Source organism: Streptomyces sp. HUAS TT11 (assembly GCF_051553595.1).
GTDB lineage: Bacteria > Actinomycetota > Actinomycetes > Streptomycetales > Streptomycetaceae > Streptomyces.
In genome coordinates, this window is the sequence record NZ_CP196185.1 from 288,358 (window position 1) to 403,700 (window position 115,343).

A 115,343-nucleotide genomic window follows, 5' to 3' on the forward strand; every position below is an offset into this window, starting at 1 on the left:
CGATCCAGGTCACGGTCGCGATCCGCGGTTCTTCACGGGTAGCCCAGACGCAGCGGTCGAGGACGTTCTTCTGCAGCAGGCCGAAGAAGGATCCATGAGCCCTTTCCAACCTGCTTCTGACGTACGCAGTTGGGATGACAACATGGTGAAGCCCCTGGTAGATGGGTTTTCGACCAAGAGAACCGTCTCCACCAGAGGCTTCACGTGCTTGTTTACCCGTCGGGCATCGACGTGTCCAGCTCTGCCCTCCGCTTCCTCACCCAGCAGTTGCGGCGGCACCGCCGTGCGATCGGTTCTCGTCGGCGGCGCCTGAGCGCCGGCCATCAGGCCCTGCTGACACTCGCCCATCTGCGAGTGGGACACACGTATGCCCAACTCGCGGCCGGTTCGGCGTCGGAACCACCACGGCCTACCGCTAGGTCACCGAGGCTGTCCAACTCCTGACCGCCCTCACCCCAGCCTCACCGACGCGGTGCGGACCGCGCCGGTGAAGGCGTTCGTGATCCTGGACGGCACGGTGCTGCCGATCGACCGCATAGCCGCGCACCGGCCGTTCCACTCCGGCAAACACAAGAAGCACGGGATGAACCTGCAGGTCATCGCCGACCCCTTCGGCCGACTGCTGTAGGCCTCACCGGCCCCGCCCGGCACCGTCCACAACGTCCGCGCGGCCCGCGAACACGGCAACGTCGACGCCCCCGCCGAGGCCGACATCAAGTGCTCGGCCGACAAGGCTTACCAGGGCGCCGGCGGCACGGTCCGCATCCCGCGCTGGGACCGGTGGGAGACCCTCTCCACAGGCCAGAAGGCTGTAAACCGATCCCACGCAAAGATCCGCGCCCTCGTCGAACAGGCCGTCGCCACCCTCAACACTTGGCGGCTCCTCCGCAAACTGCGGTGCTCGACCACCCGGATCACCAGCCTCGTCCAGGCCGCCCTCACCCTTCATCTGACCAGCCCAGAGTGAAGATGGAAAGGGCTCAAGGGCCGCGTGGCCGCCGGCAGCTCCGACCCTCCCTATCGAGCGGGCCATCCGGTGGCGGTCCAGCGCCCGGACGAACTTCCGCGAGCGGAACTGCGATCCGCGATCGCTGTGCAGAATGCAGCCGTCGACGTTTCCACGCCTGGCCACGGCGTTTTCCAGGGCGGTCACAGCCAGGCGGGACTTCATCCGCTCGTCGATGGAGTAGCCCACGATCCTGTTGCTGAAGGCGCCCTTGATCGCGCAGAGGTAGAGCGTGCCCTCACCGCGGTGGTGTGCTCGGTGATGTCGGCGAGCCACAGCCGGTTCGCGCAGGTCGCGCTGAAGTCACGGCGGACCAGGTCGTCGTGCACCGGCGGGCCGGCCTTCTTTCCCTTGCCGCGCTTCTTGCCGAACACGCTCCACCAGTTGTTCTCCTGGCAGATCCGCCATGCGGTGCGGTCCGCCATCACAGCCCCGGCACCGCGCGCTTCGTCGGCGAGGAATCGGTAGCCGAACTCCGGGTCGTCACGGTGCGCGTCGAACAGCGCGTTCGCGCGATACGCCTCCTCCAGCATGGCGTCGGTCATCGGCTGCTCCAGCCAGGTGGCCACCTGCTCGACCGTCACACCCGGCCCGCGGTTCCTCGCAACCCGCACGACTGGCCGAACTCTTCCGGATAAGGCTTGGACACTACGACATCCTTCCCACCCGCCCCATGGGGCACGCCAGTTCAGATGTCATCTGATCGTGCAGCAGACCCCCCATCACCGCCGGCTTCAGCCTGTGGCCCGAACGTCTTGAGCAGCGCTTGCCGCTTTGGGCGGTGATGCTACGGTTCAGGAGGCCGCAGCGGGCCCGCAGGTCGGACATTTATGGTCGAAAGGGCCTGAGGTTAATATTTAAAGATGGTTAAAAAACATGGGCTGGTTGGAGTCCCGAAGGACTCCGAACTGCTGCACGCAGCGCAGGGGGGTGATGCCAGTTGTCTAGGCCTGCTCCTTGCCAGACATCGAGCAGGTATGCATGCTGTCGCGCTGGCTTTGCTCGGTCACAGCCAGGATGCCGAAGACGCTGTGCAGGAGGCGGTGCTCATTGCGGTTCGCCGGATAGGCGACATTAGGGATCCGGACGCGGTCGGTGCGTGGCTACGGATGGTGGTGCGCAATGTGTGCCGGGCCCAGCTGCGCAAGATGTCGGCCATTCCCATGCCCGAAGTGAGCGAAGCCTTTGAGGCGGACCGGTCAAACCCAACACCGCCGGACCCGGCGGAGGTTCTCGACCAGCACGCGTTGCGGGACTGGGTCTGGGGCGCGCTGCAGAACCTGTCCCCCACTCTGCAGCTGGTGACGCTGTTGCGCTATTTCACCGACGTCACGTCCTACCAGGAAATCGCGGCACTCTGCGCCCTGCCGATCGGCACCGTGCGCAGCAGGCTCAACCAGGCACGCACGAAGCTCGTCAACGCTCTATTGAGCTCGGCCAACTCGGCGCACGGTGATGACACAGCCCTAAGCGCACACCAGCGCATATTGGCTGAGGAAATGCTGGCGTCTGCGCACCGTAGCGGAATCGGCTCGATACTTTCCGACCACTGGTCACCACAGGCGAATGTGATGTGGCCAACGGGCAAGCGTACGGGCATCGACTATATGCCAGCCGCGTGGGAGCGTGACATGTCTGCCGGCGTACGCCACAAGCTGCTCAACGTGGTGGCCGGCCGCGAGGTGATCATCTGGGAGACTGCCTTGCTCAACCCGCCGGAGAACCCGTTCCACTGCCCGCCCGGCGTCGTGTGGGTGCACTTGCTGAACCAGGGCCGCGTTAACAAGTTGCGCCTGCACCACCCCCGCAGCCGATGAGATGAACCCGGTAGACAGATCCAGCGATCCATCGAACTTTCCGGGCTCTCGCCGCATCTTGCAGGTATGGATGACATAGCGGAAGCGCCGAGGGGCGCACGGCATGCGCGAGCCGCCGCGGGTGAAGCACGGACCGTCGTCGTCGACGGGGTACGTCAGGTCTACCGCCTCGCAGGTAAGGGCCCCGTGTGCCTCGTGCACCCTGGAGGCCCGGGCGCGCACCCGGCGTACCTTCGAATACCCGAGCTGGAAGAGAAGCTCACCTTGGTGTACCTCGATCCGGTCGGTTCAGGCGACAGCGCCCTACTACCGGACGGGAACTACTCCATGTCTCGCTACGGGCGGTTCGCCGAAGCCGTACTCGACGACATTGGTACATCCACCGCGTTCTTCCTCGGTCATTCACACGGTGGCTTTGTCGCCCTTCAGTTCGCCCTCGACCATCCTGACCGTCTCGATGGGCTGATCCTCTACGACACCGCGCCTGCGCACGGGCGAAACGAGAGAGAGGCCGCGACCCAGGAGATGGCTTTCTTTGTCCAGCGCTGGGCGGATCGGCCTGAGGCGGTCGAGGCAGGACGCATATGGGATGCCGTCAACCTGTCACGAACGATGGAAATCATCGACACCGAGTCATTCGGACGATACATGAATGGCATCCTGCCTGCATACTTCGCCGACTACCGCCGGACGGTCAAACGGACAGGCCAGGTCGCCATAGCGGTCACCTACGATCCCAACCGGATCCCAGTCGTTTGGGATGTTCGAGGCCGACTCAGCTCGATCAACGTGCCGGCGCTAGTAATCGTCGGCACCTACGACTTCGTCTGCCCACCCCGCTTTGCACACGAGATACACGCCAGCATACCTGATACGCGCCTTTGTGAACTGCGTGAAAGCGGCCACTTCGGACACATCGAGCAACCCAATGAATTCGCCTCCGCTGTCATCGACTTCGTTTATGCCCACAAAACGGAAAATGGGGAATGAATACTTCTGTGCCGCTCAGCCTGGCCGAGCTGACTGAGATCAAGGCGTACACAGACTTCGTGACGGGCGCGACGGCGCCGGTACAGGAGGCGCTGGGGATCGACTTCCTGTCCATCGACTCGGCTCTGGCGCTAGTGATCCGCGAGGACCCGAGCCAGTTCTTCAACCGGGCCGGCGGGTTCGGTTCAGGTGGACCACTCAAAGCAGATGCTTTGGCGCAAGTCTGCGACTTCTATCGCAAGCAGGGCATATCTCAGGGCTCGTTCATGATCGCGCCATCTCTGTTGCCGCCTGACTGGGCATCGACTGTCGCGCGGTTGAAGCTCACGGACGGGCGTCGTTACGTCAAGCTGGGCTGCGACATCCAGAGCGCGTTGTCCGCAACCGATGGGATTGCGGCGCTCGCCCCCGGCCTGCGTGTTGGCTTGGTTGAGCCACACCAGGCGAACGAGTGGGGCGCTGTCATGATGGCCGCCTTCGGCTTCAGCCTGCCGGGCATGACTGACGTGGCAGCGTCCTGTGTGAGCAATTCAGACTGGCGACCGTATGCCGTCTGGGACGGCGACCGAATCATTGCGGTCGGCAGCCTCTTCATCAACGGAGAGTGCGCGAACATGTTCGGCGCAGCAACACTCCCGTCAAGCCGCGGCCGCGGCGCCCAATCGGCACTGCTGACCATCCGCGCACGGGCTGCCGAGGCCGCAGGCTGCCGATGGCTGGTCGCCGAGACCGGGGCGGAAAACCCCGGGGAACACAACACATCCCTCCATAACATGCTTCGCGCCGGTTTTGAGCCCCTGTACGAGCGTCCCACCTGGGTCTGGCGCAAGTAGCCGGAGCAGTCCGGAGATTGTCACTGCGATTACGTATGCGCATGGGGTGGCATCATGCAATACGGAAACCCGCAGAGATAATAGCGGCAACGGCGGAAATTACGACGGCGATGCATTCGCCCCAGCAACCTCCATCACCCCGGTACTCTTATCCCCATTGGAGGGTAAACGTGTTTGGCATTATAAAGCGGTGGGCAGCTACGGCTGCGGTGGCGGCAATTCTTGTGGGAGCTACAACATTCACTGGAGGGGTGGCATCTGCCGCTGACACCAATCCCCACGCCCCAGACAATGGTACTTACGCGCAAACATACCTGACGAAAGTTCAGTGCGAGTATGCAAGCCTCCAACTCAGCGCGCAGTACCATGTGCGATCTGGATGCTTCTTGAGCTGGAACAGTCTGTACGATCTCTATTACTGGTGAAAACAGCCCCTTTCAACGTAAGCGGATCATATCTCCCTCCGTAATCCTATTCGCGTCGACTGCCCCGCGTATATCGCGTTGCCGAGAGTTCGTTTCGACTTCAGAAGAACAGCGGGCCGTCACGCTTCCACGGTTGCGGACGGATGATGCAGGTCTCGGATGTGGGGCCATGAACGGGTGAGGGCTTCCAGGGTCGGTGCAGATCGCGACACCTGCACCGGCCAGAAAGGCCCTCGTGCCTCACGTAATCCCCTGGCTGAGACCGGTCGGCTGCGTCTGGGTCGCTAGTCGTCAACAACGTCTGGCCGCCGGATCGTTTCCAAGTCTCGCCCACCGCAGACGTTGGGGCGACCTCTATCGCGTCGTGCTAACAGAACCCTGCCGCGTTGGGCCGTCCCGCGCATTCAGTTGCACCCCGGTCCAGGGCCCTTGGGAAGGGCGACGGGAGAAGTGCGTGTGGGGTGATGCAACAACGGGCCCAGGCCAGCCGTCACGCAATAACCAAAGGAACATCTTCAAGCCATGACTTATGTCCACGACTCGCTGGGGCAGTTCACAGCGGCCTACGTCGACCTCATGGAAGACCTGGCGAAGGTCACCACCGGACGCGCCCGAAGAGGCCGCCACGGTGCCCTGCTGGCTGTCCCCGGCGCGCCGGCCGCCTCGCTGAACTTCGTGATCAGTCCCAGCCCCGAACCGCTCGCGGAAGACATCGCCGCGCTCGCGGAGTCCGAGCGATGGGATGTCCCGTGGAGCATTCAGGTCCGTGGCGTACCCGGACCGCGGGTCGCAGAGGAGGCTGCGCGCCACGGACTGACCCGCCTCGAGATAATTCCGCTCATGGTCAGGCGACCCGAGGAGGGGATGCCGGCGCAGCAGACCTACGGCTCTCTGAAGGTGCGTGCGATCGAAGCCGCTGAGCTCGGCCTGTACGTCAAGGTCATGGCGGAGGGCTTCGGGGTGCCGCATGAGGTGTTCGCGATGCTCAACGATCCGGCCGTGGCCCGCCTGGACGGGGTCGCGTTCTACCTGGCGGAGGTGGACGGCGTGCCGGTCGGGACGGGCATGACGGCAGTACGCGGTGAACTCAACGGCATCTTCAACATCTCCACGCTCCCGGGGCACCGGCGCCGCGGCTACGGGTGGGCGGTCACCATGGAGCTGGTGCGCGCGGGCTACGCCTCCGGCGCCCCCACGGCCTACCTCTACGCGAGTGCAATGGGTGAGCCCGTGTATGCGTCGGCCGGTTTCCACACCGAGGAGTACCTCTCGGTGCTCTCCGCTCCGACGCAGGAGTCAAACGTCTCCCCGAAGCGCGCAGGGAGCTTGAGTGCATCCCCGAAGGCCGTCTCGCGGGCGCGGAAGGGATAGTGTCGCGTGATCGTCGTCTTCGTACTGGTCGCACTGCTCGGGTTGTCCGCTCTGGTGGCGGCCAACTGGCTGGTGTGGCGTCGGCTGTTCCACGACACGACCCGAGGTCCCGGGTTCATGCGTCGAGCAGGTGTGGTGGTGATTTGCGGTGGCTGGGCACTGACGGTCGGCACCTTCGCTAGTGTGTGGACGGACGCTCCCTTCCGGATCCAGGAGGTCCTGGCCTGGCCGGGTTACCTGTGGCTGGTCCTATCGGTATACCTGCTGCTGGGGGTGTTGGCGGGTGAAGCTGTACGCCCGTTGCTGCGGCGGTGGTTCGAACAACGGGCGGGTGCCGAGAAAGCCGTATCAGCGCCGAAGCCGGTACCGACGCGAGTAACCCCGGCCGTGTCACCGATCACCACGTCGGCCGACGTGACCGCGTCGCCCGCCATCTCGCACACGACGTCCACGTCCCTTGTGCCCATGACTGACCCGCAACTGGTAGCCCGCACCGTGGGGCCTGTCGAGCCGTCCGGCTCCCTCGCCGTTCCCTCTCGTCGCCTCTTCGTCTCCAGGGTGGTCGCCGGTGCTGCCGCCGCAGCCGCCGTGGGGACTGTCGGTTACGGCACATACGGCGTTCTGCGTGGTCCGAATGTAAAGCGAGTCACTGTCCCGGTGGCCAAGCTCCCGCGCGCAGCGCACGGTTACCGGATCGCGGTCGTCAGCGATATCCACCTGGGCCCAGTTCTAGGCCGCAGCTTCGCCCAGAAGGTCGTCGACACGATCAACGGCACGCAGCCCGACCTCATCGCCCTGGTCGGCGACCTGGTGGACGGCAGCGTGCCGGACCTCGGCCCCGCGGTGGCACCGCTCGCCGAGCTCCGGGCCCGGCACGGCGCGTTCTTCGTCACCGGCAACCACGAGTACTACTCGGGAGCCGAGCAGTGGGTGGAAGAGGTACACCGCCTGGGCCTGCGCCCCTTGGAGAACGCCCGCACCGAACTCCCCCACTTCGACCTCGCCGGTGTCAACGACATCGAGGGCGAAAGCGATGGCCAGGGCCCCGACTTCGCCCGAGCACTCGGTGACCGGGACAGAACGCGCACGTGCGTGCTCCTCGCCCACCAGCCGGTCGTGATCCACGACGCCGTCAGTCACGGCGTCGACCTCCAGCTCTCCGGCCACACCCACGGCGGCCAGCTCTGGCCCGCCAACATCTTCGCGAACCTGATGAGCCCGACCGTGGCTGGCCTAGAGCGTTACGGAGACACACAGCTCTATGTCAGCCGGGGAGCCGGCGCCGCCGGCCCGCCAACACGCGTCGGCGCCCCCTCGGACATCACGGTGATCGAGCTGGCGTCCCGCCGGGCCTGAGCAGGCGTCCCCAGCGCCACCAGCGACCGGGGCGAATGCCCGTTGGCGGCGGCGTGGCCGCCTCGCTCAGGGCCAGGGGCGCCAGCAGCGTCACTGTTACCACCGGCCCTCCTCGTACGGATTCAGCGTCAACGTGCGCGGCGGCAGCGGCTTGCGCGGCTCCGGCCTTCGCCGCGTCCCGCAAGGTACTACCCATCTCACCGACTGACCGGTTCAGTTCGGTTGCGGCCGCCGCGCGCCCCAGCCCATGTGAGGTTCCACAACTACTCGTTCAACGGCTGTCCCGCTCTGCCCGTCGGGCGTTGCGGACGCGGCAACGGTTCGAAGGAGTGTCATGAATCAGGTGGGCACCTGCTCAGAAGAGACCCCTAATGGACGCGGAGAACGGTCACCTGGTCGAGGACGCTGACGGCATGTCGGTTGCGGTGTCGGATGAGGTCGTTGACGGTGCCGGTGTGGCATCGAAGACGACGGCAGCGAGTCGGGAAGCGGCGGCCCGCACGGGCTGAGCCCCGCTCTGTTCGACGAGCTGGCCGAGCTCGCCGCCGACAAGGTCCGTGACGGCGAACTGCGGCTGATGGGCGAGGGCGGCCTGCTGGTCGAGCTCATCCGGCACCTGATGCAGGCCGCCGTCGAGGCGGAGACGGACCCGCACCTGGCCGAGGAGACTGGCTGCACCGGCGGCCGGGGCTCGCGGTCCGGGGGTAATGCCCACAACGGCTACCGGTCGCGGAAGGTGATGCCGGAGGCCGGCAGTGTGGTGGTGCAGGTTCCCCCGGGACCGGCTGGGCACCTTCGCCTCCGGCCTGCTGCCGAAGTACGCACGCCACACCGGCGGCGTGGAGAAGATAGTCCTGTCGCTGACCGCGGAAGGGCTCACCTCCGGGGAAATCGTCGCGCATCACGTCGGGACGTACGGCATGGAGACGTCCAAGGAGACGGTCTCCACGATCACGGACGAGGCCTGGGCGTCACGGCCGACTGGCGCACGCGGCCGCTCGATCTAGTCCATCCGGTCCTGTTCGTGGACTGCGTGAACGTGAAAATTCGCGACGGTGCGGTGGCGAACCGCCCCATACGAAGGCGGGCGGCCGTCCCGAGAAGCACCCTCGCCGGGAGATCGTGGACGCGATCCGCTATGTCGTGGATACCGGATGCACGTGGCGGGCCCTGCCCATGGACTTCACGCCCTGGCGGACCTGTTACGGGTTCGTGACTCTTCCCCCTCATGGATGAGGGGGCTTCTCGCTATGCCGGGTTGGCGTTGCGACGGACCAGCCCGGACCGTAGAACGTTGATCGCGCCCACTGTGTCCGCGTGCGCTGAGTGGCCGCACGAGAGGCAGTGGAACTTTTCCTGGGTGGGCCGTTTCTCCTTGGCGGTGTGCCCGCATTCGGGGCACTGCCGTGAGGTGTTACGGGGGTCCACCGCCATCACTTGCCGTCCGGCTCCTTCCGCCTTGGCGGCCAGGATCGCGAGGAACACCCCCATCCGGCATCAGCGACCGAGCGGTTGAGTCCGGCCTTCGCGGCGGCCCCGTTGGGCACAAACACGCCCGGCTGTTCGGGGTCCGGCTTCGGTGCGGGGGCCTTGCTCATGTTGCGGATCTTGAGGTCTTCGTGCGCGATGAAGTCGTATTCCCGCACGAGGTCGAGAGCGGCCTTGTGTGCGTGGTCCAGGCGCTGACGGCGGACCTTGCGGTGCAGGGTCGCGACGCGTTCGACCGCCTTGCGGCGGCGCTTGGACCCTCGCTCGCACCGGGCGAGGACCTGTTGTGCGGCTTCGAGCTGGGCGGCGGCCTTGGCGCCGTGGCGGGGGTTGGACACGAACCCACCGCCTGAGTCGGCAAGGAAGTTGGCTACGCTCATGTCGACGCCGACCACGCTGCCGGTCGCGGGAAGCGGCTTGGGCGCGCTTTGCTCGGCGGTCAGGATGACGTACCAGCGGCGCCCTTCCCGCTTCACACTGATCGTCTTGACCTTGCCGATCACCGCACGGTGCTGGTGGACCTTGACGTGCCCGACGCCTTGCAGGCGCACGCGGGTGATCGGATCGTGCGGGGTTGAATCCCAGCGGCAGCCGTCGCCGTCCTTGGGGAAGTCCACGGTGTCGAACCGCCTGCCCGACCGCAAACGCGGATATCCCGACTTGTCACCGGCCTTCACGCGCCGGAAGAACGCAGCGAACGCCTTGTCCAGCCGGCGCAAGGTGGCCTGCTGACTTGAGAATGAGGCGCCCCGAAGTTCTCGGACAGCGGTCCCCTTAGAGCTCGTAACACGATCATGGTGAGACGCGGTCTAGCCTTGTTGGGTGTCGTCCCTTGCTGTTACTGCTACCTCGCACTCATCGGTGCCTGCTGCTCTCGTCTACGCCGCGCTCCTGGATGCAGAATCCTGGCCGTCGTGGACCTCGTACTACGAGGTCGAGTGGGCGTTGCCCGCGGGAGTCGAACGACCGGCACGGGTAGGTGATCTCCGCACTATCCGTTCTCGCCTTGGACGGGTGTGCTGCCGCGAGCGCATCGTCGAGATGGTTCCCGACCAGCGGTTCAGCTACGAACAGGCCGCAGGGTTGTTCGCTTCTCATCGGGGGTCTGTGGACGTGGCCCGAGCACCCCACGGCGGCACCGACATCACCTGGTCAGCGACCTACCGGCATGCCCTCCCCCTTCTGGACATGCTCAGGAGACGGCGCCTGCAGGTTTTGGTCCACGATCTGGCTTCATACGCCAACTCAATCGTGAGCCGACACTCCTAGAAGCCTGTGCCAGGTTCATGATCCGGTCTTCTTGAGCCGCCGCCAGCAGATCAGGCTGCTGGCCAAGGAGAGGAATGCGTCGTGGAGTTCGGGGCGGCGTTCCCAGCGGACGGCGAGGCGTTTGAACTGGTGGAGCAGGGCAAAGGTCTGCTCGACGACATAGCGGAGCCTGCCCAGACCCTTGATGTTCGGGGCGCCCTTGCGGGAGATGACGGGCAGGATCCGCCGGCGGCGCAGTTCCAGGCGCACGGCCTTCGAGTCGTATGCCTTGTCCCCGAGGACGGACTCGGGGCGCCGCCTGGGTCGGCCGGGCCGTCCGGCGACGGGCGGGATGCCGTCGACCAGGTTGATGGTCTGGGTGATGTCGTTGACGTTGGCCGCTGTGGTGATCACGTGCAACGGAGTGCCCTTCCCGTCGCAGATCAGGTGGTGTTTGCTGCCCGTCTTCCGGCGGTCGACCGGCGACGGACCGGTCGCGGCACCCCCTTTTTCGCGCGGACGTGGGAGCCGTCCACGCATGCGCGACTCCAATCGAGCTCGCCAGCCGTGTTCAGCTCGGCGAGCAGGAGGCGGTGCAACCGCTCGAAGACCCCGGCCTTCTGCCAGCGGTCCAGGCGCCGCCAGCAGGTCTGTCCGGAGCCGAACCCCAGCTCCAGGGGCAGAAGTTGCCAGGCGATGTCCTGGTACAGGACGTACAAGATGCCCTGCAGACACAGCCGGTCCGGCACCGGCCTCGGCCCTGGTGACCGCTCCGGCCAAGGCGGCAGCAGCGGTTCGATCCGCACCCACAAGTCGTCATCCACGATCCACGGCCGAGTCGTCACACGACACGAACGGCCAGATCATCACATCGGTCACGCCCGACCAGGGCACCCCAACAAGATCCTGTTACGAGCTCATAGGATCGAAGTCCGGAACGGCGGAGAGAGCACGTGGCACAGAAGCGTAGGAAGTTCAGTCCTGAGTTTCGGGACGAGGCGGTCAAGATGGTGGTCGTGGAGTCCCGCCCGATCGCCGAGGTCGCCCGAGAGATACAAGTGAACGAGGGAACGCTGGGCACCTGGGTCAGCCGGTACCGGCAAGAGCACGCCAGGGAGGAGCCTCCCCTGAACATCAGCGAACGCGCCCGCCTGCGCGAGCTGGAACGCGAGAACCGGGAACTCCGCATGAAGACCGAGTTCCTGGGAAAAGCGGCGGCCTTCTTCGCCCAGGAATACCGGTGACGGAGAAGTACGAGTTCATCGACGGCGAGGCCGACAACTTTCCCGTGCAGCAGATGTGCACCTGGGCAGGAGTATCCACGTCGGGCTTCTACCACTGGAGATCGAGGCCATTGTCGGCCACCGCGAAGCGCCGTGCGGAACTGAGGGCCGTCATTCTCCAGGTCTTCTCCGACTCGCAGGAGACCTACGGCTACCGGCGTGTCCACGCCGCGCTCCAGCGGATGAACGTGCAGGCCGGAGCAGAACTGGTCCGCGCGCTGATGCGCGAGCTCGGCCTGGTGACATGCCAGCCGCGGCCCTGGCGGGCGACCACGATCGCCGATGATGCGGCGCCGGCCACGCCCGACCTGCTGGCCCGTGACTTCACCGCTGACGCTCCCGGGCGCAAACTGGTCAGCGATATCACCTACGTTCACACCTGGGCCGGGTTCCTGTATCTCGCGACCGTCATCGACTGCCACACCAAAGCTGTAGTCGGCTGGGCGATGGCCGACCACATGAAGACCTCTCTCATATCGGATGCACTCGATATGGCGGCCCGGAACATCGACCTCGCCGAAGGCTGCATATTCCATTCCGATCGCGGCAGTCAATACACGTCTCGGGAACTTCGTTGCAAGCTCAGCTCGTTGGGCCTGCGGGCGTCGGTCGGCCGCACCGGTGTCTGTTGGGAAAATGCGATGGCTGAGTCATTTTTTGGCGCCCTCAAGAACGAACTCGTGCACCGAACTGCGTTCCCAACACGCGCACATGCCCACCGGGCGATCGCCCGCTACATCGAGATGTTCTACAATCGAAAACGCCTCCACTTTCCGGACTCGGCTACAAGACTCCCGCAGAAGTCCACGCCGAGTACGAGGAGTTGCAGGCAGCGGCATAAGGAGAACCCTCAACACCGCTGTCCGAGAAGCGCAGGGCCCCTCAGAACGACCAACTCCCCTGACGCTCGGGATCGAAGGAACGGATGTCTTTGAGCTGAGCGGACTGCTGCCCGTAGCGGACCGTGGTCTTCGAGGTGTGCCGGTAGGCGCCGCGGCGTTCCTGCAAAGCCCCGTTGTAGAGAGAGCAGTGGTCACGCAGCATCTCGGCAAGCGCGCCCGCCTGGCCCACGGTGGGCCGCATGAGGAATGTGTACGCACGGATCATCCCGCCCACCCCCTCCCTGGTCAGCTTCGAAGATCACACTACCCTTGGTGTATGTCACCACGTTGGGAACCAAACCCCGATATTCGCACCGGCCGCCACGTCGCCTACCATCTACACGCTCACTTGGTGTTCGTCACCAAGTACCGCAAGGACGTCTTCGATGACGCCATGCTCAAGCGGTGCGAGGAGATCATGCGGGAGGTATGCGGCAGCTTCGAGACAGAGCTGAAGGAGTTCAACGGCGAACGCGATCACGTACACCTGCTCGTGCACTATCCGCCGAAGATCGCCCTGTCCAAGCTGATCAACAGCCTCAAGGGCGTCAGCTCCCGGTACCTGCGCGCCGAGTACACCGCCTGCATCAACCGCATCGGGCTGGGCTCCGTGTTCTGGTCCCGCTCATACTTCGCCGGCTCGTGCGGCGGCGCACCGCTCAACATCGTCCGTCAGTACATCGAAGGCCAGAAGCAGCCCACCTGACCGTCACCGAAGACACACAGCGAACTCCGGCGCTACACGCCTCCGGCCCGAGGATGCATGTCCCTCCCCGACTGAAGCCGGGGATACCCACGCAAGATCAGGGATGGCCCGCTGGGCGGCCGCCGGAGTCATCGGGCAGATCCGTGACCAGCTCCGCAAGCGCATCCGCAGGGAGATGGGCAAGGCGCCCGGCGCGTTCGCCACCGTCATCGACTCCCAGTCGGTCAAGGCAGCCGAGACCGTCAGCAAGGACTCCCGCGGCTATGACGCCGGCAATAAATTCAACGGCCGCAAGCGGCACCTGGTCGTCGACACCAAAGGCCTGCCGCTGTTCGTCATGGTCACTCACCCCGGCCGGCATGACGGACCGCAACGCGGCCAAGGAAGTGCTGTTCCAGCTGCGGCTGATGCACCCCGAAATCACCATCGTTTGGGCCGACTCCGCCTATCCCGGACAGCTCGCGCCCTGGACGAAGACTTACCTGAACCTGACGATCAAGACCGTCAGCCGTCCCAAGGACGCCTCCGGGTTCGTCGTCTGCCCCGGCGCTGGGTAGTCGAACGCTCACGCCTGGGTCATGCACGCCCGCCGACATGCGCGGGACTACGAACGTCTCATCCAGCACTCGGAATCGCTCATCACCTGGGCCGCGATCACCCTCATGACCAGGCGAATCACACGGCGAAGCTCCCGCAGAAGCGGACGACTGGCATCCTGCGAAGCCCGGCGGGACTAATGATTCTTGTCGGCGTACACCTGATCGTCCCCACTTGCGTAGGAAGGAACGCGGCGAGTTGCTGATGCGCTTGGGTGGGCGACGCTCCCCGGCGCCGACTGGGCTCGCGGCCTGTCCTCTGAGCGTGCACCGGATGCGCCGGCCCCCGCGCCGGTGGTCACCGTGGTCACGGTGGTGAGGGTGCGCGGCTCAGGGGATGGGGAGTGGCGATGGCGGTTTGGTGACGGCGAAGGCGAATGTCGTCTTGATCGAGGACAGTGAGGGGAGGGTCCGCAACTCTTGCCGTACGAGGTCTTCGTAGGCGGCGAACGAGTCGATGACGATCTTGACGAGGTAGTCGTCATCGCCGGCGAGCAGGTACGCCTCGACCACCTCGGGAATCGAGCGGAGCTTGTCTTCGACGGCGTCGACGACCTGCGAGGTATGGGCGAGGAGCGTCATCCGCACGAAGGCGGTGATCGACAGCCCGAGCGCGTCCTGGGAGAGCATCGCCGCGTAGCCACTGATCACGCCGCTGTCCTGCAAGAGCCGCACACGCCGCAGGCACGGTGACGGCGAGAGACCCACGCGATCCGCTAGCTCCTGATTGGTGAGCCTGCCGTCTCGCTGGAGTTCGAGCAGGATGTGCCGGTCGATGTTATCCAGGGTCGCCATGTAGCAGATTCTGCCACATAGAGCCGCCAAGGCGGCATGATTTGCAATCACCTGCCGCAGCCATCTTCCTAAAATTGCTCGCTGTCGAGCCGAGATGAAAGGAGTTGGCTATGGCTAATCAGATGCGTGCATGGCTGAGGGGAGTGGCCGCTCTCGCGGCCGTGGTTGTTCTGTGGTCCTCGTTCGCCCTGACGGTCAGGGGGATCAGCTCGTCGAGCCTCACCCCGATCGACGCGGCGTTTCTCCGCTTCGCGACACCCGCCGTTCTCCTGGCGCCGTGGCTTCCGCGTACCGTCCGCTCGCTGCGTGGCGAACGGATCGGTCTCCTGCTCATGCTCGGCATCGGCGGACTGCCACACTTTCTCCTCTCCGAACTCGGCGGACACCTGACCTCCGCCGCGCTCGTCGGTCTCCTCCTCCCCGGCACGGTCCCGCTGTTCGTCACGGTGATCCTGTATCTCCGGTGGCGGGAACGGATCTCCTCCCGGCGTCTGATCGCCCTGGCCGCGATCACCACGGGTATCGCAGCGACTGCGATGCAGACGACGTCCCCCACGACGACCGCGGGCATCGGCATTCTCCTCACCGCCGGGTGCGCCTGGGCCGTCTACACGATCGGCCTGCGCCAGACGGGGCTCGGTCTCACCGGCGTCGTGCTCGCCGTGTGCACGCCCGCCGCGATAACAGCCGCCCTGCTTGCTGCCTCCGCCGCTATGCCCTCGCATCTGATGACCGGCACCGCCGGTATCTCCGACGTTCTGCTCTTCACCGGCCTTCAGGGCATCGGGACGGGACTGCTCTCGACCCTGTGCTACGCCTACGCTGTGCGGGCCCTCGGCAGCACCCTCGCTGCAACAGCCGGTGCGATCAGCCCCGTCCTGACCGCTCTCCTCGCCATCCCCCTCTTCGGCGAGCCCATCACCCCAGGCGTGAGCGCCGCCCTCGCGCTCGTCGTCACGGGCGTGACGGTGTTCAACATCGCGCCGCGCCGTCATGACAACGGACCCAAGCGTCTCCTGTCCGCGGGCCCGGGCCGAGGACCGCATCCGCGCCGCCCGGACCACCGGCCTGCGCAACCTGCCCCTGCACCGCACGGCCCAGAACCGGATCTGGCCGGAGATCGTGCAGATCGCTCTCGACCTGCTGGCCTGGATGCCGACGCTCGCCCTGTACCGGCAAGGCCAGGCTCCGGGAGCCCCGCCGACTACGGCTCCGCCTGTTCACCGCGGCGGGACAGCTCGTGACCACCAGTCGTCGGCGAATCCTCCGCCTGGCCCGGCACTGGCCCTGGACCGGTCACATCACCGCAGCCTCGACCGGCTCACCCAACTGCCGGACCCTGGCTGACCAGCAGATTCCCCGTCCCCTCGACAGCACCCAACACCCATAGCAGTGGAATCCGGTGCCATCCCGAGGCGACACTCGGGTCTTCGGCCTGCACAGCCTCAGCCCACGGCACGAAAACGGCCCACCGACTCCGTCGGCGGACCGTCACGAAACTTCGAGGTTACACGCGATGCGTCAGCGGCTTTTCGTTGGCGCGTCAACCTCCGCAGGACCAGCGGAGCCAGGGCGTCGGGCAGTCCACCAGTGCCACACCGTGTGCCCCACGAGAGCCACGGAGGCGACTCCCGCTGCGACGCGAATGGCGTCTCAGGTTATTTCAACGACAAGACCGTTCGAGTCCGCTTCTGCATCCAGTCGCGCAGAAGTTTCGATAAACGCGATCAGCGGGACAAGCAGACGGAAAAAGAGGCCCGCGATACCGGGGGTACGAGCCAGGTTACTCACGAACCCCACAGGTCCCCCGAAGGCGAAAGCCGCTATTCCCCAAAGCAGAATCTTCGATGAGAGGCCGTCATCGGACCCACCGGAAATTATCACTCCGGTCGGAGCGGCGGGGTTCAGAAATTTGAGGACGTAGTACAAGGTCTTGATCCTGGCCAGGGCCCAGGTCTGGTCCGGCCAACCGTGCGCGACAGCGCCCTGGCCAGTTCCACCTCGAGGATCACGGGTCCGTCGGCCAACGTCATCGCTGAACTCATATCCGACGTGGACCCGTTATGGCATCAGCTGCACCAGGCCAGGCGCGCCTCACGGTCACCGAGGCAGGCCGCTGGCGCCGGTGCGAAACGCCGGCTGATGTCGTCGACCGGCTCTCAGTCATGCTTGTCCATCTCCGCCACGGGACAACGCACGACATACTTGCCTGCTGGTTCGGCCTGGACCGCTCGACGATCGCTCGTGCGATCAACGAGGTACGGCCTCTGCTCGCCAAAGAGGCTGTACGTCAGCCCAAATGTGCGCCTGTGGATCCGGGCTGACGTGATCGACCATCTCGGCGCCAGCGGGCAAGACCGGGATCGTCGACGAGATCGAGATCCGGGCCCGATCCGCGGCAAACAGCCGTCCCGGCGCGGGAACAAGCAGCTCAAGCACGCCTTCTTCCTCTCCGCGTTCGCGGCCCTTGTAGACCCGGCCTCCCGGGCCTACTACGAAAGGAAGATCACGCAGGGCCACCACCACGCCCAAGCCCTGCTCTGCCTTGACCGGCGCCGGGCCGACGTCCTGTTCGCGATCCTCCGCGACGGCTCCTTCTACGAGCCCAACACGGTGGCAATCACGTGACAGACGGCTCTACCGATTGCACGACCCGGTCGGCCCCGACGTCGAACCCGAGCACGGGACGAGTGCCGTCGCCACCCTCGTAATCCATCAGCACCCGCTTGCTCAGGCGTTGTCCGAGCGTCTATATGGTGTGGCGCCGCCTGTATCATCACCTGGACTGGTGGTCAGATCGGCATTCCCCAACTTCTGCTTATGATTTTGGCATGTTGGACTCGCGACGCATCCGCACCTTCCACGAGGTGGTCACCACTGGCTCCTTCACTGCCGCTGCACGGTCGCTCGGCTACACCCAGCCGGCGGTCACCCAGCAGATCCGCGCCCTTGAACGGGAAACCGGATTGCCACTCTTCACCCGGAGCGGCCGTGGAATGCAGCTCACCGAGGCCGGCAAAACGTTGGCCCGGCACGCCGAGGTGATCCTCGGCGACCTCGTGGCAGCCCAGCAGCAGTTGCAGGCGCTGGCCCGGTTGCGGGCCGGCCGGGTGCGAATCTGCGCCTTTCCGAGCGTCACCGCCACGCTGATACCCAAGGCAGTGGCCGAATTGCTGGCCGACCATCCCAACGTCCGGGTCGAGCTGCTGGAGGCCGAGCCCCCCGAATCGCTTCAGAAGCTGCTGGCGGGCGAGTGCGACATCGCCTTGTCTTTCGGCTATCCGGGACTCCGTGCCGAACTCCCTGCGGAGCTGGTCGAGATCCAGCTGCTGGAAGACGTGCTGACAGTGCTGCTGCCGACGGGACACCCGCTGGCCCGGCGCCGCGTTGTCCGGCTGGCAGAGCTGTCGCAGGCCCGATGGGTGGCCGGCTGCCCGCGCTGCCGGGCCAACTTCCTGCAGATCTGCGCGGAGGAGGGCTTCGACCCGGACATCGTCTTCGCGACGGACGACAACCTCGCCCTGCAGAGTCTGGTGGCTGCCGGGGTGGGCATCGCAGTGGCCCCCTCCTTGGTGCTTTCCTTCCTCAACCACCGCCAGGTGACCGGACGGCCACTCGAACCACATGTCCGGCGCCAGATCAGCGCCTACGTCCTTCGGGAGCACCTTCCCCTACCCGCCACCGAGCTGGTGCTCGACGCGCTGCGCGCGGCAGCCGAGCACAGCCGTTGCTGATCGGAGCCACCGTTAAGCCTCGGTACCGATAATCAGAGGTAGGAGGAAGCCAAGAACTGCTGCTTGGACACTGGAGTCCGGCCGAACCGAGACTTCCGGACGTGACAGTTACGACTACGGCTCCGATATCCAACACGCACCTCACCCCTCTCGCGGTATCCCTCGTGGGAGAGATCAGGACCATTGTGAGGCGCAGCGTGGCACCGGGGCCGACCGCCGATCTGGTCGGCAAAGCCCTGCGCGGGTACCTCGGCAATCCTGCACTGCTCGCCCCCGAACAGCGAGTGGGCTCTGCAGACCACTACGTCCAGCATGTACTGCACGCCGAACCGGACGGGAGCTTCTCCGTGGTGGCCCTGGTCTGGTTGCCTGGTCAGCGCACGGAGATCCACGACCACGTCGCCTGGTGCGTGGCTGGCGTTCACCAGGGTCAGGAGAGCGAACGACGATACCGGCTGGTATCCGAGGGCAGCACCTCTCGGCTGGTCGCTACCCAAGAAGTGGAGAACACGCTCGGTTCGGTCAGCGGCTTCGCACCGCCCGGCGACATCCACGAGGTATACAACTCCTGCGAAGGGACTGCGATATCGATCCACGTCTACGGCGCTGACGTCCAGCGCCTGAGCAGCAGCATTCGCCGTGTTTACCCGCGCCCCGAGGGCGGGCGCAGCTGATGGTCCTGAGCGGTGTGAGGCTCCGCTCGCCGGTCCAACTCCTCACTGCCGGCCCACCACGAAGGTCCGGCGGGATCATGCCGGGCCTGCTGCTGGCGGCGGCTGGTGTCATACTCGCGATCACGGTGCACCGCCTGCTGCCAGCCGTCCCGATGCTGACCGCTGCGGTGTTGCTGGGCCTCGGTGCAGCCCACCTACCAGGCACCCGCCAAGTGGTCAGAGGCACCGCCAAGGCCGGACTGGGCGTGGCGGGAAAGCGAGTGATGCGGGTCGGAGTGGTCCTGCTCGGACTCAAACTCAGCCTTTCGGACATAACCGGCCTCGGCTTGGCCACAGTGGCGATGGTGCTGTCCACGGTTGCTGCCACCTTCGTCGGCACTTGGTGGCTCGGCCGGCGGATGAGCCTGCCTGGCGACGTGCCGTTGCTCGTGGCCACTGGTTACTCAATCTGCGGAGCGTCCGCGATCGGCGCGGTCAGCCAGGTGGCGGGAAGCGAGGAGGAGGATGTCGCCAACTCGGCCGCCCTGGTGACGCTCTGCGGCACCCTGGCAATCGTGGTACTCCCTCTACTGCACGGCCCGCTCAGCTTGGACGGCATGCAGTTCGGACGCTGGACCGGGGCCAGCGTCCACGACGTCGGCCAGGTAGTCGCAACCGCCCAGACGGCGGGTCCGCTCGCGCTGCGCGAGGCGGTCATGGTCAAGCTGATGCGGGTGACGCTGCTTGCCCCGCTCACTGCGGGTGTTGCCTACGCGATGCACCGCTCGCGCGGCAGACGGCGGCCGACAAGCGGCCGCCGCCCCCCGGTTTTGCCCCTGTTCGTGGTCGGCTTCCTGGCAATGATCGCGCTCCGCAGCACCGGACTGCTCAGTGCCATTACCCTGAACGCCGTCGACCTGGTTCAGCAACTGGTACTGGCCGCCGCCCTGTTCGGACTTGGTGCTGCAGTGAACCTCCGCACGTTGGCCGGCGGAACGGGCTGGCGCATGGCGGTGCTCGGGATGGTGTCCTGGGTTGTCGTGGCCGGAGTGTCCTACACAGGGGTGCTGCTTACCACAAAGATCCCGACGTAAAGGCCGGCTCAGTCGCCTAGGCCTAATGCCACGACGCTGTTGGCGATTTTGCCGGGGTCAGTTGGGGGCGGTGCAGAGGGCACGGAAGTGGCTGGGTGCCCGCCGGGGGGTGGGTCGGGTCGGCGATCCAGTCGGCGATGCGGGTGACGTTGCAGGCCAGCGCGGTCAGTACGTGCTGGACGTGCGTCTTGGGCAGGCCTCGGTAGCGGGTTCGGCGCAGGCCGCAGGCGCGGACGTTCTGAGAGAGGGTGGCTTCGATGCCGGCGCGGATCGCGTACCGGCGCTGCCACTGCTCAGTACGCTGGTCGAGACGGTTGTGCTGCTGAATCTCGTGTAGTTCGCCGGTGAGCAGCGCGAGCGAGCGCGGCCACTGACCGCCGGTGCACTGCGGGCGGACGGGGCAGGCCAGGCAGGTGGCCTTGTCGAACTTGATCTGGATGTAGTCGTGTCCGCGATACGCAGGGGCCGCCACTCGCGGCTGAGGTTGCCCTGGGGGCAGGTGACCCGGCGGTGGTCCCAGTCGATCGTGAAGGCGGCCTTGTCGAACCCGGCTCCGCTTTGGCTTGGTGACTGTGGTCGGGCACGACCGGGCCGAGCAGGGTGATGCCGTGCACCCGTTGGACGCGTTCGATCTGCGGGGCTGACGTAGGCGGCGTCGACCGCGTGGTCGGCCGGGGTCAGGTCCATCGCCACGAAGTCGTCGTAAATCTGGGCGGTGAGCTCGCCGTCCTGGACCGGGGCGATCGTGGTGGCCACGTGCACGACCACCTCTGGCAGTTCTGACGTGCACGTTTCGGTGAAATGGGTGCGGTAGCTGGACCAGGCGGTGTCTCGTTTGACGCAGTAGTGCACATCGGTGTCGTACGGAGAATCGAACCGCAACGACGCGGGTGGCAGCGCCTGGCCGTCGCGCCAGCGCAGACGCCCGGGGGCGTCCCAGTAATAGTGGTGCAGCCAGACCCGGCGTAGGATCTCCACCTGCGTCAGCGTCCGGAGCCTGGGCGGGGTGTCGGCCGCCCAGGCGGCGGCCAGGACCTTCTGCCCGTCCCGGCCGAAGGCCTCGGCCAGGGCGGTGACCCCGGCTTCCCCGCCCGGGACCTTGCCGATCTCCACCTTGCGCCCGTAGCTCTTGTCCCACTCCGGCTCCACCAGCGGCAGCAGCCAGTCCGGGTCCGCCTGGGCGAGCTTTTCCAGGGCGGCTCGCAGGCTGTCGCCGACCAGCTCCAGCCGACTGAGCGTGCGCACCGCCGCAAGCACGTGGGTCGCGTCGGTGCGCTGCCGTCCGCCGGATTTGAGCAGTCCCGCCTCGGTCAACCGGTGCAGCATCACCTGCAGCAGCCGGTCCGCGGCGTCGGCCTCAGCCAGCCGGGCCCGGAACTCGCACAGCACCTAGTGCTGGATTCCTCTTTGGCTGGGTATTGTCTTGGTGGCGGGGTAGTTGCGGGTGCTCGGGGGCGGGTGCTGGGCGATGGTTTTATGGGCACGGCCGGAGCGTGACGAAGATGAGCGGGTTGTCGTCCGCCGGCTGGCGCGGGCACGGAAGGCGCCGCGGGATGTGGTGATGCGGGCCCGGATGATCGAGTTGAGCTGGTCGGGGCTGCGGGTTCCGGCGATCGCTGTGGAGCTGGGTTGCAGTCAGAAGACAGTTCGCTGCTGGCTGCACCGCTTCAACGGCGCCGGCCTGCAGGGGCTGGATGATCTGGGCGGGCAGGGCCGCAAGCGGCGGATCACCGAGCAGGAACGATCCCGGATCATTTCCCTGGTCAAGACCGTCCCGCCGGGGCGGCTGCGGTGGGAGCCCGTCGGGGAACTGTGGGCCTTCGACGAGTCGGGACCCGCGGAGTGGACGCTGGACTCTCTGGCCGCGGCAGCACAGGCCGAAGGGATTGAGGTGGGCCGCTCGCAGGTGCGCCGCATCTTGCTTGCCGAAGGTGTGCGGTGGCGTCGCACCCGGTCGTGGATGCGGTCGAAGGACCCGGACTTCGTCCCAAAAGGACAAGGATCATCGGCCTCTACACCCGCCCGCCCGACGACGTGACGGTGATCTGCGCCGACGAGCTGGGGCCCGTGATCCCCCGAACGTTCCCGCCCACACCCGCGTGGTCACCCGACGGACACCGGATCAAAGCGGAGCTCGACTACAGCCGCGGACCGGAGAAGACCTGGGTCTACGGCGGCCTGCGGCCGGCCGACGGCCAGGCCCTCACCATGACCGCGTCCTCCCGGAACAGCGTCTTCTACCAGCAGTTCCTGCAACAGGTCGAGGACGCCAACCCGACCGGCCAGATCTGGATCGTCACCGACAACCTGTCCAGCCACAACAGCGTGTCCACCCGGACCTGGCTCGAGGACCACCCCCGCATCCACCACGCGTTCATCCCCGTCGGCGCCTGCTGGCTCAACCTCCAGGAAGGCTGGTGGCGCATCTTCCGCAAGGCCGCCCTTGCCGGCCGCTCATTCGCCAACCCCAACGACATCGCCTACGCCACCGCCCTCGCAACCAGTCAACTCAACTCACGTGCGAAGCCATGGATCTGGGGCAGGCCATTACCACCAACCCGACGACTACGACGCCGATATGTGTACAGAGTTTGAGGAATCCAGCACTAGTGGTCAAAAGCCGAATCATCCAACTCCAAGTCCAACGCGTATTTTCAGTCGACCCTGGTGCGGGCCGCGTTCACGGCCGCACGGTCGGACAGGTTCTCCGCAAATGGCAGCACCGCCAACTGAGGGGCCCTGCGCTTCTCGGACAGCGGTGTTGAGGGTTCTCCTTATGCCGCTGCCTGCAACTCCTCGTACTCGGCGTGGACTTCTGCGGGAGTCTTGTAGCCGAGTCCGGAAAGTGGAGGCGTTTTCGATTGTAGAACATCTCGATGTAGCGGGCGATCGCCCGGTGGGCATGTGCGCGTGTTGGGAACGCAGTTCGGTGCACGAGTTCGTTCTTGAGGGCGCCAAAAAATGACTCAGCCATCGCATTGTCCCAACAGACACCGGTGCGGCCGACCGACGCCCGCAGGCCCAACGAGCTGAGCTTGCAACGAAGTTCCCGAGACGTGTATTGACTGCCGCGATCGGAATGGAATATGCAGCCTTCGGCGAGGTCGATGTTCCGGGCCGCCATATCGAGTGCATCCGATATGAGAGAGGTCTTCATGTGGTCGGCCATCGCCCAGCCGACTACAGCTTTGGTGTGGCAGTCGATGACGGTCGCGAGATACAGGAACCCGGCCCAGGTGTGAACGTAGGTGATATCGCTGACCAGTTTGCGCCCGGGAGCGTCAGCGGTGAAGTCACGGGCCAGCAGGTCGGGCGTGGCCGGCGCCGCATCATCGGCGATCGTGGTCGCCCGCCAGGGCCGCGGCTGGCATGTCACCAGGCCGAGCTCGCGCATCAGCGCGCGGACCAGTTCTGCTCCGGCCTGCACGTTCATCCGCTGGAGCGCGGCGTGGACACGCCGGTAGCCGTAGGTCTCCTGCGAGTCGGAGAAGACCTGGAGAATGACGGCCCTCAGTTCCGCACGGCGCTTCGCGGTGGCCGACAATGGCCTCGATCTCCAGTGGTAGAAGCCCGACGTGGATACTCCTGCCCAGGTGCACATTTGCTGCACGGGAAAGTTGTCGGCCTCGCCGTCGATGAACTCGTACTTCTCCGTCACCGGTATTCCTGGGCGAAGAAGGCCGCCGCTTTTCCCAGGAACTCGGTCTTCATGCGGAGTTCCCGGTTCTCGCGTTCCAGCTCGCGCAGGCGGGCGCGTTCGCTGATGTTCAGGGGAGGCTCCTCCCCGGCGTGCTCTTGCCGGTACCGGCTGACCCAGGTGCCCAGCGTTCCCTCGTTCACTTGTATCTCTCGGGCGACCTCGGCGATCGGGCGGGACTCCACGACCACCATCTTGACCGCCTCGTCCCGAAACTCAGGACTGAACTTCCTACGCTTCTGTGCCACGTGCTCTCTCCGCCGTTCCGGACTTCGATCCTATGGGGACCGCTGTCCGAGAACTTCGGGGCGCCTCAGTCGAGCGTGCCTCGGCGAAGCTGGCGAGTGCGTTCCAGGTCGTGTTCGACACTACGAGCGAGCTGGTCGACACCAACACCGAACTCGTCATCCCTCACCGCAAACGACCCGGTCGCCCCTTCCTACCCGGCGAGAAAACGGACAACGCAGCACATCGAAAGGTACGGGCCCGCGTCGCGTCGAGCACGCCTTCGCCCGCATGAAGACCTCAAAGATCCTCCGCGACTGCCGCCAGAAAGGAGACGGCCTACCCCACGGCGTCCAAGCCGTCGCCACCGTACCAACCTCCCCCTCACCGGCTGAACCACCAGGCCAGAGGCCACACACGCCCCTGCCCTCATCGAACCTTCTGTAGCAACCTTTGGGCCCAGCGAGGCGACCGGTGCGCAGACAGAGACCAGCATGGGCGAAGACGGAGCGGCGAGCACGGCACCTCGTGGACCTGGGAGCGTAGAGAACTCCATGATCGACTGGCGTCGTGCTCGCCTCACCTCCGGGACGCCGTCTCACCACAGCCCGCCCCGTCGACCAAACCGGGGGCAAAGGTCACACATTTCGGGGCCCCGCTCAGCTTGTCCGTGAAGAAGACTCAGCCGGATTACACAAGGATGAAGCCCTACCCAAAAGACCTCCAAGCTGAGCACGACTTGAGATCGAACCCATCGACCTGATACTTGAAGCAGGCTCGGAATTCCTTGATGCTGGAATTCGTGCTCTTGGATGCAGTTTTGCCCTTGGCCGCCGACAGTTCGTCTTCGGTCCCGTCCCAGAGCCTGTAACCGACACTCCCCCCAAGGGAACCGAGCTGCGAGGAGCCGTACACCCAGACCCAACCCGCTGCCCCATTACCCGGGCTATTGTCCACCGCAGCACGAGTTCCCTGAAAGGAGATCTCGGTTTGTGCGGCGAAAGCGGGTTGCACAAAAAGAACCCCGACACACGCTGCCATGGCAGCTATAAATGTCATCCTTTTGGAAGGATTTTCCCTTTTCATTTCTTCTACCCTTCTAATAGTGAGGCATCACTCGACTCGTTGGCGAGTCGCGTCACTGCTGGAACCGGCACGTCTTGCCGGATTCCGCAACGGGTGAATGTCGGGTACTACGCGCTTTGCCCGGTGAAAAATGCCGGTCGAGGCAGGGGCAGAGAGGAGTCTATCCAGCCCGAAGACAGGAAGGCCTGCCCAAAACTTGCGAATGCTTGCCTGATCCTGCTGGCCCCTGCCGAGTTTACTGAAGCACATAAAGAGCGTTCTGCCTATAGAGATTCTTAGTTACTTGAGCAATATCGGCCACGGCGTCGAACTTCTCGAGCCACTCCGGCGCCGAGGCCGGCGACGCATTCATTTGCCCAGACCGGATCGCTGTGCGAACCATCCTGCTGCGGACCACGGTCCCCGCGTCACCTTGGCCGCAACCACTACCCTCACCGCGCAAGGGGAGGTGCCCTCGGCGCATTCTTCGGCCTGAATCGCCTCACCTGCTGCCGGGCGACGGCGCCGTGCCACGCTGGCCGAGGGTCTTCCTGCGGTCGAGCGGCTTTATGACGGACAGGATTGAGAGCGAAAGCCCGTGGCCTCCGGTCAGCCGAATATATCTATGGGTTTGAAGCGAAGCGCTACGTTCGTTTCAGCTATGCCCGGTTCACCGCATTCTCGGCCTGCGGGCGGAAACGCCAGCGCGGGAGGCAGGTTGCGGTACACCGTCCTGCTCACGACCACTTCTTCGAACACCTGCCGCAAACTGCGCGAGCCGGTCACGGCTGGGAGGTGCCCTGTGCGCGATGGTATAGGCGAATTGCGTGTACACGTCGCTGTCGGTCAGAAGTGAAGCGATCTTTGGTACGAGAATTTGGCCGTGCGGTCCGGTAAACGCCGAGCACGACAGGCTGCTTACTACCATATCGGCCGTGTGCACGCCCCGGTCAGCGAGGATGCTGGGTAGAGCCCAGGTAGAGCCGGTGACTATCTCGGCGTCGGGGAACCGCTGAAATCAGATGCGCGTAGCGACCAGGTTGAGCCTTTTCAGCGTTGCTTCGCCAGGGTGAGGACGGCTTGGTGATATGACGCGCATGCGGTTGTGGCTGATGCGGGATCTGCGGAAAATCTGCCAGGATTTCAGCCGCGACATGCCTCGTTCGATGGGCACCGGGGCCACGGACGGGGCCCGGCTCTCGGTTCGGTCGCCCAAGGGTGAGTTCGCCCTTGGGCGGGCGGCGCTTGGCAGTGGGTCGCATGATTGTGTTACGTCTCTATGACAACCTGACTCGCAGCGACGAGGCAACGAACAGCGTTGTTTTCCACAGGACCCTTCCGCAGCCTTCGTGGCGGGGCAGATGCCCTGGCTTCAGACAGGTTGGCCACGTGGGTTGGCTGATTGATTCGACCACCGGAAATGACGCTCGAATCACCGGTCATGCGCGCCGCCATCAGAGGGAACCCTACGATTCGAAATCCCCCGTCACTGGACGTGGTGACTGCGAGCCAGAACCGCGCGGATTCTACATTTGGCAGAAAACCAGGAAAGCTGAGGATCACCGCATCTGGCTGCTCTCTTCAACAAGAGAGTGGAGGCGCTGCGCCTCCCTCACTGAAACAGTGTGACCGGTTCGATATGCTGTTACGTCAAGAAATTCAACAGGAATTCCTGCGAGATACATATCTCCTATTAGGTCGAGCAGCTTGTGCCGGGCAGGCTCGTCACTGAACCGTGGCGCGTTGTCGTACCCTTTCGGGCCTATGATGAGTGCCGTATGGTAGTCCAACCCTTGACCGAGCCCACGCTCGAGAGCTTGCTTCGCCTCCGCGCGAGCCGCAAAAGTACGAGCAGGAGCAACCTGCGGCGCGTAGGCAGCAGGAAGCGTACAGGAAAAGGTTTGTCTCCCCGGCCACCTCTCTCCTCGGTCATATGTGTAGCTCCATAGGCCACTTCCTGCGGCCACCCTGATGTACTGCTGGCCATCAACAATCTCAAACGGAACGGACAGTCGAGGCTGCTCATCCTCCCGAATGTCGCGAATTCCAGCACCATTTATCAGGGCGACGAGAGGAGCAGCGCTTCCGTCAAGGGCCGGTATTTCCGGCGCGGTGACTTCCACCTCGACATCGGTGATTCCCGGTCCCCCGAAGCGCTCATCACGTGCTCCACAGTGGAAACCGGACCCAACCGGGTACACAGCACTGTTTGTGAGATGTGTCGAGGGAGGGCAAGTGTACGTATACCACCCAGTCTGAATGCTATGCCGTCGCATCCGGGCAGAACAGTCATGACAACTGAGATGCCCGAATGAAGGCCAACGCCCTGCACCCGAATCGGTGCCGCAATGGTTCGACGCATGTACGGCGTAATCGCGCTCATGCCTCGCCACTCTGTCCTTCTGACTCCCTGCCCCCGCTTTCTACTTTCGTCCATGAATGCCAATACATGGAGCACCTCGATGACGTGCCCGAAGCGAGCGCGCACGACATCGCGGCGATCCTCATATGGTCGGTCCCGATCGCTCAAAATTTGCCATGCTTTGACCAGGGACCGCACGACAACGTCGGGCAATCCGGCGCGCCTGACCCCTACGAGGTTAATGCCTCGGATTGCTGCACGGTCCGTCCCGGCGGTGATGCCATATGGGATAACGTCCCTATCAATAAGCGCGCCCGCCGCAGCGAAAGCGTAGGAGCCCAGCCGGACAAACTGACCGACTCTCACCCCGCCAGACAGCCGCACATACTGACCGATGATCGCGTGCCCGGCGAGTAAGGAATCGCTTGCTATGACGCATCCGGATCCCAGCGTGACGTCGTGCGCCACATGAACGCTGTTCATGAGAAGGCAGTCGTCGGCAACGCGAGTGACTCCGTCGCTCTTCGCCGTTCCCCGGTTCACGGTGACGTACTCTCTTATTTGATTACCGTCGCCAATTACCAGGCGCCCACGGCGGTCATCGAGGAACTTAACGTCCTGCGGGAACCCACCCAGCGAGGCGAACGGGTGGATAATATTACTTTTCCCGATGTCGGTAGGGCCATAGATGGCCACATGTGAGATTAAATGCGTTCCCCGGTCGATCCTGACATAGGGTCCGACTCGGCAGAACGGCCCTACCGACGCATCTGGATCGATCTCAGCTAATGGATCTACTACCGCTGAAGAGTGAATCACAATATACCAAACCTTTGTGCGACTTTCACGAACCGATCGTTGGGGGAATTATCGAAGCGTCAGCTGGCTCGCTAGACGATTCATTCCGATGTGATCAGTGGTCATAGACGATCAGAGATCGCATGACCGGCTGTCTGGTCTTGTGGTTGTGCCAGATCGCCGCGGCCAGCGCGAGGACGCGCTGGGCGACGCGGACGGCGACGCCCTCGAAAGTCCGGCCGCCGTGCTGTTCCAGGTCGAGCTGGCCCTTGAGGGTGTCGTTCACCGACTCGAGGCTGCGGCAGCTACGGAAGCCTGACCACGGTCGCCGCGTACGACAGCCCGGCCCCGTAGCCGAGGATCAGTGCGAGGTCCCCGGGGTCGGCCTGCCCGGAGGCCAGCAGCGCATCCATAGCGAGCGGGATGGACGCCCCGGACGTATTGCCGCTGGTGACGATGTCTCGCGCGATCACGACGCTGTCCGGGAGCCGGAGGGTCCTGGCCATCGACTCGATGATCCGCAGGTTGGCCTGGTGCGGGATGAAAACATCGAGGTCGGCCACGGAAATCCCGGCGGCGTCCAGTGCCAGCCGGGCCACCTTGGCCATTTCGTAGACGGCCCATCGGAAGACCTGCTGCCCTTCCTGGCGCAAGGCGGGCCACCGCTGGTCCGGATTGCCGCGGAGCGCGTCCCACGGAACGGTCTGGGAGATCACGTCCGTCTTGGAGCCATCCGCGCCCCAAATCACCGGCCCGATCGCCGGCACCTGGGACGGGCCAATCACCACCGCACCCGCTCCGTCACCGAAGATGAACGCCGTCGAACGGTCTTCGAGGTCGAGCAGATCGGTCATCCGTTCCGCGCCGATCACGAGCACATGCCCGCCCCTGCTGCGGATGGCGTCCGCGGCCAGCGCCACCGCGTGGACGAAGCCGGCGCATCCCGCGGAGATGTCGAATGCGGCGGCGCCGTCCGCCCCGATCCGGTGGGCGATGCCGGTCGCGACCGCGGGAGTCTGCTGGAGATGGGTGAACGTCGCCACGATGACGCAATCGAGGCGGCCTGCGGCGATTCCCGCCGCGGCGAGCGCCTTCTCGGCGGCGTTCTGGCCCATGCCGACGATGGACTCATCCGGGCTCGCCCAGTTCCTGGAGGCGATTCCGGTACGGGCTCTGATCCACTCGTCGGACGAATCGATGTGCCGGCAGACTTCTTCGTTGGTGACCGTCCGGCGGGGACGGTACCCGCCGACGCCGAGCAGCTGGGCGTGTGGCGCGCCTTCCGCCGGGGTGATCTGCGCCTTCCCGTGCTGATGCTCGTTGGTGTGGTATGCGCATCCCGGATGAGACTTGTGACCAACTCGCCATGAGGTTCGCAGAGTTGCTTCCACACCTGGACGAGCGGCAGCGACGGCTGTTGATGGCTGCGGAGGCCCGGGGCCTTGGGTATGGCGGTGTCCGGGCCGTGGCACAGGCCGCTGCGGTCGGCGAGACCACGACCCGCAAGGGCGTGGTTCAAACTTGTGTGCCCTGCGGAAACCCGCTGTGGAGGCGGTCGAGAAGATGCCGTGCCGGGGTGGTGCGCAGGCAGGCTCCGAGAGCGATGGCCACGGCGGCCGTGCCGTACGCCCAGGCCTGGAGGGGGTAGCCGGGCAGCAGTCTGCCACCGAAGTAGACGGCGGTGCCGGCCATGGTGACGGTCAGCCACTCCCACTTGCCGTCGAGGGCCACGATGCCGACGACGAGCAGCGAGTACCAGGGGGTGGGTGAGAGGACGCGCATCAGCCGTGTCACGCGTTTGCGGTTGATCTTCCGGCCCCAGGCCGTCAGCTCGGCGTGGACGCGCGGGGCACCGTAGGCACCCCGGTGCTCGGCGTGGACGCGCGGGGCACCGTAGGCACCCCGGTGCTCGGCGTGGTGCGGTCCGCCTCGCGCAGGTACCGGGACGGTCCGGAAGGCGCTGTCACCGTGTTGATCGGTGGCAGCGCCTTCCGGGTTTCGTAGGCGTGACACCCGTTGCGCCACTTCGGGCCGGTCCGCTCGTCGAGTCCGACGATCCGGCACGCTTCCTTGTTACTCACGCCCTGCTGCATGAGCCGGGAGTATGTCTCCCGTTCCCGCGTGAGCTTCTTCCGCCCCTGAGGTTTCGTCCGGTCCTTACGGATCTCGAAGTCCATCGCATTCCCTGAACTGGGGTGTTGCGACGATTCCTAGAACCCAAGGGCGGGAGGCCGCCCCTTCACAAGTTCGTCCTACTTTGTGTAATAGGCGTCAGTAATGGTCTGGGCAGCGGTATTGCCCTGCTTGTCGGCTGCGTCGGCCCGGAACGAGACGCTGCCGCCCGAGGCCGGGTTGTGTACCGAGATCTTGCCGCCGGAAACCGTCGCTGCGGTCCAGGTGTTTCCCCGATCGTAGGAAACCTTGACGGTCAGCGACTTCAGGTTCCGGCCAGCGGCAGAACCTTCCACCGCAACGGGGATGCGAACCGTCTTGCCCGCAGCACCGGTATTGTCGCGCGCCAGATCGGGTGCGAAGCGGACCACCGAGACGGGCAGAGCCGTTTCCTCGGCCGTGTGCCGAGAAGTGAAAGTCCAGTCGGCGGTGACCTTGGAGGACAAGTAGGTTCCGGCCGGGCGCTGGATGGTGGCGTGCAGCCGGTACCGGGCGGCCTCTGGTCCCACTTCGAAGGGCCCCCAGGCGCCATCCGGTGGACCTTCCTGGGCTCCGATCTCCTTCTCGCCCCGGTACAGGACGACTTCACCGCTCTCATACCGGAAGAAGCCCGAATGACCCGCACTGTCGGCCAGGATCGGTACGATGGGGAGGATGCCGTCGCCGTCGCGAAACACGCCGGTACCCGCGGGCAGAGCAGGGCCGATGACAGCGCCGTTGAGTATGACGGTGTGTGCGGAACCCGGCCGGTAGGCGACAGGGTCAGTACTGTAGCGGGCCTCCACAATGTCGGGCGTCGACATCTGCTCCATGTGGACCGACCACTTTGTTCCGGAGCTCGCGTGGATGAACATCGTGGCGTCGGCGGGCAGTGTGTCGTGGCGGTATGAATTGGTGAGCCCGGTGAGGGCGTCTGGTGTGGCCCAGTAGCGGGCGGACGGATGGTCTCCCAGGGTCTGCCGGCCCATCCGCAAAGTGATCTTGGCGTAATCCTTGGATGAGGTGTGCAGGCTCAGGCCGGTGAGAGCCGTGTTCCCGGTGCCCTTGTGGATCAGTTCGTACGGTGGGGTGCCGGTGCCGTCCTGGAAGGAGACGTTTAGGAACTGGAGCAGGGAGCCCTCGGGCGCCGCCGGGCCGGCGTGAGCCGTACGGAGGTGAGTGAAGGAATCCAGGTATATGCCGCTGCGGATGCCTGTGCGGCCGTTCCAGGCGGCAATCGTGGTCAGATTGGCGAATGTCTGTGGGGTGCCGGACATGGTGACGTCCACCGGCTTCGCCTCACGGGCATCGGCCTTCAATTCGATGTCGCCCGTGACATCCAGAAGGGGCCTGACGATCTGATCGATACCTTGATCCAAGCTGCCGTCGGTTGCGACACCCAGGTCCGAGGACATGTAGTACTTGCCTGCGGGGACTCGGACCGTCCGCACCTCGGCGTCCGTGGGCTGCGAGCTGCTCAGGAAGACGGGTGGGGCGTCGGCCGACTGCTGGTAGGGGATGAGCAGGGAAGAGTAGGCGCCGGGGGCGCCGCCGTCCCTCCCGATGTGCCGGATGGTCACGTCATAGGCTTCGCCCTCGCGATACACCGAGAGGGCCGTCCGCACACTCTGATCGGATCCGGTCGCGGTGACAACGCCGCCGAATCCGCCGCCGGCATCGCCGCCGAGTCGACTGTCCGCGGTGACCGACAGCGACGCGATGCCGCCGGCCGGAACGGTGATCCGGTCCTTGCCGAGGGTGAACAGTCCGACGGGGGCTGGAGAGCCGTCCGGCCCGGTCCCCGTGACGGCGAGATCGAGCGTGGCTTCCTCGGTTCCGAGGTTGCGGTAGACGATCTCCCTGGCCATCGGCTGGTCGTCGTCGTGCGGCCACAGCTGGCGGCCGAAGGTGACCGGACCGGACTCCGCCAGGAGGGTCTGCTTCATCGCCGGGCGCAGATCGATCCGGCCAGTGCCTTCCTGGAAGGCGGTGTAGTCATTGTGCGGCGTTGCGGAACCGGACAGTACGCCCTTGAGAAGCTCGCCCGACCAGTCGGGGTGCCGCTGCTTGAGCAGTGCGGCGGAGCCGGCGACGTGCGGGGTGGCCATCGACGTACCGCTGATGGCGATATAGCCGTCCGCGACGGGCGGGTACTGCTCTGCGAGCACACTGCCCGGGGCCGAGGCTGCGGCGATGTCGACGCCGGGGGCGGTGACATCGGGCTTCATGCCGCCGTCGTCCCGGCGCGGGCCCGTGCTGGAGAACCCGGCCAGTTCGTCGGTCTTGCTGACCGCGCCGACGGTGAGCGCGGCATCCGCGCTGCCGGGACTATCGACCGACTCCGGCCCGAGTTCGCCGTCGTTGCCGGCGGCGACCACGAACAGGGTGTCCGAGGTGACCGAGAGACGGTTGACCGCCTCTTCCAGCGGGTCGATGCCGGGTGAGTCTTCGCCGCCCAGGCTGAGGTTGACGATGTCGGCGCCCTCGGCCACGGCCCACTCCATGCCCGCGATGACGGCGGAGTCGCTGCCCCAGCCATCGTCGCCGAGCACCTTGCCGGCCAGGATTTGGGCCCCGGGGGCGACCCCCCGGTACTTTCCACCCGACTTGGCCCCCGTGCCAGCGACCGTGGACGCGACGTGTGTGCCGTGCCCCATGCGGTCCTTGAGGTCCGGCGAGTCAGTGAAGTTCTTCTCCTCAACCACCTGGTCGGCGAGGTCAGGATGGGTCTTGTCGACACCGGTGTCCAGGACGGCGACCTTAACCCCGGTGCCGTCGTAGCCCGCCTCCCATGCCTCGGGGGCGCCTATCTGCGGCACGCTCCTGTCGAGGTCCGCCTTGGCGATCCCGTCGAGCCAGATACGTTTCACTCCGGCAGCCGCCACCGCGTAGCCCTGCGCGGTCTCGTCCGTGAGCGTTTTCCAGGCGTCGCCGGCCTGCTTCCGCGGTATCCGGACGGCGTCGCCTGCAAAACTGTCGAAGGAGTCCGTGACCTCGGGCCCGCCGGCGGCCTTCAACTCCTGTCGCGCCGCCGGGCGCGCGCCTTGATAGCAGACAATCAGCTGTAGTCCTCGCCGCTGCCGTTCCAGATAGGCGGGCTCACTCAAAGTCGTGAGGTCGAACAGCCGTAAGTCGAGACGGCCGGTGTCTATGAGCTGCTGGGCATCGAAAGGCACCGCGTACTGGTGGCCGTTCGCCTCCAGCGTCCTGATAGGTATGTGCTCCCGGCCCTCGGCCCGGGTGACGGCCAGCGGCGCGCCTTTCTTGTCGACGGTGATGCGGTCACCGGTGATCAGAGTGACCAGCCCGGAGGCGGCCGACTGACCGCCCGCCGGTACGGTGCCGGGGCCGACCGCTGCGGCGGGGCCGGGGAAGGACACGAAAGAAGCGGTCAGCGTTGTCGCGACCGCCGCTACCGCCCCTCTGATGAGATTTTTTGATCGTGCTCTCATGCCTACCTCTCGCTACCTGGTCAAAGGGAGGCCAGCGAATCCGTACAAGAGGCCGGAGTCGAAACGATCGAAACCAACCCTGCACGGAAGTGAGCATCCGCTGTCCTACCTCCTCAACTAGGTGGACCTAACGAAAGGTTGCCCGGACAGACTGAATAACTCTCCGAAGACGCCCGGCGTCGCGCGCCCACGCTCGCTTGCGCTCGGTCGCACGTGGGAGTGTCTGATCAACGGCCCTATCTCACATTCGGTGGTGACGGAGCGTGGTGAGGCGTCGTTGCCTCCCATGTGAAGGATGTCAACGAGCTTGTGCAGATGGTGTTTTCGGGTCTGTTCCCGCTGGTCATGGAAGATGTGGCTGACGAGGGTGAGCGGATCATGGTGCGGGCCCGGACGCCGCTGGACACCGCGGTGTGCCCGGTGTGCGGGGCCTCGTCGAGACGGGTGCACGGCTATCACTGGCGGACGGTGGCCGACGTTCCGGTCGACGGGCGGCGGGTGGTGGTCCGTGTGCAGGTGCGGCGTCTGGTGTGCCCCACGCGAGGCTGCCGCCACACCTTCCGTGAACAGGTGCCCGGGGTGCTGGAGCGATACCAGCGCCGCACGGCCCGTCTGAACAGGCAGGTCAAAGCCGTGGTCAAAGAGTTAGCGGGCCGGGCAGGGGCTCGTTTGCTGGCGATACTCGCCGTGGGCCTGTCCCGTCACACAGCCCTGCGCGCCCTTGCGCATCCCGTTGCCCACCGGGCGGGTTCCTCGCGTGATCGGCGTCGACGACTTCGCCCTGCGCCGGCGGCACCGCTATGCCACCGTGGTGATCGACGCCGAGACCCATGAGCGGATCGACGTGCTGCACGACCGCACCGCCCGCACGCTGGAAGCGTGGCTGCGCGCACATCCCGGCGTCGAGGTCGTCTGCCGCGACGGCTCCGCCACCTACGCCGAGGCCATCCGCCGCGCCCTGCCCGACGCCGTCCAGGTCGCAGACAGGTCGCATCTGTGGCACAACCTGTGCGAAGCCGCCCTCAGCGAGGTGAAGGCGCACAGCAGCTGCTGGGCCACCGTACTGGACGCACCCATCTACGACGGGCCACGCGCCCGAACCACTCTGGAACGCTGGCACCAGGTCCATGACCTGCTCGACCAGAGCGTGGGCCAGCTCGAATGCACCCGCCGACTGCAGTTGGCCCTGAACACCGTCAAACGCTACGCGCGAGCCGACCGGCCCGAGCGGATGCTCCGCGTCCCCAAATACCGCGCCAGCCTCGTCGACCCCTACCGCGAGCACCTGCGCAAACGCCGGGCCGATGACCCCGCCGTTCCCGTCAAGCACCCCTTCGAAGAGATCAAGGCTCTCTGCTACGAGGGCTGCTTCAATCTCATGCACAAGTACATCAACCAAGGCCGCGCGGACGCCGACCGGAGCCACATCTCGCCGCGCCGGCTCGCCCGGATGCTCCTCACCAGGCCTGACAACCTCAAGACCGAACATCGCGGTCTTCTGGCACGGCTCACCGCAGCCTGCCCCGAAATGCCCCAACTGAGCGCCCACATCGCGGACTTCGCCCAGCTCCTCACACCTTGCGTGGGAAACGCCGACGGGCTCTCTCGCTGGATCGTCCAGGCCCGCGCAGTCGACCTGCCTCACCTACACGCCTTCCGACCGGGCGTCTTCCGGGACCCACTTCTCCGCCTCCGCGTCGTCGGCCCAGCCGAGGACGGCGGCGCAGTCTCGCCCTGCTGGACCCGCGCGAACGGCAAGTCTTCCCGCATGACCGGATACCGCGATCCGCTGGGCTGCAGCTTCCCGGGCCATTCCCCGGCCGAGGAGGCGGTCGCAATCCGTACGAGTTCGCCGCCCGGACTCGGGGGGAGGCTCGTCCCCGCGCAGCACCGAGACACGAAGCCGGTGCCCACCACTTCCGCTAGAGCCTGCGCCGTGTGACCCGGATATCGAGGGAGAAACCGATGCGCTCAGCAGCGTGGTGCAGCCGATCGAGGTGGGCACCGACCTGCTGCTGCTCGGTGACGTCGTGCGCCATTGTGACGACTCCGCTCGGTGCGCCGTGGGCGTCCTGCAAACGGCAGGCCGCCGGCGAGAGGGTGCGTCGTACGCCGGGAAGATGCGGGAATCGCACTTGTCAGACATCGGCTGTCACGAGGATTCCGGTGCCCCTCACCCGCTGAAGCGTTTCGTCCTGGGACCACGCCTCCCGCGCGGACAGAATCATGTGCAGCTGGCTGCCCGTGAGCGCGGCCGGGGACGCCGATGATCTCCGGCCCGGTGTTGTTGCAACCAAGACCGAGATCCATTCCGCGAATCGCGACAGCCACCTGCCGCTGGCCGAGAATCTTCCGCAGAAGGGATGTTCCGTATCCCTCCCCACTCGGCCGTCTCGGCGGTTTCGGCGAACAGCACCGTATACGCGGCGGTATCACCCGTCAGCGGCACGGCCCATAGATCGACGGTGGCGCTTTCCCCGCTCCCCCGGCGCAGCTCCACCCCGCCATGCGGGGGAAAGCCTGCGGCGGGAGCGGGTTCCGGCCCTTCTCAGGGACGAACAGACGCCGGAAGCAACGACCGTAGACCGTGCACTCGAGCCAGTCGAGCAGCCGGGCGGCCTGGGACGGCACCCGAGGACCACGCGCCGGTCGTCCAGCGTGGCGACGGCTGGCGAGTCCGAGACGAAGCCCTGCTCCCCGAGACCGCTGACGGGCACATCCCCAGCAGCTCCTCACCGACGACGGAGTGCACACGTACTCAACAGTCCGGACTCCGCCGGTGAACGGCTTCTCGACCGGTGGCCGTCAGTCGGGAAGCCGACTGCCCTCTTCCACGGGTCCGCTTCGCGAAGGTGATCGCTTCCTGGCTCGGTGACACTCCAAAAAGGCGTCGGTTCTCCCGGCTGAACTGGGATGGGCTTACCTATCCCCCACTGGCCGCGATATGCGCGATCTCTTTCGGGTGAGCCGCCAGGAGAAGCCAGGACTCATGGAGCCGGATGTTGGAATTGAATGGAACTAATTCCAGTGACGGTCCGAAAATTTCGGTAGTAGGCAGAAATTCTCAATCCCGTCAGCTTTGCCATGCCGTCCACCTGGAAGGATTCGCGACGATTCTCACGAATCCACTGCAATCGCTCTGGTTATGCGCGAGAGCTTGCTGTCCGCGAAACCTATCTGTCGGACTTTCGCGCCCTGATCTCCGGTGAGTAGATGTCAGAGAATCTCCCGATGGACGAGAGGGGCAAAGCATGTCCCTGTCTCTCGGCTGGTACAGCAGGCGCAGCACTCGCAGAACGGCGTCGAGAAGGCTGTCGGACACGTCGCTGACGTCGATGACGGGTGGCGCGGGCGTCCTTCGAGATCACCCCGGGAGCGGCCTAGAGCGGCATCTCGGCGATGTCCGAAGCCTGGAGGCGCAGACCAACGCCGAGCACGGGCCGCTCCGGGTGGCATTGACGAAATTGCCGGTGACGGACAGGCCGAGCGACACGACCAGGCACTGCCCAGCGCGGTACTCGTGCTCGTACGCGCCGAGCGAGAGACTTTTGGCGCCTGGCCGATCAGCGTCACCACTATCCCGCCATCGATGCCGAGGTGGCTCCCGACTCCCCGTTGGCGATCTTTACGTTCTCGATGGCCGTTGCAGCCTCTGGTCGGGCATGACGAGCCAGCAGAAGGCGGAGTTCATCCAGCTGTATGGATGTGTTCAAAGATTGGAGGTCGTGGCAAGTCCAGCCTCTCCACGCCGGGCCGCCCGGCCTGAAGAATAGGATTGTGCAAGCCTGCGCCACTTTTGTGTGAGTCCATTCTTTGCCCGAGCGATCAGGGCCGCTCATTTCCTGCGTACGAGGCCCCCGGGGCGCTCGTCGGCGGGCGACCGCTGCTTTACTCTGCAATGGCGGCCCATTGCCGTGACGGATACTCGGGGGCGTAGAAGAGAAATCACGACGCGCTCAGCACAAGAATCGGCACAGTATGTGACGGCCATCATCCCGAACCTGAGTGGGCTTACGCCTCACCGAGTGTGGTAGGTCACTGAAGCACACGAATCCAGCGGCGAGGTATGTATGGCCAGCAGTGAACTCTTCGGACGCCATGCCGAACTCGGGCAGATCTCCGCCTTCCTCGACGAGGTGCGGCGGCACGGGACGACGCGGCTGCTCTGGGGTGAGCCCGGCGTGGGCAAGTCCGCGCTCATGGCCGCCGCCGGGCAGCTCGCGCTCGCGGAGGGTATGCGGGTGCTGCGGGCGTCCGGGTCGGAGTTCGAGGCCGATGTGAGCTATGCGTGTCTCAACCAGTTGCTGCTGCCGGTGCACGACGACCTCGACCGCCTGCCGGCGGGGCCCCGGGAGGCGCTGTCGGTGGCGCTGGGCTTCGGTGTCGGTCCGCCACCGGACGTACTGGTCGTCTGCAACGCCGCGCTGCTGCTCATCAGGGCGACCGCCGCCGAGACACCACTGCTCCTGCTGGTCGACGACATCCACTGGATCGACCGCGCCAGCGCTGGCGTGCTGGGCTTCGTCGCACGCCGCCTGGAGGGCTGCCAGGCCGGACTTCTGGCGTCGTCCAGGACGGGGGCGACCAGCTTCCTCGACCGGCGGGGCCTGACCGACATGACCGTACCGCCGCTCGGCAACGAGGCCGCCGAGCAACTGGTCGACTTCGCGTTCCCGCGTATGCCCGGCCGCATCCGGCAGAGGCTGCTCAAACTCGCCCAGGGAAACCCGCTGGCGCTGATGGAGCTGCCGTCCACGTTGCAGGGCGCGGCCTCGCGTCAGGTCGAGCAGTCCGGGGTCGTTCCGCTCAGCGAACGGCTTCAGGCGCTGTTCGCCTCTCGGATCGCCGATCTACCGGAGGCGACCCGTGAGCTGTTGCTCCTGGCCACCTTCGAGGGAACCGGGGACATCCGGGTGCTGAGAACAGTCTTCAGCAACCGGCCCGGCCTGGCCGACCTGGGGCCCGCCGAGCGGGCACAACTGGTACGTGTCGACGACGCCACGGCCCGGATCGCGTTCAGGCACCCGCTGATCCGGTCGGCAATCGTGGCGATGTCCACCCACGAGGAGCGTCGCCGGTCGCACGTCGAACTCGCCGAAGCCCTCGGCGGTGACGAGGAGCGCCGTGCGTGGCACCTCGCTTCGGCCGCCGTCGGCCCCGACGAGGTGGTGGCGGAGCTGCTGGAGGTCGCGGCCCGTAAGGTCATGCGTCGAGGGGATGCCTTCGCGGCGGTCGCGGCCCTGATCCGCGCCGCCGAACTGAGCGTGACGGGCGCCGACCGGGGGCGCCGGCTCGCGGAGGCCGCGTACATCGGCGCCGAGGCGAGCGGCTCGATCGACGACGCCAAGGCGCTACTGTCCGACGCCCGGCAAGCGACCTCGGAGTCCTCCGGTTCGCTGCATGTGGCCAACGCGGCCGCGTTCCTGATGATCAACGGGGACGGTGACGTGAGCACCGCTCACCGCCTCCTGGTCGGCGCCATCGAGACCGGTGACCACGGCTACCGCGCGGAGAACCCGGCGCTGATCGAGGCACTGCACACCTTGCTGCTGCTGTGCTGGTACGGAAGCGCGCCGGAGTACTGGGAACCCTTCTTCGAGGCCCTGCGGAAACTGGAGCCGAGCCCGCCCGACGTACTCTCCCTGGTCAGCAAAACGTTTCCCGATCCGGTACGCACCGGAGCGGAGGCCCTGCCTGAGATCGACGCGGTCCTGCACACGCTCGGAAACGACGCCGACCCCGCACGCATCATGCGCACGGGAACGGCGTCGGTTTACCTTGACCGTCTGGGCGACTGCCGGGAGGCGTCGTGGCGACTGGTCGCGCAGGGACGCGACGGGGGAACGGCGCGCAGACATCTCGGCGCCCTCATGCACCTGTGTCTGGACGACTACCTCGTCGGCCGCTGGGACGAGGCCGAACAACTCGCCATCGAAGGGCAGGAAGTCTGCCGTACCAACGGGTTCCCGTTCTTCGCGTGGTACTTCCGCTACAACAGGGCGATCATCGCCGCCGGCCGGGGAGACTTCGACGAAGCGTACGCACTCGCCGACGAGATCACCCACTGGGCGCTCCCGCGTGGTGTGTCGGCCGCCGTCCTGTTCGCCCAGCATCCCCGGACACTCGCCGCGATGGGCCAAGGCGACTACGAGTCCGCCTTCCGCCATGCCGCCGCAATGAGCCCGCCCGGAACCCTCGCCTCGTACGTCCCGCACTGCACCTGGGTCATGTTCGACCTGGTCGAGGCGGCGGTGCGCACCGGTCGTACGGTCGAAGCCAGGGCACACGTCGAGGCAATGCGGGTGGCCGGCGTGGCCCGGCTGTCGCCCCGCATGGCGCTGATCCAGGCGGGTGCCGACGCCCTCGTCCTTCAGAGCGACGAGGCGGTGTCGCGACTGACGGATCTGCTGACGGAGCCCTCGGCGGAACGGTGGCTGTACGACACCTCGCGTATCCGCCTCGCCTTCGGCGAGAAACTGCGCCGGGACAGGTCCGTACCCGAAGCGCGTCAGCATCTGCTGGCCGCCCGCGCCGGATTCGCGGCCATGGCGGCGGAGCCCTGGGTCGCTCGCACATCGGGCGAGTTGCGCGCTTCGGGATACCGACAGAGCGACGTGCCGTCCGATGCACCGCTCGACCTGACCGCGCAGGAGTTCCAGATCGCCCAACTCGCGGCGAGCGGCCTGACGAACAAGCAGATCGCTGAGCGGCTCTACCTCTCCCACCGAACCGTCGGTGCACATCTGTACCGGATCTTTCCCAAGCTCGGCATCTCGTCGCGCGCCGGACTCAGGGACGCCCTGTCGTCCCGTCCATCGCTTCCCGGGAACGATCATCCGCCTCCGCTCGAAGCGTGGGAAACGACTGCGCGCTGAGTACGTCGGCCTGGGCCTCCTTCTTCTCCAGGAGCCGTTCCAGCAGCCGCCGGGTGGTGGGATCGTCGTCCCTCAGCCAGCGCACTGCCTCCTGCAGCGTCTGGACCAGGATCCTCGCTCCCGCGAGATCCTGCGTGACGATGCCGCCGAGGTCGCCGTCCGGAAAGGTCTGAAAGGCGATCCGTGACCGAGTGGCCAGGTGCTCCGGGTCGTGATGGGCGGTGAACCCGAGCTGCCGGATCCGCACCGCGAGCAGACGTCCGTCGCCGCGGTCACTGTCCGCGCACGAGTGGAAGAATTCCGCGATCGGCCGGTGCGAAGGCGCACGGACGAGCAGCGCGTGCTGTTCGTACTGGAGCGAGGACACGACCAGGCTGGCCAGCAGGATGTCCAGCAAGTGGGCGACCGTCGTCAGCTCGGCGCGGTTCGACGGGGTGACCGGCCCGTCCTCCAGATCGAACAGGGCACGATCCCGGACCTCGCGCGTATGCAGGGGAGCCGACGGCACCGGGGGGTTCTCTCGTGCGGGAGGGCGTGTCATGCACTCCATACTCGCCGTGCGGTTTCCCGTGTGCATCTGCCAAATGACTTAACCGCGCGAGGAGGGCCGGTCGGTTCGAGGCCGGAGATGAATGGCTGATGTGGGTAGGCCGGGCAGCGTGGAGTGTGGAGTCCGTAAGCGCAAGTCAGCCGCCGCCGGAGAACGGGCGCCGGCTTCCAGAACGAGAGGTTCCACTCCCATGACCGTCACCCATGGCTTCCACGCCACCATGACCGCGCAGCCCGGCAAGGGCGCCGAACTGCTCGCGTTCCTGCTCGACGCGCCGGCCCTGTCGAACGAGGACTGCGTCGTTTTCCTGGTCAGTCGCTCCTCCGACAACGAGGACGTCGTCTACGTCACCGAAGGCTGGACGAGCCAGGAGGCGCACGGCGCGTTCTTCGCGACCGGGGCGGCCCAGCAGCTGGTGGGGCAGCTCCAGCCGCTGCTCGCCGGTGAGCCCGATTACATCGACGAACTGCCCGTCGGCGGCAAGGCCGCCTTCTGACACCAGTCGGCGGAGGATGCGGCCGGCTGCGGTGTTCCAGTCGGCCGCCCGCCGCCTCCTACGCCGACCGTTACCAGGCCGTTCCAAAAGCCAGGAAAAGGAATTGACATGACCTCCACCCGTCCCGATCTGGACCCCGAACTGAGTGCGGTCCTCGCGAACATGCCCCTGATGTCGCAGCTCGACCCGGAGATACTCGCGCAGGTGCGCCAGTATCCGTCACCGCCCGTCGAGCCCCTTCTCGAAGGACGCTCCGTCGAACGGCGGGAGATCACCGTCGCCGCCACGGACGGTGCCCAGATCCCGCTGTCGATCTTCAGCCCAGCTGACACCGACCGTATGACCGCCGCTCCCTGCGTCCTGTGGATGCACGGCGGCGGGATGGTGATGGGAGACCGCTTCTCGCAGATCGACATCCCGCTTGAGTGGCTGGACGAGTTCGGCGCGGTCGTGGTTTCCGTGGACTACCGGCTCGCTCCGGAAGCCACCGGAACCGCCCTGGTCGACGACTGCTACCAAGCGCTGCTCTGGATCGCGGAAAACGCGGAAGAGCTGGGCATCGACGCGACCCGGATCGTCGTCGCCGGGATCAGCGGCGGCGGCGGCATAGCCGCCGGTCTCACTCTCCTGGCCCGAGACCTCGGCACCCCGGCGATCGCGGCCCAGATGCTGGTCTGTCCCATGCTCGACCACCGCAACATCACCGCCTCCAGCCGCCAGTTCTCCGGGGTGCCAGGGCTCTGGACCACGGAGATGAACGCGTTCGGATGGCACAGCGTCCTCGGCGGTCTCACCGGCGACGACGTACCTGCCTACGTCTCACCCGCGCTGGCCCAGGACCTCTCAGGCCTGCCCACGACCTACATCGACGCCGGATCCGCCGAGGTGTTCCGCGACGAGGACACCGACTACGCCACCCGTATCTGGGCGGCCGGCGGACAGGCGGAACTCCACGTGTGGGCGGGGGGATTCCACGGCTTCGACGCGCTGCACCCGCTGGCGCGGGTCTCGGTCGCCGCACGGCGGTCCCGCAACGACTGGCTCGCCCGGGTCCTCGGCCCCGCCGACCCCGCGTAGCCATCCGTAGGGCGTCGCGTCGCGATCACTTCCCGGAGTGTGACGCCCCTGTCCCGGCCACCGCGGCCCTCTCATCGTTCGGACTCCCGGAAGGGAAAAATGATCATAAACACTATCACGCGCACCTCTGGACGGAGAGCCGGCCGATGACCGCCGACACCCGTGCCGTGTTCCTGCGGGAGTTTCTCCGCAACCCATTCACCGTCGCCTCCATCACCCCCAGCGGTGAGGCCCTGGCAGACCTGGCCACCGCGCCCATACCCGACACCGGTGCTCCGCTGGTGGTTGAACTCGGTCCGGGCACGGGCGCGTTCACTGGGGCCATCCAGCGGCGACTGGCCGGCCGTGGCCATCATCTAGCAGTCGAGATCAACGAGCGCTTCGCCGGAATGCTGACCGCGCGTTATTCGGGGGTGGAGGTCGCGGTGGCCGACGCCCGGAACGTGCGGGAGCTACTCGCGGAGCGCGGTTACCGACAGGCCGACGTGATCGTGAGCGGGCTGCCCTGGACGGCGTTCTCGCGGGAGCATGAGGACGACCTCCTCGATGCCATCACCGACATCCTCGCTCCCGACGGCACGTTCACCACGTTCGCGTACACCCACACGCGGTGGGCCCCTCCCGCTCGCAGATTGCGGGACGCCCTGGGGGCGGCGTTCGAGGAGATCGTGCCGGGTCGGACGGTGTGGGCCAATGTGCCGCCCGCGTTCGTCTACTCCTGCCGCAAGCCTCGCGTCCCAGCGCGGCAGGGAGCTTTGCTTCCCGTATAGACCGGCAGATCGGGTGAGACCCTGCAGACCGGGCGTGGACCCGATCCGGGACGGCGCGGCCCGTTGGCCGGCACCGTGCGCGGCGACTTCCATCAAGCCCGTACGGCGCCGGCCGACGGGCCGCTTCGCGCGTGTACGGGGGGTCGCCACCCCGGGCACCGCGCGGATCTCAGCCGCGCGGTGCGACCAGGGCGGCGCGAATGGGCAGGTGGCCGTCGCGCAGGCGGCGTCCGCAGCCCAACGCGGCCAAGATCACCAGTGTCTCGGCGCTCGTCCTCGCCTTCACCGTCGCCATGACCACCGTCGTCGCGATCCGCCTCGTCCGTCCCCTGCGAGCTCTGACCGTCGCGGCCCAACAGCCACCGCACGAGCATGCGCGTGTCGCCGTCACCACCAAGGACGAGACCGGTTACCTGGCCGCCGCCTTCAACGACCTCACCGCGCGCCGCGAACAGCTGGAAGCCCAACGCAAAGCCATGGTCAGCGACATCGCCCACGAGCTGCGGACCCCACTCACCAACATCCGCGGCTGGCTGGAGGTCACCTGCGACGGACTGCTGAACCTCAACCATCGCCGTCCTCTCGGTGGAGGACACCGGCAGCGGCATCGCAGCCCAGGACCTGCCCCATGTCTTCGAACGTTTCTGGCGGGCCGAGAAGTCCCGCAACAGACACACCGGCGGCAGCGGACTGGGCCTGTCCATCGTCCGCCAGTTGGTCGAGGAACACGGCGGAACCGTCACCGCCGACAGCAGCCCCGGCAACGGAGCAGTGTTCACCCTCTGGCTCCCCCGCGCCGAGCAACCTGATGGCCCGACGGCCCGAAACATGCGGGGTGTCCGACATGTGCGCTCTCGGACAAACAAGACCGTCCGCCGCAACCTGACGGCAGTCGCTGGGGATCGCAGCCCGATCGGCGGCGCTCGTCTGCCGCCTCTGATGCGATCGCTCCACCCGCCGGATCGAGCGCCCTGTAACCGTTTGTGGTCGGCACCCACTGACGGGACACGACGCCGGTCCGGCGTGGTCGACAGGGCGTACGGGGGTAACGAAGGACGTTCGAGTCGCCGGCGAATCCGACTGCCCACGTCACGTGCACGGCCACCTTCGGATAAGGAAACTTGCCACTCTTCCCGGCCTGCGGGAAGGGAGAGCGCGCGGAACGATTTGCGGCTGTCGCGGCATCTCATGGGCCCCTGCCCGCTTCAGGGGTGCCCTCGCGTGCCGAATGGGTGCAGCCAGTCGTTACGATGTCCGAGGTCTGGCCGCGACACAGCGCGGCCAGGCCTCTGTCTGGAGCAGAGTTCGTTGGCTCTTCAGCCCCGTTCGCGCGAGGTGAGCCGCCAGTCCTGATCGAATGACCCGGCGGCTCGTCGGCGTTGCTTGGGTGGTCAGCTGGTGTGTTCCTGCTCGTGGACCCTGCGCGCCTCGTCCAGGTGTGCACGCCATGAGGGAACGTCTGGATGCCGGCGTAGAAATGCGCGGCGCTCTCTTTCTGTCATTCCGCCCCATATGCCAAACTCAATGCGATTGTCTAGGGCGTCGGCGTGGCACTCGGTACGCATCGGGCAACCAGTGCACACGGCCTTGGCGCGATTCTGATCGGATCCTTGGACGAAGAGAGCGTCGGGGTCGCTCGTACGGCAGGCAGCTGTGTGCCAGTCTGCGGTGCTCAACGTCATCCCTCCCCCGGAGTGTCGCCCGTTGCCCGTCTCACCCTTGGCGTGGAAGCGGACCCTGAACCGCTCCGGAACGCACCGAGCAGGTCGGCGGCCGCGGCTTCTGCGCCATCTCAAGGGACTCAGTCACAAGAAGTCAAGGCGGTAGACGACACAGTATACCGAGCGGCATACTCGTGGTATGGCAGATACGACCGTCAAGATCGACGCAGGTACCAGGGACACCCTGCAGTCTCTGGCCAAGGACGCAGGACTCACCGTCAAGGCCTACCTCGCCAAGCTGGCCGAGGAGAAGGAGCACGCGCGAGCTCTCGATACGGCGACTGGCGCGTTCCGCCGTGTTATCGATGAGCCCGGCGTACTGGACGCCTTCGACTCCGAATTCGGGGGGCTCCTGCCCATCGCCCACAACACCACGCGGGCGGCCTGACCTGTGCCGCCTGTAGTCCTCATCGATTATCGGTGGCTTTTGGAGCGCCAGGAGGAGATCCTCACCTCCGACCTCACCGTCAACGACTTCTCTGTCCTGGTCGGGATGGCCCAGCGACACCGCGTTGATCCGCCCAGGCATGATCAGCACCACCCTGACGCCTTCTGGCGTGCTGCCGTGCTCTTGGAAGAGTGCGTACTTCTTCGCCCGCTCCCCGCGCGTAATGAAGCGTTCGGCTATGGGGTTGCGATCGCGTACTTGGAAGCGTCAGGCGAGCACGTGGACGAGAAGTTCGAGCTGTGGCGAGATCTGATTCACGAGATTCGCAGCCTTCGACTCGACAGCTACGAGATCGCCGACCGCCTTCGATCTTGGCGGATCGCATGAATCAAGCTCCGGGCAGCCCTGTACCTCCGGTCCTGGTGCGGAGCGCCAGGGAGCCCTCGCAGGGCGTGGAGACGGGTGTTTCGCGACGGTAGACAGGGCTGGTGCCAGACCCGCGGCTGAGGTACGTCCGTCTAGGGTCCGTCTTCAAACTGATCTTGCCCAGAGCAGGAACGACGCGAGACTGACCGCCGCTTCGTAGGAGGTGGCGGTCTTGTCGTATCTGGTGGCGATGCCGCGGAAGCGTCGGCGGTAGATCTGACGGTCGAATGCGGGTGGGCGGCCGCCGCGGCGACCGCGGTTGTGGCGGTGCTGCTGTTGGTCGGCTTTCTCCGGGATGGTGCACGCGATGCCGCGTTTACGCAGGTAGGCGCGGAACCCGCGGGAGCTGTAGGCCTTGTCGGCAATGACCTGGTCGGGTTTGCATCGGGGCCGGCCGAGGCCGGTGCGCGGGACGCGGATGCGTTCCAAAAGGGGGCGGGCGCAGACGCTGTCATGGCGTTGGCCGGGTGTCAGCAGGATCGCGAGCGGGCGTCCCTTGCCGTCGCATGCAAGATGGATTTTGGTGGTCAGTCCTCCTCGGGATCGGCCGAGGGCGTGATCGCCCGGTTCGTCCGGCCGGTGGATCCCCCTTTTCGGCCGGTGGCGGCGGCGTGCTGGTGGGCGCGGACGATGGTTGAGTCGATCTGGATGAGCCAGTCGATGTCTCCGGCCTCGTCTGCATGGGCCTGGACCTGCTGGAGAGCTCGAGTGAACACACCGTCCAGCGCGTACCGGCGGAAGCGGGTGTAGACCGTTTTCCATGGACCGTAGCGTTCCGGCAGGTCACGCCAAGAGATCCCGGTCCGGATCTTGTAGACCATGCCGTTGATGACCTGCCGGTCCTCCACCCGCGGTCGGCCCGTCGCGGCCCGCGGTATGAGTGGAGCGAGTAACTCCCACTCCTGATCGGTGAGTTCGTGGCGGCGTATCACCCCACCATGATCCACCATCCGATGATCTTTGAAGACGGACCCTAGCCTTACCCTAGCCTCAAAGTTTCGTGACGCCCCGTTGGTTCGCCCGAGGAGCCATGTCGTGGGTCAGCGCCTGCCGGGCCGCGGTGATGTGGTCGGCGGCGGTGTTGCTGCCCGCGTTGCCCGGCCGCAGCAGGCCCGCGACCGGCTCGCCGGAGCCCTGCGGGCCGTGGTCGACGAACGCGAGCAAGGGGTGATGCCCAAAGGTCTTCTTCCAGGTCGCGGCGGCGTCCTCCTTCTCGGAGTGGGCTAGGACCAGGACGCCGTCGGTGTCCACGACCACCTCGCCGCCCGCGTTCGGCGCCGCGTCACCGGCCAGCCGCCAGACCCGCTCGCGCACGTTGGCTCGAGCCTGCCGCACGGCGGCCAGGGCCCGCGGGCCGGCCGCGGCAAGCGCGTCGACCAGCCGGGAGACGGTCGGATCCGAGGCCACCGCACCGAACACCGCGGGCTCGGCCCGCAGCACAGCCACGTCGGACAAGCGTCCCCGCCCAGCGCGACCGCCAGGGCGAGGTCGAGCAGGACCTTCCCGGGATCGTGCACCGCCCGCGACTTGCGCCACGGCTCCAGGGCCGCCGACAGCGCGGCGTCCAGGCCGATCCGGCGAACAGCCTCCACCAGCAGCACCCCACCGGCCTGCGAGACCCGTCCAGAACCATCGTGTCCGAGTTGCCGCTGCGCCCGACCCGGGTGAAGCCGAGAGCACTGTAGAGGTGCACAGCGGGGTTGCCGTCCTCGACGCTCAGGCTGAGCCGAGCCACCGGGGCCGGTCCCTCGGCCGCGGCCTGGATCAGTGCCTCCATCAGGTCCCGGCCGTGCCCGCGACCGCGGTGTCCGGGTAACAGGCCGAGGGTCAGCTCGGGAACGTCCGGACCAACGAAGCCGTATCCAGGCTCACTCACGGGAAGGCGCCACGCCCAGACCGCACCGATCGGTTCGCCCGCGTCGGTCTGTGCGATGACCCCGAAGTCGTCCCTGCGGGGCCAGCCGACGAGGTAGCGACCACGATGGGGCCGCCGAGTTGGATGTGGGCCCTCGCCAGCAGGTCCCGATAGTCCTGCCAGGAGAAGCTCTTCCGCGCTCCCTTCAAGAGCAAATGATGACGGGGCCGATAGATCAGCCTGGCGCTCTCGCCCGGTTTGTAGCAGCACAGCGCGGCGACCGATGTCCTGCGGCGGGATCTGCCCCGAACGCGAACGACGGGCGTGTGGCCACGTCGCCCCCAGGTCCGGGCCCGGGGCGGAGTCATCGAGAATCCGGCCTCGTCGCCGAGTAGGCCTGGGGCGCGGTGCCGGGATTGCTCCCGGTCCGTTTCCCCGGACCTCTCGCCGAACCCGCCGTGCGTCTCTCAACGCAACGGGCTCTCCACGGTCTCTGCCGTCAGGCGGTCTCGGGGACCCAGGGGTTGGGGATCTTGTTGCCGCGGTAGCGATACCGGGTGACCGGGATCGCGCTGATCTTCTGCAGCTTGATCTCGCCCGCCGCGATCGGAAGCCACCGCCCGCTGGGGGTGGTGAATCGTCGGCGGAAGTCCCTCCAGTTCCAGTGGTGCCGTTCATGCAGCAGGCGGACGAGTCGCCACCAGACGATGTCGTCCACCTTGGTGAATACGTGCTTCGCGACGGCGTGCCGGAAGTAGTGGGCCCAACCCTGCGTGGCTCTGTTCAAGTTGATCAGCACCACGGCCAGGTCCTGCTGCGACGTTCTGTGGGTCAGGAACGGATCTTCGCCTTGATCGACCGCAAGGGCCGATCGGCGATGAAGGTGTAGACGTACCACTTGTCCGTTCCCCTCTTTCGGCGCCACTGGATGTGGAACCCCAGGAAGTCGAACCCCTCGGTCAGGTGCACCACCTGGGTCTTGGCCGGTGACAGCCGCAGCCCCACCGGTGCGAGCACATGGGCGACCTCCTCGCGCAGTGCCTCGGTGTCCTGCCTGGTCCCATGGGCCAGGACGACGAAGTCGTCCGCGTAGCGGACCAGCCGCCACGAGGGCAGGCCCTTGGCCCGGCGTCGTCCGCACCTGTACTCGGTGGACAGTTCCCCGCCGCTTTCACAGGCCCGGTGCAGGTGCTCGTCGAGCACCGACAGGGCGATGTTGGCCAGCAGCGGGGAGAGGATGCCCCCTTGCGGCGTCCCGGTGTAGGTGTCCTGGAGTTCCCCGAGCTCGTTCAGCAGCCCGGACTTCAAGAACGCCTTGACCAGCGCCAGCACGCACTAGTCCTTGATCCTCCGCCTGACCCGGTCCATCAGCGCGACGTGGTCGATCTCGTCGAAGCACGCCGCGATGTCCGCGTCCAGCACCCAGCGGTAGCCGCAGGTGCCATACAAGTGAATCTCGGCAATCGCGTCCTGGGCCCGCCGCTTGGGCCGGAACCCGTAGTAGACCGGCTTGAGATCGGCCTCAAAGATCGGTTCCAGCACCAGCTTCAGCGCGGCCTGCACGACCCGGTCGGCGATCGTGGGAATCCCCAGCCGCCGCACCTTCCCGGACCCGCCCGGCTTGGGAATAGTCTTCTCCCGCACCGGCAGCGGCCGGAACGCCCCCGCCTCGAGACGGGCGCGCAGGTCGTCCAGGAACCCGGGAACGCCGAGCGTCTCCTCGACGTCGGCGGCCGTCAGGCCATCCACGCCAGGAGTACCGGCTCCCCGGTTGCCCGCGACCCGGTCGAACGCCACAATCAGCGTCGCCGGATCGTGCACGAGGTTGAACAGATCGTCGAACCGGCGGCCGGGATCTTCCGGATAGGGCTTGGGCACAACGACATCCTTCCCACCCGCCCCATGGGACACGCCAGTTCAGATGTCATCTGATCGTGCAGCAGACCCCCCGTATCACCGCCGGCTTCAGCCCGTGGCTCGAATGTGTTGAGCAACGCTTGCCGCTTTGGGCGGTGATGCTCCCGTTCAGGATGCCGCACCAGGCCCGAAGGTCGGACATTTGGGATCAAAAGGGCCTGAGGTTATTATTAAAGAATGGGCAAAAAACATGAGATGGTTGGAGTGCCGCAGGACTCCGAACTGCTGCACGCAGCACAGGCGGGCGATGCCAGTTGTCTAGGCCTGCTCCTTGCCAGACATCGAGCAGGTATGCATGCTGTCGCGCTGGCTTTGCTCGGTCACAGCCAGGATGCCGAAGACGCTGTGCAGGAGGCGGTGCTCATTGCGGTTCGCCGGATAGGCGACATTAGGGATCCGGACGCGGTCGGTGCGTGGCTACGGATGGTGGTGCGCAATGTGTGCCGGGCCCAGCTGCGCAAGATGTCGGCCATTCCCATGCCCGAAGTAAGCGAACCCTTTGAGGCGGACCGGTCAAACCCAACACCGCCGGACCCGGCGGAGGTTCTCGACCAGCACGCGTTGCGGGACTGGGTCTGGAGCGCGCTGGAGGGCTTGTCCCCCACTCTGCGGCTGGTAACGATCTTGCGTTACTTCACCGACGTCACATCGTACGAAGACATCGCGGCACTCTGCGCCACACCGGTCGGCACCGTGCGCAGCAGACTCAACCAGGCACGCACCAAGCTGGTCAATGCCCTGCTGAACTCGGCCGAGCAGGTGCACGACGACGTTGCAACCCTGCACGCAAGGCACCGCAGACTCGCCAAGGAGACCATAGAATCCGGGTATCGCGGTGAACTTACCTCGGTATTGTCTGACTGGTGGTCACCGCAGGCGGATGTAATCTTGCCGACGGGCAAACGCACGGGCATCGATCACCTACCCCCCGCGTTTGATCGTGATGTGTCCGCCGGCGTACGGCACAAGCTGCTGAACGTGGTGGCCAGCCGCGAGGTCGTCATCTGGGAGATTGCTCTGCTCAACCCGCCGGAGAACCCCTTCCACTGCCCGCCCGACGCCGTGTTGGCGCACTTCATGAATCAGGGCCGTATCAGCAAGACGCGCTTTCACTACCGGGCCCGCCGCTGAAACGAGTCCGGCAGGCAAACGGTGAGCGATCGAACTCCCCCGGCTCCGATCATAATTTGCTGGTATGAAACAAACAACCACAATCCCGAGCGCCCAACGACCTCAAGTTTCCCATGATCTTAGACACGCTGTCGTTACGCCACGAGGGCCCAATCCTGCTAGCCTCGAAGTTTCGTGACGGTCCGCCGACGGAGTCGGTGGGCCGTTTTCGTGCCGTGGGCTGAGGCTGTGCAGGCCGAAGACCCGAGTGTCGCCTCGGGATGGCACCGGATTCCACTGCTATGGGTGTTGGGTGCTGTCGAAGGGACGGGGAATCTGCTGGTCAGCCAGGGTCCGGCAGTTGGGTGAGCCGGTCGAGGCTGCGGTGATGTGACCGGTCCAGGGCCAGTGCCGGGCCAGGCGGAGGATTCGCCGACGACTGGTGGTCACGAGCTGTCCCGCCGCGGTGAACAGGCGGAGCCGTAGTCGGCGGGGCTCCCGGAGCCTGGCCTTGCCGGTACAGGGCGAGCGTCGGCATCCAGGCCAGCAGGTCGAGAGCGATCTGCACGATCTCCAGCCAGATCCGGTTCTGGGCCGTGCGGTGCAGGGGCAGGTTGCGCAGGCCGGTGGTCCGGGCGGCGCGGATGCGGTCCTCGGCCCGGGCCCGCAGCCGGTGACGGAGCTCGAGCTCGGCGATCGGCCGGCCCGAGGTGTTGGTGGCGAAACAGGTCAACCGCAAGCCGTCCACATCCGTGAGCCGCAACTGGGCCCCGGGGTGCGGTCGTTCCTTTCTGACGATCAGCCGCATGCCCTCCGGCCAGCCGTCCAGTACGTCGCCGGTGAGTTCAGCGATCCAGGCGCCGTCGCGGATCTCGCCGTCCGCCTCGACGGCCGCCGTCCAGGCCGATGCCGGAACCTTCAGCACATGCTGGTGGATCGCCTCGGTGATCACCATGCCGACCGAGTAGGACAGCCACCGTCCCCGCTGAGTGAGCCAGGCGACGAAGTCGTGGGTGCCGCCCGCGGAGTCGGTGCGGATCAGGGTCTGACGTCCGCGCCGGTACTTCTTCGGCAGTTGGGCGAGGGCCAGTTGGGCGGCGGTGATGTGGTCGGCGGCCGTGTTCGAGCCCGCGTTCCCCGGCCTGAGCAGGGCCGCCACTGGTTCACCGGTGCCGCCCGGTCCGTGGTCGACGAACGCCATCAGCGGGTGGTGGCCGTAGGTTCGCTTCCATGTGGGTGCGGCGTCCTCCTTGTCCGAGTGTGCGATCACCAGCACCCCGTCGAGGTCCACGGTCACCGTCCCGCTCGCATCCGGCGCTTTTCGGTCGGCCAACCGCCAGACATGTCGGCGGACTTCGGCCCGCGCGGCACGGATGGCCCGCAGGGCGTTCTCGCCGGAGGCTGCGAGGGTGTCGATGAGGCGGGAGACCGTCGGGTCGGAGGCCACCGGCCCGAACACGGCCGGCTCGGCCCGCAGCATGGCGACATCCGCGAGGCAGTCGCCGCCCAGCGCGACCGCCAGGGCCACGTCCAGCAGGATCTTTCCCGGGTCGTGCACCGCACGCGGCTTCCGCCACGGCCTCAGCGCCGCTGATATCGCGGTGTCCAGGCCGGCCTTGCGGACGGTCTCGACCAGCAGCACGCCCCCGGCCTGCGAGACCACTGTCCGGCCGCCGCCCTCGATGCGGACGCGCGGGTATGACCCGATACGCTTCTTCACCTGGAGAGTGCTTCTTTCCCTGCAGCTAACAGGACCCTAGACAAGTCCCATCGTTGCAAGTCAGGAGCACTCTCCGCCCATTTGATCGCCCACCCGACACCCAGCCACGTAAAAGCGCGTGGCTAACAGGTGTTGCTGGACCGGTTGCGGGAGGCTCACCGGCTGGACCTCTCTTGCGACACGCTCGATGCCTCCCAGGTGCAGGCCAAGCGGGGGCGAAGCCATCCGAACGGTGGCCCGAGTCCGGTTGCCCGGGGGCCACCGGGCGAAGTCCTTCCTCATCCGTGCGTTGTCCCCAGTAGTGCACGGGTCTCGGCGACTACCCGCGCGTTGAACGCCGGGTCGTGCACCTGTGCGGAACCCCGCATTGGTCGTCCTTTCTCGTCGTAGTAGACGCCGGTGGTGTCCGATTCGGCGGTGAGTATCCGGGTGATCACGCGAGCAGCGGTGCCCGGGTTGGTCCAGTACTTGATGAGCGGGGCCAGTGGCGAGAGCACGTGCTTCGACAGCAGGCGCAGGAACAGGCCGGCATCACGGCCGAGGTTCGTGCCGGGGGCGAAACCGGGCTCGATGGCGTTGAACCGCAGTCGGGGTGTTTCGCGGGCGAAGGCGAGCACCGTTGCCAGGTTGCACTGCTTGGACGTGGCGTAGGCGTCTGCGCCGGGCAGTTTCGAGCCGCCGGGCTTCCACTCGCCACGGGTGCTCGCCTCGGCGGAGATGTACCGGGCGCCGCGGAAACCGGACATGGTGGCGGCTTTGCGCTCCGGATCCTCCACAGCGGGCGGGAGCGCCAGTCGTAGTAGCCGGATCGGGATACACCGAGCCGACCGCACATGAACTCGACGCTGTATGCGTACTCCTCGGTGTCGAGCCGCATCTCATCGATGAACTCGTACTTGCTTGCTACCGGGGATCCTTCGCGAAGTACGCTGCGGCTTTTTTCAGGAAAGAATTTTCCATCTCCAGCTCGCGGTTACGTCGTTCGAGTTCCTTTAGGCGCGCCCGCTCGTTCACCGTCAGTTCCGCATCGGGGGCTGGTTCCTGCTGCTTCTGGTATTTCTTCACCCAGCCGCGTAGGGTCTCCGAGTTCAGCTCAAGCTCCCGGGCGACTTCGGAGATCGTCTTACTTGACCTCAACGCGATCTGGACGGCTTCCTCGCGGAACTCCGGCGAGTACTTACTGGGTGGCGCCACTTCTTCCTCGTTTCCTCGTTCAGGACAACCCTATTGGGTGCCTGTCCGGGAACTTCGGGGCCCTTCAAGCTCAAGCTTCTGGGTGTCTCAGGTGCTTGGCTTGGTGCCACGCGGTCTTTGCGCGGTCTGAGTTCAGTCCTTCTTTGGCATGGGCGGGGTCTTATTGCCGTAGATCCAGCTCTTGACGTACTTGGTGAGATCGCGGCCGGAGACTTCGTTGGCGACGTCGATGTAGTCCTGGGTCGAAGCGTTCTTGTGCCGGAACCGGTCGAAGAAGGTCTTCTCGATCTTGCTGAAGGTGGCGTCGCCGACCTGAAGCCGCAGCCCGTGCAGCATGACCACGCCCGCCGCGTTGGTGCCGCCCAGCACGTCGCCGGCTTCCTTCAAGCGACCGGGGGCTCCCATGTTCGGCCGCTCATCCCGGTCGAATTCGTATGCACGCTTGACGGTTTCCTCGAGCTTCGCTTCCCCCTTCTCATCCATGTATCGGGCGGTGTAGTACGAGGCATGACCTTCGCTGATCCACATGTCGTCCCAGTTCTTGAGGGCGACAGCGTTGCCAAAGTACTGGTGGACCAGTTCGTGCACCATGACGGGGGACGGTTTATTCAGCGCTTCGGCGGCATAGGTGGACAAGGTGGCGCCCTCGAGTGCGACGCCCCCGAACTCGCCCTGCGTGCCCAGGATCCCGTAGGTCTCGTAGGGATAGGCACTGCCGATCTGCTGCGCCACCCAGGCCAGCTGCGCCGCGGTCGCCTTCACCTGCGGTTCGGCTGCCTTCGCCCGGTCGGCTGCGACGTAGCTGCGCAGCGGCAGCCCGCCCGGGCCGGTTGCGGTGAACTTCTGGTAATGCCCGACAGCCGCCTGCACGACATGCGTGGGGATCACGTCGCGGGTGGCGTAGACGTACGTGGTCCGCTCACCCCGTGCGGTACGTGACTGCAGGGTGCCGTTCGCCACCGCGGTCATGTCCTTGGGCGTGGTCAGGCGGAAGGTGACGCGGGCCTTGTCGCTGGGATGGTCGTTCATGGGGAAGAACAGGTGGCCCCGGTCCGGCTGGCCGAGCATCGCAAATCCTTCCTTGCCGTTCTTGCCGTAGTTGTGCCAGCCGGTGAGGCCCTTCCGGTGATCGGGGTCGGCAGGCGAGGCCGGGTCGGCTGAGCGGTCGGCGACGAAGCTGATATCCACTCGGAAGGCCTTCTGGTTCACCAGTGGGCTCTTGGGTTTGATGATCAGCTTCTCGTCCTTGGCGTCACGCCGGAATTCGGCATCTGCGCCGTCCACGCTGACGGAATCAATCTTCTGCCCGGTTGAATCGAGGCTGAACTCGGACAGGGCCTGTGTCGCCTTTGCCTCGACGCGCACCGAGGCCTTCATCTTCGGCGTGTCCGGCCGGTAGTCGTAGCGGACGTCGTAGGACTGGACGTCATACCCGCGGTTGCCGAGGTAGCGGAACAGCCGGTCACCGGCATGGCGGGCACCAGGCTTGGCCTTGTCTGCGGCATCGGCGGGTGGAATCCCGCAGGCCGTGACGGCTGCCACCAGCAGGGCTGAGGCCATCGCGGCGGCGCGGCGGTTGGTGGGCATCGGCTTCCAAGTCATGTTCATCCTTCTTTCGCGGGGTCATGGACCCCCTGCTGTTCTCGGCAGACGCGACACTGCTTGCTCTGCCGCGTATCAACGTTCACGCGTTTGCGTAACTAGGGCCGGGTCGCGCCTTAGCCGTTTGCTCTGGCACTCGCCTTCGTCGTGGAGATGTCGTCGAGTGCGCGGATCAGCTTCTGGCTGCGGGTGAAGGCGTCCTCCAGCCCTTGGGCGGGGGTGGTGCCGGCGCTCTGGTGCAGGACGATGCCGATCGCCAGGCGCTGCTTGCCGTCGATGGTTCGGTGCGCGGCCCAGGCGAGGTTTCCGCCGGCTGGCGTGCTGGAGCCGGTTTTCAGGCCGATCACGCCGTCCTTGCCGAGGAGCTTGTTGGTGTTGGGTAGCGGCTCCGGGGCGTCGGGTAGGCCAGCGATCTCTTCGGTGGCCACGATGGCGCGGAATGCAGGATCCTTCATCGCCGTGCGAGCAAGTTTGAGCTGATCGGCGGCGGTGCTGGTGGTCTCTTTGTCGAAGCCGCTGGGGTCGGTGTAGTAGGTGTCGTCCATGCCCAGTGCGGCGGCTCGCTCGTTCATCTTCTTCACGAACGCGCTCTGTGCTCCGGCATCCCAGCGCGCCAGCAGCCGGGCAATGTTGTTGCCGGAGGTGACCATCATCATCTGCAGCACGTCCCGCTGGCTGAAGGAGGCGCCGGGCCGCACCGGGGTCGCCGACTCATCGGAGGAGTACGAGCCAGCCGCCGCCTCGTCGTCAATCTTGATCCGCGGGCCGTCATCGCCGCCGTGCAGAGGGTGGTTCTGCAGCACGAGATAGGCGGTCATCACCTTGGCGACGCTCGCGATCGGCACCGGGACCTGCTTGCCGCTGGTGCCGAAATCACCGACGCCTTCCACCCAAAGTGCAGCCTGCCCGTCCGAAGGCCAGGGCAGCTGCGTACGCACGCCGGGGGCCACGGCGGAGTCGGCTAGTCCGCCCCGATCGGAGGCCCGGCCGGGCAGAGCGAAGCCGAACAGTCCCGAGCCGAGCAGCACGATCACCGCGATCAGTGCCGAGCCGGCAGACCACAACGTGATCCGGTTCCGGGAACGCGCGTGGGCGCGGGCAGGGGCCAGGGACACGGCAACCTCCATGGGGCGGATACGCGGTGGTCGCGTACGGACTCCACCCTGGGCAGCCGATATCGCCGACACGCCTCCTCTGTGTCACCGCGGCCGACCAGCCAGGTAACAGCCGAGTATCAACGCGGCAGCCACACCGTGGCTTGCGCGCCCCCGCCGGGAGGGTTGGCCAGCTCCAGCCGGGCCCCGAGCACCCTCGCCTGGCCCAGCGCGATCGTCAGCCCCAGACCGTGGCCACCGCCGCGCTCGGGCCGTCCTGTGGCGAACCGCCGCGGTCCGTCGCGCAGCATTTCCGCAGGGAAGCCGGGCCCGTGGTCGCGCACCTCGATCCGCTCCGCCGTGACGGTGACCGCCACCAGCCCGCCGCCATGCCGGTCGGCGTTGAGCAGCAGATTGGCCAGCACCCGCTCCAGCCGACGCGGTTCGGTCCGTACTACCGCGTCCGTGTCGATCCGTAGCTCGGCCGCGACGCCGGTGCGCCTCACCGTCTCCTCGACGAATATGCCGAGGGGCACCGGGCTGAGCTGCGCGTGCTCGCTCCCGGCATCCAGCCGGGAGACCTCCAGCAGATCGTCCACCAGTGCGCGCAGCACCTGCACCCGGTCCCGCACGTATCCCGTGGCCTTGCTCTCGGGCAGCAGCTCCGCAGAAGTGACCAGCCCCGCCAGCGGGGTGCGCAGCTCGTGTGCGACGTCCGCGGTGAACCGCTGCTCGTCCGACAGCCGCCGCCGCAGCGCCGTGGCCATGGCATCGACGGAGTCGGCGATCTCGGCGGCCTCGTCGCGTAGCCGCCCGGTGGCGGCGATCGGGGTGTCCCGTTCGCCGTGGGCGATCCGCCGGGCAGCACTGGAAACCCGGCGCAGTCGGCGCGTGAGCAACCCGGTCAGAGCCACACTCACCGGCACTGCCGCCACGAGGATGCCGCCCGAGGCACGCACCAGATTCCGGTCGAGAGCCTGCAAATCACGCAGCTCCGACCCCACGTCCACCCGCACGGCGAGCACCTGCCCCCCGTACCGCCGCGCCGCCCACATCCACGGCTCGTGCGGCTTGCCGTCGTCGTACCAGAAGACGGTTCCGCGGCTGTCGGGCAGCATGCGGCGCAGCGGCGCGGGCAGTTGTGCTGCATCCAGCAGGTTCGGGTCGCCGTCCGAGTCGGCAGTGCCCGCTTCCGCCTCTCGTGCCGCCTCGTCCAGAGCGTTACCGGCCCGCTCCTGCCCGATGCTCAGGCCACGCCGCTCGCTCGCCTGATGCACGAGCACGCCCAGCGACACCGCTACCGCGCACACGACACCAGCCACCAGCGCCGCGACCTGCCAGCGCAACGACAGCGCCAGTCGTGGACGCCACCGGGCCGTGTGTGTGTCCGCAATGCCCACCAGCCTCACCGCCGCAGCTTGTACCCGAACCCGCGGACGGTTTCGATACGGTCCGTGCCGATCTTCCCCCGCAGCCGGCGGACGCACATGTCAACGATCCTGCTGTCGCCGTCCCAGCCATAGTCCCACACACGCCGCAACAGCTGCTGACGGTCCAGCACCGCCCCGGCATGCGCCGCGAACTCCAGCAGCAGCCGCAACTCCGTGGGGGTGAGCTCCACCCGCCGGCCCGCCCGCGTGACCTCCAGGCCCAGCGTGTCGATCAGGACATCGCCGAAGGCGAGCGGGCCGTCGGCAGCTGCGGCTTCGGCTGGCTCGGACGCTGCGCCGTCCACGGCCGTCGCCCGGCGAAGCAGCGCCCGGATCCGGGCCACCAGCACTGACGTGTCCACCGGCTTGACCACATAGTCGTCCGCGCCCGCCTCCAACCCGGCCACAACGTCAAGGGACTCTCCACGCGCGGACATCATCAGCACCGGGACCTGGCTACTCTCCCGCACCCGCCGGCACAGGCTGATGCCGTCCAGGCCGGGCAGCATCACATCGAGCAGGAGCACCTCGTGGGTGCCCGGGACGAACGTCTCTAGGGCGGCCAGACCGTCGGCCGTGGCCGTCACCTGGTAGCCGTAGCGCTCGAGGGCCATGGCCACCGACTCGCGGATGATCTCGTCGTCCTCCACCAGCAGCATATGGATCATTTATCCGAGGCTAACAGCAGGTCACCGCGCTCTCAGCTCTTGCCGTGCTGCTATGGCTCCCTGCGCCGAGCCGAGGACGCCACCGTAAGGACCGCCACTACGACACTGATTCCCAATGGTGTTTGTCAAGGGTTTCGGTGACGTTTGGTGATCACGTCACGCCGCTGTGAGTCCGCGTTGTGGTGGCTCGGTGGTGAAGGGGCGTTGGTCTCGGATGAGGGCCCAGAGCACGTCCAGGCGACGTCGGGCGAGTGCGAGGATCGCCTGTTTGTGGGTTTTGCCCTCGCTCCTCTTGCGTTCATAGAACGTTCTGGAGGTAGGGCAGCAGCGGGCGGCGACCTGGGCGGAGAGGTAGAAGACGCGCAGGAGGCGGCGGTGGTAGCGGTGTGGTCGGCGCATGTTGCCGCTGATGCGCCCCGAGTCTCTGGGTACGGGTGCCAGTCCGGCGAGACGGCCGGGGCTGCCGAAGGCGTCCATGTCCCCGCCGGTGCAGGCGATGAACTCGGCGCCGAGCAGGGTGCCGATGCCGGGCATGCTGGTAATGATCTCGGCGTGCTGGTGCTGGCGGAACCGGGCCTCGATCGCTGCGTCAGTGCGGGCGATCTCCTCGTCCAGGGCCATCACCGCCCGCGCGAGGGTGTGCACCATGGCGGCCGCCGTCCTCTCACCGGGAACCGCCGCGTGCTGAGCCTGTGCCGCCTCGACGGCGACCGCCGCCACCGCCTGCGCGCTGCGGACCTTGCGGTTCGAAAGCCAACTCGCCAGCCGCGCCTGCCCGATGCGGCGCAGGGCGGCCGGGGCCTGGTAACCCGTCAGCAGGACGAGAGCGGCCTTGGAGGTGCTGTAGTCAAAGGCACGTTCCAGAGCGGGGAAGTACTCCAGGATCTGGGCGCGGAGCCGGTTGATCGCTCTGGTGCGGTCGGCGGTGAGGTCGTAGCGGCGGGCGGTGAGGATCCGCAGGTCTATCGCGATCTCGTCCCACTCCTGCAAGGTCTGCAGGTCACGGCGCATTCGGGCCTGGTCCGCGATGACGTAGGCGTCCTTCGCGTCGGTCTTCCCGTCACCGCGGTAGGAACCGGAGGCGTGATGCACCGTCCTGCCCGGGATGTAAAGGAGCCGCTGCCCGTGCCCGGTCAGCTGGGCGATGAGCAAGGCTGCCCCGCCGGCGTTCAGGTCGACCGCCCACGTCACTGGACCGCCGTCGGCCAGGTCCAGCACATCGCTCATCAGTCCCAGCAGCTCGTGCTCGTCGTTCGGCACCCGCCGCGACAGGACCTTCGCCCCGTCCCCATCGATCACCGTGCAGTGGTGCTCGACCTTTCCCGCGTCCGTCCCCGCCCACAACTCGGGCACCGGCGTCTCCCCTCGACGATTCGTGCACTGGTCCCTGCGGACGACCACGCCGACGTGTCCCTACGAAGCGACTGTTCGCGCATCCCAATGAGTGGCCGTGTCGTCGCGGGGTCTCGGGCGGCCAATCAGTGAGAGCCACATAGCGGCATGAGCCTTTTGAGCCACACCCGAAACCCCTGGGCCTCCCGATCCTACGAATGACCGGGACGAAGCCCACGAACAAGGTAGGGAGCCTTTGCCAACTTGAGCCGTGAGTGGGTCAGTTGGTTCGACATATGGGTGAAGCCCCTGGTAGACGGGTTCACGACCAAGATCACCCGGTATCCATCAGAGGCTTCACGTGCTTGCCTACCCGTGCGGGCTGGACGTGTCCAGTCGATCCCTGTCCTTCCTCGCTGCTCGTCTGCGTGAACACCGTCGTCGGATCGGGAGTCGCTGGCCCCGGCTCCCGGTTGGCCGTCAAGCCTTGCCGGTATTAGCACATCTACGCAGTGGGACCACTTAGACCGTGTCCTATGTGGTGAGGCGTCGTTGGACTGCGTATGGGGCGGGGTGCGTGGAGTTGGATTGTTCCGGACGGGCTATGGGAGATCGCGAAGCCGTTGATCCCGCCGTCGAAGGTGCGGCCGCAAGGCGGTGGAACGCAGGACACGCCTGATGAGACGCTGTTCGCGGCCATCATCTACGTGCTGGTCAGCGGCTGCGCCTGGCGGGCTCTGCCGCCTTGCTTCGGCATATCGAAGTCGACCGCCCACCGGCGGTTCCTGATCTGGTCGAGAGCCGGTGTGTGGGGCCGGCTCCATGAAGCAGTGCTGCACCGGCTCGATGACGCCGGCCTCATCGACGTCACCCGCGTCGTCCTCGACTCCGCCCACGTGAGGGCAAAAAAGGGGGCGAACTCACAGGTCCGAGCCCCGTGGACCGAGGCAAGCCGGGTTCCAAGATGCACGTCCTGTCGGACGCGAACGGACTGCCCCTCCTCGTCGGCGTCTCTGCCGCCAACACCCACGACAGTGAAGCACTGAAGCCCATGGTCAAGGGTCACCAAACGAGACACGACCCTCACCGCGGCCGCTACTTCAAGCCTCAACGCCTGCACGCCGACAAGGCATATGACATCCCCCACCTGCGGAAATGGTTACGAGGCAAGCGCATCGGCGTCCGCATCGCCCGCAAAGGCATCGAGTCCAGCGAGCGATTGGGCCGCCGAAGGTGGGTGATCGAGCGGACGATGTCGTGGCTGTCTGGCTACCGCAGACTCAGTCCCCGCTACGAGCGCAACCCCCGCAACTACCTCGCCTTTCTCGGCCTCGCCGCAGCCATGTGCTGCTACAAGCGACTCGTCCGCCTCACCACATAGGACACGGTCTTACGCCCAGCTCGCAGCAGGTTTCGAGGTCGGCACGAGAACGGTCTACCGGTACATCAGCGAGGCCGTCGACCTGCTGGCCGCACTCGCACCAACCCTCGACGAGGCCGTCCGAACTGCTTCGACGAAGGCTTAAGTCCTGCTCGACGGGACGCTCCTACCGATCGACCGGATCGCCGCCGACCGGCCCTTCTCCTCCAGCAAGCACAAGAAGCACGGCATGAACGTGCAGGCCATGGCCGATCCGTTCGGCCGGCTCCTACGGGCCTCCCCCGCACCGCCAAGGGCTACCCACGACATCCGCGCAGCCCGCGAACACGGCATCATCGACGCCCTCGACCAGGCCCACACCCCCTGCTGGCCAGACAAGGGCTACCAGGGCGCCCGCGGCACCGTCCGGATTCCCTTCCGCAGCCGATCGGAGACACTCTCCACAGACCAGCAGGCCGTGAACCGATCCCAGACCAAGATCCGCGCCCTCGTCAAACAAGTCATGGCCACCCACAAGTCCTGGCGGCTACTCCGCAAACTTTGCTGCTGGGCCTTGACCCCTGATCTTGGACACACGAGACACTGGATCCTGAGGATCTGAGAACGGACATCTCGTGGTCATGAAGAACTATCCGCCGGAGTTCAAGGCGGATGCGGTCGCGCTGTACCAGTCGCGGCCCGAGGCGACGATCAGGCAGGTCGCTGCCGATCTGAGGATCAACCCCGAAACCCTGCGGAACTGGGTCCGGGCGGCCGGAGCGAGCCGGCCCCGGGGGCGGCGGGCGGAAGTACCGGCCGAGCCGCCCACGCCGCTGGAGGCGGAGAACGCCGCTCTGCGGAAGAAGGTCCGTGAGCTGGAGGAGGAGCGCGAGATCCTGCGGAAGGCGGCGAAGTATTTCGCCGGCCAGACGCGCTGGTGAACCGCTTCCAGTTCGTCGCCGACCACCAGCGCCGCTACGGCGTGAAGCGGCTGTGCGCCATCCTGGGCATCGCCCGCTCCAGCTTCTACTACTGGCGCCGGACCGCCGAGGACCGGGCGGCCCGGCAGGCAGCCGACGCCCGCCTGGCCGCCCGGATACGGGCCGTGCACCGCGAATCGGACGGCACCTGCGGCGTCCCCCGGATCACCGCCGAGCTCCGCGGGGGCGGCGAGCGGGTCAACCACAAGCGCATCGCGCGCGTGATGGGGAAAATCGGCCTGGCGGGCGTGCGGTTGCGTCGCAGGCACCGCACCACGGTTGCGGACCCGGCCGCGGCGAAGGCGCCGGACCTGATCGGCCGCGGACTTCACCGCCAGTGAGCCGAACACCAAGTACGTCGGCGACATCACCTACCTCCCCGTGGACGGCGGGAAGTTCCTCTACCTGGCCACCGTCATCGACCTCGCCTCACGTCGCCTGGCCGGATGGGCGATCGCGGATCACATGCGAACCGGTCTCGTCATCGACGCCCTGGCCGCCGCCGAACGCACCCGCGGCAGCCTCGCCGGAGCGGTCATGCACACCGACCACGGAGCCCAATACACCAGCCGGGCCTTCGCCGACGCCTGCCGCCAAGCCGGCATTCGCCAGTCCATGAGCGCGATCGGCTCCAGCGCGGATAACGCACTCGCCGAGTCCTTCAACGCGACGTTCAAACGCGAGACGCTCCAGGGCCGCAAGACCTGGTCCAGCGAGCGCGAGGCCCACCTCGACGCGTTCCGCTGGCTGCACCGCTACAACACCCGACGCCGTCACTCCAGCCTCGGACACCGCAGCCCGATCGCCTACGAAACCGCGTCCCGAACAGCACCAACTACGCTGATACCAGCCGCATAGCCCGTGTCCAAGATTCGGGGTCAAGGCCCCATAGCCCGTGTCCAAGATTCGAGGTCAAGGCCCGCTCGACCACCCGCATCACGGGCCTCGTCCAGGCCGTCCTCACCCTGCATCACGCCAGCTCAACCGCAGGTTGAAGAAGCCTCACTGGCCCCGTACCTCCAGATGCATCCGGAGGTACGGGGCCTTTTCCGTTTAACCCCGACGCCTGTAGGCCACCCGCTCGCGGTGTTTCAGCGGACACCCGGGTGACGAGGGCGAGGCCGCTGCGCGTACTGAGTACGCTCAACCCTCGGTTGAGTAGTTGCAGGCGCCTGAGTGCGCCGCGCCCGCCTGCGTATCGCGCCACGGACCAACTCCTCGATCGCCCACTTCGTGCAGAGCGTGGCCCTGCGCAGCCTGGGGTCAGGTTCTGTCATCGTGATCCTCCTGTTGGAACTTGAGCGTGACGTCATTCACCGCGCGCTGATGCCGGCAGACGACCGAGTGGGTCGCGTGGGCTCCTCGTGCTGCTGGACGCGATCCGTGTTGGGACCGGTCGGTTTACCCGACGCCGAGGAACGTATGAGCGAGGCGCGCCAGTCGGGCCGACGTTCAAGCCTGCGGTTGTCGCCTTGAGGCGAGTGCAGATTTCGTCCAGTCGTGCGACGTTGCTGTGATCGTTCAGTAGAGCGCCGAGGTCCCCTTCCGGAGCTGCAAGTGTCGTGCTCTGCTCCTGTGGCCGGGGGCTTCCCGGATGCCTCCGCTCTTCAGTCGACGGATGCGTTGTGCCTCTTCAGGGTTGTCCACGGGGAGGGCGCCTTCCGCGGCCGCGTACTGAGCGGCGGCCGCGACGTTCTGGAGGGACTCCCACTGGGGGTACTCGCCAAGAACGACGGCGTGTTCTTTGAGCTGCCCCAGGAGCGCGCGAATCTCAGGTGGCAAGCCGAGGACGCCCCGCTGCTCGGCCAGCACGCCTGGCAACTTCTCCTCCAGCTCGGCGAGTTGACGTTTCATGTCGTCGGGGCTGGTGGTGAGGGTTTCGCGTGCGCGGAGCCCGTCGGTCGGGCCGACCACGCCCATCGTCTGCAGCACTTCCAGCGCCCGCTCCGCCTGACCGTAGGACAGTGGCGGCTCAAGGTGGGCGCTCAGCGCGAGCGGGGAGGCAACGCCACTCTCCTCGACTACGTATTGGGCAGCGGCACGGATCTGATCCGCGGTGATCGCCTCATCGAGAGCTGACGGGCTGAGTTCGCCCGTCCCGGCCACCTCACGGGCGTATCGGTCCCGGACCTGCGCGAGGAAAGCGGCGTCGCGGTGGTAGGGACGGCTCTTCACAAGGTCTCGGAGCACGTCGATGAGGTCCTGGCAGGCGCCGACGGGGTCGACTGTCCGCATGCCGGCCGCGTACGGCTTCGGCGGGGTGTCGGCTCGGACGCCCCACTCCGGGTCCCCGGCGTCGGCCGCGATCGCACGTTGGGCCAGGAGAAACCGGATCTGCAGCGCGGTCCGGTCCTTGGGCAGCAGGTGCTGAGACTGCAGCTCGGTGGTGACGCTGCGGGACTCGTCGAACAGCGCATCAAGGTAGCGGTCAGGGGGGCGATTTCGTAGTAGCCAGGGTCCCGCCCCTCGTCTGGGCCCAGGGCACCGCGCATGCGCTCCAGCCGTTGCTCCGCATAGCGGAAGATCATGGCGGCGATGTCGCGGCGCCCTTCACCTTCTCGGCCCTGCTTGTCGTACCGCTTCATCACCCGGTACGCGATGCCGGAGATCATCTCGAAGCCGCGGATCTGTGCCGTCTCGATCATGCCGTGCAGCCGGACGTCGAGGACCATGCGGTGCCCGATCCGGCCCGCTGAAGAGGCCAGGTCGCTGAGGGCGCCCATCATCGCCGCGGCTTCGGACAGTTCCGGATCTACCACGGCCCCGATCGTGAGGGCATAGTGCAGATCCGGGTCGTCGGGATCGGTCAGCTTAGGGTCGGTAGCAGGACCAGGGTGTCCGGCCTCAGCTCCCTGCAGCGCCCGGTTCAGCTGCTGTAGGTGCGTGCGCAGGAGCCGGGGCGTGTCGAGTTTCTGCCCGTGGTCCAGGCCGACAGCCCGAGCAGCGAGCGTCTCCGCGACCTTGGTCAGGTTCCGCAGGGCTTGCGCACCGGGGGTCTCCTGTTTGCCGCGGCTGACGAGGAATGCGGTGACCTGCGCAGCGTGCCGGGAGATGAGGCCTGCCGCCAGGGCTGTGATCCGCGTTGCTTGGACGGCGGCCTGGGGTGTACGGGCGGCCCAGTTAGCGAGGTCGCCAAGGGTGTGGCTGGCACGCCGATAGATCTCACTGAGCGCGGTCCACCCCGGGTGGGTTAAGTAGTCGGCCTCGGCGTCGTTCGCGGCCCGCATCAGCGCGGCGAGCGCTGACAGGTCCCGGAGCCCTGGGGGCGGGGTCTGCAGATCGGCGATCGTGCGGGCCGCGCGGGGGCCTCGCTGCAGCGCCCGCAGCGTGCCGCCCCTGCCCTGCAGCCATCCTTCCAACTCGTCTTTCGTTGCACCCGAACGCAGCCCTGCCTCGGTTGCGTGCGCGTCCGTGGGGTTCGCAATCGGCCTCGTCATTGGTGTTCTCCGCGTCACAACTGGCTGGGTGTCAGGGAGCAGGCCTGCGCCCCCTGGGCGTTCACCTGCGCCTCGGCGGCGCGGGCGCGGGTAGAGGTCGGCCGGTCCGGGTCGGCGGGTGCAGGGGTTCGGCTTCGGGCTGCGTCACGCATCGCAGCGTCGGCGAGAACCTTGTTGAGAGCCTTTTCCGCGAGCACCCGCGTCTCATGGGAGTCGTCTGCCGGGCCGGTGCGTGGTGTGCTGGAATCCGGCGCCGGCCTCTCCGGTGGCCTGCGGGGCGCGGCAGGCATGACGGCAGTCGGCGTACGTGCCAACAGCACGTCGATGCCCGTTGGGCGGGCAAGAACGACGCGAGGCCCACCTGCGTTGTACGGCCCGAGGATGTGGTGCCTCTCCAGGCGGTGAAGCAGCCGGTCAGCGCGTTCCGCCGGCACGTTCATCGTGCGACGGACCGGCGGTGACCTGGAGGGCTACCTCTCGCAACTCCGCAGCATCAATCGGTCCTTCGGGATCCTCTCCGACGGGGACGGAGCCCACGAGGCGCTGGTGAAAGGCCCACGCCACACCGTTCAGCAGATCCGCCGTGGGTTCGTAGGGGTCGCCGTGGACTTCGCCGGTCTCCTGGTCGGTGTTGGTGAGGGTCTCCGCCTCGGTTCTGAGGTAGCGGATCACCATGCGATCGGCCTTGACCGGGTTGGGGATAGGCGTGGTGCCGGCAACACGTCCGCGTACCTGCTGACGCGCGATGGACCTGGCACGACGAACCAGGTACGGAAGGCGGCGTGCGTTCGAGGGACTCCTGACGGACCGCAAGGCGCCTTGGCACCGTTCCGTGACTGAGCTGGAAAGGTATCGTCGCCGTGCTCCGTCGGCCTGGTCATTCCCGGCGCACTGAGTACCGCATCTGTCGTCGAATTTGCATCGTACTTGTCGCGTTCCTCGCTCCTTGTAGGCAAGTTGTCGCCAAGGGCGCACTCGCGCGGAGGCGTGCTAGCTACCCGGGGCCATGAGTACCCAGGCCCTCGACGGGCTTGCCGGCACCCGTTACTGGAAGAGGCACATCAGCGCTCCGCTGCGATCAGCCGAACGTGGGACTGCGATGCGAGTCCCACTCCGGAACACTGCCGAGCATGAATGCAGAAGAGGCTGCGGCCATTCTTGCGCGGCTTGAAGGCTTGTCGGCCGACGAACTGGATGCCTGCATTACCCTGTTGGAGGCATGCGACGCTGTCCTGCAGGAGGACCTCGCCGCCGTCAGCTGGGCAATGCTATGTGACGCACTTTCGACGAGCGCCCGCCTCCAAGCGAGCTCGCCTGAGTCCGCTTGCTTCCATCGATCAGACCTCTTTACTTCCTCTCCGGTTCGTCTGAGCGTCGCCTGGGAGGGCTCGTTTGCCCAGGTCAGAGCCCGCTCGACAGTCGTCCTGCAAATCCGGCACCTATCGTGCTCAGCCTCACGTTCCTCGAGCGAGGCGTCAGCCCATTGCTGGGGCTGACGATCTCGGGATGCGTCGGTTCCCAATTTGGGAACCGACGCATCCCGAGATCGTCATGGGGAGCTGCTGGAGGTGAACTCGGTGGCCATCGCGAGGGCCTGACGTGCACCATCGCTGGTGGTGGCAGGCTGGTTACGTTCTCGGGCGTGGCTGTGCACCGCCCGGACGAAGCTCTCCACCCAGCTCGTGAAGCGGGCTCTCTTGTCTGGATCGTCACGGTCGTCGATGGTCACGGCGATCTCGTCAAGCCAGTACGCAGCCCAGGAGTCGAGCACCATGCCATCTCGGTGTTCCAGGAGACGTCGGCCGATCCGTTGAGCAATCGGGAACCGCCGTTCCTGCGCCACCATCAAGGCCCGCTCCGCCCTCTGTTCGGCTGCCGCACGACGGGCGTGTGCACGAGCGACCTCAGGGGCACGACGCTCCCCGGGTTCGCGAACCTGTTCGGCCTTCAGCCGCTGTGCCTTTTGGTAGGCCCCTTGCTTTGACGTCACGCACAGTGCCTCAGCGAAGTGGTGCCATGGAACGCCGGCAGCCCTTGCGTCTTCGACTGCGCTCAGTTGGCCGGCGTCAGCTTGTTCCCGAAGGTACTGCCACAACGTCGCCCGCAGCACGGCTGCCTCGCCGATGACGTTCACGGGCGCATCCGGTTGCTTGAGCTTTGCACCCCACCTCTGTGCGTGTTCCAGCACGAGGAAAAGTTCATCGGAGGCCGGGAACCGTTCCAGCGCTGGATCGTCGCCCAGTTCGTGCAGCTCGCGAAGGCGGTGCACGAGCTGGCCGATGTTGACGTGTCCGAGTCGGATGGTCGGGCGTTTCGGACGGGGCTTCCTTCTGCTTCTGGCGGTGTCTCTGGCCACGGGAGTAGTTTCCGCCAGTGGATGAGCTCTCGAAAGAGGAACTCACCGGTGGTGATTCATCTGCACTCCGGCGCGTGGCCCCTTGCTCGCGGGCTCGAGACCCTTTCGACGCGGCAAGCACCCGGGTTGCAGTGAGGCTGCTCGGGCAAGTGTGCTCTCCCCCGGGCCAACCCAACGCAGCTCCGCCGGGGCAGCAACGAATGCACAGGCGCAGATCGCCACAGTCACGTGCTTCGCCTTGCGACGGATCTGAGTCGTTGCCTCGGGATAGCACGCCCGGCCGCCATCAGCCCGTCAACATCCCGACTGTGGTGTGCGGGCGTTTCACCGACACTGCGCCGATCTTGGGTCAGGTCGGTCACGTACGGGAGCAGCGGGGAAGCCCCGGAGCTTTCATTCGTCGCTCCGTTCACGCTGACTCGAGGGGTGGATCGGTACAGCAGCGGCCGGCTTGTTGAAGAAGGCGTCAGTGAGTTCGCACTTCAACATCGAGCTCGCCGGGATGCCGGGATGCGGAGGTCCGAGATGCGCAGCGAAGCTCGAACGCCAGTTTTATTAATGGCCGAGAGTACAAGCTTGATCAGGTACACACCACGAGTAACGAAAAGGCAAATTAACCCGCTGACCTGCACGTTCACAAAATCACATACGTTGCTCACTTACTCACTCGCTGCGCCCAACCACCTCCCGATCGCCCCCTGTGGGGGACTGCGCGAATCCATGCACTCCCACCATCTGCGTCGTTCAACTCATCTACTTACCCCCCGTCAAATCCGCTACAACGCTTGCAAGTTCGCTAACTTTTCGAATTCGAGTCACCCATGCGACTGAAGGTATCCAGGGGGGTTGAGCGACCGAAGGTCCCTGAGGTCCTGCGACATTCCTTCACTTCAAAGGCGTGTTGCAGTGGCGGAGGGTGCCCAAGGCGTGTACTGTCCAGGCTGCGTTCAACCGGGCGAGTCCGGGCCGTTCCGGGTGGTCACGCCTCGTTGAGCTCTCCTTCGTTGGAAGAAACTCGCCAGGGTGGAGCGATAGTGGAACTCGTCTCACTTGACGGAATGTCAAGTCGACTTAGCGTTATCAGGTCCTTTACAGACTTGTCCGATCCGCAGGCTGTTGCCGCCCTGGTCCTCCAGCTTCGGCAACGTCTGCAAAACGTCATCGGAACCACCATTGGTAAGGGTGGTGAAGGCAAGACAACTGTCACCGCCAACTTTGCTGAGGTTCTCGCTCAGGCAGAGCAGGCCAAGGCCGACCAGGGCAAGCCGTCTAAGCCCATCCTCTACATCGAGCTTGACAGCAACGGAAACGGACGCCTCAACTTCGGGGTTCGTGGTCGAGAGTTCGACGATGACGGGGCTTCGTTCCTCGAAGCTCTGACAGAGGACAAGGACCTTCAGGTAGTCCAGGGTGTACGGCCGCATCTCGACATGGTGATGTCGGGAAGCCACAACGCCGACATTCCTACTGCGGTCGCCAGGTTGACGGGGCGCCACGGCAACGTCTCGTTCCTGCTGCTGGCCATTCTTTTGGCGCAGATCTCGCACCGATACCGCTGGATCCTGCTCGACTTCTCCCCGGGTGACAAAAGCATCCAGCGTCTCGGCCTGGCCGCGTGCACGCACCTTGTTGCCCCCATGAAGGGCTCCGACAACGCGGTGATCGAGGGACTCGGCACCCTGGCTGGTCTCGTTCGCCAGATCCGGCCGCTCAATGCCGAGGTAGCCATCGCGGCACTCGTATTCCTGGGCTATCAGCGTCGCAACGACGAGCCCACAAGCCAGCTGATCAATCTCCGCGAGAAGATCGGTCTGCTCCTGGACCAGGCACACATCACGCGCGAGGTGATGGTGGACGCGTACATTCGCGACGGCGAGACCACCGCCAACCTTGCGCGCAACCACGGGATGCCCGCTGGCGAGTTTGCCCGTGCCACAGCCGGACAGCTCGTCGACCACGAAAGCAACGAGCCGGTCGAGCGTCCCCGCGATGAGAATGGCCGGCTCGTGGATCCACAGCGGGCCGTGGACATCGCCACGGACTACGTGCAGGTGGTCACGCAGGTGCTACAGCGTGTCGTCCAGCGCAACGCCGAACTTCGGGGAGCTGATGCATCGTGACCGCACCGAAGAAGAAGGCCCAGTCGCAGGGCAAGCGTGCCGCCAGGCCTAAGAGCTTCCTGATGCCCACGGTTGACCTTGGCGGCCTCGGCGGAGGCGATGACGACGATGCGGATGGCCTGCCTCCTCTCGACCTCGGCCGCTTTACCGCCTCTCCAACAACCGAGGACTCCGCATCAACCGCGCCGACGCTCCCTGCGCAAGTGGTGGCTGAACCGGTGGATGAGTCACCTGCGGTCATTAGCGGTGCACCCACGCAGGCGCAGCCTGTGACGTCCGCCCCTGTCCGAGCTTCGGAGAGTATGTCTCCTGTAGCGCCGCAAATCGGCATCGACGTACCTGGACCCACGGAGGCAACACGCGATACGGATGCCAAGGAACCTGACACGGCTACGCTTGCGGCCTCAGCACCCGCCCCAGCGCAAGAGGCGACCGCTCCCCCTGCCAGCAGCGTCCCTGAGCGTGCCATTTCGTCGGCGGAACCCTCACGATCTGAGCCGAGCACTTCCCCGGCCGTGTGGAGTGGCCCGGCTTCGCCGAATCGACCTCAGCTCTGGCAACCTGGCACAGCCGGTACTGCGGGCCTGGCGCGCCGGCCCAGGCGCGGGCCCAGTCGTCCTTTCACGCCAGCTCCTCAGCACTCGCGTCGTGATGAGAGGCTCCGGGAACTGGTAGAAAAGGCCCCCTGCTATGCCGCGCTGCTGCAGTCCTACGCCGTCGCGCAGTCAGGCAAGGAGACGTACCAGAATCGCAACATCAATCTCTACGGGCTTACTGCTCAGCAGCTTGCCGACAGGATCACAGTTGACAAGGCTGTGATGACGGCGGCCCAAATGCCGACGCCGCGGTTCACGCCAGCCCACTACATCGATGCCATCCTCGACCAGGCGCTTGGCGGCCTCGATCCGCAGGGGACCAGCATGGAGAAGATGGAAGCCGAGCGCGACATTGTCTGGGACCTCGCTCAGGCCGGTCTCGCGTACAGGGACTACGTCACGGAGGACCCGGAGGTTGCGGCAATGAAGAAGCCGCGGTCGCAGTGTCCTCTACGGGTGCGGGTCAACCAGCGGTACAGCCGCATGATGGACATCCTGAAGACGATGGCAGACGTACGCGCGCAACCCTTCGAGATCGTCAGCGCGTGCGTGGCGAAGTACCTCGAAGCCTTGCACGACGAACAGCCGTCCTTCGAGGAGTTCTGGGCGCGGAATTTGGAAACCAGCTACGAGTAGGCGAAGCAAGAAGCGAGCTGAGTACGTATTCGGCCAGGTACCGTCCCACATCGGGACTGGCTGTCCCGCCCGGGTTGGGACATCGTGGGGCATAAGGCCTATGGGCCGACAAGGAATAGCGCAGAGGACCAGCGGACCTCTCTACTTGATTCGAGTCCCCCTGAAGGGGCCCAGATCGTCTTTGGACGGCCCTGGGCCCCTTGTCGGGTTTTCTGATACCAGGGACGCGCGCTGCCGGTGGCCGAAGGAAAACTCCGCTATCCCTGGCCTGGGGAACAGTGCGAGCGCCGAGTCGCGCATCAAATTGTCCAGACTAGCCATCATTTGCGACTTCCACATACTGGCCCTGACCTACAAGTTTTCCGTAGCAGCGCCGATCTCGACTGGCTTGGTGTATGGCCCCCTTAGAGCTCGTAACACGATCATGGTGAGACGCGGTCTAGCCTTGTTGGGTGTCGTCCCTTGCTGTTACTGCTACCTCGCACTCATCGGTGCCTGCTGCTCTCGTCTACGCCGCGCTCCTGGATGCAGAATCCTGGCCGTCGTGGACCTCGTACTACGAGGTCGAGTGGGCGTTGCCCGCGGGAGTCGAACGACCGGCACGGGTAGGTGATCTCCGCACTATCCGTTCTCGCCTTGGACGGGTGTGCTGCCGCGAGCGCATCGTCGAGATGGTTCCCGACCAGCGGTTCAGCTACGAACAGGCCGCAGGGTTGTTCGCTTCTCATCGGGGGTCTGTGGACGTGGCCCGAGCACCCCACGGCGGCACCGACATCACCTGGTCAGCGACCTACCGGCATGCCCTCCCCCTTCTGGACATGCTCAGGAGACGGCGCCTGCAGGTTTTGGTCCACGATCTGGCTTCATACGCCAACTCAATCGTGAGCCGACACTCCTAGAAGCCTGTGCCAGGTTCATGATCCGGTCTTCTTGAGCCGCCGCCAGCAGATCAGGCTGCTGGCCAAGGAGAGGAATGCGTCGTGGAGTTCGGGGCGGCGTTCCCAGCGGACGGCGAGGCGTTTGAACTGGTGGAGCAGGGCAAAGGTCTGCTCGACGACATAGCGGAGCCTGCCCAGACCCTTGATGTTCGGGGCGCCCTTGCGGGAGATGACGGGCAGGATCCGCCGGCGGCGCAGTTCCAGGCGCACGGCCTTCGAGTCGTATGCCTTGTCCCCGAGGACGGACTCGGGGCGCCGCCTGGGTCGGCCGGGCCGTCCGGCGACGGGCGGGATGCCGTCGACCAGGTTGATGGTCTGGGTGATGTCGTTGACGTTGGCCGCTGTGGTGATCACGTGCAACGGAGTGCCCTTCCCGTCGCAGATCAGGTGGTGTTTGCTGCCCGTCTTCCGGCGGTCGACCGGCGACGGACCGGTCGCGGCACCCCCTTTTTCGCGCGGACGTGGGAGCCGTCCACGCATGCGCGACTCCAATCGAGCTCGCCAGCCGTGTTCAGCTCGGCGAGCAGGAGGCGGTGCAACCGCTCGAAGACCCCGGCCTTCTGCCAGCGGTCCAGGCGCCGCCAGCAGGTCTGTCCGGAGCCGAACCCCAGCTCCAGGGGCAGAAGTTGCCAGGCGATGTCCTGGTACAGGACGTACAAGATGCCCTGCAGACACAGCCGGTCCGGCACCGGCCTCGGCCCTGGTGACCGCTCCGGCCAAGGCGGCAGCAGCGGTTCGATCCGCACCCACAAGTCGTCATCCACGATCCACGGCCGAGTCGTCACACGACACGAACGGCCAGATCATCACATCGGTCACGCCCGACCAGGGCACCCCAACAAGATCCTGTTACGAGCTCTTACCGCACACCGGAAAGATGCGGCCTGAGTCCAAAATGGGGTTGGTCGGCGCGGTGCTGGCCGAGCAGAACGACGAGTGGACCGAGGCCTGTCGCTGCATGGGACTCGACCTGCTCGCCAAGGCCCGCCTCCACCCGATCGAGTCGGGAACCGACGCTTCACGGGGCATGAACCTGCGGCAGGACAGGGCGGGTTACCGGTTCGACATCTGGGAGCCAGTGCCGCGGGGAACGAATCCTGGCGCCCAGGTGGCGCACAGACAGCGGAACCTGGACCGCTGCATCCCCCTTCTTCGAGCATCAACGAACGGAAGACTGCGTGACGACTGCGACCGGCGAACCCTCGACCGGGCGCACCCCTGGCCGGGCCTGGACGGTCCGGCTCACCGGCCACGCCGACCGGTCGGCCAGCGTCTCGCGCACCACCCCCGGGTGCCGGATGCCGCCCCGGTCCAAGGACATAGCGGCGCTGCGCGCGTCCGCTGCCGAGCACGCGGCGGTCCACGCCAAAGTCGCCCGGATACGCCCTGAGGCGACCTACCACTGCCGAGCCAGGAACTACACCGCCCACCCCCAGACGCAGATGCCCTGCACCGACACCGTGGTGCTGATCGTGCGCCACGACCCGGTTGTCGGCCAGGTGTGGAGTGTGGAGGAGGTCTGCGCCACGTGCGCGGCGCAGACACCGAACGCCTCCATCCGCGCCCGGGCCGCGCCCCCGGCACCCACCGATCCGGCCGCACCGCCCGCGAAGACGGTGCCGGCCTCTGCGCCCGCAAATGTGCCGGGAGGGTTCTCCTCGCCGGGCGCCGGCAGCGACGGTGACACTGTGCGCCGTCCACGTCGGGCCTCGAGCGGACGGACCCGCCAACCGCGCCGTGGACAGGGCGGCGGGCGCGGCCGCTGACACCGGGCCGGAGCCAGGCGCCGCACCGGTGACGACTGATGTCCGGGGCGAGTGCGCGTCCCGCCGGGCGGGATGTGCCCTTTGACGGTTGAGCGCCCCCTCTCGCGCGGCGGGAGCCCTGAGCGCGGGAGACCGCGGGCGTGAGCGAGGGCAGGCAAGCTGCGGCGAGCCGCCGTCTTCACCGAGCAGAAGCCGCACCGTGAGCGAGCAGAGGATCCCTCCGTCCGACGAGCTGCGCACCCTGCTCGCCGGGCCCGGGCCACAGCGTTACGTCCTGACCCATGTGGACCCGGCCACCGATCCGGCTATCTGGGATGCCCCGCCACCGGTCGTGGGGACGATGGGCTTGACCCTTTCGAGGGCCGCCATGGACCGCGCCACTGTGCAGGACCAGGGGGAGTCGGAAGCACTGCACCGCTGGCTGCAACTGACGACGGGCAACGCCAGTTGGCCGTCATCGGCGGTGGACGGCGAGGAACTGCGCGAGTACACGCCCGGCGAGCTCGCCGCGACCTTGTCCAACGATGAGGCGGGCGAGGCAAGGGTCACCGGCTGGCTGAGCAGCTGGCTGTTCCGGCGCTATGTCGGAGCACCGCCCGATGAACAGGCCTGGGGCGTCGTGGCAGCGGCCTGGACCGGCCACATGCGGGCGCGCGGGCGGTTTTCGTCACCCACCGCAAGCCGGGTCCCAGCAAGGTCCTCGCGCCGCGTGACGTGTGCCCGGACATCGGGCTGGTCCGGCTGTCGTATGGCCAGGCCCGCGCCCTGCTCGACGCCCACACCGCAGTCAGCGGAGCGCCGGACACAGGCTGGGACCTGCACGAATACCGCCATTCTGGTCTCACCCACCTCGGCGAGGCCGGAGCCAGCCTGCCCATGCTGGCGAAGTCCCGGCACAAGAAGGCGGAGAACATACCGCGCTACTTCCACCCCTCTGCGGAGGCGATCGCCGAGGTCACCAGCCTGCTCGCGCCCGGAGACAGCAGACGCTGAGGTCTCCGCTGAAGCGTACGACCGAAACTCGTCGACTTCACCTATGCGGCGGGGTTCGTGGGCAGGAGCCGGGCGAGCCAGTCGGTGCGGGTTCGGCGGGCTGTGTTCGAGATGTGTGCCTGCGGGTACAGGGCGTCGAATCCGTGGAAGCCGCCTGCCCAGACGTGGAGTTCGGCCTGGCCGCCGGCCGCCCAGATACGGGTGGCGTAGTCGGTGTCCTCGTCGCGGAAGACTTCGGCGGAGCCGGTGTCGATATAGGTGGTCGGTAGGCCCGCGAGGTCATCGGCCAGGGCGGGTGAGACGTATGCCGGTACCTCGTCGTCGGTGAGGTCGCCGAGGAGGCAGCGCCATCCGAATCCGTTCATCTCGCGGGTCCAGACGCCGGGCCCGTTCGAGTACTGGAGGCTGGAGGTGGTGGTGTTGCGGTGGTCGAGCATGGGGCCGATCAGGACTTGGGCGGCGATCGTCGGGGTGCCGAGGTCGCGGGCCAGCAGGGTGACGCCGGCGGCGAGGCCGCCGCCTGCGCTGGCGCCTGCGACGATGATCCGGGCGGGGTCGATGCCCAGTTCGGCGGCGTGGTCGGCGATCCAGAGCAGTCCCTTGTAGCAGTCGTCGACCGGGATGGTGCCGGTGGACTCGGGCGCGAGCCGGTAGTCGACGGAGACCACGACGGCGCCGAACTCGTCGAGCCACTCCAGCGGGATGTCGATCTGTGAGAAGCGGTCGCCCATGATCATCCCGCCGCCGTGCATCCAGTAGACGCAGGGTGCGGCAGCGGTGCGATCGGTGTTCGCGGGGCTGAAGACGGACAAGGGGATCGGGGTGCCGTCCGGACTCGCAATGGTGACCTCGCGCCGGTCGATAGCGCGACCTTCGAGAAGGGGTTCGACGGGCATCGAGGAGAAGGGGCGTACCTGCGCCAGCACTTCCGGGCTGAGCTGGGACATCAGCGGCATGTCGGCCAGGAGTTCATGCAGTTCGGGGTCGAGGGAGGGACGTGCTGTGGTCATGGTCATTGCCTTTCGTGGGTGGTGGCGGAACGGTCGGGCGGGGACGGGGGCCACCTCGGTGGGCACCGAGGCGGCAGAGGCAGGGGCGTGGGGTGTTCGGCGAGTCAGAGGGCGGATTTGCCGCGGACCGGAACGTAGTCGGTGTACTCGGAGTCCTTGGCGAGCAGCGGGTCGATCTGCGCCACGATGGCCTGGGCGGTCTGGCCGGCGAAGCAGCGGTGGTGGTCCTCCTCGCTGGTCCAGCCTTCGGCGACGTGAACGACGTCGGGGTCGGACGCGGAGCGGGAGACGAGGTAGACGAGGCAGTACTCGCTGGCGCCGGGGCTGCCCTCGTTCAGTCCGGTCAGCAGCAGGTCGACGAGCTGGTCGCCCATTCCGGGCCTGGCGGTCAGGGTGGCGCTGAAGCCGTAGTTGGCAATCATGGATTCCTTCTCTTCCTCTTCGATGGTGGAGTGCGGTGATTCCATTCAAGCGGGTTGACCTGCGCAAACGTTAGACCGATGCTCGTTTGTCCTTGCACGATCCTCGCGACCTTGGGAACCGCGGCGCGGAATGGTGCTGCAATGGACGCATGTACCTCGAAGAACTCCGCACCCTGCTGGCGCGCCATGCGCGGCCCGACGGGACCACCGCCGTCGACGGCGTCCTCATCTCGAAGGTCGACCGCCCTGATCCGCCGGCACCTTCGATGTCCGGCACACTCCTGGCGGTCATCGCGCAGGGCGCCAAACGCCTCGCCCTGGGTGAGAGGGTGTTCGAGTACGGGCCCGGGCAGTACCTGGTTGCATCCGTCGATCTGCCTGTCACAGGGCAGTTCACCCAGGCCGACCCCGAGCAGCCGGCGCTGGGGTTCGGTCTCGTCCTGGAACCGTCCGCCGTTGCCGAGCTGCTGCTTGAGGCCGGACCCGGAGACGCCCCCCGGAACAGCGGGGGCGCGCCGTCGGGGATCGCCGTCAGTGACGCTCCGGCCGCGCTGCTGGACGCGGTGGTCCGGCTGCTGCGGCTGCTCGACGAAAACCGCGACCGAGCCGTACTGGCCCCGTTGGTCAAGCGCGAGATCCTGTGGCGTCTGATCACCGGCGAGCAGGGTGCGACGGTTCGCCAGCTCGGCCTGGCCGACAGCAGCCTCAGCCACATCTCGCGGGCCGTGCGCTGGATCCGCGAGCACTACGCGCAGCCCTTCCGAGTCGAGGACGTGGCGCGGCAGTCCGGCATGGGCGTCTCCGCCTTCTACCGCAATTTCCAAGCGGTGACCGCGATGAGCCCCATCCAGTTCCAGAAGCAGATCCGGCTGCAGGAGGCCCGGCTGCTGCTCGCCACCCACCCCGGAGACGTCACCGGAGTCGGCCACCGCGTCGGCTACGACAACCCGTCACAGTTCAGCCGGGAGTACCGCCGCCAGTTCGGCGCGCCCCCCAGCCAGGACGCCGTCCGCCTGCGTCAGGTCGTGCGTGCCCCGGCAGGTCTCCTGCCCTGAGCCGGGGGGGCATTATTGGAGGATCGCGCAAGGAGTAGCGAGGATAGTTTTACTATCTCCGCAGGTCAGAGCGATTCAATGGGATCACCGGTTCTCCCGTGGAGCAGGAAAATGCCTGCCCACCCGTATGGATCCCACCACATCGCAAAGGGGCACACCATGAAGAGCGTTCTGATCACTGGTACCTCATCCGGGTACGGGCGGGAGACCGCCCTCTACTTCCACTCGCAGGGGTGGAGCGTCATCGCCACGATGCGGACGCCACGTCCAGGCGTCCTTCCTGAGTCGGACCGGCTCCGCGTCATCGAGCTCGACGTGACCAGGCCCGAGAGCATCACCGCCGCGTTCGAGGCAGCCGGGCCCATCGACGTCCTGGTCAACAACGCGGGCGTCCCATCGATCAGCGTGTTCGAGGGCACCCCCATGGCCCGAGTGCGGGAGGTCTTCGAGACCAACACGTTCGGCGTGATGGCGACGACGCAGGCGGTGCTGCCCCAGTTCCGCGAGCGCGGCTCCGGCGTGGTGGTCAACGTGACATCCAGCGTGGTGCTGGGCCACATGCCGCTCTCGGCCCTCTACAAGGCGAGCAAGATGGCCATCGAGGGTTTCACCGCATCCCTCGCGCTCGAGCTCGCGCCCTTCGGTGTACAGGCGAAGACGGTCCAGCCGGGCGCCTGCCTGACGACGAACTTCGCGGCCAACGCGACGAAGGGCGCCTCGGTGGACGAGCTGGTCCCGGCGCCCTACGCACCATGGGCGAAGAAGGTCATGGGCGACTTCACGAGCCAGGACCTGTTCACCAAGGAGAGCGACGTCGCCGAGACAGTGTGGCGAGCCGTGCACGACACGACCGGCCAGCTGCGATTCCCCGCCGGCCCCGACGCGGTCTCGCTCTCCCAGGCGAAGTAATCAGCCAGCAGGCAACGTCACGCCGCACTGATACCAGGAGTCGGCCCCGCCCCACGCACCGGGCCGGCTCGCCGTCGGGCGCTCACCCCGATGAACGGGAACCTGACCAACGACGAGAAGCCGGACCGGTTCGCCCTGGGCCGCGGTCACCGCCGGGACGCCGTCTACGACCGGCCCGCCAGCCGACAGAAGGCGTACCGGGCACGCCGGGCGGCCGAGCGGATCCGCGAAGCCGTAACAGCTCCGGCCGGTTGACGGCTCTCGAACCCCTCTCCAGGGCCTGGCCAGCGCAGACGCCTAGGTCAAGATGGTGGCGACCACGACGAGCCATCGTATGACGTCACTCGTCGTCGATGGCGTCCTTGTCACGCAGCGGCGCATCCCGCCGGGCAGCTCGTGCAGCTTGAACGAGTACCGGCCGAGCATGTTGATGTGCTGCCGCACGAACGGGGAAAGGCGGGCAACGTCCTCGTCGTGTACATCGAACCCGTCCGTGCGCAGCTGGTTCACAGCGGCGTCCATGTACCGGGTGTTGAAGAGCACGACGGCGTTCAGGACCAGGCCAAGCGCGCCCATCTGGTCGTCCATGCCCTCCTGGTAGCGCTGGTAGAGCTGCCCGGAACGGCCGTGGAAGATCTTCCGGGCGAGGGAGTGGCGGCCCTTTTGGAGGTTGGCCTGCGCCTTGATCTGGCGGCGGTAGCCGGGATCGTCGGCCAGCGCAGGATGTGCAGGCTCTTGGCAATCCGCCCGTAGTGCGCGATCGCGTCTCCCAGCGGGGTCGGCCGCCCGTCCCGCGACAGCATCCGGATCACGTCGTACGCGCGCACGGCGCCGGTGTGGACGGAGCCGATGATGCGCAGGATGTCCTCCCAGTGGCGTTCGATCCGAGTGAGGTCGACCCGGCCGCGGGCCGCTTCCTGGAAGGCGCCGTAGTCGGCGGTGCGGTCGGTGCGCCACATCTTCTGGTCCGGCAGGTCCGCGAGCTGCGGCGCGTACGCGAACCCGGCCAGGGTGAGGAGTCCGAAGACGATGTCCGAGTACGAGGAGGTGTCCCTGACGATCGTCTCCGGGCGCTTGCCGCCGTCCCGGTCGTACAGGGAGTCGCGCGGGGTGCCAGCCACCACCTTCCCGCCGAGCCCCGCCGCCTGGTCGTTGATCATGTTCAGCCACGTCGCGCCGCCCCGGCGCCCGAAGTACTTCGGGTTCGGCCGGGCGTAGACGGAGGGGACGTGGACGACGAACCGCATGCCGTCCACGGAGGCGACCACCCCGCCGCCCCACACCTGCGCGAGGCCGATGGACGCCTGGTGCTCGATGAGGGTGGCGTTCGCGACCCGGTACGTGGCCAGCCGCAGATACGTCTGGTCAACGTGGGACAACCTGCCGTACTTCAGCCCATCGATGACCGAGGAGCAGCACCAGGAGGCCGCCGCCAAACGGGCCGGGGTCTGGTCCCGGTTGGGCTTCGAACCCTTCGAAGACAGCGTGCATGTCCTCGACTGCCACCTGCAGCACACCCAGGACCTGCCGGCCCGGCGCCAGGAGGAGTTCGCCGCCCTGTGCCGCTCCTGGTACGACCCTCACCGCCTGCAGCCCGGACACAAAGCTGCCAGCTGCACCGCCACAGGGCAGTACGTCTGATCCTCCGTGCTGTCCCTCGCTGGGCGAGCTCTGACCGCCCGCCGCTCTCTGGCAGGGACAACGGATCCGGCCCCTCCGACGCGATGTCGGAGGGGCCGGATGTTCGTAGCGGGGGCGGGATTTGAACCTGCGACCTCTGGGTTATGAGCCCAGCGAGCTACCGAGCTGCTCCACCCCGCGTTGGCGAGCCCAACCTACGTCATCCGCAAGAGCCGGGCAAGGTTTTTCCGGTGCGGGCGGGCGTACGCGGCGAGCTCGGCACACAGGTCCCGCCCCGCGCGGGATGCGGACTGCCGCTGCGCGCGGCACGTCCGGGGTTGACAACAGAACCCTCAAGACGATTCAGATGTGGGTCCCGGCAAGCCGGTCCTCGTGGGAGGGACCAAAGCAGGGACGGCGAAGGTTCGCCTCACATTTTCCGTCCCTTGCCTGTTTGTGCAGGTCAGCGCGGTGAGGATCTCTCTTCAGGGACTCAAGGGACCCAAATTTCCAGTTATCACGTAGCACTGCGTGTCTCTGTTCGTACGCGCCCACGCGTGTGAAAGATGCATTCCTGTGCAGCTCATAACTTAGGGATCCCAGTCCCTTCGGTCCCTGCCCTCTAGCCTTTAGGGCTGTGACCTGCGCAAATACGCAGGGTCTGGGAAGTGGCTCGCCCCTACCAGGGGCTGATCTTCAGACCCTGAGACTGCGACTGCCCCAGGCCCCCCTCGGGGGTTTTTCCGCCCGATGTGGCCTGGCGTTCTTCCGCCGTACCGGTCTCTTGGGTCCCTGAGCCGCGGGGTGAGGGAAGCTGCCGCGCTGCCCTAACTGGTCAGTCGTTCCCTAATCCTCCCAGTCGCACGCGAAATGGAGCAAATGTGTGCACCCGGATGGCCGTCTGTTTGTCCGTCAGGGGCGAAGGGACTCAAGGGACTCAAGAAATTGGTACCCGGCGCGCGGGGGGAAGGTGCGAGGCTTCAGCGACCGGGGGCCTACACTCTTTGCGACCCCAGTCCCTTCGGTCCCTGAGGTGGCATCATCCACGCCCGTGGCCTGCTGTTTTTCCGTCAGGGACCGTACTGACCGCCCAGACCCTGACGAGGACCGCGTGCCGCGCTCTGGTGAGACTCGCTCGCCCTCCGCCCCTGCGGGGCTGCCCCACGCCGTCGCCCACTGGTGTGCGGCGCAGGGCTGGCCGGTCCACCCCCTGGCCGCGGGCCGTAAGACGCCTGCCGCGAACTGTGCCTCCTGCAAGGGGCAGGCTCACCGGGCTCAGGACTGCCCGTGCCTGTCCGCCGGCAGGCCGTGCCACGGATTCCACGCCGCAACGCTGAACCGAGCGCGTATCGACGCGTGGTGGACGGCCGAGCCCTCGGCGGGTGTCGGGATCGCCTGCGGTCCGGCGGACTTGGTTGTCATCGACGTCGACGCACACCCGGCCCCGGTCCCGGACCGCAACCGGCTGCTGCCTGGCATCCCAATCCACGAGTCGGTCAACCTGGCAGGCCTGGCCTCCGGTTTCGACACTCTGGCCCTGCTCGCAGCACTACGCCGCGAGCCCGACCCGGCCCACGACGAGGCCACCCTGCGCGTGCGCACCCCCTCGGGTGGCCTGCACATCTGGTACCGCAACGCCCGCCCCGAGGAACGGCTGCGCTGCTCCACGGGCTCCAGCCCGAAGGTGGCGCTGGCCTGGCAGGTCGACGTCCGCGCCCACGGCGGCTACATCGTCGCGCCCGGCACCCGCACTAAGGACGGCACCTACCGGGCTGAAGGTCCGGTCCGGCTGCCGGCACCGCTGCCCGACTGGCTGCGCGAGGAACTGGCCCGCACCGGCCACGTCATCGCCCCCAAACGCCCGGCACCGCCCGCCCCGGCCCGCCGGCAGCGCCAGGGCAGGCCGCAGACCGCTGCCCGCGTCCTGGCGCCACTGCTGCAGCACGTGGCCCAGTGCGCGGCCGCCCCTGAGGGAACCGCCTTCACCGAGAAGCTCAACCGGGCCGCCTACACCGCAGGCGGCCTCGTCGCGGCCGGCCACCTCGACCAGGAAGCCGCCCGGGAGCACCTGCTGCTGGCAGCCCACACCGCCCGCCCCTGGCAGAGCACCCGCAACGAACGAGTCATCGACGACGCCCTGAGAGCCGGGGCCGCTCGTCCCTTCCGCCTTGAAGGACTCTCATGAGCAGCGCCGAGGACACGCCGCGGTTTGATCCACACGCCGCCGCTCAGCAGATGCTCGAACTCGACCTCCAGTCCGGCGACACGGAGACTCCCGGCGCACGGCTGCCCGCACAGGCCACTGACACCGCGCCAGTGACGGGCGCCAGCTGGACACCTGCACCCGTCGCACCCCTGCCGCCGTCCCTGAGCGACCGCGGCAACGCGCGCCTGTTCATCCAGCGCTACCGCGACCAGTTCCGGCATGTAGAAGGCCTCGGCTGGTTCGCCTGGGACGGCTACCGCTGGAAGCGCACCGGCGGTGAGAAAGCCGCGCTGTGGGCGGCCGGGGAAATGGCCGAAGACCTCCCCACGACCGATCCCACCGGCCACTACACCAACAAGCAGCTCGCCAAGCACAAGGAGCGAGCCCTCTCCACTACCGGCCAGCAGGCCTTCCTCACCCAGGCCAAGGCTTCCCCCGACCTGTCCGTCGACCCTGACGTCCTCGACGGCGACCCCTACGCCCTGTGCACCCCCGGGGGCGTCGTCGACCTCTACACCGGGCAGCTCCGTAAGCCCGATCCGAACAAGGATTTCCACTCCCGGGCCACCAGCGTTGCCCCGCAAAAGATGGACACCCCCCGCTGGCACAGGTTCCTGGCCGACACCTTCGGCGACGACGACGCCGGCCGGGAAATGATCCGCTTCCTGCACCTGCTGCTCGGCTACTCCATCACCGGCGACGTCGGCGCCCAGGTCCTGCCGTTCCTCCATGGCGAGGGCAAGAACGGCAAGTCGGCCCTCATGGACGTCACCCTGCAGATCCTCGGCGACTACGCCGACGCAGCCCCGCCCGGCTTCCTCATGGACCGAGGCGCCTTCTCCGAGCACTCCACCGAGCTCACCGAACTCCACGGCCGCCGCCTGGTGGTGTGCAGCGAACTGAAGCCTAACGACCGCTTCGACGAGGCTCGCGTCCGGCTCCTGACTGGCGGCGACAAGATCAAGGCCCGCCGGATGCGGCAGGACTACTTCTCATTCACCCCTACCCACCACCTGTGGCTCCTCGGTAACCACCGCCCCGAGGTCGCCGTCGGAGGCTTCGCATTCTGGCGCCGGATCCGTTTGCTGCCGTTCACCCGCACCGTCCCCGCCGAACGCCGCATCGACAACCTTGCCTTCGAACTCGTACGCGACGAAGGCCCCGGCATCCTGCACTGGCTCATCGAGGGCGCCCGCCGCTACCTCGCCACCCGCGACCCCCTCGACGGCCCTGACCAGGTCCGCCTCGCCACCACCGCCTACGCCAGCACCGAAGATCACATCGGACGCTTCCTCGAGGAATGCTGCACCCGCGACGGCGAGACCCCCGACCTGCGCGTGGAACAAGGCCTCCTCTACGAGAAGTACCAAGGCTGGTGCACCACCGGGGAAGGCATCCGCGCCGCCACGACCAGGGCCTTCGCCACCCGCGTCCGCGCCGAACTCGGACTAGCCTCACCCGCCGACATGATCAAGTCCAACGGGCGCAAGTACTACCCCGGCCTCGGCCTTCTGCTGGAGCTGGAGAGCGCATGATTTGCCGCCACCAGCCTCATTCCACGCCACGCGCTCTGCACCCGCACCCGCTACCGCTCTACCATGAACATCCGGCCCCGCGTGCAGCGGCCGCCGGTCCGGGTAGAAACACCTGCAGCACATACACACGCCAGGCCACGCTCCACCACCGGAGCCGGCATACGAAGGAGGGGCAGCAGCCATGAGTTCGCTGTTGACCGAGAGCGACCTCGCCCACGAACGCGACGTGGTCTGGCTGGAGTCCCTCGACGACCTCGACTACGTCCGCCAGGCCCTCGACAAGACCCGACGCCGCAACAACCGTCCCCCCTACGCCCGCGACGGACGCATGGTCGGCTACGCCCTCCTCGGCCAGGAGGCCGAACCCGACCCCGATAGCGGCCTGTACAGACGCCGCGTTTTCTACCTCCTGCCGCACGACCGCGACAGCATTCCTCACGGCCTTTACGCCGAAGGATCGCCTGGCGAAGCCGTCGACCCCCGCACCATCACCGCGGGGAATCCCGGCATCAAAACCCACCGCTCCCAGCGAGGTCCTGCCGCCGCGATAGCACCCGCGGGCATCTAGCCCCACGCCCCCCCCACGACCGTTCCGGCCCGGCGCGGTCAGATGGCGATGCGGGTAATCCATCGGCGAATGGGGCGGTGATGCATGTCTTGCCCGTTGTGGACCGCTGACCAAAGCACATCTGCGACGCGTCCCGACCACGGGTCCTGCCAAGGCGGTGCCCAGCCCCGACCATGGCAGGTCAGCACCTGGCCGACTGCCTCTATAGGACACGCCGATGCTGCGACTCCGGTCAGCGCCCTTGCTTGTCGGGGTCGCCGACTGGACGCCCCACGGGCGCTGAGGGCCGTGCTGGAGCAGGTCGGCCAGCGGCGCTGCGTGGCTCGACACTGGCGGGTCCGGTGCCGTCCAGAACGAATTCGAACACTCCTTCACGGCCCCACACGGCGGCTTCTTGAATGAACGCACATGCCGCCTGCGGCAAGTCCGTCGATAGAAATCAGGACACCGCTGTCAGCGTCAGGATTCATACTGGCGCACTAACGAGTTCGTGCACGGTAGGCAGTGAGACGTCGAGGACGTCTGTGGGGCTCGGGGTTCACATCTGCCGTGTGGATTTGAGCTCCGTAATCTGTTGGTGGGACAGCAGGCCGGCGATGGCTTGGACGGTGTCGCTGATGTGTTCGCGGCGGCCGAGGTGGCGGGCCAGGGCGCGCCAGTTTTTCAGGTGGGCGATGCCGTGCTCGACGCGGATGCGACGTGAGGAGTGCGCTTTGCGCTGTCGTTCGTAGATCTCCTCGTACCAGTCCGGGGCGTTCTTCTTGAACTTGCGGTGCGGTGGTGTCACTACGCGTCCGCCGGTCTGGGCACCGAGACCCTGGTAGCCGGCGTCGGCGAGGATCTCTACGGCGGGGCCGTCGGCCAGGAGCTTGACCAGCCCTAACTGGCGGGCGTGGGTAATGTCCGCGCAGCTTCCGGGCTTGGTTGGGCTGCAGAACAGCACGCGGCCTTCGCTATCCGTGACGATCATGGATTTGACGGCGTTCTGCTTGTTCTTGCCGGAAATGAATTTGTCCCGGTCCTTGCGTCCGGCGGCCGGGCGGCGGACTCGGATCTCGGTGCCGTCGATGATGCCGACCTTCCCGGTCACGCCGAGATGGTCGACGACTTCGGCCAGACTTCGCAGCCGCACGTCGGGGCTGACGGTGCACCCCCGCTCGGCGAGCAGGGGCCGTATCTCGCCAATGGCCCGGGTGATGGTCGAGCGGTCCACGCTGAACCAGCAGGCCAGCACGTCGTGGGTTGTCCCGTGACGGAGATGGACCAGGGTGGCGAGCAGCCGATCGACGAACACCAGCCGGTGCTTTGCGCCAGCGCCCACTGCCCGCTCCCGCTGCCTGGAAGAGAGCCTGGCCTGGTGGCGCTCGTGCCACAACTGGCCTATCTCAGCAACGAGTTCAGCAATCACATCGGCCGTCAGGCCCGTGATCCGCCGGTTGCTGATGATCACTGCACGAGTCGCGTTCTCCACCACACGACCATGATCAACGATCAGGAGACCGACGTCTCACTGCCTACCGTGCACGAACTCGTTAGGCAAGAACAGGAGGTCGTTTTCTGTCCCGGCTTGCACAGGTTGCGCGATGCCAGGACATGGTGTGTTCGACGACCCGGCGGTGCCGGCCCAGCCAGGCGTAGTCTTCCTTGCCGCGGCGGCGATGCGGGGTGTGATGCCCTGCATCGCCCGCCATCGGCGCTGGTGGTCGTAGCCCCTGTCGCCGTGCAGCTTGCATGGTTGGGGACGCCGCGGTCCGCGTGGACTGCGGACGGGTGGAATGCCCTGCACGAAGGGCTGCAAGGCGAGGCTGTCGAGCGTGGTCGCGGCGGAGATAGCCATCGAGATCGGGAGGCCGGACCGGTCGACGAGCAGGTGGATTTTCGATCCGTTCTTGCCGCGGTCGGCCGGGGTTCAGTCCCGTCAGCTGCCCCCTTTGAAGGCGCGGACGTCGGCGGAGTCGATCGCGCGGCGCGACCGGTCCGGTTCACCCCGCGCGCCGAGCTCGTCGAGGATGACCCGGTGTAGCCTGGCCCACACCCGGGCCTTACTTCGTCCTGCTGGACGGAACTCTTGCCGAGTGCGACCGGGTCGGTGACGGACGGGCCGACTACTCCCACAAGCACCGCTGCCACGGGGTGAACGTGCAGGTGGTCACCGATCCAAGCGGTCGGCTGCTGTGGGATCTCACCCGCATTGCCGGGCCGAGCTCACGACCTGACTGCTGCCCGCACCCACCGGATCATCCGCATCTGCGAGCGCCAGGGCGTTCCCATCCTGGCCGACCTCGCCTACCAGGCCGACGGCCCCTGGGTGACCACCGGCATCAGACGCCAGGCCCTCATCGCGACACGGGCACCGGTCGAACGCGGCGTGGCACGCCTGAAGTCCTGGCGAATCTTCCGCAGATCCCGATGCAAAACGGCAAGACGTCAATCGCCAAAGCTATCCTCACCTGGAGCGGCAACGCTGAAGAAGCTCGGCCAACCACCAATGGCACACGCCACCTCGCGAAGGCGCAAGGTCAAAGGCGCCCTACATCGACGGTCCGTCGGGACGGTCTGGGATCTATCCACAGCGCAAACACAGATCGGACTGGACTCAGAACTCGGGCAGCCGGATGGTCATGCCGTACAGACGGGTGATCTGGGTGTCGCTCTGGTTGTCGTCGGTCGCCATGAGGATCTTGAGTCGTCCGTCCGGGAGAGACTCGGTGATGGCCAGGCCCTCGACGTTGCCGAGCAGCGGATTCTCCTGTGGCTGCTTGTTGGTGGCACCGAGCGGCGGGCAGTTTACAAGGTCGACCAGCAAGGTCTTGCCGATGGCCCGCACGCCGTCCTGACCGTGCAGAATCTCGACCTCGGTAACATCGTCCGCGTCACGCGGGTCCGCGAGGTAGAGCCGAACGATGTTGCCGATGCTCTTTTCGAAACCGCGTTCCAGCACCAGCAGCCGTCCGTCCCCGACCGCGGAGATCTCGGAGAGCGACAGCCCTTCGTCGCGCTGATACGCCCACTGCGCACCAATCTCGAACTCCTCATCCAGGGCGTCGCGCTCCCATGTCTGGAAGCGCACGTAGGAGACGTCGTCACCCTTGAGAGAGGCTTCCATGGATGCGACCAGAGTGAGGCTGTCGGGCAGGATAGTGAGCCCCTCGAAGCAGTCGTTGAGCCCAGCCCGCCCGGTCCGGGTCTTCTTCGCGAGCATGAGACGCGCCGGGACCTGGAGCCTGCTGAGGGGCTTGCCCTCCGGGGTATAGCGGCGAATGGCCGGCTCCTCGGACGCGGCCAGGAAGGTGCCGTCGTGGTCGTAGACGATACCCTCGAAGTCGACCGCCTCACCGTCCTCATCAAACACTTCGATAACACGGACGGGCTCGTGTGTGCTCGGGTCCAGATGGAAAAGCACCGAACGGTCCGAAAGGGCAGCTATATAACCTTCGGGAGTAACGGCCAGCCCGGAGAAGTTGCCAACGAACCTTTCCTCAAAGAAAGTCTTATCCAGAGCATCAGAGAACCAATCAATGGTCGCCCAAGCGGAGCAGGCGTTCGTCTCGGACTCGATGGCAGGGGTGCTCACAATAGGCTCCTCATGCATGAGCAGAGCGCGTACATAGCGGAAAATGAACCGCGGAGGCGATCTGCTGCGGGATGACAGATGGACCAAATCGCCGCCTGGTCAGCGGTCTAGACATGGCCTGCTGACACTATGTTCGTCGCGGTCAGCGAATGCACAGACAGTGGCATAGGTCATCGCCCAATGGAAGCTTTTGTCATTTAACTCGCAGACCCTTGCACGATTCTGCTCGCCCTCGGCGCTTGTCCTCTAACCTCTATCTTTCGTGACGGGCCGTCGGGTTCTCCGGTGGCGCAATTCTGCTTGTCGGGTCGGTGACGGGTAGGCCGATGGCCCGGCTGTCGCGTCGGGTTGGCGCCGAGTTCCACGGCTCCGGTGGTGGGTGGTGCTACTCGTTGGGACGGGTGGTTGCTGCTCGTCACCCAGGGTTCGGGAGGGCGTCGAGCCGCTGGATCGCGTTGGTGATGACGTCGGTCCAGGGCCAGTGGCGGGTGAATCGCAGGTGCCGGCGGCGTGCGGTGGTGACCAGCTGGGCCGCGGCGGAGAACAGTCGTAGCCGCAGACGGCGGGGCTCCCAGAGCCTCGGTTTGCCGGTCAGGGCGAGCATGGGCAGCCAGGCCAGCAGGTCGAGCGCGAGCTGGACGATCTCCAGCCAGATGCGGTTCTGAGCTGATTCGTGCAGGGGCAGATTCCGCAGGCCAGCGGCGCGCGCGTTGCGGATGCGGTCCTCTGCCCGGGCTCGCTGGCGGTGCCGCAGTTCGAGTGCGGCGATCGGGGTGTTGGTGGTGTTGGTGGCGAACGCGGTGAGCCGCAGTCCGTCGGCGTCGGTGAGCCGCAACTGCGCGCCGGGGTGCGGGCGTTCCTTGCGGACGATCAGCGTGATGACGCTGGACCTCGTTGTTCTCTGGGCAGTGGCCAGGCTTGGCGTCTGAACCTGTTCTCCTGGATTCCCCTGATGGGGTGGGTCTTCGGCATGTCTTGTGCAGGCGGGCGGGTTGCGTCGTGCGAGGCGCGGAACGGCTGCGTACTGACCACGCAGGCTGGGGGCTCGGTGTCGTGTGTGGTGATGCGGTGAGGCCGCCGACCTGATGGCCTGATGGTCGGCGGCCCCACTCGGAGTGGCTGATCCCGCTCCGTGTCCTGAGAGGTCAGAGGCGTTCGTGGCGTCTGCGGGTCGGCCTGGCCGCAGCGACCGTGAGGCAGCCGGTCAGTACCAGGGTGAGACTGCCTGCGGCCATGCGCCCGGTCTGCAGGGCAGTACCGGTGCCGGGAAGGGAAGCGGCCCGCTTGCCGCCCTTGCCGCCCTTGTGATCCTTGCCGGTCTTGCCGTGCCTGTCGTACTTGTCGGTGATGGAGATGCGGCTGGTGACGCCGGCTCGGACCGTGAGGGTGGTGGGGTTGATGGTTACCCTGGCGAGTCTGACCTCTTTGTTCTCGCCGGTTGAGATTTCGGTGACGGCGCAGCGTGTGCCGGCGGGGACGCCGCTGACGACCGGCTGACGGTATGTGCCGGCTGTGGTTCCGGCGTTGATGACGAACCGCCGGTCGAAACCGCCGCCCGGCACGTCACAGTCGAGCCGGATGACCACCTTTCCTTGCCTCCCGGCGCCCGGCCCCTTGATGGTCTTGTCGATCTCCACGTCACCCGTGGACTGTTCGAAGGTGTCGGCGCTGCTGGGTCTCGCCTGCCACGATGGTGACCGTTGCCGGCTCGATGACGGGATCGCCCACATGGTGGACCTGGTCGTTGTCGCCGCCTCTGGGCTCGGTGATCGTGCACATGCTGCCTGCGGGAATGCCGCTGATCGTTCGGCTGTGGTCGCCGGCCGACGCGCCGGCAGGGAAGGCGACCGTGTGGTGCTGCTCCTGGGAGGTGTTCGGGTCACGGCAGATCACATCGATGGTGATCCGTCCTTGGTGGCCCGCTCCATCGCCGAGGATCCGTTTGGTGATCTGCAGACCGCCCGCGGCGAACCGGTCGAGTACCGCGCCGGCCCGTACCACCAGCTCGGTTTCCCGTGCCAGGATGAGTTTCTGGGCGGTTTCCAGGCCTGGGTTCGTTCCGTCGTAGAGCAGAACGGTCCCTTCCAGCAAGGTGGCCACCCGTTCGAGGACGAAGCCCTGTGGTTCTGCGTCGGAGGTGCTGCGGGCCCACAGGCGTGTGCCGGGCTGCACCACGTCGCCGTCGTGGAGCTGGTTCTCGCCGTCGGGGTCGGTGAAGACCTCGATGCCGGTCACGTGGATCGTTGCGACCTGTCCCACCACCCCCGCCAGTATCCCCGTCGGAGCCAATCTGACCGTCGGTGGTACGCCTATCGCGGTAAGCATCACTGCCGTAACGGGTAACAGCGCGAGCATCACCACAGGGATCATCCCCGGCGCAACTCCGGTCTCAGGCAGGCTCACGCTGATCTGCGCGACCATCAGGTAAACGATCGGCGCCCGCTTCGCCTGCCGGGTCAGGCCCCGCCGCCGACGGCGGGTGATCCCGACGATCCGATGCTTGCGCATCAGCCGCTCGATCTTCTTGGAGTTCACCACCCGCCCGGCCCGCCGCAGGGCGGCGTGGATCCGCGGAGCCCCGTAGGCACCGCGAGATCCGGCGTGAAGCACCCGGATCTCGCCCACCAGCATCTTCTCGGCCCGCTCCCGCACCGTCCGGGCCGGCCGTGACGCTCTGTGCGCGTAGTAGGTGGAACGGGGCACTCCCAGCACACGGCACAGAAACGCAACGCTGTGACCTGCAGGATTAACCTCCGATGCCTTCTCCGCATCGATGAAACGACACCGTGTCACGGTGTCTACCTCATCTTGTCCTGAGCGAAGAAGGCGGTCGCTGAGATGTGAATCCCAAAGTTCCGGGGCAGGGTTCAGTGCCCTCCGGGCTGCCGCGGAGGGCAATGAACGGCATGGAGTTCACAACTCGGGCGGACTGGAGGCGCGTTGGACGGTGACGTCGTAGCCCAGGGCCTCGAGCTGGGCGGTCAGGCGCTTGGCGCGTTGAGCAGGGCTGAAACGGCGGGCTGCCCAGTCCGGGCCCAGGTCCCGGTAGGGGACGCGGTCGTGGCATCGTAAGCGACCGTTGCCGAGCTGCGGCGTCAGTGCCTCCGTCGACGCGATCGCCTCGACGCTGCTGCCCAGCTTCCTGGCCTGGGGGATCGTAATGTGGAAGGGCAACGTCTTTGGCATCGTCGGCCCAGGACCCGTGGTCCTTCGCAACCCTCGCCAGTCCAGCAACCCGGTCCGTCTCCGCGGCGTATGCCTTGGACGCTGGTCCATGGACTGCCGAGACTCGGCAGTCCATGGAGAGGCGGCCAGTTCAGCCACCCGATGACTTCGGGGTGGGGCGAGGACGAGTTCCGCCGGATTCAAGGTGAGTCGGCGGGCGGTGAGAGAGCCGACGCCATATCCACGCGGCAGTCGTCATGACAAAGGCGGCGGCAAGGGCGCGCGAAGTCTGCAGCCAGCGACGAACTTTGCGCAACTGCGTAGGCGCCAACCAGATGGCCGTCCACAGGTATTGAGAATTACTCTGTTTTCGCATCGTGGCCGTGTGGAAGCGGGAGATGCCGGCGAGCACCTCGTTGAACATCCGGGCCATGGCGTGAGCACTGGCGGGAGCGCGATGGTGAGCGCCATCCACGCAGGGGCGTCGCTCATCGCTGTCAGACCGGCGGTGGTCATGGTGAGAACGTCAGGGACACGAGGGGTCGTCATCGGCTGGGCTCCGAAAGGCGAGGCGGCGGGCGAGGACAGGCGGGAGAAAGCACCTGGGGGTGCGTCAGGGCAGCACGGCGATGCCCAACGGCACTGTGTTGGGGGTTGGTGTTAGCGGCGCAAGTCCGCTCGTCGGCCGGGATCGAACCACCGTTGGGAAAGAAGGGAGTCGAAGCCCGTGGCAGTGCAGGATGCGGCCTGCTGCACCGCCGCCTCAGCCCTGCAACCAGCGAGGGCCCGGGCCCTCGCCCACACATGAGTCGTAATGCCGTATCCTATATCTCCCAGTTCCGCCAGACCACGTCAGCGGACTTCATGCCAGCGGCGCCCGGAGCGGAAGACACCAGCCCGGATACGCCGGGCCGGTGGCCAGGCGAGTGCAATCCCAGTCCGGGCGGGCCAGCAGACCTGAGAGCCGACCTGGATCCGGCGCTGGAGCGCGGACGGTCCTACCGCGCGGCATGGAGGCGGATGCGCGGGACGCGGCCCGACGCACAGGGCGCCGGCCCCGCCTCTGCCCAGCAGGACTCCGACGGGTCTTCTGCCTGGGGGAGCCCGGACGTCTGGGCGGACCTGGAAGCCAAGCGGCAGTACCTCGCCGGCCTCCCCGGTGCTCTGTACAAAGGCTCGACACCGGACCCGCAACGTGGAAACACCCCTGCAGGTCAGTGAGGCGGATCAAGGCATGGACGACAGCCCTGCCCCGGCGCCCCGCAGCCCGATCCCGATGAGCGCCTCGCAGCCGAGGCGCCTGCCGCCTCCTACGAGGATTTCTGCGCGCGGGTCGAGGACCTCGAAGCGCTGCAGGCGGCGCAGCGAAGAACCCCGGAGGTACAAGCGACCACGTGCCTGTGTCTTGAGCAGTCGGCCGCCGCCCTCGCCCGACCCTTGCCCGATCGTCCTGAAGCCTCCCGCGCCGACCGCCCAGCGGGAACGACGCTGCACGGCGCGACGCCCACGGCCCCCCTCGCAGGGACCCCGCCCGTAAGGTGAGGACCTGCGGCGATGCTGAAGAAGGCGACCAGCGCGGGGCGGCGGCGAGCTGGAACGGGCACGGACCGCGTTGTCAGCGCCGCGTCGTAGGGTGTCGCGCAAGGCCGCACGCTCGTCACCCTCACCGCCCCGACCCCAACAGAGAGAGCAGAACCAGCCGTGTTCCAGGAAACACCCATTTTCAGCCGACTCGTCGCCGAGCGCGGAGATATCCCCGCCCAGGTACGCGGAGAAGCCGAACGCATATCCCGCGACCTGGCCCGAGTACTGCCCCAGGCGCCCGCACTCCACCTGGGCACAGCGCAGAACACTGGCCGACCGACGGCCCCTCCCGTCTCCGCGTAGGCCCGGGAGCAGCGCGGGGGCCGCTCGTCCGCTGGCCGGCGCGGGCCGTTCAGATGCGCCAGGAGCGGAGTGTGTCTGTGATGTCGTAGATCTTCAGCCGGCTCTCACGGGCTTTTCTGACCAGGTCGGACAGCGCTCCGTAGGGCGAGTCGATGCCTTCCCCGGACTGGTCCAGGTACTGGCTGGTGACGAAGGCGGCGAAGAGGCTGTTGCGGTGGGGGAGCGGTTCGAGCTGCACGATGGTGTGCAGGAGTGCGGCCGCGCGCCATGCGGAGGCCGCCGAGCAGGCCCTTGCCGACTTCGCCGCAGGCGAGTTGGGCCAGAGGTATCCCGCGATCGTGCGGACCTGGGAAGTCGGCTTCATACTGCCTGTCCTGTCTTGCAGTTGGTGTTCGCTCGTCGCTTGAGGTGGGAGGAAGTTGCCACGCGCTGTTTCCAGTACGCCTCGACGTCGTTGTCCCCGGTGATGCACCAGCGGCGGTGTCGTGCCTGGCGGGCGGTCATTTCGCCGCTGCGGATCCATGGGTAGATCGCGGCTTCGTGGATGCCGAGGATCCGAGCAGCCTCGGGCACGGTGATCTCGCCTGGTTCGGTTGGGTTGTTGCGCCGGGAGCCGATCGCGTGCTGGGCCCGGATGTGACGGATGGAGTTCACGGTGAAGGGGCGGCAGTTGCCGGTGGTGAATCCGAGGCTGTTGAGGTGTTCGGCGATCTCGGCGTCGCTGCAGACATCCAACAGTTCGCGGACGATATCGACGGCTCGGGTGGGGTTGCGGTTGGTACGCCGGTCGCAGGTGATCTCGTCGACGGCGCCGGTGTGCCAGCGCACCCCGATGTGAGCACGGGCGTCATCGACATGCCGCACGCCGTTCAGCAAGCCGTGATCAAGGGCGGCTCCAACGACGGCCAGGCCAGCAGCTTCACCTACGACGAGGCCGGCAACACCAAAAAGCGGACCATCGGCGCCCGTACCCAGGACCTGACCTGGGACACCGAAGGTCACCTTGCCACCCTTACCGAGGCAGGCAAGACCACCAGCTACCTCTACGACGCCGACGGCAACCGGCTGATCGCCAAGAACGGCGATGGCTCCAGCACCCTCACCCTCCCGGGCGGAAACGAACTGCACGTTGCCGCTGGAGGTACGAAGACCGGCACCCGCTACTACACCCACAACGGGGAAACCGTCGGCGTGCGGCAGGGCACGAATATCTCCTACCTGCTTACCGACGACCAGGGCACCGCCATGACAGCCATGCGACCGCCACCCTGGCCATCACCCGCCGCAAGCAACCTCCCTTCGGTGGACTCCGCTCCGAACAATCCACCGCCTTCGGCACCCGCGGCTTCGTCGGCGGCACCAACGACCCCACGGGACTGACTCACCTCGGCGCCCGCGAGTATGACCCCACACTCGGCCGCTTCCTCTCCGTCGATCCTGTCATTGACCACGACGACCCGGCCCAGATGAATGCCTACAGCTACGCCCACAACAGCCCGCTCACCAAATCTGACCCAGACGGCCTACGCCCCGACGGCCCCGCTGGCGGAGCGACCTACAACGACGACCGATGGGCCGACGACCGCGGAATGACCGCTGGCTACACCAAAAAGAACGGAAAATGGGTCTGGAAGCAAACCCCCAAGAAAGACAAGGAGTCCCAGAAACGCTACCGCGCCTACCGCGCCAACCCCAGCACGTACAAGGTCTTCTACCACTACAATGCCAAGGCGGTAGCAGACGTCAAGAGGAAAGCCGCGGACGAACAGCGCGAGAAAGACGGCATCCTGGGTAACCTCATGAAGGGCAACTTTGGTCCCGCCTGGGACAACACCAAACAATGGACCAGCAACCACTGGGACGAAATAAAACTCGGAATCACCATCGGTGGATTTGTCGCCTGCCTCGTAGTCTCGGCAGGAGGGTGCAATAGCCGTGGGCGTGATAGGAGCTCCAGACGCAGCCCCCACAGTCTCTCCCGCTCCCAGAACGCCTCCTGCTCCCACCACCCGCACACCACCGCCCGCGCCAACGCGAACACCTGCCCCGGCTCCGGTGCCCCTGCCGACCGGTGTGCCAGCAGGGCCCAGCGCCGCTGCGCCCGGGCCAGCTCGGGCATCAGGGCGCCGATGTCGACGCACGGCCACGGGTGTCCCTCGCCGGCATCCAGAAGCCACCGGCCATGCTGTGCGCACACCCGCCGCCACCGCGGCCGGTACACCCACGCCCGCTGCCCGTCCCCGCCACGCCGGGCGGTGCAGAGCGGGCAGCCGAACACAACCGGCCCCCACTCCATGAATCCCATCCGCCACTGCGCCCACGCCTGCCCGCTCCCGTCGCGGCCGGCCAGCGCAGCCGGGCCGGCCGTCCAGGACGGCTGCGCCCGCGCCAGACACGCGGTCGGCACGCCACACCAGGCGGCCACCATCTCCTGGGCGGCCGGGTTGAGGAGGACTTCCTTGTCCGGGCGGCCGCTGCGGCGCCCGGCCCCGGAACTCGCCCACCGCCACCACGGCAGGAGATCGACTGCCTCCATCCCGTAGGCCGCGGCAACGCGGTGCAGAAACGACCACGTCGTCTCACCCGGCACGGGCACCACACGCAGCACCGACCGCACAGCCCCTCCTCCCACCCGGTGAAACCCCCGTGCCCGCCCTACGGGCGGACTTGCGGCCAGCCTGCTGCGACAGGCCAGCGCGCGAAAGCTCCTACGGCTGCCATCGCTCCTGTGGGTGAACTCCCGCCGACCCCAGGTTCTGAGGCGGCCGCTGGGGGAGTGGGATGTGGAGGACCGCAAGCCCCCCCGCGCGCCCCCGTAGACAGTCGGCCGCCGGTCGCACCGTCGTCACAACCGGCCATTCCGAGCCCGTAAAGTGATCCGCAATCTCCACGGGATCGGAAAAGACGATGCCTGAGCGGAACAAGCACTTCGGCCTCTACGGGGCCCGCGGCATCAAGGGCCATGAGGCCGTTGCCCGTCAACTGGATGCCCTCGCGGGCTACATCGCCACGCCCGTCACCGCTCGCCGTGGCCTGCTGGCCCGCTTGCACTACCTCACCCGCACCGACCACGCCCGTGCCGCCGCGCGCCAGGCTGGCCTGGCCGTTACCGATCGCACCCTGAAGGCCTGGCTGGAGGGCAAGCGGTCGCCCTCGAGGCAGAATCTTCAGCGGATCGAGCAGGCGTACCGCACGGTGCGGCGGGAGAACGTCGCCCGCTACCTTCTGGCCCGCCTGAACCGTGAGGGCCGTGGCACCCGGGTGGAGATCCATCCGCTCAACCAGTCGCACGTCGTGCGGCCCCGCCAGCGCGTGGTGGAGTTCCGCACGCTCAACATCCGCCGCTGGGACCGTATCGTTCAGGCGTGGGTGTCCGGCGATGACCGCGGCCTGGACGACGCGTGGGTGGACCAGATCGTCGATCTGGGTTCGCAGTGGGGGCAGTACGAGTACGTAACCAACGTCGGCTTCGCCGCCTGATACACATCCGCGCCATCGGCGGCGACTGCTTGACGGCGAGCCCGGCAGGCAGCGGCACGCGCCGGTCGGGTCGTGGCGTGTCCCGTCGATCGGGGATCGCTGCAGCAGGAGTGTGACGCGGACGACGCTGCGGCGTTCCAAGTCTGCCTTGGCTCCCGGGGAAGCCTGCCGTCTCCGGGAGGGTTCAGTGCCGGCGTGACGAGTGGTTAATGACGACGGCCACGGCGGGCAGGTGAGCCCTCTCGCGATGTGGTTGTCCCGGTGGGGGTGAGGCGTGAGCTGCTTTGGGTCAGTCCTCTGATTGTGTAGAGCGGGGTGGGTCGGGCTTGGTTGTGGTCTCGGCGTGCGGGAGGCGGCCGTCCCTCGGCTCGGGCGCTGATGGTTTGTGGGCGAGGTGTTCCCGAAGTGTCCCGTGCCGGAATTCATAGGCCGAGCCGGCCTGGCGCAGCACGTTGAGCCGGTGGGCGTCCTCAAGAAAGGCCATGAAGCGCCAGGGGACTTTTCCTCGCAGGGCGAGCCCGCAGTGGGCAACGACGTATCGGCCCCAGGGCGACCGGGACAGGATCCACAGCACGGCCGTCACGATCACGAGTATGCCGATGCCGAGGCTGCCTGGGGGTAGTCGGAAGTAGGGAAGGGTGACGAAAGAGTACAGGACGGTGCCTGCCACTGTGAGGCCGACAGCCTGCAGCATGGTGGTCCCCAGCGCCCGTCTGCGGGCTGCTGCGAGGGAGGAACGGGGTGTGGGAAAGGCGTCGCTGGCGGGCGCCGAGGACAGGAGCCCGTATATGAACACGACAAACGCGGCTATCAGGACGGCACCAGTCAGAAGAGGGATTTTGTCTGCGAACTCGCGCCAGTTCAGGATGTAGTTCGAGACGTCCTCAGGTTTGACCTCAACGGTGCTGGTGGAGCCGCCGCCTCCGCCCGGCGGACCCCCGAGGTTGACGAACACCAGCGGGCAGGTATCACGGCCGCGGGCCTGGGCCAGCCGTCTGCATTCCTCGGCGGTGGGTACCTGTCCGTTACCGATCTGCATGAGGATCCAGCACAACGCGATCAGAGCGCCCGTTGCTGATAACGCGATCGTCACGTGTTTGCCGAACACGGTAACCAGCATGCGGGCCCGCCTCAGCCGTCCGGGAATGCGTTCGATGCCCCGCCACATCTGCGAAGGGGGCGCGGGAGATTCGGAGAACGACTGAGTGAAGAGGACAGCGACGCATGCTGTTGCCACGGCCAGGATCAGGAGCGGACGGCTGAAGTGCTCCCTCATGGGCCAGGCCGCGGCGGCCGCAGCGACGAACCAGAGCGCTCCCGCCACGGCTCCGAGGAGTCCTTGGCGCAGGGGACTGGCCAGCACGGACTCGGACAGTTGCCACCACTTCAACTGGCCGCCGCCTGTGCGCCGCGCCAGCTGGTTAAGCCACCGTTCGGCCAAGGGCTGGGGCCAGGAGTGACGCGGCTGTCGCGGCCGCCGGATGCCGGCCGCCGGACGGGGTGTGAAGGCGGCTAGGACGAGGTCGTCCAGCAACCTTTCTTCAACCGCTGTCGCGTCGGGGAACTCGCTCTCGGCCAGGAGTTCCTCGGGGTTTCTGCCTGGGAGCTCGAAGTGTGTGCGCAGCAGGGCCACCAGCAGCGGACTGCCTACGACACGCGCCATACCCGAGCGCTTGGCCAGGGCGGGCAGCACCGTGTCCCACGGGCTGTCTCCGTCCTCGGGGCGCAGATACTGCGTAGCGTCCTTGAGCGGCACGGGAAGTAGGGACACGACCGAAGCTCTGGTCACCGAGGCGCCGTCGTCCACAGAGGCTTTGAACTCCGAGTGCAGGCAGGTGAGAACCAGTGGGTCACGGCTGTCATAGGCTTCGCCGATCCTTCGAAGAGCCAGTGACCGCTTGCTCTCTGCGATCTCCTCGAGCCCGTCGAGTACCGGCAGCAGATGGCGTCCTTCGGCCAGTTGGCGGGCGGTCACGTTGCCGGTGAGGGCCCCGGGGTAGTCCTCGGTGATCCGGCGGGCGACCCAACTGCGCAACTCCTCGGCTTCCGGGTCCCAGGATGACAGGGAGAGCAGGATCGGGACGGGTGTGCCTGGGCGCGAGTCCTTCAGAAGTGCTTCGACGAGCAGCATGGCGCAAGTGGCCTTGCCGGACCCTCTCGGGCCGGTGACCACCAGGCGCTCGCCCGGCGACGCGCTCAGGAGTTCAGCACATGTAGTGACCGTGCCGGTTCGTCCGGACAGGGGGCCGGATGTGACGGCCAGGGGGACGGGCAGCGGCGCCGGACGGTACAGGTCGCGTGCGCGGATCTCGGCGTGCCACTGATTGCGCACCGCCTGGGCCAGCGCATGCAGGGACACAGCAAGCGGACCGGCGTCGTCCCTCTCGGTGAGGGCAGCGCCGTGGGCAGCCGGCTCCTTGCCGCGAGCCGGGCGTGAGCGCTGCGGCTGAGCATCGTCGAGCAGCGTTCTCCAGCGGCCCTCGTCGCATGCCTCGTCCGCCAGCGTGCTCCACACGCGGACCACAGCGATCAGCTGTTCACTGCTGGCCGGATCGGGGGTTTTTGCTGCGTTCCAGTCGTTATGGAGCCATTCACCGATGCGCCTGTCCAAAGAGGAGTCCCTGCCGTCGGCGGCACGGGCCACCTCCCGCCGCGAGCAAGGACGACCGTTCCGCTTCCGCGTTACGGCCATGGCCCTCTTCTCCAGTGCCCGCAGCGCGTCGTAAAGCTCGCGAGCTTGCGTCGACTTCGACATCTCACCCCTCAGCAGCGCCCGAGCCTGCCCGCACCGGGCACAGCGGGCAGACGGCTGACCAGGAGCGTAAGAGAAGTTTGCCCGCAGCGCCCGGCCTTTCAGACACCGCATGTGCCCGCCGTGCACGGTCTACGTACTCGGCCACTGGGGTCGTAGATCACCTTCGAGGGGGCAACATGGGAAAGAACAAGCCCGCCGTCCGTCAACTGGGGCGAGCCGCACTCTTCAGCCTGGTACGAGGTGCTTGCTGGGCATCAGGCTCCGGACTCGTCGCTGCCGGCATCACATGGTGGCTGCAGCACTGAGGGCCGTGGGTCCGGCGAAGGCCGGGCCCACGCCCGCTGCACGCGTCTCAAGCGGCCTTGGTAAACCGACTGTCGCGACGGCGGAACGTCATGTAATTCCCCACCCACGGCGCGAACGTGGGGATCACGGCTCGGGGATCTGAGGGGCCCTGCGCTTCTCGGACAGCGGTGTTGAGGGTTCTCCTTATGCCGCTGCCTGCAACTCCTCGTACTCGGCGTGGACTTCTGCGGGAGTCTTGTAGCCGAGTACGGAGTGGAGGCGTTTTCGATTGTAGAACATCTCGATGTAGCGGGCGATCGCCCGGTGGGCATGTGCGCGTGTTGGGAACGCAGTTCGGTGCACGAGTTCGTTCTTGAGGGCGCCGAAAAATGACTCAGCCATCGCATTGTCCCAACAGACACCGGTGCGGCCGACCGACGCCCGCAGGCCCAACGAGCTGAGCTTGCAACGAAGTTCCCGAGACGTGTATTGACTGCCGCGATCGGAATGGAATATGCAGCCTTCGGCGAGGTCGATGTTCCGGGCCGCCATATCGAGTGCATCCGATATGAGAGAGGTCTTCATGTGGTCGGCCATCGCCCAGCCGACTACAGCTTTGGTGTGGCAGTCGATGACGGTCGCGAGATACAGGAACCCGGCCCAGGTGTGAACGTAGGTGATATCGCTGACCAGTTTGCGCCCGGGAGCGTCAGCGGTGAAGTCACGGGCCAGCAGGTCGGGCGTGGCCGGCGCCGCATCATCGGCGATCGTGGTCGCCCGCCAGGGCCGCGGCTGGCATGTCACCAGGCCGAGCTCGCGCATCAGCGCGCGGACCAGTTCTGCTCCGGCCTGCACGTTCATCCGCTGGAGCGCGGCGTGGACACGCCGGTAGCCGTAGGTCTCCTGCGAGTCGGAGAAGACCTGGAGAATGACGGCCCTCAGTTCCGCACGGCGCTTCGCGGTGGCCGACAATGGCCTCGATCTCCAGTGGTAGAAGCCCGACGTGGATACTCCTGCCCAGGTGCACATTTGCTGCACGGGAAAGTTGTCGGCCTCGCCGTCGATGAACTCGTACTTCTCCGTCACCGGTATTCCTGGGCGAAGAAGGCCGCCGCTTTTCCCAGGAACTCGGTCTTCATGCGGAGTTCCCGGTTCTCGCGTTCCAGCTCGCGCAGGCGGGCGCGTTCGCTGATGTTCAGGGGAGGCTCCTCCCCGGCGTGCTCTTGCCGGTACCGGCTGACCCAGGTGCCCAGCGTTCCCTCGTTCACTTGTATCTCGCGGGCGACCTCGGCGATCGGGCGGGACTCCACAACCACCATCTTGACCGCCTCGTCCCGAAACTCAGGACTGAACTTCCTACGCTTCTGTGCCACGTGCTCTCTCCGCCGTTCCGGACTTCGATCCTATGGGGACCGCTGTCCGAGAACTTCGGGGCGCCTCACAGACCCTGACGGAAAGTTCTTCGACGCGCTCTTTGGGCTGATCGTCGCCGTCGTCGTCCTCGTCGTGGCAGTGATCAGCTACGTGAACAGCGGCGGCGGGTCCTCCAGCTCCGGCGGCATGACCACGCAGGGAAGCGCCAACTACGGATCCGGCGGAAGCAGCGGAACGGATTGCAGCGCGACCTACCCCGCCTACAAGCCCGGCTGCAACACCAACGTCGAACCCGCGGATCCGCGCGCTCAGGGCAGCTTCAAAGACTTCGGACAAGGGATTCTCGTCACCGCAGGCGCCGGTCTTGCCGATTCGGCTGACCTTGCGTACATGGCCTTCACGCCGTGGTGCAGCTTGACCGACCGCGGCTGACACCCGAACCGCGACGACTACGACAAGCTCGTCAAGGAAAACGGCCTGAAGAAGGACAACAAGGCCTACGACGCGGGCGACGGTGTTGCCCAGGTGGCCGGCTTCTTCACCGGAATCGTGGGCCTCGCCCGGGGAATCGGGAAGAAGCTGCTCAAGGAAGGAGTGAAGGACGGGGAGAAGGCCGCGACCAAAGCGCGGCCCGGAGGCGGTCTCAAGGGCGTTAACCCATCAGGTTCGAACACTAACTGCGCCAAATGCGCCATGGCTACTGATGACCGCCTGCAGGGGAAGAATTCAGTGGCGGAGGACGGAGACATCACTGACGCCAGCGACCTGGAAGCGCACTACGGATCGACGTTCAAGGCGACGACTGGGCGTGACGGTATAGCTGGTGACCTACTGCGAAGGGGGGACGGCGCACGCGGTATTGTGTACGGATTCGATACTGATGGCACCGGAAACATCCCATACCCCGGTCATTTCTTCAACGCCGTCAACGATGGAGGAAACGTCAAGTTCCTAGATGGCCAGACAGGAGGCTATGCCGTCCTGGACTGGGAGTACTACGACTTCATGTACACAGGAGGAGGGAATTAAGGTGCAGCAACAAGAAGCAGCGAGCGTGGCCGAGGACTTTGGCAGGTCCAATATTCCCAAGTGGGATGAATGGGGATGTCGAATTCATCCTGCTGACAGGTTGCATTTGCCGGGCCATTACGTCTTTGTCTATCCGCCGAGCGTGGAGAGCGGTGCACGCCTGGGGGGAAACTGGCCAATCGTCGTCAACGAGCAGACCGGCGAGTGTCGATTTGTCCGAGGGGTCGACGAGTACCGAAAACTGAAATCGACTCGTCCGCTGTAGGACTCCGCTGCCGAACGGTCGGCCGGTTCCCCTGCGGCTCGATGACGAGTCCGTCTCAGGTCCTATCAACCCGCACATTTTACTCGCCATGATCTCGGATTCTGATTAGAAAAAGGAAGAGTGCTGTCTGGGCTGGGACGATGAGGACTGTCGAAGGTCCCTCTCGTCCCAGCCGGAAGGCGCTTTTCTGTGTCAGCGCGATCGGGTCGCGCCCCAAGCTCGTCGTCTCGGCCGACGATCATGGGTGGCCAGCCATACCGAGTCTCATCCGTCGGCTCGCCGAACGATGGTGAGGTTCTCTACGGTCTTGAGGCCGACGGCAACCTCCTCCCGTCGCGGTGATGCAAAGCAGAGCTTTCGGCCCCAGGAACGGGTCCACACCTGCCGAGTGAGCTGCACGTCTCCGCCAAAGCGCCAGCCCACCCACCGCGCTCCGCAAGAACATAGTCGATCACTGTGTGTGCCGAGCCGCTTGGCCACGGCCAGTTTCCTCTCACCCCGGGCGAGGCCGATCACAGTGGCGCCTGCACGCCTGGCCAACTGCACCAGAAGGCCGCCGACACCACCTGCAGCGGCTTCGATCAGCACGGAGTCCCCTGTCTGCAGTGCGGCGGCCCGGATTACCTCGATCGCCGTCGAACCCTGACCCAGCAGCGCCAGAGCCTGGTGGTCATCAAGGGCGTCAGGGCAGGGCAGGGCCGCAGCGGCGGACACCACCGCCATTTCGGCGTAACCGCCACCAGAAGTGGCGCTCACCACCCGCCTGCCGACCGTTGCGACAGGCCGACGGCTTGCAGCGTCTGCCCGCTCACGCCTTTGATCCGCGTTCATCCTTCCTCACGGGTTCCTTCGGCACCCAGTCCGGAACTCCCCTCCCAGCTTTCGCCGCCATCTGCCACACCTCGGTGAGGCCGTCCCAGGCCCGTCCGGACTAACCGCGCACCGGCGGTTCACCGGCTTCTCCAGGGCCCCGGCATCCCGCGCGGCCCGCCATTCCTTGACGTGCGAGTGGTACAGACGCTCGCGGCGCAGGACCGCGCCCTTCTCATTCTTCGGGGCGGCGTCGTACTCGGCGACGATCCGCAGCTTGTACTCCGGACTGAAGGTGCGGCGCTTCGGCCGGGGAGCCGGGTCGGACCCGGCGGGGGCGGTGCTGGTCATGAGGGGGTGGTTCTCCTGTCGTGCCCTCTCAGGCTAACCCGACGAAGCGGGATGTCTCCCCCAAGGCTGACAGAGAGGGATCTGCTTCGGCATCGATGGCGTGGGTCAGCAGCGTCATATTGCCGAAGACCTCGTTGGGATCCGCACCATCGGCCAGCAGCCTGGCCAAGGTTTCCGCGTCCTCGTGCTCAACGGCCAGGTGTGCAGGTGTCCAGTAGTCACTCACCCCGACATTGAACCGTCACACTGACGACATTCACCAGCAGCTATCTCCCGGTGATCACCAATCGAGACGATCTCTAACGAGTTGGTGCGTGATAGCGGGTGAGGTGTGTCTGGCCTGGTCGTGGCCTGTTGTCAGGCGGTGACGGTGCGGTCGGAGACGAGGCCGGCGATGGCGCGGTAGGTGTCGGGCAGGCGGTCGCGTCGGTGGGGCCAGCGGGCTAGTAGGACTCCGTTAGGTCTTTCGCGTGGTCGTGGTTAGCGGCATGGTGGGTGTGTGGATGCACATGAAGTGAATCGTGTTCGGGCGAAGTTGGCGTTATTCGTGGCTGATGTATTCGCCTCGGTGCCGCGCAAGGATCAGAGGGCCAAGAGCGACTGCTATCTGCGGGGACTGATGGTGGACGGTCGCCCAAGTCGATCCAGGCCATGGCCTCGCGACTACCGGACGGCAATGAGCAGAACCTGCAGCAGTTCGTGAACCAGTCCACGTGGGATCCGGTGCCGGTGCGCCGGCGGATCGCGCAGCGGCTGGTGCCGCTGATCGGTCCGGACGCCTGGGCGGTCGATGACGTGTCGTTCCCCAAGGACGGAAGGATGTCGGTCGGGGTTGCTCCCCAGTACTGCGGTGCGCTGGGCAAGCAGGCCAACTGCCAAGTCGCGGTGAGCGTGCACGCGGTCACCGACACCGCCTCCGTCCCGCTGCAGTGGCGGCTGTTCCTGCCCAAGGAGTGGGACAGCGACGTCGACCGCCGACGCCGCTGCCAGGTGCCCGAGGAGATGGGCACCGTGAGAAGTGGCGCCTGGCGTTGGACACCCTGGATGAGCTGGCCACTTGGGGCCTGGTGCCGCCGGTGGTGGTGGCCGACGCCGGCTACGGGCAGAACGCGGACTTCCGTGCCGGGCTGGCCGGCCGGGACATCGCCTACGTGGTGGCCATCCGCTCGGATGTGACCGCCCACCCGCACCACGCGGACACCCGTTGCCCCGCCCTGGTCCGGCCTTGGCCGCCGGCCGGAGCCCCGCTACCGCGACAAGCCGTCCCCGGTGGCCGCCCTGGCCACCAGCCGTGGACGGCAGGCATTCAATGAGGTCACCTGGAGGGAAGGCTCTCGCGGGCCGATGCGCTCGCACTTCCTGGCGCTGCGTGTGCGGCCCGCCGGGGTCAGAGCCCGCCGCCTGGCCCAGGCCGCCGCCACGCGCGACGGCCAGTGGAATGGCGTCCTGCCCGAAGTGACGCTGCTGGTCGAATGGCCCGAGGAAGCCGAAGCGCCCACCGACTACTGGCTGTCCAACCTGCCGGCTGACACGCCACTGGCCGAACTGGTCCGCCTGGCGAAGATTCGCTGGCGGATCGAGCACGACTACCGGGAACTCAAGCACGGCCTGGGCCTGGACCACTTCGAAGGCCGCTCCTGGACCGGCTGGCACCACCACGTCACTCTCGTCACCGCTGCCCACGCGTTTCTCACCGAACAGCGGCTGGCCCCAAAAGCCGGCACACCGGCCTCACCCTCTACCAGACCCTCGATGCACTCCAAGACCTGCTGAACTGCTGGACCGGCATCTGTACCACCTGCCACCAGCCCCTACCCCGGACCAGACACCAACCAGCAAGATCCACCTCAACCTAACGGAGTCCTACTAGTTGCTTCCGGCGTTTGTGGTCAGCCAGGGCGTGTTCGACCGTGATGCGGTCGGACGAGTGCCCGTGACGGTCCCGTTCCCACTGCGCGAGGCGCCCAGGCAGTGCTCCGGGTCGCGGCTTTCTCGGCGGGGTGATGGCCTGGCCGGGGTAGTCGCGGCTCAGGCCGAGATAGCCGTCGTCCAGGAGGACCTCCACCTCGGGGAAGTGCTGGAAGCAGATGGCGATTCCCTCGTTGCGGGCGGCTGTGGCGTCATGCATGCGCCCAGGCCGTAGGGCATCGGTCCATAACGTGCGGCCACGCCAGTCCGCGATCACGGTGGCCTTCATCGTGTTCTGCTTCTTCTTTCCGGAGACGAACGCCCGCCGTCCGCCGCGGCCGGCCGGTGGCCTGCGGACCTGGATCTCGGTGGCGTCCAGGCGCAGCTCGACGCCTTCGGCCTGGGCGTAGGCGAACACATCCGCCAGTGTCCGAAGACGCAGGCCAGGACTGTCCGGGACCGCGCATCCGCGTTCGGCCAGGAGCGTGCGTACCTCTCCGATCGCGCGGGTGACGGTGGAGCGGTCGACGCCGAACAGCAGTCCCAGCACCGAGTGCGGCAGGTCGTGCCGCAAATGGATCAGCGTGGCCACCACACGGTCGACGAACACCAGCTCATGCCTGGCACCGGCACCCGCCGCCCGCCTCCTGGCCCCGCCGCGCGCAGCGTGCCGGCGACCTTCGACCATGGCCTGCCACGGTATGGCCAACTCCTGAACGAGGCAGCTCAGATGGCGTCGCGAGAGCCCCGTAAACAGCCGATGCGCAAGGACCGTCCGCTTGACCATGATCGCCACGCGATGATCACGCCATCCACCAGCGCAGACACCTCACCCGCTATCACGCACCAACTCGTAAAAGGCGAGCTTGCCGCGGCCGAATCCGACAAATAGCCAGAAGATCCCCAGTGAGGCGGTGTTCTGGAGCATGGAGCGGACCTCTGCCTTGTCCCGCGGCTCGTCACCAACCTGGGTCACGATGAAGGCAGGGTCTGCAGCGCCGGACTCCTGGTAGTGGCTGACCGCGCGGCGCATCGCGTCGGCGACGTTGCCCCAGCCCCAGTCGACCTGAGTATGCAGCTGCCCGATACGGCCGCGGTAGTTGTCCAGCCGGATCTCTTCCAAGAACGGCTCTCGCCCACTGGAGAAGATCACGGGCACTGTGCCGTCGTCGTCGAGGTTGGCCGACAGGGCCAGGACGCGTTCGGCGAATGCCTGCACGGCGAACGACTCGTACAGCTCTTCCATGTGCCAGTCGTGATCCAGGATGAGGTAGACCGCGGCTCGCCGTCCCGTCATCCCTCAGGCTGCGAGTGCCTGACCGGCCTGTCGCGCGGGCGCCAGCAGGCCCGGAGCTTGTCGCTCTACCTTCGTCAGATCCACGGCAGTGGACCGTCCCGGAGGCGTGCGTGTTTGCGCAGGGAGCGGCACGGCAGAGGGCTCGGGATCGACATCGACGCCGTATTCGGTCGCCAGTCCCGCAAGACCGGAGGCATAGCCCTGCCCCACCGCCCGGACCTTCCAGCCATCACCGCGGCGGTACAGCTCCGCCAGGACCACGACGGTCTCCCCCGACGTGAAGTCCGGCGCGGTGAATAGCGCCGAGGGCGCGCCGCTCTGGCTGATCGTCAGCTGAGGCGCTTGGGTGAAGACAGCGCCTGGCTGCAGGGGGTCGGCACTCACCACAACAACTACACGGTGAACACCTGCCGGCAGCCGCGAAAGCTCCGCAGTGACCGACGCGCCCTCAACGGACACACCGTCCTGGGCCGGATGATTATAGAAAACCAGATCGTGATCGCCGCGAACCTTGCCATCGGCGCCGAGCAGCAGCGCGGACACGTCCGCTGACAGTCCCCGCACCGTCACTGACAGCACCGTCCGTGCTGTCAGCAGAGACACGTTCTCACCCTTACGCAGTGACGCCTTCTGCATCTCCGCCCCCCTGTTGATCAACGGAGAAGAAACGGTAGTCACCTATACGCGCATCCGCTGCCACTTCGCACATCTGGCATTTCGATCCTCCGGGGCATCGGCTGTGACGACGGTCCGTGCTGCGTGCGCCGGGCGGTGCTCTGGCAGGTCAGGGGTGCAGCACGTCTGGGGAGCGAGGCGGTGGATGTTCCACGGTCCAGCGACGTTCGATGTTCTGACTGGGCGGAAATACGCCGTACTCCAAGATGTACTGAGGAGCAGAATGCGTTTGTCCGTCCCACAGCTTGGGCTGACCGGGGCTGTTCGGCTTCCAATGCTTCCAGGGATCGTGCTCTGGATGGTGGATCACGAACTGGTCAGCCACGTCGTACGCCACCTCCACAAGCGCGAAGCCGATGGCGCCCTCCGCGTGCATCAGGTGGTCCACGTGCTTACGCCGGTCGGTGCCCCGGGTAGCGGGACCGGGTAGGAACAGAAAGCGGTGAGGGTCCAGCGGGAGCAGGATGTCGCTCAGTGCAGCGGCGCGCAGCTGGTCTTCATCGTCGGGGCGGTTCCATATGGCGATCGGGGTGTCGCTAGTTAGCAGGCACATGTCGCTGAAGCCCAGCGCCCACGGCCGTGCTTCCAGGATGAGCGCCAACGTAACGATGTTCTCAACGATGTAGCGCAGGTGGGGGTTGTTCTGTGCGAGCGTGTGCACTTCCTGCGGCAAGCCGGTGATATCCGGTGCTTCGGACTGCTCGTGGGTAAGCCGTTTCCGCTGGCGCGTCGTGCGCAAGATCTGGGCGGCCATCCACCAGGCAAGGACATGGCGCTGGTCCGGACTCAACGGCCAGTGCGGTGTGAGCGCCCAGTCCGGATCGTTCAGGAGGACCTTCAGTACTGTTTCGGCGTGACCCTCAAGGGAGGTGAACAGTTCCTCAACAGCGTGGTGAGGGACCCCTTCGGCACTGATGCCCCAGTAGTAACCGGTCTCAGCAGCGATGCCGGTAGGCGTCACGGGGAACGACTCATTGATCTTGTCGAGCCGTCGCACCTTCAGCTCGTACTTGCGGCGTGCTACGTGCTTGGCGAAGTGCTTCAGGTACATCTGCGGCACTGTGTGATCCCGGGTGCCGCCTGCCTTGGCCGCACGCTTCCCCGACGACGCCTTACCCACCGGCTGACCTCCCCCGTTTGGCAACGCCAGTCATACACGCATCCAAGCAGAGAGTGTCAGCGGATTTGCGGGCACCACAGGCTGTCTACTGGCTTGCCTGGTGCTGTGACTCCGCATGCTGGGCGAGCGCCCTAAGGGCGTCACCGGTCAGCGTGAGTACCTGCACGAACTGCTCATCGGGTCTCAATGCGTCCAAGCCGGCGCGCGTGAGGGTGGCGTGCCAGTCCTTTCCGCGAAGATGGGCCGGCCCGGTGGAGCGGAGGCCTTGCAGGACGCGCAATGGGCGGATCAGCGTGTCGCTGTCACCTCCGCTGGAGGTGACCCATGCTTCGAGGCAGTTGATGCTTTGCGCCTTGGAGTCGGTCACCCCAGGAAGGCGCCGGAGGGCCTTGACGTCCAAGTAGTCGATGACGCCCTTGGCGAGCAGCAGTATGAGGGTGTCGGCTTCGTGCTGCTCACTACTGGTGGGCATGTGCAGGCCCTCGAAGGCGATCTGGTCGGCGGGGTGCCATGGCTTGTAGACCGCTTGTCCCAGAAGCGCGCCCAGGGCGGTACTGAAGTGCTCCCGTGCGGCGAACAGCCGGCGTAGCGGGTCATGCGGTCCCTCGGTCCACCGGCCAAGGATGTCGCGGTCGAAGCGGCCCTCGTCGCGTCCTCCGCTGGGCGGGACGTTGAAGCTGAGCCAGTGATCGCGTTCTTCGGCTGGCAGGTCACGCCCGAGATCTCCAAGGTAGACCTCGATGAGACCGTCGGGGTTGGTGCCGATGGAGATGCCCCACAGTCTCAGGCAGCTCAGGCGGCCGTTCTCAATGCGGTAGCGGGACGGCTGAGAGGTGTATCGGTTGAGGACCTCGCGCCGGAAGTAGACCCGGGTCAGGTAGTGCGGCGTGCCGCGGTCGGTGAAGTAGTTGCTCAGCTTGGCGGGGTCGCACGTTGAGGTGATGCGCTCCCCGGTGTTGGGGTCGATGGCGACCGTGAATTCCGGGAAACGGCGTTCGGAGGTGTGTGGGCGGGCCAGGTCGGCGGGCGCTGCGTCGATGGGTAGCACGATCTGCTTTCCGACCAGCCGGACGAAACCCGGGCGATCCACTGAGTGGAGGTCGCCGCTGTGGAAGGAGAAGGACCGCACGTCGGAGCGGTCGACTGAGTCGATCGTCGGGTCGGGTACGTGATCGACCCGGGTGATCCGGTCATGCTGAATCACCAGCAGGCGGCTGCGCACGGCGAGGTAGCGGCGTAGGGGCAGGGCCGCGATGTCGATGCGCAGCTCGGTGTCGGAGCGGCGAGTGCGTACCAGTTCGTGGTCGCGGCCGGCATCGTCGAGGTAGTACCAGGAGCCGTCGTTCCTGGGGATGGCGTCGAAGTACCACAGGAACGAGGGGGTGAACTCCAGTGTCGGTTCGGCGAGCCCGTGATGGGTTCGGAGCTGTACGAAGAACTCCGCGTGCTCCTCTTCGTCTCGCAGCCCCTCTTCGAAGACCGTGCGCTTCTCTGGGTAGAAGGTGCTGATCCCTGCGGCGCCGATCGCTGCCTGGCTCCAGGTGTACTCCTGAAGGGCATGTGTCCGTGTCTCAGGACGGGTCAGGTAGCTGCTGATCCCCCAGTCAAAGCTGTCCTGGACGGGCTTTCCAATGACCGTGACCCACTCGGTGGGCGTGGCGGTGAGCGGAGCCAGGTAACCATCCGGCCTCGCGTATTCGGGAAGGTCATCGCAGCTACCGCTGCTGTAGAGCATCGCCACGACCACGAGTGTAAGAAAGAGGAGGTCGACCCGGCGCATCCTTTTCGTCCGAGCGCCAAATCACCCGGCTACCGCGCGCCCGGTGTCCCCTGCCTCACAAAGGGCTAACCACGTGTTGGAGAGGGGACTGGCAGCGTCGCGGTTGGAATCTCAGCCCACCACGCGGAGCCTGGGCTGATTCTCCCCGACGATGGGGCGGACCCGGACCGGGCCCGCCCGACAGGGCTCAGTTCAGAGCAGCGTGGCCGGCCTCGGTGGCCTCCATCAGGTCTGGTCGCTCTCCGTTCGCCGGGTCCACAATCCGAATGAGACCGGCGTCGTGCAGGTCGATCATCGCCTTGTAAAGCCCGAGCTGCTTCTCCTGCCAGGCCACGCGCCGAGGGTCTTCCTCGGCGGCGCTTCGCTCGAAGTTCGCCGGGTGGATGGTGTGAAAGAAGTCGGAGGCGGCCACGGGCTCTGGTGACTGAGCGATCAGGCGGAGGAGCGCATGCTCGTCGGCATTCAGCGTCATGACGGCAGCGTAGGGCCGGACTGGGTAGGGTTGACGAATCCGGGCCAAGGTGAGCCGTCCACGCGGCAACTCGTCCAGCGCCGCGTTTATGGCGTGCCAGGCCGTCAGGTCCCATAGTGGGCAATGAAGCGTGGGCCGCCCCAGGGTGCGGGACACTCCTCCGATAATGCCCTTGGCGTACGGCCGCGGCCGGGCCCCAGGGGCTGTCGGCCGTGATCGCGCGAACGGCTGCACGTGCGACGCCTGGCCTTGGACAATGTCCCCTGTGTACGTGTCCGCACTGCGGCGTCGAGGGAGGGCCATGCGCCCCGAGGAGACTTTGGACATCAAGCTGGCCTTCGCAGGTTGGTTCGCCAGCAAGCCGGCTGCGGAGCTGGCGGAGATGGAAGCGGAGGCCTACGCGAAGCAGGGGTTCAGCAACTCGCCGCAAGACGAGCTGGACAGTCTGCGTGTCGCGCAGAGCTACTGGGTGGCACCAGACATGGTCCGCATCGCGGAAGCGGCGCAGGAAACACTGCCTGACGAAGACGTTCTCCTTGAGGAACCGCCCTCGAGTCATGGATTCCTCGTGCTCGCGGAGCCCTTCACTATTCGGTGCGCCGACGAGGAGTGCGCGGATGACCACCCGTTCAGCGGCTTGCGGTGGCGTCCCGTTCACCGAGTCCTTCCAGCTACCAGGTGGGCCGAGGAACAGCACGATGACGGGATCCTTATCCAATGGATCGGACCTGTCGTCGGCGAGGAGGAGCGCCAGTTCTTCGGATCGCCTGTCGCGCCGGTGGGGAACGGGATGTTCATGCCCGCAGGTCGCCCCCTCCAGATGGCTCAGTCAGTAGAAATCGGCGCCATGCGCCCCGAATCTGCTGTTCTATGCCGATACGCACGCACCATGTGGACACTGATGCAGCAGCCGCTGGCGGCCGTTGGTGAACTGGAAGCGGACCGCCCTCAACGGAGGCGACTCCAACGGGCAGGACAGATGCCCGCTGCTCCTGTGGTGATCGTCACCCTGCGACGCAAGACAGCAAAGGGCGGGAACGACGAGACCCAAGAGGTCGAGTGGTCTCACCGCTGGGTCGTCCGGGGACATTGGCGACGTCAATGGCACCCACGCCTACAAGCCCACCGCCCCCTGTGGATCAACGAGCACATCAAAGGACCGGACGACAAGCCGCTGCTGGTACGCGAGAAAGTCATCACCTGGCGTCGATAGAAGGAAGTGCCTCGTGAGCTGCCGTGCCACGCCGAAGGTAGGTGCGGCGGTGCGGATCCTGGTTGGGGGCCGTCGCCGGGTGCGAGCACCGCAGGCCCGCCCCGGATGGTCGGTACAGGCCCGCGGCGGTGACGTCGGAGTTACCCAGCGGCGCCCTGCTCTATCCGCTTGCTGGCCTGATCGAAGAACCGGTTCGGCAACGGGATGTCGTTGGCGGTGATCCTGATGTAGTCGGCGTTCAGCTCCCGCGCCATGGCAGACAAGTCCGCAGGGTCGGCGTCGGGCGCCAAAAGGCCGAGTTCGGATTCGACTCGGTGCTTGAGCGCGGTGTAGGCCCGCGCGGAGGCCAGGTAATCCGCAGCATTCTTCTGGGAGCCGAGGAAGGAGGCAGTGGCGGCAACGGAGCCAGCGACGGCTGCAATCGCACTGAACGGCCCCTTGATGCCGATGGCGTCGAGCAGCCCGGCCAGGGCGGTGATGCAGGCCGGGATGAAGACCATCAGCCGCCCCCACAGTTCGGCGTTCTTCGCGGCCTCGAAGTAGCCCTGTGCGGTGTAGAGGCAGTTGCCCTTGATGCGCTCCAGTTCGGCGCGCACGGTGTCGATCTGCCGGAACGGCTGGGTCATGATCATCCGATCTTCGGAAGGGCTATGTCGGGTTCGGTGGCCAGGAATGTGCAGGTCCATCGAAGGTGCGCGTAGGCGTCCTTGACCTTGCTGAGGTAGTCGCTCGTCAGATGTCCGGACTCGTACAGGCCTACAAGCAGCGCCCTCCGCACAGCAGGTATCTGCTCGCGCTCGAAGCGGTTGCGAAGGATACGGGACTCGGCGAGGGAGGCATGCTTCCCGGCGTAGCGGGCGGCGACCTCGCGGGAGTAGTCCTGGCGGTTGCGGTCTTCCAGGACCATCCACGCGGCCTCTTTCGTCTTCGCAGGGCTGTCCTGGGTGCTCAGGAAGTAGCGCAGGATGCGCTGTTCGGTGAAAGGGAACGACGCACTGACTCCCTGATCGATGAACCGTGCCAGATGGCTGGTGATCTCGCGCTCCCTCGAACGGCCGGTGATGGCGAGATAGCGGAAGACCTCGGTGACGGCGTGGGGGGTGCGCTCCAGGCTTTCCAGACACCAACTGATTGCGTAGTCATCACCGAGTTCGCTCATGCGGTTCAGGACGAACCGGGTCTTTGTTCCGCTGAACGTGCTTTCCTTGTCCAGGGACTCGAACTCTTCCCTGACTTTGTCCCGTGATCCGGGGACTCCGTTCCTAACGGCGTGTTTCAGGGAGCTGTAACGGGTGTCGAGTTCTTCAGCCAGGCCCTCTTCCGGATCCAGTATCCGGGTCTTGGCCCCAGCAATGGTCAGGCCCATCCCGCGCAGAAGCCGGGTGATCTCTATGAGCACATCACGTAAGGCCGTTCGATCCCGGTGGAAAATGCGGATGTCATCCGAGTAGCGTGCGAACGGGAACTTCTCCCGCGCCAGAAACGCGTCGATCGGCATCAGGACTAGGTTCGCAAGGATGCCAGAGGCGTCTGGGCCCTGAGGCAGTCCGCGGGCGTCGGTGACGGACTGGAAACGGTTCAAGAAGGCTGCCAGATCCTCGCCCGGACTCTCGTCGCCGTCCAGGTCGTACAGGCTCTCAACGAGGGATCCGATGTCGATGTGCTCGTAGAAGGCGGAGACGTCAGTGTGCGCGATGCGCAGCGCGGGATTGCGGCGCAGGGTGCTGCGGGTGCTCTCCTTCATCCGTCCCCAGCAGGCCGACCACGGTACGGGCCGGGCCAACCGGTGCCACCACTTGTAGCCGTAGACATAGGGGTGAAGGTGCCGGTCGATCCGGGGAGCGAGGCGGTAGACCATGGCCTCATAGATGATCCGGTCACGCGGATCGAAGTGAGCGAGCGGCCTAACCGCAGTCTCGTTCTTGGGGAAATCGTGGATCTGAGCCCCTCTGGGGCCAGTGTCGCCGGAGCGGATCAGGGCTTCCAGCCTCGCACGGTATCCGCGGTCCCACTGATGGACGATGTCCTGGTAGCCGATGACGTCGGGAAGTTCCGCGAAAGGCTCGTCACCGATAAGCAGGTCTTTGGCCTTGCTCAGCCGGTCTGCCAGACTCATACGGCCCCCTCCGCACATGAAACGCCCGCAGGAGAGTATCCGTGCTGGCGCAGCCCCTCGGATGCTGATTACGCAGAGGCCCGGACCGGCTCTTGGTTGTGAGTGCCGACCGGCTGGTGGGCAACCAGCTGCGCAATCGGGTCCACGTCCGATTGCGCAGCCCGATGCGGCCCCGATTGCGCAGAACCATCGCTGTGTGCAGTGGTTGCGCAGCGACTTTTCCCCTGTGGCTGGGCTGCTTGTCCGTCCGGCGTCGCGCGCGGCCCCGCCGTCGCGCGCGAGGAACACCGTCGGCGCCCGATCCCTTCGCCCGCCGCCCGACCTGTCCCACCCACCCACTTCTCTTTTCTTCCTGCTGTGGGGCGTGGACTCGGGGGCGTAGAGGGGATGTCGGCCTCCCGACCACGGCAGGCTCAGTGTGGTGACCTGCTAGTTCACCGACGGGCGTGGGAGTGGGTGCGGGCGGTTGTCGGACGGGTTGTCTGCGGGGATGTGGGCCTGGTACCACGGAGGTGTTGTCGCTTCGTGACCGTGGTCGGGTATTCGTGGTCGGCGGTCTGGTCGCGGCCCGCTGCTGCTGTGACCGGTGAGCGGGCGCCGGGCAAGCCGGTGCTGCACCGGACGGGAAGCGAGCGGATCCGTGATGATCGGCGTGGACGCGGGCAGCGGGGACCGGTTGGCGGTGGGCGTGCTGGCGCAGTACCGGATGGCCACCACCGAGCAGATGCACCGGGTGATCGCGCCCGGGGTGCGTATCGAGCAGACCCGGCGGCGGCTGGCCCGACTTCGGGAGGAGGGGCTGGTCGACCGGATCACGCTGCCGCAGGCCGGGCGGACCCGGGTGTGGTTCCCGACCGCGTACGGCGTGCAACTCGCCTGAGAGTGGCCCGAGCTGCGCGGGCACCGGCCCTCCAGTGTCCGATCCGACCGCCGTGCGGCTGAAGGCCGGCCACACGCTGACCGTGACCGAGACCGCGCTCGCCTTCCTCGAGGACGCCCGCCGCCGCGGCGACGTGTGCCAGCCGCTGG

86 protein-coding genes, 1 tRNA gene and 36 pseudogenes (2 of these 123 only partly in view) are annotated in these 115,343 nt (G+C 66.4%); 59 read left to right on the forward strand and 64 right to left on the reverse strand.

Annotated features, from left to right (window positions below; genetic code table 11):
* Window positions 1–91 (reverse strand): annotated as a pseudogene (locus tag ACSHXN_RS44990) (IS3 family transposase); its annotated part reaches 101 nt to the left of the window's first position; the annotation flags it as partial.
* A 113-nt stretch (window positions 92–204) separates the two neighbouring features.
* Between ACSHXN_RS44990 and ACSHXN_RS44995 the strand changes: the two are divergent.
* A pseudogene (locus tag ACSHXN_RS44995) lies at window positions 205–967 on the forward strand (transposase family protein).
* Here the strand turns inward: ACSHXN_RS44995 and ACSHXN_RS45000 are convergent.
* Window positions 962–1,290 (reverse strand): annotated as a pseudogene (locus tag ACSHXN_RS45000) (transposase); the annotation flags it as partial. The pseudogenes ACSHXN_RS44995 and ACSHXN_RS45000 overlap by 6 nt on opposite strands.
* Window positions 1,291–1,869: 579 nt before the next feature.
* Here ACSHXN_RS45000 and ACSHXN_RS45005 point away from each other — a divergent pair.
* The 7 genes and pseudogenes from ACSHXN_RS45005 to ACSHXN_RS45035 all read left to right on the forward strand — a co-directional run.
* On the forward strand, window positions 1,870–2,823 hold the full coding sequence (locus ACSHXN_RS45005) for an RNA polymerase sigma factor (RefSeq protein WP_438306732.1): 954 nt from the start codon (window positions 1,870–1,872) through the stop codon (window positions 2,821–2,823).
* 66 nt (window positions 2,824–2,889) lie between these two features.
* Complete coding sequence (locus ACSHXN_RS45010; protein WP_438306733.1) at window positions 2,890–3,813, forward strand: alpha/beta fold hydrolase; 924 nt, start codon at window positions 2,890–2,892, stop codon at window positions 3,811–3,813.
* Window positions 3,810–4,646, forward strand: a complete 837-nt coding sequence (locus ACSHXN_RS45015; RefSeq protein ID WP_438306734.1) for an N-acetyltransferase family protein — start codon at window positions 3,810–3,812, stop codon at window positions 4,644–4,646. Before ACSHXN_RS45010 ends, ACSHXN_RS45015 begins: the two co-directional genes overlap by 4 nt.
* 947 nt (window positions 4,647–5,593) lie before the next feature.
* Window positions 5,594–6,442, forward strand: coding sequence for a GNAT family N-acetyltransferase (locus ACSHXN_RS45020; RefSeq protein ID WP_438306735.1), 849 nt, complete (start codon window positions 5,594–5,596; stop codon window positions 6,440–6,442).
* Between the two features lie 6 nt (window positions 6,443–6,448).
* Window positions 6,449–7,798, forward strand: a complete 1,350-nt coding sequence (locus ACSHXN_RS45025; RefSeq protein ID WP_438306736.1) for a metallophosphoesterase — start codon at window positions 6,449–6,451, stop codon at window positions 7,796–7,798.
* A gap of 505 nt (window positions 7,799–8,303) precedes the next feature.
* A pseudogene (locus ACSHXN_RS45030) lies at window positions 8,304–8,894 on the forward strand (transposase); the annotation flags it as partial.
* Window positions 8,867–9,010 (forward strand): annotated as a pseudogene (locus ACSHXN_RS45035) (transposase); the annotation flags it as partial. The pseudogenes ACSHXN_RS45030 and ACSHXN_RS45035, both read left to right, overlap by 28 nt.
* A gap of 36 nt (window positions 9,011–9,046) precedes the next feature.
* Here the strand turns inward: ACSHXN_RS45035 and ACSHXN_RS45040 are convergent.
* Window positions 9,047–10,029: pseudogene (locus tag ACSHXN_RS45040) on the reverse strand (RNA-guided endonuclease InsQ/TnpB family protein); the annotation flags it as partial.
* Between the two features lie 79 nt (window positions 10,030–10,108).
* On the opposite strand from ACSHXN_RS45040, the gene ACSHXN_RS45045 reads away from it, so the two are divergent.
* A complete protein-coding gene (locus ACSHXN_RS45045) occupies window positions 10,109–10,555 on the forward strand; it encodes an SRPBCC family protein (RefSeq protein WP_438306737.1) in 447 nt (148 codons plus the stop codon).
* Between the two features lie 15 nt (window positions 10,556–10,570).
* Here the strand turns inward: ACSHXN_RS45045 and ACSHXN_RS45050 are convergent.
* Window positions 10,571–11,361, reverse strand: a protein-coding gene (locus ACSHXN_RS45050) for an IS5 family transposase (protein WP_438306891.1) whose coding sequence is annotated in 2 segments (ribosomal slippage) — window positions 10,571–11,046 and window positions 11,046–11,361 — 792 coding nt in all. Because the reading frame shifts where the segments join, the coding sequence is not laid out codon by codon here.
* Between the two features lie 126 nt (window positions 11,362–11,487).
* Here ACSHXN_RS45050 and ACSHXN_RS45055 point away from each other — a divergent pair.
* Window positions 11,488–12,658: pseudogene (locus ACSHXN_RS45055) on the forward strand (IS3 family transposase).
* 44 nt (window positions 12,659–12,702) lie between these two features.
* On the opposite strand, the pseudogene ACSHXN_RS45060 reads toward ACSHXN_RS45055, so the two are convergent.
* Window positions 12,703–12,924, reverse strand: a pseudogene (locus ACSHXN_RS45060) (helix-turn-helix domain-containing protein); the annotation flags it as partial.
* Window positions 12,925–12,975: 51 nt separating this feature from the next.
* Between ACSHXN_RS45060 and tnpA the strand changes: the two are divergent.
* Window positions 12,976–13,404, forward strand: a complete 429-nt coding sequence (tnpA, locus tag ACSHXN_RS45065; protein ID WP_438306738.1) for an IS200/IS605 family transposase — start codon at window positions 12,976–12,978, stop codon at window positions 13,402–13,404.
* Window positions 13,385–14,087, forward strand: a pseudogene (locus tag ACSHXN_RS45070) (transposase); the annotation flags it as partial. The gene tnpA and the pseudogene ACSHXN_RS45070, both read left to right, overlap by 20 nt.
* Before the next feature lie 243 nt (window positions 14,088–14,330).
* Here ACSHXN_RS45070 and ACSHXN_RS45075 read toward each other — a convergent pair.
* Window positions 14,331–14,795, reverse strand: coding sequence for an Lrp/AsnC family transcriptional regulator (locus ACSHXN_RS45075; RefSeq protein WP_438306739.1), 465 nt, complete (start codon window positions 14,793–14,795; stop codon window positions 14,331–14,333).
* A 122-nt stretch (window positions 14,796–14,917) separates the two neighbouring features.
* On the opposite strand from ACSHXN_RS45075, the pseudogene ACSHXN_RS45080 reads away from it, so the two are divergent.
* The 7 genes and pseudogenes from ACSHXN_RS45080 to ACSHXN_RS45110 form a co-directional block, all read left to right on the forward strand.
* Window positions 14,918–15,760, forward strand: a pseudogene (locus tag ACSHXN_RS45080) (DMT family transporter); the annotation flags it as partial.
* A 58-nt stretch (window positions 15,761–15,818) separates the two neighbouring features.
* Window positions 15,819–16,142: pseudogene (locus ACSHXN_RS45085) on the forward strand (transposase); the annotation flags it as partial.
* Between the two features lie 818 nt (window positions 16,143–16,960).
* On the forward strand, window positions 16,961–17,119 hold the full coding sequence (locus ACSHXN_RS45090) for a helix-turn-helix domain-containing protein (protein WP_438306892.1): 159 nt from the start codon (window positions 16,961–16,963) through the stop codon (window positions 17,117–17,119).
* Window positions 17,120–17,171: 52 nt separating this feature from the next.
* A pseudogene (locus tag ACSHXN_RS45095) lies at window positions 17,172–17,423 on the forward strand (IS110 family transposase); the annotation flags it as partial.
* A gap of 203 nt (window positions 17,424–17,626) precedes the next feature.
* On the forward strand, window positions 17,627–18,529 hold the full coding sequence (locus ACSHXN_RS45100) for a LysR family transcriptional regulator (RefSeq protein WP_438306740.1): 903 nt from the start codon (window positions 17,627–17,629) through the stop codon (window positions 18,527–18,529).
* Window positions 18,530–18,630: 101 nt separating this feature from the next.
* Complete coding sequence (locus tag ACSHXN_RS45105; protein WP_438306741.1) at window positions 18,631–19,203, forward strand: cysteine dioxygenase; 573 nt, start codon at window positions 18,631–18,633, stop codon at window positions 19,201–19,203.
* 77 nt (window positions 19,204–19,280) lie between these two features.
* Entirely contained in the window at window positions 19,281–20,276 is a 996-nt protein-coding gene (locus tag ACSHXN_RS45110; RefSeq protein WP_438306742.1) for a YeiH family protein, read from the forward strand.
* Window positions 20,277–20,298: 22 nt separating this feature from the next.
* Here the strand turns inward: ACSHXN_RS45110 and ACSHXN_RS45115 are convergent, their stop codons facing one another.
* Complete coding sequence (locus ACSHXN_RS45115; protein WP_438306893.1) at window positions 20,299–21,414, reverse strand: transposase; 1,116 nt, start codon at window positions 21,412–21,414, stop codon at window positions 20,299–20,301.
* A gap of 330 nt (window positions 21,415–21,744) precedes the next feature.
* Between ACSHXN_RS45115 and ACSHXN_RS45120 the strand changes: the two genes are divergently transcribed.
* Complete coding sequence (locus ACSHXN_RS45120) at window positions 21,745–22,314, forward strand: helix-turn-helix domain-containing protein (protein WP_438306894.1); 570 nt, start codon at window positions 21,745–21,747, stop codon at window positions 22,312–22,314.
* A gap of 2 nt (window positions 22,315–22,316) precedes the next feature.
* Window positions 22,317–22,871, forward strand: coding sequence for a transposase (locus ACSHXN_RS45125; RefSeq protein WP_438306895.1), 555 nt, complete (start codon window positions 22,317–22,319; stop codon window positions 22,869–22,871).
* Between the two features lie 179 nt (window positions 22,872–23,050).
* On the opposite strand, the pseudogene ACSHXN_RS45130 reads toward ACSHXN_RS45125, so the two are convergent.
* A pseudogene (locus ACSHXN_RS45130) lies at window positions 23,051–24,221 on the reverse strand (IS3 family transposase).
* A gap of 143 nt (window positions 24,222–24,364) precedes the next feature.
* Here ACSHXN_RS45130 and ACSHXN_RS45135 point away from each other — a divergent pair.
* Window positions 24,365–24,593, forward strand: a pseudogene (locus ACSHXN_RS45135) (IS5/IS1182 family transposase); the annotation flags it as partial.
* A gap of 1,720 nt (window positions 24,594–26,313) precedes the next feature.
* Here ACSHXN_RS45135 and ACSHXN_RS45140 read toward each other — a convergent pair.
* The 5 genes and pseudogenes from ACSHXN_RS45140 to ACSHXN_RS45160 form a co-directional block, all read right to left on the reverse strand.
* A pseudogene (locus tag ACSHXN_RS45140) lies at window positions 26,314–26,516 on the reverse strand (IS5/IS1182 family transposase); the annotation flags it as partial.
* A 306-nt stretch (window positions 26,517–26,822) separates the two neighbouring features.
* The gene (locus ACSHXN_RS45145) at window positions 26,823–27,386 is read right to left on the reverse strand and encodes a UDP-3-O-acyl-N-acetylglucosamine deacetylase (protein ID WP_438306743.1); all 564 of its coding nucleotides are present in this window, start codon (window positions 27,384–27,386) and stop codon (window positions 26,823–26,825) included.
* Window positions 27,323–28,444, reverse strand: a complete 1,122-nt coding sequence (lpxA, locus tag ACSHXN_RS45150; protein WP_438306744.1) for an acyl-ACP--UDP-N-acetylglucosamine O-acyltransferase — start codon at window positions 28,442–28,444, stop codon at window positions 27,323–27,325. The genes ACSHXN_RS45145 and lpxA overlap by 64 nt, the downstream gene beginning before the upstream one ends.
* Window positions 28,445–28,538: 94 nt before the next feature.
* Window positions 28,539–28,718, reverse strand: a pseudogene (locus ACSHXN_RS45155) (IS982 family transposase); the annotation flags it as partial.
* 10 nt (window positions 28,719–28,728) lie between these two features.
* Window positions 28,729–29,718 carry a beta-ketoacyl-ACP synthase III gene (locus ACSHXN_RS45160; RefSeq protein ID WP_438306896.1) on the reverse strand — a complete coding sequence of 330 codons (990 nt, stop codon included), beginning with the start codon at window positions 29,716–29,718 and terminating at the stop codon, window positions 28,729–28,731.
* Between the two features lie 35 nt (window positions 29,719–29,753).
* Between ACSHXN_RS45160 and ACSHXN_RS45165 the strand changes: the two are divergent.
* A pseudogene (locus tag ACSHXN_RS45165) lies at window positions 29,754–29,942 on the forward strand (ISAzo13 family transposase); the annotation flags it as partial.
* A gap of 260 nt (window positions 29,943–30,202) precedes the next feature.
* Here ACSHXN_RS45165 and ACSHXN_RS45170 read toward each other — a convergent pair.
* The 3 genes and pseudogenes from ACSHXN_RS45170 to ACSHXN_RS45180 form a co-directional block, all read right to left on the reverse strand.
* A pseudogene (locus ACSHXN_RS45170) lies at window positions 30,203–30,307 on the reverse strand (IS3 family transposase); the annotation flags it as partial.
* Between the two features lie 35 nt (window positions 30,308–30,342).
* Window positions 30,343–30,600 (reverse strand): annotated as a pseudogene (locus ACSHXN_RS45175) (IS30 family transposase); the annotation flags it as partial.
* A 75-nt stretch (window positions 30,601–30,675) separates the two neighbouring features.
* Window positions 30,676–33,954: a S8 family peptidase gene (locus ACSHXN_RS45180; RefSeq protein WP_438306745.1), complete on the reverse strand. Its 3,279-nt coding sequence runs from the start codon at window positions 33,952–33,954 to the stop codon at window positions 30,676–30,678.
* A 360-nt stretch (window positions 33,955–34,314) separates the two neighbouring features.
* Here ACSHXN_RS45180 and ACSHXN_RS45185 point away from each other — a divergent pair.
* Window positions 34,315–35,704, forward strand: a pseudogene (locus ACSHXN_RS45185) (ISL3 family transposase); the annotation flags it as partial.
* Between the two features lie 1,686 nt (window positions 35,705–37,390).
* On the opposite strand, the gene ACSHXN_RS45190 reads toward ACSHXN_RS45185, so the two are convergent.
* Window positions 37,391–37,525: a hypothetical protein gene (locus tag ACSHXN_RS45190; protein ID WP_438306897.1), complete on the reverse strand. Its 135-nt coding sequence runs from the start codon at window positions 37,523–37,525 to the stop codon at window positions 37,391–37,393.
* 571 nt (window positions 37,526–38,096) lie between these two features.
* On the opposite strand from ACSHXN_RS45190, the gene ACSHXN_RS45195 reads away from it, so the two are divergent.
* A complete protein-coding gene (locus tag ACSHXN_RS45195) occupies window positions 38,097–40,901 on the forward strand; it encodes a helix-turn-helix transcriptional regulator (RefSeq protein ID WP_438306746.1) in 2,805 nt (934 codons plus the stop codon).
* Here the strand turns inward: ACSHXN_RS45195 and ACSHXN_RS45200 are convergent.
* On the reverse strand, window positions 40,816–41,442 hold the full coding sequence (locus tag ACSHXN_RS45200; RefSeq protein WP_438306747.1) for a ferritin-like domain-containing protein: 627 nt from the start codon (window positions 41,440–41,442) through the stop codon (window positions 40,816–40,818). The genes ACSHXN_RS45195 and ACSHXN_RS45200 overlap by 86 nt on opposite strands.
* Before the next feature lie 199 nt (window positions 41,443–41,641).
* Here ACSHXN_RS45200 and ACSHXN_RS45205 point away from each other — a divergent pair, with 199 nt between their 5' ends.
* From ACSHXN_RS45205 to ACSHXN_RS45220, 4 genes and pseudogenes are all read left to right on the forward strand, one after another.
* On the forward strand, window positions 41,642–41,947 hold the full coding sequence (locus ACSHXN_RS45205) for a putative quinol monooxygenase (RefSeq protein WP_438306748.1): 306 nt from the start codon (window positions 41,642–41,644) through the stop codon (window positions 41,945–41,947).
* 108 nt (window positions 41,948–42,055) lie between these two features.
* The gene (locus ACSHXN_RS45210) at window positions 42,056–43,024 is read left to right on the forward strand and encodes an alpha/beta hydrolase (protein ID WP_438306749.1); all 969 of its coding nucleotides are present in this window, start codon (window positions 42,056–42,058) and stop codon (window positions 43,022–43,024) included.
* A 146-nt stretch (window positions 43,025–43,170) separates the two neighbouring features.
* Window positions 43,171–43,794 (forward strand): class I SAM-dependent methyltransferase, encoded by a 624-nt coding sequence (locus ACSHXN_RS45215; RefSeq protein ID WP_438306750.1) that lies wholly within the window; start codon window positions 43,171–43,173, stop codon window positions 43,792–43,794.
* 239 nt (window positions 43,795–44,033) lie between these two features.
* A pseudogene (locus tag ACSHXN_RS45220) lies at window positions 44,034–44,607 on the forward strand (sensor histidine kinase); the annotation flags it as partial.
* A 578-nt stretch (window positions 44,608–45,185) separates the two neighbouring features.
* On the opposite strand, the gene ACSHXN_RS45225 reads toward ACSHXN_RS45220, so the two are convergent.
* The gene (locus tag ACSHXN_RS45225; RefSeq protein WP_438306751.1) at window positions 45,186–45,476 is read right to left on the reverse strand and encodes a WhiB family transcriptional regulator; all 291 of its coding nucleotides are present in this window, start codon (window positions 45,474–45,476) and stop codon (window positions 45,186–45,188) included.
* Between the two features lie 178 nt (window positions 45,477–45,654).
* On the opposite strand from ACSHXN_RS45225, the gene ACSHXN_RS45230 reads away from it, so the two are divergent.
* Together ACSHXN_RS45230 and ACSHXN_RS45235 are read left to right on the forward strand one after the other, a co-directional pair.
* Window positions 45,655–45,903: an antitoxin MazE7 gene (locus tag ACSHXN_RS45230; RefSeq protein ID WP_438306752.1), complete on the forward strand. Its 249-nt coding sequence runs from the start codon at window positions 45,655–45,657 to the stop codon at window positions 45,901–45,903.
* 39 nt (window positions 45,904–45,942) lie between these two features.
* Window positions 45,943–46,290 (forward strand): toxin Doc, encoded by a 348-nt coding sequence (locus ACSHXN_RS45235; protein ID WP_438306753.1) that lies wholly within the window; start codon window positions 45,943–45,945, stop codon window positions 46,288–46,290.
* Window positions 46,291–46,434: 144 nt separating this feature from the next.
* On the opposite strand, the gene ACSHXN_RS45240 is transcribed toward ACSHXN_RS45235, so the two are convergent.
* From ACSHXN_RS45240 to ltrA, 5 genes and pseudogenes are all read right to left on the reverse strand, one after another.
* Window positions 46,435–47,279 (reverse strand): IS5 family transposase gene (locus tag ACSHXN_RS45240; protein WP_438306754.1). Its coding sequence is split into 2 segments (ribosomal slippage): window positions 46,435–46,892 and window positions 46,892–47,279, totalling 846 coding nucleotides; the frame shifts between segments, so codons are not numbered across the junction.
* Between the two features lie 58 nt (window positions 47,280–47,337).
* Window positions 47,338–47,963, reverse strand: a pseudogene (locus ACSHXN_RS45245) (transposase); the annotation flags it as partial.
* 41 nt (window positions 47,964–48,004) lie between these two features.
* Window positions 48,005–48,367: pseudogene (locus ACSHXN_RS45250) on the reverse strand (N-acetyltransferase family protein); the annotation flags it as partial.
* Window positions 48,304–48,570 (reverse strand): annotated as a pseudogene (locus ACSHXN_RS45255) (IS630 family transposase); the annotation flags it as partial. The pseudogenes ACSHXN_RS45250 and ACSHXN_RS45255, both read right to left, overlap by 64 nt.
* 113 nt (window positions 48,571–48,683) lie before the next feature.
* Window positions 48,684–50,095: pseudogene (gene ltrA, locus ACSHXN_RS45260) on the reverse strand (group II intron reverse transcriptase/maturase).
* Window positions 50,096–50,278: 183 nt separating this feature from the next.
* On the opposite strand from ltrA, the gene ACSHXN_RS45265 reads away from it, so the two are divergent.
* Window positions 50,279–51,232, forward strand: coding sequence for an RNA polymerase sigma factor (locus ACSHXN_RS45265; RefSeq protein ID WP_438306755.1), 954 nt, complete (start codon window positions 50,279–50,281; stop codon window positions 51,230–51,232).
* A gap of 322 nt (window positions 51,233–51,554) precedes the next feature.
* Here the strand turns inward: ACSHXN_RS45265 and ACSHXN_RS45270 are convergent.
* The 8 genes and pseudogenes from ACSHXN_RS45270 to ACSHXN_RS45305 form a co-directional block, all read right to left on the reverse strand.
* Window positions 51,555–52,931: pseudogene (locus ACSHXN_RS45270) on the reverse strand (IS1380 family transposase).
* 278 nt (window positions 52,932–53,209) lie between these two features.
* Entirely contained in the window at window positions 53,210–53,677 is a 468-nt protein-coding gene (locus ACSHXN_RS45275) for a hypothetical protein (RefSeq protein WP_438306756.1), read from the reverse strand.
* Between the two features lie 157 nt (window positions 53,678–53,834).
* Complete coding sequence (locus tag ACSHXN_RS45280; protein WP_382915747.1) at window positions 53,835–54,125, reverse strand: transposase; 291 nt, start codon at window positions 54,123–54,125, stop codon at window positions 53,835–53,837.
* A gap of 132 nt (window positions 54,126–54,257) precedes the next feature.
* Window positions 54,258–55,727, reverse strand: a complete 1,470-nt coding sequence (locus ACSHXN_RS45285; protein ID WP_438306757.1) for a M1 family metallopeptidase — start codon at window positions 55,725–55,727, stop codon at window positions 54,258–54,260.
* Between the two features lie 116 nt (window positions 55,728–55,843).
* Window positions 55,844–56,842 (reverse strand): D-alanyl-D-alanine carboxypeptidase family protein, encoded by a 999-nt coding sequence (locus ACSHXN_RS45290; protein WP_438306758.1) that lies wholly within the window; start codon window positions 56,840–56,842, stop codon window positions 55,844–55,846.
* A gap of 119 nt (window positions 56,843–56,961) precedes the next feature.
* The gene (locus ACSHXN_RS45295) at window positions 56,962–58,230 is read right to left on the reverse strand and encodes a sensor histidine kinase (protein WP_438306759.1); all 1,269 of its coding nucleotides are present in this window, start codon (window positions 58,228–58,230) and stop codon (window positions 56,962–56,964) included.
* The gene (gene cseB / locus ACSHXN_RS45300) at window positions 58,227–58,919 is read right to left on the reverse strand and encodes a two-component system response regulator CseB (RefSeq protein WP_438306760.1); all 693 of its coding nucleotides are present in this window, start codon (window positions 58,917–58,919) and stop codon (window positions 58,227–58,229) included. The genes ACSHXN_RS45295 and cseB overlap by 4 nt, the downstream gene beginning before the upstream one ends.
* A 156-nt stretch (window positions 58,920–59,075) precedes the next feature.
* Window positions 59,076–60,272 (reverse strand): IS110 family transposase, encoded by a 1,197-nt coding sequence (locus tag ACSHXN_RS45305; protein WP_438306762.1) that lies wholly within the window; start codon window positions 60,270–60,272, stop codon window positions 59,076–59,078.
* Window positions 60,273–60,612: 340 nt separating this feature from the next.
* Between ACSHXN_RS45305 and ACSHXN_RS45310 the strand changes: the two are divergent.
* The 4 genes and pseudogenes from ACSHXN_RS45310 to ACSHXN_RS45325 form a co-directional block, all read left to right on the forward strand.
* Window positions 60,613–60,768, forward strand: a pseudogene (locus tag ACSHXN_RS45310) (IS5/IS1182 family transposase); the annotation flags it as partial.
* Window positions 60,769–60,814: 46 nt separating this feature from the next.
* Window positions 60,815–61,632 (forward strand): IS5 family transposase gene (locus ACSHXN_RS45315; RefSeq protein WP_438306201.1). Its coding sequence is split into 2 segments (ribosomal slippage): window positions 60,815–61,154 and window positions 61,154–61,632, totalling 819 coding nucleotides; the frame shifts between segments, so codons are not numbered across the junction.
* Window positions 61,633–61,639: 7 nt separating this feature from the next.
* Window positions 61,640–62,179, forward strand: a pseudogene (locus ACSHXN_RS45320) (transposase family protein); the annotation flags it as partial.
* A gap of 67 nt (window positions 62,180–62,246) precedes the next feature.
* Window positions 62,247–63,449 (forward strand): annotated as a pseudogene (locus tag ACSHXN_RS45325) (IS3 family transposase).
* A 663-nt stretch (window positions 63,450–64,112) separates the two neighbouring features.
* Here ACSHXN_RS45325 and ACSHXN_RS45330 read toward each other — a convergent pair.
* The 4 genes from ACSHXN_RS45330 to ACSHXN_RS45345 all read right to left on the reverse strand — a co-directional run bounded on the left by ACSHXN_RS45330 (window position 64,113) and on the right by ACSHXN_RS45345 (window position 68,384).
* On the reverse strand, window positions 64,113–64,826 hold the full coding sequence (locus tag ACSHXN_RS45330) for a hypothetical protein (protein ID WP_438306763.1): 714 nt from the start codon (window positions 64,824–64,826) through the stop codon (window positions 64,113–64,115).
* Window positions 64,763–66,028 carry a hypothetical protein gene (locus tag ACSHXN_RS45335; RefSeq protein WP_438306764.1) on the reverse strand — a complete coding sequence of 422 codons (1,266 nt, stop codon included), beginning with the start codon at window positions 66,026–66,028 and terminating at the stop codon, window positions 64,763–64,765. The genes ACSHXN_RS45330 and ACSHXN_RS45335 overlap by 64 nt, the downstream gene beginning before the upstream one ends.
* Window positions 66,029–66,442: 414 nt before the next feature.
* Window positions 66,443–66,703: a hypothetical protein gene (locus tag ACSHXN_RS45340; protein WP_438306766.1), complete on the reverse strand. Its 261-nt coding sequence runs from the start codon at window positions 66,701–66,703 to the stop codon at window positions 66,443–66,445.
* Window positions 66,704–67,577: 874 nt separating this feature from the next.
* On the reverse strand, window positions 67,578–68,384 hold the full coding sequence (locus tag ACSHXN_RS45345) for a hypothetical protein (RefSeq protein ID WP_438306768.1): 807 nt from the start codon (window positions 68,382–68,384) through the stop codon (window positions 67,578–67,580).
* A 1,097-nt stretch (window positions 68,385–69,481) separates the two neighbouring features.
* On the opposite strand from ACSHXN_RS45345, the gene ACSHXN_RS45350 reads away from it, so the two are divergent.
* The 3 genes from ACSHXN_RS45350 to ACSHXN_RS45360 all read left to right on the forward strand — a co-directional run bounded on the left by ACSHXN_RS45350 (window position 69,482) and on the right by ACSHXN_RS45360 (window position 72,635).
* On the forward strand, window positions 69,482–70,504 hold the full coding sequence (locus tag ACSHXN_RS45350; RefSeq protein ID WP_438306769.1) for an AAA family ATPase: 1,023 nt from the start codon (window positions 69,482–69,484) through the stop codon (window positions 70,502–70,504).
* Window positions 70,501–71,736, forward strand: coding sequence for a hypothetical protein (locus ACSHXN_RS45355; RefSeq protein ID WP_438306771.1), 1,236 nt, complete (start codon window positions 70,501–70,503; stop codon window positions 71,734–71,736). The genes ACSHXN_RS45350 and ACSHXN_RS45355 overlap by 4 nt, the downstream gene beginning before the upstream one ends.
* Before the next feature lie 452 nt (window positions 71,737–72,188).
* Complete coding sequence (locus ACSHXN_RS45360; RefSeq protein ID WP_438306737.1) at window positions 72,189–72,635, forward strand: SRPBCC family protein; 447 nt, start codon at window positions 72,189–72,191, stop codon at window positions 72,633–72,635.
* A gap of 15 nt (window positions 72,636–72,650) precedes the next feature.
* On the opposite strand, the gene ACSHXN_RS45365 is transcribed toward ACSHXN_RS45360, so the two are convergent.
* Window positions 72,651–73,441 (reverse strand): IS5 family transposase gene (locus ACSHXN_RS45365; RefSeq protein WP_438306891.1). Its coding sequence is split into 2 segments (ribosomal slippage): window positions 72,651–73,126 and window positions 73,126–73,441, totalling 792 coding nucleotides; the frame shifts between segments, so codons are not numbered across the junction.
* Between the two features lie 411 nt (window positions 73,442–73,852).
* On the opposite strand from ACSHXN_RS45365, the gene ACSHXN_RS45370 reads away from it, so the two are divergent.
* Window positions 73,853–74,440, forward strand: a complete 588-nt coding sequence (locus ACSHXN_RS45370; protein ID WP_438306773.1) for a hypothetical protein — start codon at window positions 73,853–73,855, stop codon at window positions 74,438–74,440.
* A 660-nt stretch (window positions 74,441–75,100) separates the two neighbouring features.
* Window positions 75,101–75,433: pseudogene (locus ACSHXN_RS45375) on the forward strand (site-specific integrase); the annotation flags it as partial.
* Window positions 75,434–75,474: 41 nt separating this feature from the next.
* On the opposite strand, the gene ACSHXN_RS45380 reads toward ACSHXN_RS45375, so the two are convergent.
* The gene (locus ACSHXN_RS45380) at window positions 75,475–76,443 is read right to left on the reverse strand and encodes an alpha/beta hydrolase (RefSeq protein ID WP_438306775.1); all 969 of its coding nucleotides are present in this window, start codon (window positions 76,441–76,443) and stop codon (window positions 75,475–75,477) included.
* Between the two features lie 104 nt (window positions 76,444–76,547).
* The gene (locus ACSHXN_RS45385; protein ID WP_131557675.1) at window positions 76,548–76,865 is read right to left on the reverse strand and encodes a putative quinol monooxygenase; all 318 of its coding nucleotides are present in this window, start codon (window positions 76,863–76,865) and stop codon (window positions 76,548–76,550) included.
* A 149-nt stretch (window positions 76,866–77,014) separates the two neighbouring features.
* On the opposite strand from ACSHXN_RS45385, the gene ACSHXN_RS45390 reads away from it, so the two are divergent.
* From ACSHXN_RS45390 to ACSHXN_RS45400, 3 genes are all read left to right on the forward strand, one after another.
* On the forward strand, window positions 77,015–77,920 hold the full coding sequence (locus tag ACSHXN_RS45390) for an AraC family transcriptional regulator (RefSeq protein WP_438306777.1): 906 nt from the start codon (window positions 77,015–77,017) through the stop codon (window positions 77,918–77,920).
* Between the two features lie 159 nt (window positions 77,921–78,079).
* Complete coding sequence (locus ACSHXN_RS45395; RefSeq protein WP_438306779.1) at window positions 78,080–78,829, forward strand: SDR family oxidoreductase; 750 nt, start codon at window positions 78,080–78,082, stop codon at window positions 78,827–78,829.
* A 90-nt stretch (window positions 78,830–78,919) separates the two neighbouring features.
* Complete coding sequence (locus ACSHXN_RS45400) at window positions 78,920–79,084, forward strand: hypothetical protein (protein WP_390729118.1); 165 nt, start codon at window positions 78,920–78,922, stop codon at window positions 79,082–79,084.
* 85 nt (window positions 79,085–79,169) lie between these two features.
* Here ACSHXN_RS45400 and ACSHXN_RS45405 read toward each other — a convergent pair.
* Window positions 79,170–80,229: pseudogene (locus tag ACSHXN_RS45405) on the reverse strand (transposase); the annotation flags it as partial.
* 1 nt (window position 80,230) lies between these two features.
* Here ACSHXN_RS45405 and ACSHXN_RS45410 point away from each other — a divergent pair.
* Window positions 80,231–80,470: a hypothetical protein gene (locus tag ACSHXN_RS45410; protein WP_438306781.1), complete on the forward strand. Its 240-nt coding sequence runs from the start codon at window positions 80,231–80,233 to the stop codon at window positions 80,468–80,470.
* Between the two features lie 106 nt (window positions 80,471–80,576).
* On the opposite strand, the gene ACSHXN_RS45415 is transcribed toward ACSHXN_RS45410, so the two are convergent.
* Window positions 80,577–80,650 (reverse strand) — tRNA-Met (locus ACSHXN_RS45415).
* A gap of 910 nt (window positions 80,651–81,560) precedes the next feature.
* Between ACSHXN_RS45415 and ACSHXN_RS45420 the strand changes: the two genes are divergently transcribed.
* The 3 genes from ACSHXN_RS45420 (at window position 81,561) to ACSHXN_RS45430 (ending at window position 84,758) form a co-directional block, all read left to right on the forward strand.
* A complete protein-coding gene (locus tag ACSHXN_RS45420) occupies window positions 81,561–82,634 on the forward strand; it encodes a bifunctional DNA primase/polymerase (protein WP_438306783.1) in 1,074 nt (357 codons plus the stop codon).
* Window positions 82,631–84,190, forward strand: coding sequence for a DNA primase family protein (locus ACSHXN_RS45425; protein ID WP_438306784.1), 1,560 nt, complete (start codon window positions 82,631–82,633; stop codon window positions 84,188–84,190). Before ACSHXN_RS45420 ends, ACSHXN_RS45425 begins: the two co-directional genes overlap by 4 nt.
* A 181-nt stretch (window positions 84,191–84,371) precedes the next feature.
* A complete protein-coding gene (locus ACSHXN_RS45430; RefSeq protein WP_438306785.1) occupies window positions 84,372–84,758 on the forward strand; it encodes a DUF6009 family protein in 387 nt (128 codons plus the stop codon).
* Window positions 84,759–85,296: 538 nt separating this feature from the next.
* Here ACSHXN_RS45430 and ACSHXN_RS45435 read toward each other — a convergent pair.
* The gene (locus tag ACSHXN_RS45435; protein WP_438306787.1) at window positions 85,297–86,232 is read right to left on the reverse strand and encodes a transposase family protein; all 936 of its coding nucleotides are present in this window, start codon (window positions 86,230–86,232) and stop codon (window positions 85,297–85,299) included.
* A 112-nt stretch (window positions 86,233–86,344) separates the two neighbouring features.
* A pseudogene (locus ACSHXN_RS45440) lies at window positions 86,345–86,805 on the reverse strand (transposase); the annotation flags it as partial.
* Here ACSHXN_RS45440 and ACSHXN_RS45445 point away from each other — a divergent pair.
* Window positions 86,799–87,226: pseudogene (locus ACSHXN_RS45445) on the forward strand (transposase family protein); the annotation flags it as partial. The pseudogenes ACSHXN_RS45440 and ACSHXN_RS45445 overlap by 7 nt on opposite strands.
* A 128-nt stretch (window positions 87,227–87,354) precedes the next feature.
* On the opposite strand, the gene ACSHXN_RS45450 reads toward ACSHXN_RS45445, so the two are convergent.
* The 8 genes and pseudogenes from ACSHXN_RS45450 to ACSHXN_RS45485 all read right to left on the reverse strand — a co-directional run bounded on the left by ACSHXN_RS45450 (window position 87,355) and on the right by ACSHXN_RS45485 (window position 94,260).
* Entirely contained in the window at window positions 87,355–88,332 is a 978-nt protein-coding gene (locus tag ACSHXN_RS45450; RefSeq protein ID WP_438306789.1) for an esterase-like activity of phytase family protein, read from the reverse strand.
* Window positions 88,333–88,747: 415 nt separating this feature from the next.
* Window positions 88,748–89,206, reverse strand: a pseudogene (locus tag ACSHXN_RS45455) (transposase); the annotation flags it as partial.
* A gap of 271 nt (window positions 89,207–89,477) precedes the next feature.
* On the reverse strand, window positions 89,478–89,969 hold the full coding sequence (locus ACSHXN_RS45460; protein WP_438306790.1) for a DUF5979 domain-containing protein: 492 nt from the start codon (window positions 89,967–89,969) through the stop codon (window positions 89,478–89,480).
* Between the two features lies 1 nt (window position 89,970).
* Window positions 89,971–91,044 (reverse strand): IS3 family transposase, encoded by a 1,074-nt coding sequence (locus ACSHXN_RS45465; protein ID WP_438306792.1) that lies wholly within the window; start codon window positions 91,042–91,044, stop codon window positions 89,971–89,973.
* A 201-nt stretch (window positions 91,045–91,245) separates the two neighbouring features.
* Window positions 91,246–91,506, reverse strand: a complete 261-nt coding sequence (locus ACSHXN_RS45470) for a hypothetical protein (protein ID WP_438306794.1) — start codon at window positions 91,504–91,506, stop codon at window positions 91,246–91,248.
* 1,218 nt (window positions 91,507–92,724) lie between these two features.
* A complete protein-coding gene (locus ACSHXN_RS45475; protein ID WP_438306796.1) occupies window positions 92,725–92,991 on the reverse strand; it encodes a hypothetical protein in 267 nt (88 codons plus the stop codon).
* Window positions 92,992–93,433: 442 nt separating this feature from the next.
* The gene (locus tag ACSHXN_RS45480) at window positions 93,434–93,748 is read right to left on the reverse strand and encodes a hypothetical protein (protein WP_438306797.1); all 315 of its coding nucleotides are present in this window, start codon (window positions 93,746–93,748) and stop codon (window positions 93,434–93,436) included.
* The gene (locus ACSHXN_RS45485; protein ID WP_438306799.1) at window positions 93,745–94,260 is read right to left on the reverse strand and encodes a helix-turn-helix domain-containing protein; all 516 of its coding nucleotides are present in this window, start codon (window positions 94,258–94,260) and stop codon (window positions 93,745–93,747) included. Before ACSHXN_RS45485 ends, ACSHXN_RS45480 begins: the two co-directional genes overlap by 4 nt.
* 3 nt (window positions 94,261–94,263) lie before the next feature.
* Between ACSHXN_RS45485 and ACSHXN_RS45490 the strand changes: the two genes are divergently transcribed.
* The 3 genes from ACSHXN_RS45490 to ACSHXN_RS45500 all read left to right on the forward strand — a co-directional run bounded on the left by ACSHXN_RS45490 (window position 94,264) and on the right by ACSHXN_RS45500 (window position 96,864).
* Window positions 94,264–94,764 carry a hypothetical protein gene (locus ACSHXN_RS45490; protein WP_438306801.1) on the forward strand — a complete coding sequence of 167 codons (501 nt, stop codon included), beginning with the start codon at window positions 94,264–94,266 and terminating at the stop codon, window positions 94,762–94,764.
* A complete protein-coding gene (locus ACSHXN_RS45495) occupies window positions 94,659–95,927 on the forward strand; it encodes an RHS repeat-associated core domain-containing protein (protein WP_438306898.1) in 1,269 nt (422 codons plus the stop codon). Before ACSHXN_RS45490 ends, ACSHXN_RS45495 begins: the two co-directional genes overlap by 106 nt.
* 364 nt (window positions 95,928–96,291) lie before the next feature.
* Window positions 96,292–96,864 carry a transcriptional regulator gene (locus tag ACSHXN_RS45500; protein ID WP_438306803.1) on the forward strand — a complete coding sequence of 191 codons (573 nt, stop codon included), beginning with the start codon at window positions 96,292–96,294 and terminating at the stop codon, window positions 96,862–96,864.
* 289 nt (window positions 96,865–97,153) lie between these two features.
* Here the strand turns inward: ACSHXN_RS45500 and ACSHXN_RS45505 are convergent, their stop codons facing one another.
* Together ACSHXN_RS45505 and ACSHXN_RS45510 are read right to left on the reverse strand one after the other, a co-directional pair.
* Window positions 97,154–99,475, reverse strand: a complete 2,322-nt coding sequence (locus tag ACSHXN_RS45505; RefSeq protein ID WP_438306804.1) for a hypothetical protein — start codon at window positions 99,473–99,475, stop codon at window positions 97,154–97,156.
* A gap of 633 nt (window positions 99,476–100,108) precedes the next feature.
* Window positions 100,109–101,277 (reverse strand): IS3 family transposase gene (locus ACSHXN_RS45510; protein WP_438306805.1). Its coding sequence is split into 2 segments (ribosomal slippage): window positions 100,109–101,025 and window positions 101,025–101,277, totalling 1,170 coding nucleotides; the frame shifts between segments, so codons are not numbered across the junction.
* 133 nt (window positions 101,278–101,410) lie between these two features.
* Here ACSHXN_RS45510 and ACSHXN_RS45515 point away from each other — a divergent pair.
* The 3 genes from ACSHXN_RS45515 (at window position 101,411) to ACSHXN_RS45525 (ending at window position 102,572) form a co-directional block, all read left to right on the forward strand.
* Window positions 101,411–101,710: a hypothetical protein gene (locus tag ACSHXN_RS45515; RefSeq protein WP_438306806.1), complete on the forward strand. Its 300-nt coding sequence runs from the start codon at window positions 101,411–101,413 to the stop codon at window positions 101,708–101,710.
* A gap of 93 nt (window positions 101,711–101,803) precedes the next feature.
* Window positions 101,804–102,307, forward strand: a complete 504-nt coding sequence (locus tag ACSHXN_RS45520) for a toxin glutamine deamidase domain-containing protein (protein WP_438306808.1) — start codon at window positions 101,804–101,806, stop codon at window positions 102,305–102,307.
* 1 nt (window position 102,308) lies between these two features.
* Window positions 102,309–102,572: a hypothetical protein gene (locus ACSHXN_RS45525; protein WP_356295864.1), complete on the forward strand. Its 264-nt coding sequence runs from the start codon at window positions 102,309–102,311 to the stop codon at window positions 102,570–102,572.
* A gap of 264 nt (window positions 102,573–102,836) precedes the next feature.
* Here ACSHXN_RS45525 and ACSHXN_RS45530 read toward each other — a convergent pair whose 3' ends face one another.
* From ACSHXN_RS45530 to ACSHXN_RS45540, 3 genes and pseudogenes are all read right to left on the reverse strand, one after another.
* Window positions 102,837–103,328, reverse strand: a complete 492-nt coding sequence (locus ACSHXN_RS45530; protein WP_438306810.1) for a hypothetical protein — start codon at window positions 103,326–103,328, stop codon at window positions 102,837–102,839.
* Window positions 103,329–103,761: 433 nt separating this feature from the next.
* Complete coding sequence (locus tag ACSHXN_RS45535; protein ID WP_438306812.1) at window positions 103,762–103,959, reverse strand: ankyrin repeat domain-containing protein; 198 nt, start codon at window positions 103,957–103,959, stop codon at window positions 103,762–103,764.
* Window positions 103,960–104,090: 131 nt separating this feature from the next.
* Window positions 104,091–104,180, reverse strand: a pseudogene (locus tag ACSHXN_RS45540) (transposase); the annotation flags it as partial.
* Between the two features lie 52 nt (window positions 104,181–104,232).
* On the opposite strand from ACSHXN_RS45540, the pseudogene ACSHXN_RS45545 reads away from it, so the two are divergent.
* Window positions 104,233–105,506: pseudogene (locus ACSHXN_RS45545) on the forward strand (IS701 family transposase).
* Window positions 105,507–105,585: 79 nt separating this feature from the next.
* Here ACSHXN_RS45545 and ACSHXN_RS45550 read toward each other — a convergent pair.
* The 6 genes from ACSHXN_RS45550 to ACSHXN_RS45575 all read right to left on the reverse strand — a co-directional run bounded on the left by ACSHXN_RS45550 (window position 105,586) and on the right by ACSHXN_RS45575 (window position 110,985).
* Window positions 105,586–106,428: a transposase family protein gene (locus tag ACSHXN_RS45550; RefSeq protein WP_438306899.1), complete on the reverse strand. Its 843-nt coding sequence runs from the start codon at window positions 106,426–106,428 to the stop codon at window positions 105,586–105,588.
* Between the two features lie 42 nt (window positions 106,429–106,470).
* Complete coding sequence (locus ACSHXN_RS45555) at window positions 106,471–106,887, reverse strand: VWA domain-containing protein (protein ID WP_438306813.1); 417 nt, start codon at window positions 106,885–106,887, stop codon at window positions 106,471–106,473.
* A gap of 54 nt (window positions 106,888–106,941) precedes the next feature.
* Window positions 106,942–107,574, reverse strand: a complete 633-nt coding sequence (locus tag ACSHXN_RS45560) for a TerD family protein (RefSeq protein ID WP_438306815.1) — start codon at window positions 107,572–107,574, stop codon at window positions 106,942–106,944.
* 148 nt (window positions 107,575–107,722) lie between these two features.
* On the reverse strand, window positions 107,723–108,733 hold the full coding sequence (locus tag ACSHXN_RS45565) for a DUF4238 domain-containing protein (protein ID WP_438306816.1): 1,011 nt from the start codon (window positions 108,731–108,733) through the stop codon (window positions 107,723–107,725).
* An 85-nt stretch (window positions 108,734–108,818) separates the two neighbouring features.
* A complete protein-coding gene (locus ACSHXN_RS45570; RefSeq protein ID WP_438306817.1) occupies window positions 108,819–110,513 on the reverse strand; it encodes a hypothetical protein in 1,695 nt (564 codons plus the stop codon).
* A gap of 187 nt (window positions 110,514–110,700) precedes the next feature.
* Window positions 110,701–110,985: a hypothetical protein gene (locus ACSHXN_RS45575; RefSeq protein WP_438306819.1), complete on the reverse strand. Its 285-nt coding sequence runs from the start codon at window positions 110,983–110,985 to the stop codon at window positions 110,701–110,703.
* A 301-nt stretch (window positions 110,986–111,286) separates the two neighbouring features.
* On the opposite strand from ACSHXN_RS45575, the gene ACSHXN_RS45580 reads away from it, so the two are divergent.
* On the forward strand, window positions 111,287–112,198 hold the full coding sequence (locus tag ACSHXN_RS45580) for a hypothetical protein (RefSeq protein WP_438306820.1): 912 nt from the start codon (window positions 111,287–111,289) through the stop codon (window positions 112,196–112,198).
* Window positions 112,199–112,338: 140 nt separating this feature from the next.
* On the opposite strand, the gene ACSHXN_RS45585 is transcribed toward ACSHXN_RS45580, so the two are convergent.
* Together ACSHXN_RS45585 and ACSHXN_RS45590 are read right to left on the reverse strand one after the other, a co-directional pair.
* Window positions 112,339–112,824, reverse strand: coding sequence for a hypothetical protein (locus tag ACSHXN_RS45585; protein ID WP_438306821.1), 486 nt, complete (start codon window positions 112,822–112,824; stop codon window positions 112,339–112,341).
* 2 nt (window positions 112,825–112,826) lie between these two features.
* Window positions 112,827–114,314, reverse strand: a complete 1,488-nt coding sequence (locus ACSHXN_RS45590) for an RNA-directed DNA polymerase (RefSeq protein WP_438306822.1) — start codon at window positions 114,312–114,314, stop codon at window positions 112,827–112,829.
* 643 nt (window positions 114,315–114,957) lie between these two features.
* On the opposite strand from ACSHXN_RS45590, the gene ACSHXN_RS45595 reads away from it, so the two are divergent.
* Both ACSHXN_RS45595 and ACSHXN_RS45600 read left to right on the forward strand, forming a co-directional pair.
* Window positions 114,958–115,194 (forward strand): replication-relaxation family protein, encoded by a 237-nt coding sequence (locus tag ACSHXN_RS45595; RefSeq protein WP_438306823.1) that lies wholly within the window; start codon window positions 114,958–114,960, stop codon window positions 115,192–115,194.
* Window positions 115,195–115,329: 135 nt separating this feature from the next.
* Window positions 115,330–115,343 carry the beginning of a replication-relaxation family protein gene (locus tag ACSHXN_RS45600; RefSeq protein ID WP_438306824.1) on the forward strand. Its footprint extends 511 nt past the window's final position, so only the first 14 of its 525 coding nucleotides appear in the window; it begins with the start codon at window positions 115,330–115,332; its stop codon lies beyond the right edge, outside the window.

Bases quoted from the DNA above. Each gene is read 5' to 3' on its own strand.
- ACSHXN_RS45395 (WP_438306779.1), top strand. From the start codon at position 78,080: ATGAAGAGCGTTCTGATCACTGGTACCTCATCCGGGTACGGGCGGGAG.
- ACSHXN_RS45390 (WP_438306777.1), top strand. From the start codon at position 77,015: ATGTACCTCGAAGAACTCCGCACCCTGCTGGCGCGCCATGCGCGGCCC.
- ACSHXN_RS45425 (WP_438306784.1), top strand. From the start codon at position 82,631: ATGAGCAGCGCCGAGGACACGCCGCGGTTTGATCCACACGCCGCCGCT.
- ACSHXN_RS45560 (WP_438306815.1), bottom strand. From the start codon at position 107,574: ATGCAGAAGGCGTCACTGCGTAAGGGTGAGAACGTGTCTCTGCTGACA.
- ACSHXN_RS45330 (WP_438306763.1), bottom strand. From the start codon at position 64,826: ATGCGGACAGTCGACCCCGTCGGCGCCTGCCAGGACCTCATCGACGTG.
- ACSHXN_RS45015 (WP_438306734.1), top strand. From the start codon at position 3,810: ATGAATACTTCTGTGCCGCTCAGCCTGGCCGAGCTGACTGAGATCAAG.
- ACSHXN_RS45340 (WP_438306766.1), bottom strand. From the start codon at position 66,703: ATGGTGATCCGCTACCTCAGAACCGAGGCGGAGACCCTCACCAACACC.
- ACSHXN_RS45575 (WP_438306819.1), bottom strand. From the start codon at position 110,985: ATGACGCTGAATGCCGACGAGCATGCGCTCCTCCGCCTGATCGCTCAG.
- ACSHXN_RS45335 (WP_438306764.1), bottom strand. From the start codon at position 66,028: ATGACGAGGCCGATTGCGAACCCCACGGACGCGCACGCAACCGAGGCA.
- ACSHXN_RS45005 (WP_438306732.1), top strand. From the start codon at position 1,870: ATGGTTAAAAAACATGGGCTGGTTGGAGTCCCGAAGGACTCCGAACTG.
- ACSHXN_RS45500 (WP_438306803.1), top strand. From the start codon at position 96,292: ATGCCTGAGCGGAACAAGCACTTCGGCCTCTACGGGGCCCGCGGCATC.
- ACSHXN_RS45590 (WP_438306822.1), bottom strand. From the start codon at position 114,314: ATGAGTCTGGCAGACCGGCTGAGCAAGGCCAAAGACCTGCTTATCGGT.
- ACSHXN_RS45090 (WP_438306892.1), top strand. From the start codon at position 16,961: ATGCTTGTCCATCTCCGCCACGGGACAACGCACGACATACTTGCCTGC.
- ACSHXN_RS45400 (WP_390729118.1), top strand. From the start codon at position 78,920: ATGAACGGGAACCTGACCAACGACGAGAAGCCGGACCGGTTCGCCCTG.
- ACSHXN_RS45110 (WP_438306742.1), top strand. From the start codon at position 19,281: ATGCCGGGCCTGCTGCTGGCGGCGGCTGGTGTCATACTCGCGATCACG.
- ACSHXN_RS45075 (WP_438306739.1), bottom strand. From the start codon at position 14,795: ATGGCGACCCTGGATAACATCGACCGGCACATCCTGCTCGAACTCCAG.
- ACSHXN_RS45010 (WP_438306733.1), top strand. From the start codon at position 2,890: ATGGATGACATAGCGGAAGCGCCGAGGGGCGCACGGCATGCGCGAGCC.
- ACSHXN_RS45195 (WP_438306746.1), top strand. From the start codon at position 38,097: ATGGCCAGCAGTGAACTCTTCGGACGCCATGCCGAACTCGGGCAGATC.
- ACSHXN_RS45020 (WP_438306735.1), top strand. From the start codon at position 5,594: ATGACTTATGTCCACGACTCGCTGGGGCAGTTCACAGCGGCCTACGTC.
- ACSHXN_RS45210 (WP_438306749.1), top strand. From the start codon at position 42,056: ATGACCTCCACCCGTCCCGATCTGGACCCCGAACTGAGTGCGGTCCTC.
- ACSHXN_RS45580 (WP_438306820.1), top strand. From the start codon at position 111,287: ATGCGCCCCGAGGAGACTTTGGACATCAAGCTGGCCTTCGCAGGTTGG.
- ACSHXN_RS45570 (WP_438306817.1), bottom strand. From the start codon at position 110,513: ATGCGCCGGGTCGACCTCCTCTTTCTTACACTCGTGGTCGTGGCGATG.
- cseB (WP_438306760.1), bottom strand. From the start codon at position 58,919: ATGATCCATATGCTGCTGGTGGAGGACGACGAGATCATCCGCGAGTCG.
- ACSHXN_RS45120 (WP_438306894.1), top strand. From the start codon at position 21,745: ATGGTTTTATGGGCACGGCCGGAGCGTGACGAAGATGAGCGGGTTGTC.
- ACSHXN_RS45480 (WP_438306797.1), bottom strand. From the start codon at position 93,748: ATGAAGCCGACTTCCCAGGTCCGCACGATCGCGGGATACCTCTGGCCC.
- ACSHXN_RS45410 (WP_438306781.1), top strand. From the start codon at position 80,231: ATGACCGAGGAGCAGCACCAGGAGGCCGCCGCCAAACGGGCCGGGGTC.
- ACSHXN_RS45265 (WP_438306755.1), top strand. From the start codon at position 50,279: ATGGGCAAAAAACATGAGATGGTTGGAGTGCCGCAGGACTCCGAACTG.
- ACSHXN_RS45585 (WP_438306821.1), bottom strand. From the start codon at position 112,824: ATGACCCAGCCGTTCCGGCAGATCGACACCGTGCGCGCCGAACTGGAG.
- ACSHXN_RS45100 (WP_438306740.1), top strand. From the start codon at position 17,627: ATGTTGGACTCGCGACGCATCCGCACCTTCCACGAGGTGGTCACCACT.
- ACSHXN_RS45230 (WP_438306752.1), top strand. From the start codon at position 45,655: ATGGCAGATACGACCGTCAAGATCGACGCAGGTACCAGGGACACCCTG.
- ACSHXN_RS45430 (WP_438306785.1), top strand. From the start codon at position 84,372: ATGAGTTCGCTGTTGACCGAGAGCGACCTCGCCCACGAACGCGACGTG.
- ACSHXN_RS45205 (WP_438306748.1), top strand. From the start codon at position 41,642: ATGACCGTCACCCATGGCTTCCACGCCACCATGACCGCGCAGCCCGGC.
- tnpA (WP_438306738.1), top strand. From the start codon at position 12,976: ATGTCACCACGTTGGGAACCAAACCCCGATATTCGCACCGGCCGCCAC.
- ACSHXN_RS45550 (WP_438306899.1), bottom strand. From the start codon at position 106,428: ATGGTCAAGCGGACGGTCCTTGCGCATCGGCTGTTTACGGGGCTCTCG.
- ACSHXN_RS45285 (WP_438306757.1), bottom strand. From the start codon at position 55,727: ATGACTTGGAAGCCGATGCCCACCAACCGCCGCGCCGCCGCGATGGCC.
- ACSHXN_RS45385 (WP_131557675.1), bottom strand. From the start codon at position 76,865: ATGATTGCCAACTACGGCTTCAGCGCCACCCTGACCGCCAGGCCCGGA.
- ACSHXN_RS45215 (WP_438306750.1), top strand. From the start codon at position 43,171: ATGACCGCCGACACCCGTGCCGTGTTCCTGCGGGAGTTTCTCCGCAAC.
- ACSHXN_RS45200 (WP_438306747.1), bottom strand. From the start codon at position 41,442: ATGACACGCCCTCCCGCACGAGAGAACCCCCCGGTGCCGTCGGCTCCC.
- ACSHXN_RS45555 (WP_438306813.1), bottom strand. From the start codon at position 106,887: ATGGAAGAGCTGTACGAGTCGTTCGCCGTGCAGGCATTCGCCGAACGC.
- ACSHXN_RS45275 (WP_438306756.1), bottom strand. From the start codon at position 53,677: ATGTCCGGTTTCCGCGGCGCCCGGTACATCTCCGCCGAGGCGAGCACC.
- ACSHXN_RS45595 (WP_438306823.1), top strand. From the start codon at position 114,958: ATGATCGGCGTGGACGCGGGCAGCGGGGACCGGTTGGCGGTGGGCGTG.
- ACSHXN_RS45380 (WP_438306775.1), bottom strand. From the start codon at position 76,443: ATGACCACAGCACGTCCCTCCCTCGACCCCGAACTGCATGAACTCCTG.
- ACSHXN_RS45225 (WP_438306751.1), bottom strand. From the start codon at position 45,476: ATGACGTTGAGCACCGCAGACTGGCACACAGCTGCCTGCCGTACGAGC.